Source organism: Duganella aquatilis, assembly GCF_009674565.1.
GTDB lineage: Bacteria > Pseudomonadota > Gammaproteobacteria > Burkholderiales > Burkholderiaceae_D > Rugamonas > Rugamonas aquatilis.
In genome coordinates this window covers 849,165-948,475 of the sequence record NZ_WKJL01000001.1, presented here as the reverse complement: position 1 = coordinate 948,475, position 99,311 = coordinate 849,165, and the positions used below count along the sequence as shown (strand labels likewise).

Genomic DNA, 99,311 nt, shown 5'->3' with positions numbered 1-99,311 from the left:
GAATGGTCATGGCCATGGCGCCGGCCAGCGCCACGCCCGCCACACCGGCGCCAGCGCCGGTCGGCGCCATGGCCATGACCATTCCCACGCCGCAGCCAACCACGCCATCGACCGGCGGCGGCCTGCTGCAAACCTCGCTGGCCCTGGTGTTCGTCATCGGCCTGATGCTGGGCCTGGCCTGGCTGACCAAGCGTTTCGCGCCGAACAAGTTCGGCGGCGGCAACAGCAACGTCAAACTGGTCGGCTCGCTCAGCGTCGGCACGCGCGAGCGCATCCTGGTGGTGGAAGTGGGCGAACAATGGATCGTGGTGGGCGCCTCGCCCGGCCGCATGAACGCGCTGGCCACCATGCCGCGCCAGGAAAGCAGCGAACCGTTGCCGACGGCCGCGCTGCCGACCGCCAACTTCGCCGACTGGTTCAAACAGACGATCGACAAACGCAATGGCAAATAAGCTGTCTCGCTACGCCCCGGCAGCCGCCCAGGCCCTGCTGAGCCTGGCCGTGCTGGCGCTGCCGCTGGCGGCCGGCGCCGAATCGAGCATCGGCATACCCGCACTGACCAGCACCCCTGCGGCAGGCGGCGGCACCAATTACACGCTGCCGATCCAGACCATGCTGCTGATGACGGCGCTGACCTTCATCCCGGCCGCGCTGCTGCTGATGACCAGCTTCACCCGCATCATCATCGTGCTGTCGCTGCTGCGCCAGGCGCTGGGCACGCAGTCGGCGCCGCCCAACCAGGTGATGGTCGGCCTGGCGCTGTTCCTGACCCTGTTCGTCATGGGCCCGACCTTCGACAAGATCTACAACGAGGCTTACCTGCCGCTGCAGGAAAACAAGCTCAATATGAGCCAGGCGCTCGACAAGGGCGCCGCCCCATTAAAAACTTTCATGCTCAAGCAAACCCGCGAGGCCGATCTGGCGCTGTTCGTCAAGCTGTCGCGCGGCCCTGCCCTGCAGGGGCCGGAAGACGTGCCGCTGCGCATCCTGGTGCCGGCCTTCGTCACCAGCGAGCTGAAAACCGCGTTCCAGATCGGCTTTGCCATCTTTATTCCATTTCTGATTATCGACATGGTGGTCGCCTCTGTACTTATGTCGATGGGCATGATGATGATGTCGCCGGCGGTGATTTCGCTGCCGTTCAAGCTGATGCTGTTTGTGCTGGTGGATGGCTGGCAATTGCTGCTTGGCTCGCTGGCCCAGAGTTTTTACTAGGAGCCGCGATGACGCCCGAAAGCGTAATGACCATTGGCAAACATGCCATGGAAGTCACTTTGATGATCGCCGCGCCGCTGCTGCTGGTGGCGCTGGCCATCGGCCTGGTGGTCAGCATCTTCCAGGCCGCCACCCAGATCAACGAGCAGACCCTGTCCTTCATCCCCAAGCTGGTCGGCGTGTTTGTGGCGCTGGTGGTGGCCGGACCGTGGATGCTGTCCGTCATGCTCGACTACATGCGCGAAGTATTCGGCGGCATTCCCATGATGGTGGGCTAGCATGCTTACCAATTTGTAACAGTTTTCTTTTTACCAAAAAGTTCGTCTACAATACAAAAAGATGCCGGACGGAAATGTAACAAACCCTTATGCTGACCGTCTCTTCTGCCGATATTAATATGTGGATCGCCGGCCTGCTGTGGCCGCTGACCCGCATCCTGGCCCTGATCGCCGCTTCGCCGCTGTTTGGCAATAGCGCGGTGCCGGCCACCGTCAAGATCAGCCTGGGGGTGATGCTGGCCGCCATCGTGGCGCCGGCCGTGCCGGCCTGGCCGGCCACCGATCCGATGTCGTGGGCGGGCCTGTTGATTGTCATGCAGGAAATGTTGATCGGTCTGGCGATGGGCTTCAGCATCCGCATTATTTTTGCGGCGGTGGAAATGGCGGGGGAGATTTCCAGTTCGACCATGGGCCTGGGCTTCGCATCCTTTTTCGATCCGAACACCCAGGGCCGCTCGTCGGCCATCAGCCAGTTCCTGTCGCTGCTGGCGACCATGGCCTTCCTGGCGGTGAACGCCCACCTGGTGCTGCTGTCGGCGCTGGTGGAGAGTTTCTCCACGCTGCCGGTGTCGGCGCTGCCGGTGTACGGCGGCGGTTTCAAACAGCTGGCCGACTGGGGCGGCAAGATTTTCAGCGTCGGGGTGCAGCTGTCGCTGCCCATCGTCGCGGCTTTACTGATTACCAACGTTGCGCTGGGAATTCTGACCCGCGCCGCGCCGCAACTGAATTTATTTGGCATCGGGTTCCCGATTACGCTGGGCGTCGGCTTGCTGGTGATTGCCATGACGCTGCCGTACCTGGGCATGCCGATGCAGAACCTGTTTTTGGATGGCATAGAGCGCGTGCGCTTGATGCCTCGGACCTGGTCCCAGCGACCGGAAGTAGCAAAACCGGCAAAGTTGCCGGTTCGGCCTCCCGAGCTTCAACGCCTGACGGAATGACGCCATCCAGTTGATTATTGGTTTCCATGAGGCAATTTAGCGAGTATCATGGAGGCTCTCCGGGAGACCTGCAATGACGATTATCGCCAACCTGAATTCTGACCAGATCGCGGCCATTGGGACCGCGCAGATTGCTGCATTGGTCAGTGAAGACATGCGGGCCCTGACCTCCGACCAGCTGAGCTGGTTCAGCACCGACCAGGTGCGCGCGCTGACCACCCTCAGCATCACCCAGCTGACCGCGACCGGCCTGAGCGGCCTGACCACCGACGGCATCCAGGCGCTGCGCACCAGCCAGCTGGCCGCGATCCCGACCGCCCTGCTGTCCGGCCTGACCGGCGACCAGCTGGTCGCGCTGACCACCCAGGACATGCTGGCCCTGACCACCAGCCAGATCGGCGCCCTGTCGGGCGGCCAGTTCGCCGCGCTGGAAACCGACGACTTGCGCGTGCTGCGCACCCAGCAAATCGCCGCCGTCAATGCCAACCAGCTGCCCAACCTGAGCGTCGACCAGTTCTCCGCCCTCAGCACGGCCCAGCTGCGCGCTTTCAGCACCAGCGCCGTCACGGGGCTGACCGCCGACCAGTTGTTGTCGCTCAGTTCGCAAGCGCTGCAGGCCTTGCGCACCGACCAGATCAACTCCCTCAGCGCCGCCCAGCTGAGCGCCCTGAGCACCGACCAGATCGCCCAGCTGAGCACGCTGCAAGTCAGCACCCTGGCCACCGCCTCGCTGGCCGCGCTGTCGGCCGACCAGATCGCCGCCATCGAGACGCGCGACCTGGTCTGGCTGTCCAGCCAGCAGATCCGCACGCTGGCCGACTGGCAGCTGGGCGCCCTCAGCACCGACCAGGCGCATGCGCTGCGCACCAATGAAATCGCCGCCCTGCTGGCCGAACAGATCAGCCTGCTGAGCACCGCCCAGCTCAACGCGCTGACCTCGCTGGCGCCGCTGAACTCGGCCCAGATCGGCGGCCTGACGCTGGACCAGATCGCCGCGCTGACCACCAAGACCGTCGCCGCCCTCAGCAGCAACCAGCTGGCCGCGCTGAGCCCGGACCAGATCCTCACCCTCAGCACCGACCAGATCGTGGCGCTGAGCAGCGCCCAGGTGGCCACGCTCAGCACCGCCATGGTGAGCCAGCTGAGCGTCCAACAGCTGGCGGCGCTGGAAACCCGCGACGTGCCGGCCCTGACCAGCGGCCAGCTGCAAGCGCTGAGCTACGAGCAGTTGCAGGGCATGAGCACCGACCAGTTCGCGGCGCTGCCGAGCAACATGCTGTCGAGCCTGCGTCCCGACCAGATCAGCGTGCTCAGCACCGAACAGCTCGCCGCGCTGAAAAACCTGCTGCTGCTGACCACGGCGCAATTCGCCGCCCTCACCATCGACCAGCTGACCACGCTGGAAAGCCGCGACCTGGTGGCGCTCACCAGCGCCCAGCTGGGCGCGCTGACGCCGGACCAGATCGCCGCCCTGACCACCGAGCAGGTGGTGATGCTGACCTCGGCCCAGGTGGGCGCCCTGAGCACCGCCGTCATCAGCCAGTTCAGCACCAGCCAGATCGCCGCCATCGAAACGCGCGACATCCGCGCGCTGAACACGGCGCAGATCCGCGCCCTCAACAACGACCAGCTGGTGGCGCTGACCACCGACCAGATCTACGCCATGACCACCGACGACGCCCAGGCCCTGCGCCCGGACCAGCTGGCGGCCATGACCACCGAGCAGATCGTCGCCATCAAGACCCTGATGCCGCTGACCACCGCGCAGATCGCCGCCCTCACCACCGAACAGGTGAGCACGCTGGAGACCAAGACCATCGCCAGCCTCAGCAGCGCCCAGCTGGCCGCGCTGGGCCTGGAACAGGTGCAGGCGCTGACCTCGGACCAGCTGGTGGCGCTGTCCACCACGCAGATGACGACGCTGGGCACCGCCCTGCTGAGCGAACTGACCGCCACCCAATTGCAGGCGCTGGAAACCCGCGACGTCGCCATGCTGGGTTCGGGCCAGGTGCGCGTGCTGTCGGCCGACCAGTTGCTGGCGCTCACCACCGACCAGGTCGCCGCGCTCAACAGCGACGCCGAACGGGCCTTGACGCCCGAGCAGATCGCCGCCCTCAGCACCGAACAGATCATGGCGCTGAAATCGCTGGTGCCGCTGACCACCGCGCAAATCCAGGCGCTCACCACCGACCAGGTGATGTCGCTGGAAAGCCGCGACGTGGTGGCGCTGACCAGCACCCAGCTGGCCGCGCTGACCGCCGACCAGATCCACGTGCTGACCAGCGACCAGATCATCGAGCTGACCGCCGCCCAGTACGCCGACATGAGCACCGCCATGCTCAACCAGCTGACCGCCGACCAGCTGGTGCTGATTGAAACGCGCGACATCGCCGCGCTGCGCACCGCCCAGGTGGCGCGGCTGTCGACCGACCAGCTGTCGCTGCTGACCACCGACCAGTTCACCGCGCTCAGCAGTGCAGCGGTGGGCGCCCTCGGCACCGACCAGATCCAGGTGCTGACCAACGAGCAACTGAACGCCATGAGCACCCTGGCCGGCATTTCGAGCCGCCAGCTGGCGGCCTTCACCACCGCCCAGATCAGCGCGCTGTCGACGCGCAACCTGGCCTCGCTGGCCAGCAGCCAGCTGGGCGTGCTGACCTCCGACCAGGTACAGTCGCTGACGCCGGACCAGATCGTGGCCCTGAGCGGCGGCCAGTTCCGCGGCCTGAGCTCGGTCGGCATCGCCGCCCTCACCACCGACCAGATCCAGGCCATCGAAACGCGCGACATCGCCGTGTTCGACACGCAGCAGATCAACAAGCTGACCACCGCCCAGGTCGCCGCGCTGCTGACCGAGCAGGTGGCGGCGCTCAGCACCGCCGAAACCGTCGCCCTCACCAGCGACCAGATCGCCGTGCTGAGCAACGAGCAGCTCGACGCCCTGCGCAACCTCAGCGTGCTGACCACGCTGCAGATCCACGCGCTCACCACCGACCAGCTGGCCGCCCTCAACGACGCCGACCTGGTCACGCTGACCAGCCGCCAGATCGCCGCCCTTGGCAGCGACCAGCTGGCGGCGCTGGCGCCCAGCCAGATCACGGCGCTGACCGGCGACCAGATCGCCGCGCTGAACACCGCCGCCATCAGCGTGCTCAGCACCGAGGCCATCGTCGCCATCGAAACCCGCGACATCGGCTCCCTGCGCACCGCCCAGATCGCCCATCTGACCACCGACCAGATCATGGCCATGACCGGCGACCAGCTGGCCGCCTTCACCACCGCCGACGTGCGAGCGCTGACGACGCTGCAGATCAGCGTACTCACCAGCGAGCAACTGACCGCGCTGCAGCTGCTGCCGCTGGCCACCAAACAAATCATCGCGCTGACCAGCGACCAGATCGCCCAGATGAGCAGCAGCGACTTCGCCCGGCTGCAGACCAGCCAGCTGGCCGCGCTGTCGGCCGTCCAGGCCGGCGCCATCACCAGCGACCAGATGGTGGCGCTCAACACCAACCAGTTGCGCGCGCTGAGCACCAGCACGCTGGCGGCGCTGGGCACCGACCGCATCGCCGCCCTCAGCAACGGCGACCTGGCGGCGCTGACCACGCGCCAGATCGCCGTGCTGACCACCGACCAGCTGCTAGGCGTCAGCAGCAAACTGAACGCCCTGACCACCCAGGAAATCGCCGCCCTGACGGCGCTGCAGCTGGGCGCGCTGAACGATGCCCAGCTCGACGCGCTGCAAACCCTGAGCGCGCTGAGCACGCGCCAGCTGCAGGCGCTGCACACCGATCAGGTGGCGCACCTGAACCTGGCCGACCTGCGCTCGCTGAAAACCAGCCAGATTGCGGCGCTCAACGCCGACCAGGTGGCGGCGCTCGGCAGCAGTCAGCTGGTCGGCATGTACAGCGAACAGCTGCGCGCGCTCAACACGGTGGCGATCCAGGCCATCGGCACCGAGCAGCTCAATGCGCTGACCGCCAGCGCCATCGCCAGCCTCAACACGCGCCAGGTCGCCGCGCTGACCACCGACCAGGTGATGTCGCTGAGCACGCGCCTGATCGCCGCCCTGACCACCCAGGAAGTGGCGGCGCTGACGCCGTCGCAGAAATCCGTGCTCAGCAGCGAACAGATCGCCGCCCTGCCGTCCCTGGCCAGCTTCTCGACGGCGGCCATTGCCGCCCTCACCACCGACCAGATCGCCGCGCTGCCGCTGGCGACGCTGGCCAGCCTGACCACCAGGCAGATCGCCGCCCTCACCACCGATCAGACCGCCGCGCTGACCAGCGCGGAAATCGTCACCCTGAGCACGGCCCAGGTGCGCGCGCTGAGCGCGCCGCAGCTGGCCGCGCTGAGCTCCGACCAGTTGCAGGCGATGGAAGTGGTCGACCTGCAGGCGTTGTCGACCAAGCAGATCGCCGGCCTCGGCACCGACCAGGTCAGCCACTTGCTGCTGAGCCAGATCGCCGGCCTGCGCACGCAGGCCATCGCCGCGCTGAGCACGGCGCAAATCCACGCCCTCAGCAGCGCCCAGATGGCGGCGCTGAGCACGCTGGCGGCGCTGACCAGCAAACAGATCGGCGCGCTGACCACCGAGCAGGTCGCCAGCCTGAGCAGCATCGCCACGCTGAAGACCAACCAGATCGCCGGCCTCACCAGCGCCCAGATCGGCGCCCTGACCGACAGCCAGATCGTCGCCCTGACCACCGCCCAGGTGCGCAGCCTGACCGCCGGCGCGCTGGCCGCCTTGTCCACCGAGCAGGTGGCGGCGATTGAAGTGGTCGACATCGGCGCCTTGTCGAGCAAGCAGATCACCGCCTTCAGCAGCGACCAGCTGGGCGCGCTGAGCGCGTCCCAGTTCGCGGCGCTGCGCACCGCCATCCTGGCCAGCCTGACCACCCGCCAGGTGGCCGGCCTGTCGCTGGCCCAGCTCGACAGTCTGACCTCGCTGGCGCCGCTGACCACCAACCAGGTGCGTGCGCTGACCACGGCGCAGATCGAGAGCCTGCTGCTGCCGCAGATCGCCACCCTCAGCACGCGCCAGCTGCAAGCCCTCAACAGCGACCAGATGCATACCCTCAGCGCCGACCAGATCGTGGCGCTGACCACCGCCCAGATCCGCGGCCTGGGCGCCACGCTGGCGCTGCTGACCCCGGACCAGATCGCCGAGATCGAGCTGGCCGACATCGCCGCGCTGTCCACCGCGCAGGTGGCGGCGCTCGGCACCGCCCAGGTGGCGGCGCTGACGCTGGACCAGCTGTCGGCCTTCACTTCGCAGGAAATCGGCGCCATGACGGCGGCCCAGCTGGGCGCGCTGGACACGCTGCAGTTTGCCGCCCTCGGCAGCCTGGGCGGCCTCGGCACCAAGCAGATCGCCGGCATGTCGTCCGACCAGATCATCGCCCTGACGCCGGACCAGGTGGCGCACCTGAGCACCGCCCAGCTGTCCGCCTTCAGCAGCGCCCAGATCCAGTTCCTGACCGCCACCCAGATCCCGGCGCTGACCACGGCCCAGATCCGCGCGCTGTCCAACCTGGCGATTGCCGCGCTGTCGGCCGACCAGCTGGCGGTGCTGGAGGACGCCGACCTGCGCGCCCTCAGCTCGCGCCAGATCGCCGCCCTCAGCAGCACCCAGTTGGCGGCGCTGACGCTGGCCCAGTACGGCGTGCTGACCACCCAGGAAATCGCCAGCCTGACCACGCGCCAGATCAGCGGCCTGGACAGCACACAACTGGCCGCGCTCAGCAGCCTGACCGCGCTCACCTCCAACCAGGTGCGCGCCCTCAGCGTCGACCAGCTCGGCGGCCTGTCGGTCGCCGCCCTGACCTCGCTCAAGACCAGCCAGCTGGCGGCGCTGACCAGCGCCCAGGTGGACGGCCTGAGCGTGCCGCAGCTGGTCGCCCTGAGCACCGCCCAGGTGCGCTCGCTGTCCACCGGCCTGATCTCGCACCTGAGCGATGCGCAGCTGACGGCGATCGAAACCGAAGACTTCGCCGCGCTGAGCTCGTCCCAGCTGCGCGCGCTGACGCTGGACCAGATGGCGGTGCTGCTGACCGAGCAGCTGCATGCGCTGAGCAGCGCCAGCATCAACGCCTTCAGCCAGGCCCAGATCGGCGCCCTCAACGCGGCCCAGCTGGCCGCGCTGGGCAACCTGGCCGACTACACCACGACCCAGATCGCCGGCCTGTCCACCGAGCGCATCCAGTCGCTGACGGCGGACGACATCGCCCTGCTCAACACGCGCCAGATCGGCGCCCTGACCTCGCTGCAGACCTCGGTGCTGGTCGCCGAACAACTGGCCGCCCTGAGCGGCGCCCAGGTGGGCGCGCTCAGCATCAAGGCGCTGGCCGGCCTGACGGCGGACCAGTTGCCGGAAATCGACGCCGAAGACTTCGCCTTCTTCAAGTCGGCCCAGGTGGCCGCGCTCAACACCGAGCAGCTGGGAGCGCTGGACGCCGCCCATATGGCCGCGCTGAGCACCCAGGGCGTCACCGGCCTGAAGGCCAATCAGCTGGCGGTGCTGAGCGCCGACCAGCTGAACGCGCTGGCCATCACCGGCCTGACCACGGCGCAGATCCGCGCCCTGAGCAGCGAGCAGATCGGCGAGCTGTCGGTCGACCAGATCGCCGCGCTGAAACTCACCCAGATCGCCGCCCTGAGCAACACCCAGGTCGGCGGCCTGACGACCGATCAGATCGTCGCGCTGGAAACCGGCGACCTGCTGGCCATGAACACCCGCACGCTGCAGGCGCTGACCGTCGAACAGGTCGCCGCCATCGAAGGGGCCGATCTGGCCGCGCTGAAATCGGCCCAGATCGGCGCGCTCACGTCCGCCCAGTTCGGCGCGCTGACCACTGATCAGATGAGTTTCCTCAGCACCGCCGCCATGGCCGGCCTGACCGTGGCCCAGGTGCACACGCTGAGCTCCGACCAGATCGTCGCCCTGACCAGCGGCCAGCTGCGCGCGCTCAGCACCAAGGCCATCGCCGCGCTCGACGCCACCCAGTTCGGCGCCATCGAGGCGGTCGACATCAGCGGCCTGACCACCGCGCAAATCGTCGCGCTGGGCACGGCCGATATCCAGATCATCAGCAACGACCAACTGCTGGGCCTGACCTCGACCCAGGTGCGCGCGCTGACCACCGGCCAGGTGGCCGCACTCAGTTCGGAACAGCTGGCGATCCTGCCGCTTGGCTGGCTCAGCACCCGCCAGCTGCCGGCGCTCAGCACCGACAATCTCAGCCTGTTCGACGACTCCCAGCTGGAGGCGCTGAGCACGGCCCAGATCGCCGCGCTGTCGACCAAGCAGGTCGCTACCCTGACGCTGCACCAGATCCAGGCGCTGAGCGTGGCGCAATGGCGCGCCATGAGCACCGCCGCCATCCGTTCCCTCAGCACCGAACAGCTGGCCTCGATGGAGCAGGAAGACCTGGCCGGCCTCAAGACCAGCCAGTTCGCCGCCCTCAGCACCGCCCAGATCAGCCAGCTGAGCGTGGACCAGATGGGCCAGCTCAGCACCGCCGAAATCGCGGCCATGACGACGCCGCAGATCAAGGTGCTGAGCACCGACCAGCTGGCAGCGCTGAGTTCGCTCAATCCGCTGACCACCGCCCAGTTCAGCGGGCTGACCAGCGACCAGCTGCTGTCGCTGGACGCCACCCATATCGCCTCGCTGAAAACCAACCAGATCGCCTCGCTGACCAAGAACCAGCTGCAGATCCTCAGCACCGAGCAGATCATCGCGCTGACCACCGCGCAGGCGCGCGCGCTGGCGCTGACCGCGCTGGGCGGCCTGACCACCGACCAGATGCTGTCGATGGAAGGGGAAGACCTGGCGGCCCTCAGCAGCGCGCAACTGGCCACGCTGAACACCGCGCAAGTGACCGCGCTGACCGCCGACCAGCTGTCCAACCTGAAATCGGCGCAGCTGGCCGGCCTGACCGCCGCCGACCTCAAGGTGCTCGGCACCGACCAGCTGAACGCGCTGGTGACGCTGGGCACGCTGAACGACAGCCAGGTCGGCGCGCTGACCACCGACCAGCTCGGTGCGCTGGACGACGACAGCTTCCAGTCGCTGCGCTCGTCGCAGATGGCGGCGCTGAAGGCGGCCCAGGTGGCGGCGCTGGCGACCAACCAGCTGGTCAACCTGACCACCGCGCAGATCAGCGGCCTGACGCTGACTGCGCTGACCACCGACCAGTTCCCGCTGCTGAGCCTGACGGCGATCGGCGGCCTGACCTCGGCCCAGATCACCACGCTGAAAACCACGCAGTTGAGCGTGCTGACGCCAGCCCAGCTGAGCGCGCTGTCGACGCGCGCCCTGTCGGCGCTGTCGGCGACCCAGATCAAGGGCCTGACCACCGAACAGCTGAGCGGCATGAGCACGCTGGCCGGCTTCACCACCACGCAGATTCCCGGCCTGACCTCGGACCAGGTGGCGGCGCTGTCCGACACCCTGTTCGACACGCTGAGCACGCGCCAGCTGGCGGCCCTGGTCACGGCCCAGATCGCCGGCATGACCACCGACCAGATGGCCACGCTGAACACCGCCGACATCGGCGCGCTGTCGGTGGTGGCGCTGAACGCCCTCAACTCCGACCAGGTGACGGCGCTGGACGCCACCGACATGGGGGCGCTGAAGACATCGCAACTGGTGGGCCTGAAGGCGGCCACGGTGCAGCTGTTCAGCGCCGACCAGTTCAAGGCGCTCACCACCGGTCAGCTGAAGTCGCTGATCAGCACCCAGCTGAAAGCCATCAGCACCGAGCAGCTGGCAGCGCTGAGCATGGCGCAAGCCACGGCGCTGCTGGCCAATCCGCAGAAGGGCTCGCTGTCGACCGAGCAGCTGGCGGCGCTGACCGCCAGCCCGCTGGTGCTCGACCTCGACGGCCTGGGCATCAACACGCTGAACATCAACGCCGGCGTCATGTTCGACATCCGCGCCGACGGCAGCAAGGTCAACACCGGCTGGGTCGGTTCCGGCGACGGCTTGCTGGCCCTGGACCGCAACGGCGACGGCGTCATCAACGACGGCAGCGAGCTGTTCGGCACTGCCACCAGCAGCGCCGGCGGCGGCAAGTCCGGCAACGGCTTTGCCGCGCTGGCCGACATCGACAGCAACCACGACGGCGTGATCGACAGCCAGGACGCGCAGTTCGGCGACCTGCGCGTATGGGTCGACGCCAATGCGGACGGCGTCAGCCAGGCCGACGAACTGAAGACGCTGGCGTCGCTGCACATCGCCAGCCTGACGGTGGCGGCGCAGGGCGTGAAGAACTTCGACAACGGCAACTGGATCGGCCTTCAGTCAAGCTACACCAGCACCGACGGCAGCACGCACGAGATGTCGGACGTCTGGTTCCAGGCTGGCCGCGCCAGCGATGTCGGCGCACTGACCTCGGCCATCAGCAGCTACGGCCAGCAGACCGCCGCTCCGGCAGTTGCCACGACCAGGCTGGACACCACGCCGGCCAGCGGCCTGAACACCAGCGTGGCGGCGCTGGCCGCGCAGCTACAGCACTACCATGCGGCCACCGCCCTCAGCGGCACGGCCACGGCGCAGCACGACGACTGGCTGCGCAAGCAGGCCAGCGCCAGCCACGCCATCCTGGCGGCGAAGTAAGACCGCTGCGCCGCCCCGGCGGCGCAGCCGGTGCACCAATGCAAAACGGCCAGCTGAACAGCTGGCCGTTTTTTTATGCGCGCAGACGCGAACTTAGCTGATGTAATTGAACAGCGACAGGCCGGACATGGTGGTGAACGATTTCTGCGCCGCCGTCAGCGTGGTCTGCTGCTGGGTGAACAGCGAAATGGCGGCGGTATAGTCGACGTCCTGCAGCGTCGACAGCGTGGTCGCATATTGCAGGCCGGCGTCGTCGCCCGAGCTGTCGAGGTAATCGAGCTCCTTCAGGCGCGAACCGACCGCCGAATTGACCGCCGACACATTGGCGGCGGCGTTGTCGATATTCACCTGCAACTGGTTCAGCATATTGTTCAGGCTGGCCTGGCCGGCGGCGCCGGAACCGGGCTGGCGCAGCTGGTCGATGAAGCTCTGCACCGTGGTGAACACCGACTGGTTGGTCGACGGCGCCACGCCGAAGCTGTCGCCATCGGCCGGATCGCCCTGGATGTCGAACTGCACGCCGTCGAAGGTGATGTTCTGGCCGCTGACATAGGCTTGCGGCTCGGCCGGAATCGGCGCCGGCGGCACCGGATTGCCGGTGGTCATGTCGGTCACCGTGTAGGTGGTCTGCTTCGGTACCCCCGGCGTGGCCGGCACCACCTGGAAATTGATCTGGTACTGGTGGCCGGTCAGCTGGGTGGCGTCCTTGACCGAGCCGGCGCTGATGATGCCGCTGCCGCCACGGCCGAGATTGCCGGAGTCCGGCGTGGTCACGAAAGTGCCGTTGCCGGTGCGGTTGGCTTCGAACACGGACGCGCCGGAATCGGTGATCGGCACGGTGCGGGTGGTGCCCACCTGCAGCGAGCGCTGGCCCTGGTCGCCCTGATAGTCGGCGCCGGTGGCGGTCTTGGTGAACGGCTGGGTGGTCGACTTGTAGCCGGAGAACACATAGCCGCCGACGCCGTCGGCGGTGTTGGCCACGCCCATCAGGTCGGCCAGGCGCGCCTCCAGCTCGATCGCCACCGACTGGCGGTCGGCGTCGGTGTACGAGCCGTTGCCGGACTTCACCGCCAGATCCTTGATGTCCTGCAGAATCGACGTGGTGCTGGCCAGCGCCGTGGTCTCGATCGACAGCACGCCCTTGGCGTTGGAGCGGTTGGTCGCCAGCTGCGTGTTGAGCGACTGCGACTGCGTCACTTCCAGCGCGCGCGCGGTGGCGATCGGATCGTCGGCCGCGGTCAGGTTCTTGCGGCCGGTCGACAGCTGCTGCTGCGTGCGCGACATCGCCGTGCTGAGCGACGTGATCTGCATGGAGCCGTTGTCGAAAATCGTTCTGGTGCTGATGCGCATAACCATAGAGCTACCCTATCCCTTAACTGCCGATGCTGAGCAATGTATCAAATAACTGGCTGGCCACCTGCATGACCTTGCCGCTGGCCTGGTACGCCTGCTGATAGCGCAGCAGGTTGGCCGCTTCCTCGTCCAGATTGACGCCGGACACGCTTTGCTGGGCGTCGGTGGCCTGCTTGACCGAGGCGTCGGCGGCGGTGCTGCTGATCTGCGCCTCGCGCGCCTTGGTGCCGACAAAGTTGACCATCTGCGCGTAGCTGGTCTGGAAGGTGGCGGTGCCGTTGTTCATCACGTTCTTGGTCTGCAGGCCGGCCAGCAAGGCGCCGTTGCGGCTGTCGCCGACGCCGCTGGTGTTGGGGCCGATGGTGAACGTGTCCTGGTCGGCTGGCGTGCCGCTGATGGCGAAGTTGACGCCGCCGAAGCTGATGTTGGCGCCGTCGGTGTACGGCACCGGCGTGCCGGCCGGATATACCGTCGGCGCGCCGTTGACGGTAACCGTCACGTCCTGGCCGGCCGGGAAGCCGGACAGCGTGCCGCTGGCCTTGTCGAAGGTCAGCGTCGAGGTCGACGTGATCTGGTTGCCCGGCGTCAGGTAGTTGGCGTCGACGGTGCCGGCCGTGATCTTGCCATTGCCGGCGTTGGCGGTCGGCGCCGCGGTCGAGATCGGCGCCGCCAGCGCGATCTTGGTGGTGTCGGTGATCGCCACCGACAGGCTGCTGGCGGCGTTGTAGGTCGGCCGCACCAGGAAGTTGTCCTTGGTGGCCGGCGTGCCGCTGATGCTGTAGGCGACGCCGTCGATCACCTGCGGCGTGGTCTGCGGGAACGGATTGATCTGCGTGACCTTGCCGTCGCTCTTGCGGGTGACGTTGAAATTGGTGCCGTCGAAGTCGACGCTATAATCGCTGGCGGTCAGCGCGCTGGCGTCGGTCACGGTCGCGGTCACCGACGCGGTGCTGGCCGGCGAGTTGTGCGAGTTGGTGCCGACATAGGCCTGGATCGGATTGAAGAAATTGGTGCCGAGGTCGCCGTTCTGGTCCTGCCCCAGCACGTGCTGGGCGTTGAAGGCGGTGGCCAGGCTGGCCGCCACCTGGCCCAGCGCGTTTTGCGCCTTGTCCATGGCGCCGTCGCGGAATTCCATCAGGCCGCCCAGCTGGCCGCCGGTAAACACCGAATCCGGCAGCTCGCTGAAGGCGGTGCCGTTGGTGCTCTGGTAGCCGATGGTCACGCGGCTGACGTCGGTGGGCGAGGTCGAGGTGGCAAGCTGGAACGGCTTGTTGCCCACCACCAGCGGCTGCCCCGTGCCGAACTGGACGTTGAGCATATTGTTGTCGCCCGGCGTGACCGTGACCTTGACCAGCTTGTTGAGCTCGGTCAGCATCTGATCGCGCTTGTCCAGCAGGTCGTTCGGCGCCGCCTGGTCGGTGGTCAGGCCGGCGATGGTGTTGTTGATCGAAGCGATCTGCGTCGCGTAGGAATTGATTTCGTTGACGTTGGAGACGATGGTGGTGTTGACGCCGGACGAAATCTCGGTCAGGCGCGCGCTCATGGCCTGGAAGCGCGAGGCCAGCGACTGCGCGTTCGACAGCAGCGACTGGCGCGCGGCGGCCGAGGCCGGGCTGGCGGTGGCGTCCTGCACGCCGCTGAAAAAGTCCTGCAGGGCCGGCGACAGGCCGGCGGTCGGATCGGCCAGCAGGTTGTCGATCTGGCTGATCTGGCCGTTGTAGGCGTCCAGCGAGGCTTGGTTGGCCTCGGCGTTGCGCAGCGAGGTGGCCAGGAAATTGTCGTAATAGCGGCGCACAGCCTGGATCTCGGTGCCCGAGCCGACGTAGCCGAAGCCCTGGTACTGGGTGCCGGTATCGCCCTGGATGGCGACCTGGCGGTTGTAGCCGGGCGTGTTGGCGTTGGTGATGTTGTTGCCCGTGGTCGACAAGCCGACCTGGGCCGCCAACAAACCGCTTTTACCGATGCTGAGAAGACTGGACATGATATGTTTGCTCTATGTTATGAGTGGTAACGGCAAGCCGTGCCAAAACTTGATTAACCGGCCAGCGAGCGCTTGATGATGCTGGTCAGCTTGGTCGCGTAATTCGGATCGGTGGCGTAGCCAGCCTTCTGCAAACCCTGGGCAAAGCTGCTGGCGTCGCCCGCGCTGGCCAGCACTTTTTCATAGCGGGGGTTGCTAGCAAGTAATTTTGCGTAATCTTTAAAGCTGTCGGCATAGCTGTCGTAGGCGCGGAAGCGCTCGACCTTGGTCTGCGCCTTGCCGTTGACGTATTCGGTGGTGGTGGCCTCGACCACCTTGCCCTTCCAGTCGGCGGTGGCCTTGATGCCGAACAGGTTGTTGCTGTTGGTGCCGTCGCGGCCCTTGATCTCGCGCTTGCCCCAGCCCGATTCCAGCGCGGCCTGGCCCAGCATGAACTTGGCCGGGATGCCGGTGGCCTTGCTGGCCTCTTCCGCGTGCGCCGCCAGTTTTTCCTGGAAGCTGCGCACGTGCGGCGCCTGCGAACCCTTGCTGGTGCTGGCGGCGTCGGTGGCACTGCTCGTGGCGGCGGCCGCATTGCCGCCGGCGGCGGCGATGGCGCGCTGCAGCTTGGCGTCCATCAGGCTGGCGACACCGGCAAAGCTGCCGGCGTTGGCGCCATTGCTGCTGTCGGCCGCCTCGCCGCTGAGCGCCAGCGCCTGGGCGTCGGTCTGCTTGTTGAGCTGGCGCACCAGCATGTCGGCCAGGCCGATGCCCTTCTTGGCGATGTTCTGGCTGGTCTGCTGGTCCAGCATGGTCTGGAAGGTCTTGGTCTGCTGGCTGTCCGTCAGGCCGTCCTGCGGCGTCGCCTCGCGCATGCTCTTCATCATCATGTTGACGAACATCGCTTCGAACTGGGTGGCGGCGGTCTTCAGCGCGGCCGGGCTGCCGGCGCGGGCGGACTGCTTGAGGCTGCCCATATCCCGCACGTCCAGCGAAAACTTGCTGGTCAGGTCATTGGTGTTGGAAGTGGGGCTGGTCATGAGGGCACCTGCTTAAATGATTTCCAGTTCGGCGCGCAGCGATCCCGCGGCCTTCATCGCCTGCAGGATGGACAGCAGGTCCTGCGGCGTGGCGCCGATGGCGTTGAGCGCCTTGACCACGTCGGCCAGCGAGGCGCCGCCCTTGACCAGCATCACCTTGCCGGCATCTTGCTTGATGCCAACTTGCGGGTTCTGCGTGACCACGGTGCGGCCGCCCGACAGCGGGTTAGGCTGACTCACCTGGGTATCGGCGTTGACCGATACTGACAGATTGCCGTGGGAAATGGCGCACGTCTCCAGCGTCACCGCGCGGTTCATCACCACCGAACCGGTGCGGGCGTTCATGATCACCTTGGCCGGCTGCTCGGCCGGATTGACTTGCATGTCCTGCAGCGTGCCGATGAAGCTCACGCGCTGGTCGCTGCTGCTGGGCGCCTGCACCCGGATCACGCGGCTGTCGAGCGCGTAGGCGATGCCGGCGCCGTACTTGTCGTTGATCGCTTCCACCACGCGGCTGGCGGTGGCGAAGTCGGCGTTGTTGAGCTCCAGCTTGATCATATTGCCTTCGCCCAGATTGGTGGCGACCGCGCGCTCCACCGTTGCACCTCCGGAAATCTTGCCCACGCTCAGGTGGTTGACGGTCAGCGAGCTGCCGCCGCCGCCAGCGCCGGCCTGCACGCCGACGCCGCCGACCAGCACATTGCCCTGCGCCATGCCGTACACCTGGCCGTCCGCGCCCTTGAGCGGCGTCATCAGCAGCGTGCCGCCGCGCAGGCTCTTGGCGTTGCCCATCGACGACACGGTGATATCGAGCTGCTGGCCCGGCTGCGCAAACGGCGGCAGCGTCGCGGTCACCATCACGGCCGCGACGTTCTTCAGTTGCAGCTGGGTGCCGCCCTGCGGCAGGTTGACGCCCAGCTGCTGCAGCATCGACACCACGCTCTGCACGGTGAACGGCGTCTGCGTGGTCTGGTCGCCCGAGCCGTCGAGGCCGACCACCAGGCCATAGCCCAGCAACTGGTTGTTACGCACGCCGGCGATGGCGGCCAGGTCCTTGATGCGCTCGGCATGGCTGAACGGCGCCGACAGCGTCAGGCAGACCAGCAAGGCGGCTTTGAGGGAAGTTTTCATGATCGTCAGAACGGCAGCAGGCTTTGGAAGAAGCGCGAGGCCATCGAGGAAAGCTCGGCGCTGTCGATATGGTTGGCGGTGCGGTACTCGACGCGGGCGTCGGCCACGGCGGTCGACTGCACGGTGTTGCCGGTGGCGATGCTGTCCGGATTGATCATGCCGGAGAAGCGGATGTACTCGGTGCCCTTGTTCATGCCGATCTGCTTTTCGCCGGCCACGATCAGGTTGCCGTTGCTCAGCACTTCCACCACCGTGATGCCCATGGTGCCGGTGAAGGCGTTGCTGGCGGTCTGGTTGTCGCCGTCGGCGTAGGTGTTGGTGGTGGCGGCGGTCAGCGGGCTGCCGAAGGTGCTGCTCAGTTTGCCCGGCAGGGTGGCGCTGACGCTGCCCGACTTGTTGCCGGCGGCGGTGGCGGCCTTGTTGGCCGAGGTGCGCTCGGTGATCACCAGCGTCAGCACGTCGCCCACGTGGCGCGCGCGGCGGTCTTCGAACACCGGGCGGAAGGCGGCGGCCTGGTAGATGGCGCCGTTGTTCGGCACCGCCTGCAGCTGCTCGCTGGTCAGCGGACGGGCGGTCTTCGGCGAACTGACGATGGAGGTCGGCGTGGCCTGGCAGCCGCACAGGAAGGCGGCGACGGCGGCAAGAGTGATGGCGTGTTTCATGGTCGCGTCCTTACATCTGCGTCAGCTTTTGCAGCATCTGGTCGGAAGTGGTGATGGCCTTGGAATTGATCTCGTAGGCGCGCTGGGTCTGGATCATGTTCACCATCTCCTCCACCACGTTGACGTTCGAGGTTTCCACATAGCCCTGCAGGATGGTGCCGGTGCCGTTGGTGCCCGGCGTGTTCTGCTGCGGCGCGCCGGAAGCGGTGGTTTCCACGTACAGGTTCTCGCCCTTCGATTCCAGCCCGGTCGGGTTGATGAAGGTGGCCAGCTGCAGGCTGCCCAGCTGCTGGGTGGTGGTGGCGCCGTTGGTGCCGGCGATGTTGACCGAGACGGTGCCGTCGCGCGCCACCGTGATCGACTGCGCGGTGATCGGGATGGTGATGGCCGGCTGCAGCGTGAAGCCTTCCGAGGTCACCATCTGGCCGTTCTGGTCGCGCTGGAACGAGCCGTCGCGGGTGTAGGCGGTGGTGCCGTCCGGCAGCAGCACGGTGAAGAAGCCGCTGCCGTTGACCATGATGTCTTTATCGTTGCCGGTCGACTGCGGATTGCCCTGGGTGTGGATGCGCTCGATGGCGACGGTGCGCACGCCGGTGCCGAGCTGCATGCCGGACGGCAGATTGGTCTGCTGCGACGATTGCGCGCCCGGTTGGCGGATGTTCTGGTACAGCAGATCTTCGAAGACCGCGCGCGACTTCTTGAAACCGTTGGTGCTGACGTTGGCCAGATTGTGGGACGTGACGTCCATCTGCGTCTGCTGCGCTTCCATGCCAGTCTTGGCGATCCATAACGAACGTATCATGTTGCTTCTCCCAATGCCGGACGAACATCAAACCTGTTCATCCCATGCAAGCATTATGCGGGAGAGCGCATCAACTCAAAGCGAGGATCTGGGTGGCTTTTGCGGCGTTATTCTCGGCGTTCTTCATCAGGCTCATTTGCATTTCGAACTGCCTTGCCAGGCTGATCATGTTGACCATGGAATCGACCGGATTGACATTGCTGCCCTCCACCGCGCCGTCGACCACGCGCACGTTGGCGTCGGCCTGGGCCGGCGTGCCGTCGGCCTGGCGGAACAGGCCGTCGTCGCCGCGCAGCAGCGTCTTGGTGTCCGGGTTGACCAGCTTGATACGGCCGAGGACGTTGGACGGCCCCGGCGCGTAGTTGTCGTCCGTCACGCTGATGGTGCCGTCGCTGGCGATGGTGATCTTGGTGTCCGGCGGCACCGCGATCGGACCGCCGTCGCCGATCACCGTCTGCCCGCTGGTGGTCTGCAGGATGCCGTTCTCGGTCACCTTCAGGCTGCCGTTGCGGGTGTAGGCTTCCGAGCCGTCGGCCGACTGCACCGCGATCATGCCCTGGTCGCGGATGGCGATGTCGAGCGGCCGCCCGGTGGTCTCGATCGGCCCCGAGCGGAAGTCGGTGCCGACCGTGGAATCGACCACGAAGGCGCGCGTCGGCAAGCCCTCCGACACCACCGGCACCGCCCGGAAGGTATCGAGCTGGGCGCGGAAGCCGGTGGTGGTGGCGTTGGCCAGGTTGTTCGACACGGTGGCTTGCTGCTCCATCACGTGCCGGGCGCCGGTCATCGCGGTATAGACGAGGCGGTCCATGATTTACCTCATCAACGCAGGTTCACCAGCGTCTGCAGGATCGAGTCTTCGGTCTTGATGGTCTGCGCATTGGCCTGGTAGACGCGCTGCGCGGTGATCATGTTGACCAGTTCGGCCGTCAGGTCGGTGTTCGAGGTTTCCACCGCGCTGGAGCGCAGCTGGCCCATCGAGCCGGCGTTCGGCACGCCGATGGTTGGCGGACCCGAGGTCGAGCTTTCCGCCCAGGCATTGTTGCCCAGTGGCGTCAGGCCGTCGACGCTGGCGAAGTTGGCCATGGCGATCTGGCCCATGGGACGCGACTTGCCGTTGCTGTACTGGCCCAGGATCACGCCGTTCTCGTCGATCGAATAACGCTGCCAGGAACCGGCCGAGTAGCCGTTCTGGGTCGAGCCGAGGTCGTTGGTGACGCTGCCGTACTGGGTGGTCTTGTCGAAGGTGGTGGCGACCGTCATCGGTTCCTGCGCGCCGGTGTCCGGGAAGATCGGCAGCTGGATCTGGAACGGCAGCGTTTGCGGCGGGTCCATCAGCGCCATCGCCTGCGGGTCGAGCGCGCCGTTCTTGGTGAACAGCAGCGTGCCGACCTTGACCGCCGGCACCGTGATGGCGGCGGCCAGCAGGCCGTTGATCTGGTCCGGCGTCTTGCCGGTGATCGAGCCGGTAGGACCCGGATCGATGGCGGCATAGGCGGCGTCGATGGCGGCTACCTGGTCGTCGCTGGCGCCGGCCGCCTGGGCGGCGGCCACCATGGCGTCGTGCGCCACGCCAGCGTAGGCGCCGGCCGCCGCGGCGACGGCGGTCGCATCGGCCGGCACCGCCTTGACGGCGTTGTTGTAGTCGAGCCGCGCCTGCACCACGGCCGGATCGCTGTTGACGGCGGCAGCCACGCCGGCCGAGACGATTTCCTTGTTGTCGGCGGCGGCGTACACGTCCCAGGTGTTGGCATCGGTCTTGACGTAATAGGTCGTCATGATGTGCGAGGTGCCCAGCGAGTCGTACACGTTCAGCACGGTCTGCTTGTTGTAGCTGGTCGGGTCGTTGGCGTCGAACGGCTGGGTGGCCGGCACTTTCTCGGCCGAGCTCAGGTTCAGCTGGAAATTCGCTTCGGTGGTTTCCACCGGGGTCAGGTCGGACTTGTCCAAGGTCAGCGGCACCGGCGAACCGAGCTGGATCACGCCGGCGCTGTTCGACAGGTAGCCGGTCAGCTGCGCGCCCTGGGCGTTGACCAGCGTGTGGCTGGCGTCCTCATGGAACTGGCCATTGCGCGAGTACTCGACCGCGCCGTTGACCACCAGGCGGAAGAAGCCGCCGCCGTTGATCGCCACGTCCAGCGGGTTGCTGCTGGTTTCGATATTGCCCTGCGTGAATTGCTGCGCCAGTTTGGAAACAGACACACCAATCCCGGGATTGTTGCCCGACACGCCGTTCAGCGAGTTGGCGTACAAGTCGGCAAACTGCGCCTGCGAACTCTTGAAGCCCACGGTGCTGGCATTGGCGATGTTGTTGCCGATGACGTCCAGCGATTTGGATGCAGCATTCAAGCCGCTCAGTCCTTGTTGGAACATGGTATTCCCCTATGGTGATGACTGCTTACAGAACTTCTTTGATGTCGCTCATGGCGAAATGCCCGAGCGAGGTATTCAGCTTGACGCCGCTGGCGCCGGTCGACACGCTGGCCACCGCCGCCAGCTGCAATGGCGTCGCGGTCAGCGCGCTGCCGGCGGTGGACGCGGTCACGGTAAAGGTATAGCTGCCGGCCGGGGCCACGGTCTTGTCGTCCTTGGTGCCGTCCCAGGTGATCGGGTAGGTGCCGGCTTCGGCGTTGGTCATGCTCATGGTGCGCACGGTCTTGCCGCTGCTGTCCTGGATCGAGATGCTGACCGCCTCCGAATCGGAGGCTAGGTCGACGCCGAACACGCTGGAGTTGGTCACCGTGCCGTCGTCGGCGGTCGAGCTGTTGAGCTGAATGCCCTTGCCTTCCACCAGCACGCCCTTGCCGATCAGGTTGATCGCGGTGGACGACTGGGTGCTGGCGATGTCGGTGCGCAGCGATTCCAGCGTGGCGTTGACCTTGTTGATGCCGGTCACGGTCGACAGCTGGGCCAGCTGGCTGGTCATGGCGGCGTTGTCCATCGGATTCAACGGGTCCTGGTTCTGCAGCTGCGTGACCAGCAGCTTCATGAACTTGTCCTGGTCCGCCTGGACGTCGTCGGTGCTGGTGGTGCTGGTCGTGGTGGTGGTATTGACTGCCGCCGCCTTGGGCGTGTCGAACACTCCGCTAACTGTCATGATGGCCTCTTATTTACGTCTGACCGATGGTCAGGGTTTTCAACAGCAGCGTTTTCGCCGCGTTCATGGTTTCTACATTGTTCTGGTACGAGCGCGAGGCCGACAGCATGTTGACCATCTCGTCCACCACGTTGACGTTGGGCATGGTCACATAGCCGTTTTCGTCGGCGCCCGGATGCTTGGGGTCGTACACCATCTTCATCGGCGACTGGTCTTCCACCACCTGCTTGACCCGCACGCCGGTGGAGGCACCGCCGTTGGTCGGCGTGGTCGCCTCGAACACCACCTGGCGCGCGCGGTAGGCTTCGCCGCTGGCGCTGGTGGCGCTGTCGGCATTGGCCAGGTTGGAGGCCACCACGTTGAGCCGCTGCGACTGCGCGCTCATGGCCGAACCGGAAACATTAAAAATATTAAACAGTGACATGATCAGCTCCCGGACTGGATCGCCGCCAGCATCGACTTGATCTGGCCGTTGATCGCGGTGATCCCGGCCTCGTAGCGGATGCCGTTGTCGGCAAACTGGTTGCGCTCGACATCCATGTCGACCGTGTTGCCGTCCACCGCGCCCTGGATCACGCCGCGGTACAGCAGCGGCGTGCCGTCGGCCAGCGTACCGGCGTCTTGCAGGGGGTTGGGGAAATGCTTGGCGGCGGTGGTGGCCAGGGTCTGCTGGGCATTCGGATTGGCCTTGTCCAGCGCCGCCTGCATGGCGCTGCTGAAGTCGATATCGCGCGCCTTGTAATTCGGGGTGTCCGCGTTGGCAATATTGGAGGCGAGCACCGACTGGCGCTGCGACCGCAGGCTCAGTGAGGTTTCATTGAAACGAAAATAATCGTCCAGTTTGTTGCCGAGCATGATGCGCTCCCCTTCCACATTGATGACAGGATCGATGATACGGAGTTGCCTGCCGCCACCATCGGGCAATAAGCCCCGTTTTTCCCGCCTTATTCAACGCTTCAAGTTCAGGCCGCCAGACTATGATGGCAGCATTGAACGGGAAACCACGACCATGAAACCACGTCTGCTCACTACCGCACTGTTGGCTGCCGCACTCGGTGCCAGCAGCGGCACCGCGACCGCCCAGGGCGGCCGTCAGGACATCGCCGCCCTCAAAAGCACGGTCGAGGAGTTCCTGCAGCTGCAGGCCGGCGGCCTGCCGGGCCAGGTGACGGTCAGCGTCGGCGCCGTCGATCCGCGCATCAACCTGGCCGCCTGCCCCGCTCCGCAAGCTTTCTTCATGCCCGGTGCCCGCGCCTGGGGCAAAACCACGGTGGGCGTGCGCTGTGCGACACCTTCGGCGTGGACGGTATATATTCAAGCCAACGTGACGGTGGTGGGCGACTACATCGCTGCCGCCGCGCCGCTGGTACAGGGCCAGCCGATCGACGCCAACCAGCTGACGGTGCTCAAGGGCGATCTGACAATGTTGCCGCCAGGCATAGCGACCGACGCCAGCCAGGTGATCGGCCGCAGCGCCACGGTGTCGTTGCCGCCAGGAACGCCTTTGCGCCTCGACACGCTGCGCAGCAAGCCGGTGGTGCAGTCCGGCCAGCTGGTGCGGCTGGTATCGAGCGGCAACGGCTTCAGCGTGTCGGCCGAGGGCCGCGCGATGAGCACGGCCGGCGACGGCCAGGTGGTGCAGGTCAAAACCGGCAACGGCCAGCAGATCACCGGCATCGCCAAGAATGGCGGCATGGTGGAGGTGGCGTTTTGATTGGTAGTCAGACAAAAGTGGCTAAAGTTTGCGGCCAAATCGCCGTTACCGACTCAGATCCCGGAGTTTCGTACTCCTAGCTGAGAAGGAAATGCTGTGAAAATTAACGATACACTCAAGAGCACGCCAGGCTTGCCGTCGACGCCTGCTGCCACCGGCTCCACCGCGCGTGGCGCCGACAAGGCAGCCGAAGCGGCGCCGGCGAATGTCGCCTCGGATAATGTGCGCCTGTCCTCGCAAGGCCAGGCAATGGCGGCCAGTTCTGCCAGCGGCGCCAACGCGGTGTTCGACACCAAGAAAGTCGAACGCATCAAGTTGGCAATCGCCGATGGCCAGTTCCAGGTCAACTCGGAAAAAGTAGCGGATGGCTTGCTGGATACCGTCAAGGATCTGCTGCACTCAAGAAAACGATAGGATGATCATGACCACCGTCACCCCGCTGAACAGCCTGCGCGAAGAAGCGCACATCATGGCAACCTTGCTCGATGTGCTGCGCCAGGAGCAGCAACTGCTGGTGGCGGCGGATATGGAAGGCCTGCCGGCCGTCACCACCCGCAAAACCGCGCTGGTCACGCAAATGACCCTGTTGTCCGCGCAACGTCACCGCTCGCTGGGCAAATGCGGCTTTCCCGCCGAGGAAGCCGGCATGGACGCATGGATCGCCGCCAGCGGCGAGGCGCGCGACGAATCGGCCACCCTGTGGTCGGCGCTGCTGCAGCACACGCGCGACGCCAAGGAACTGAACCGCGTCAACGGCATGCTGATCAACAAGCAGATGGGACACACCCAGGATGCGCTGCAAGCCTTGCGCCCGCAGGGTTCGACCAATAATAATTTCTACGGCCCCGGCGGCATCACCACCACCCTGCCGCGCAGCCGCGGCTTCCTGGCCGGCTAAGCCTTCGCGCTGATCGCTACTGCGCCGGCAACACGGTCGGCAGTTCGGTGGCAGGATCAGGTATCCCCGACAGTATCGTCACCGCCACGCGGCGATTGCGCGCGCGGCCTTGCGCCGTGTCGTTGCCGGCCACCGGCTGGTTGGCGCTGAAGCCCACCGCCGTCAGCCGCTCCGGCGCCACGCCGGCGTCGATGAACAGGCGCACCACGCTGCTGGCGCGCACCGCCGACAGCTCCCAGTTGGACGGATAACGCGGATTGGCGATCGGCTGGTTGTCGGTATGCCCTTCCACCTGCACGCTGTGGCTGTCGGCCTTGAGCAGGCTGGCGACGGCGCGCAGCGCCTCCACCGATTCCGGCATCAGGCGCGCCTCGCCCGGATCGAACAGCACCGAGGCGTTGATCTCGACGCTGACGCCGCGGCTGTTCTGCGTGACCCGCACCTTGCCTTCCTTGACCAGCGGCGCCATGGTCGACAACAGGTCCTGCGCCAGCTTGGTCATCTGCTCTTTTTCCTTGCGCAGCAGTTCGGTGCGGCGCTTCAGCGCCGGGTTCGGTATCGGCAGGTTCGGCACCTGGGTGTTGATCGGCGTGGCCGCGCCCTTGCCGCCGAAGGCGTCGCCGAGGGCGTCGGAAAAGATCTTGTACTTGCCGATGTTGACCGCCGAAATCGCATACATGACGACAAAGAAGGCGAACAGCAGCGTGATGAAGTCGGCGTAGGAAATCAGCCAGCGTTCATGGTTCTCGGGTTCGTCGTCGAATTTCCTGCGGGCGCGCCGGTATTGCATGTCAGTGCTCCCGCATCAGCGTGGCGATGCGCTCGTCGATGACGCGCGTGTGGTCGCCGGTGGCGATGTCGTAGAACACCGCCGCCGCGATCTCCTGCTGGTGCACCGCCTGCGTGACGATGGCTTTCAGCTTGTTGGCGATCGGGTAGAAGAACAGGTTGGCCAGGCCGACGCCGTAGATGGTCGAGACGAACGCCACCGCGATGCCGGCCCCCAGCTTGCTCGGGTCGGTCAGGTTTTCCATCACGTGGATCAGGCCCAGCACGGCGCCCAGGATGCCGATGGTGGGCGAATAGCCGGCCGCCGATTCCCAGATGCGCACCGCCTGGCGCTCGGCCGTTTCATAAGCGGTGATTTCGGTGTCGAGCAGCTGGCGCAGCTTTTCCGGCGCGATGCCGTCGACGATCAGGCGCAGGCCCTTGACGTTGAACTGGTCCTTGGACGACAGCATGTAGCGCTCCAGCGACAGCAGGCCGTCGCGCCGCGCCGCCAGGTTCCAGGCGTTGATCTCGCGCGCCAGCGCGGCGCGGGTGTCCTGCGGCGGCGCGAACACCAGCCGCAGCATGCGCAGGCCGCGCACAAAGGTCTTGAAACGGGTTTGCAGCAGCACGGCGCCAAAGGTGCCGATCACCACAATCGCGAACGCCGCCGGTTGCAGCAAGGAAGTGACCTTGCCGCCCTCCAGCATCTGGCCGACGATCACGCCGGCCAGCGCCAGGAGGACGCCGGCTACGCTGGCCCAGTCCAAGACCGCTCCCGGAGTGAGGCGCGCAGCCGCGCCACAGCCTGCGTATGCAACTGCGATACGCGCGATTCGGATACTCCCATCACGGCGCCGATTTCTTTCAAGTTGAGCTCCTCTTCGTAGTACAGCCCCATCAGCATCTTCTCGCGCTCGGGCAGCATGTCGATGGCGTCGATCACGGCCTGGCGGAAGTCGCCGTCCAGCAGCGAGCGCAGCGGGTCGGCGTCCTCGTCCGAGGCGTAACGGTCGAGGAAGCTGTCGTTGCCGTCGTCGTCGTGGAAATCTTCGTAGTACACCAATTGGTGGCCGCCGCCGTCGCCCAGCATTTCCTGGTAGTCGGCCAGCGACAGCTTGAGCGACTTGGCCACTTCCGATTCGCTCGGCGGCCGGCCCAGGCGCTGCTGCAGCGTCGACATGGCGGCTTCGACCTTGCGCATGTTCTGGCGCAGCGAACGCGGCAGCCAGTCGCTGTTGCGCAGTTCGTCCAGCATGGCGCCGCGGATGCGCAGCACCGCATAGGTTTCGAATTGCGCACCGTGGGTTTCTTCGTAACGGCTGATGGCGTCGAGCAGGCCGATCATTCCGGCTTGCACCAGATCGTCGACTTCGACGCTGGGCGGCAGTTTCGCCTTCATGTGGTGGGCCAGGCGCTTGACCAACGGCATATGCTCCGTCAGCAAAGTGTCCTTGTCCGCTTTCCCTTTTACCGTGTACATTCGAATAGTTTTTTTATTAATTAAGCACTGAAATGGTTGCCGCTCCCCGCACGGAAAGAAGGCGAGCCTGCCAGCGCGAAGCGCCCCGCCAGTTGACGAAACGCCACCGAAGCCCCGGCCAGCGGAAATGCATCGACCACCGCGCGCCCCAAGCGCGCCGCACGTTGCAGGTACTCATCCGCGGGCACCGAGCCCATCGACACCAGATTGACGGCCAGATATCGGCTTGCTGCCTGTGCCATATTATCGTAAACCACCCGGGCTTCGTCTTCCGAGGCGCCGGTGACCAGAATTCCGAACGGCCGCCGGCCCAGTTCCTGGTTCAGCCGCTTAATCATACTGTACGCAGCCTTGATCGAGGTAGCGCTATTGGAAACTTGTACCACGATTTCCGAGCTGGCCATGATCGGCACCGGGAACGCTTCGCCGTCGAACTCGCCGTCGACCAGCACCATGCCGGTCTGCTTGGCCAGCACGTCGAAGGCCTTGGCCAGGCGGCGCGTCTCGTCCGGACCGGAGCGCGCCGCGCCGCGGGTCATCGAGGCCACCGAAAAGCCCTGCGGCACGGCGTGGATCACCTGGTTCAGCGCGCACTCCTGGCGCGCCACGTTCAGCAGGCTGTGGCCGCCGTCGACGCCGAGCCGCGAGGCCACGCCGTGGGCGCTGGCGCAGGCGTCGACGATCAGCACGTCGTTGCCGGCCCGGGCCAGCGAGGCGCCCAGGTTGACCAGCATGGCGCCCTTGTCGTCCTGCGGGTTGGCCGACAGGAAGGTGACGATGCGGGGCTGCGCCCCGGCCAGCATGCGGCGCAGGCCCTCCGCCTGGTCGAAATCGAAATTAGCCAAGGTGCACCTCGCGCATGGCGTTGTCGTTGGCGCCGCTCATCAGCAGCGGCAGTTCGGCATCCAGGTACTGGGTGTTGACGATGTCGCGTTTCAATTTGAACGCGCGGTCGATCAGGTAGGCCGGATCGGCCAGATGCAGGTCTTCCGGCACGCGCTGGCCGTTCGACACGTAGAACAGGTTGAGCTTGTGCCGGATCACGACGTCGAGCGCGTTGCCGATGGCGGCCGCCTCGTCCAGCTTGGTCATGATGCAGCCGGCCAGGCCGCTGCCTTGGTAGGCGCGCACCACTTCGCTCAGGGTTTCCTGGGTGGCGGTGGCGTTCAGGCACAGCACGCGCTTGACGTGGGCGCCGGCGCCTTGCAGCATCGACACCTGCTCGGTGACCATCTGGTCGCGCTGGCTGACGCCGACGGTGTCGATCAGCACGGTATGCTTGTTCTTCAGTTCCTTCAGGGCGATGCGCAGGTCGGCTTCGTCCTTGACCGAATGCACCATCACGCCGAGGATCTTGCCGTAGATGCGCAGTTGTTCGTGGGCGCCGATCCGGTAGGCGTCGGTGGTGATCAGGGCCAGCTTGTCCGGGCCGTGGCGCATCACGCAGCGCGCGGCCAGCTTGGCGGTGCTGGTGGTCTTGCCGACGCCGGTCGGGCCGACCAGCGCGAACACGCCGCCCTGGTCGATCAGCGCGTCTTCGTTGGCCATGGTTTGCAGGTTGCGCGTGAGGACGGTCTTGATCCAGCGCAGGCTGTCGGCGGCATCGCGGCCGGCCGGCAGTTTTTCGATCAGGTAGCGCGCCAGGCTGGCCGAGAAGCCGGCCGCCAGCATTTCGCGCAGCACGGCGGTCTTCTGCGGTTCGCGCGCCTGGGTCGCGCCCCACGACAGTTCGGCCAGCTGGGTTTCCATCATGCCGCGCATGGCGCGGATTTCATTCATCATGCCGCTCATTTCGGCGGCGGCGTTTTCCTTGGCGCTGGCGACGGCGGCGCTGACCATGGCGGCGATCTGGCTGGCGTCGATCGCTGGCGCGGCTTTCGGCTGCGCTGCGACTGGCGCCGGGGCAGGCGTTGGGGCCGGCGCGGCGGCGGCGACCTTGGTGGCCAGCGACGAGTGCGAGGCAACCACGCGGCGTTGCGGCTGCGGCGGCAGGCTGGCCGGCATGGCGGCCATCACCGGCGCGCGGTGCGGTTCTTCGTCAAAACGTGGTTCCACGCGGCCGCCGGTGGACGGCACGGCGGTGACCGCGCCCAGGTCCAGCGACGGTGCTGGTTCGGCCATCGGCGAATGAGGGGCTGGCATGGCCAGCGAGGCGGCATCGTCATTAGCCAGCGCGAGGATTTCCACCACGCCGTCGGACTGGCGATTGGACAGGATCACGGCGTCGGGGCCGAGGGATTCGCGGACTTTGCGCAGCGCTTCGCGGGAAGTCGGTGCGGTAAATTTTTTAACGTTCATGACCGTCTCTCAAGGGAACCAGATTGAGCAGTGCGTCTTCCATGCGAGACGCCTTAACTCCAATGGTTCCATTATTGACGATGCACTCTGGAAACGATCTGATGAACAGGGGCAGAAATGGGCCGCATTTCAGCCGCGGAAAACCTCGTCCAGCGAACCCGCATCAACGAAGTTCAGCGCCCAGGCTGAAAGCTGCTCTACATCCGCTGCCGCCAGTCGGTCCGTCACGACCGGATCGAGCGGACCGAAACGCTTGCTTAATAATGCAGCCAGCATTTCCACACGCGCTTCTTGTCTTCCTTCTTGTCTTCCTTCTTGTCTTCCTTCTTGCCTTCCTTCCTGCCTTCCTTCATGGAGTCCTTTCTGTCGTCCTTCCTGCAAACCTTTCTGCATGCCGATCTCCATGCCGATCCGCTCATATGACGTGATGTAAGGCATCGCGCGCCTCCTTTCGAATTCCAAAACAATATGCCTGAGTCGCATATCAAGCGACTTGGGCAAACGCATCAGCCAATCGATCATCCTGTGTAAATTAATAATACGCCGCTTATCCCAGTCACGTTGATACAGTAGCTTGGTCAAGCGCCATTTGGCGATACGGCGCTGGTGCGGACGATGTTTGGTTTGCTGCGTCAACAGATGAGCGACCGTCACCAGCGCGAACGGATTCGGATCAATCAGCAAGACCTCCATCTGCCCGGCATAATCCAGCAACTTCACCGTCGGAAAGTCCAGCCGCAATTCGCAGCCCAGCAGGCTGTACCCAAACGAAGTGGGCCGCCAGCCTTTGCCGCTGTCGGCCAGTACCGCCATGCTGGCTACCGGACGACGATAACGGTCATACGCGCGATAATGATAGGTAAAAATACGCTCGGCGAAATCCACCTCGCGCCAGCCCTGCACTTCCAGATGCACCAGCACCCACTGCTCGCCGCCATCATGCAGATGCACGCGCACCAGCTTGTCCGCCAGCCGCTTGCCCAGCTCCGCGTCGCGCGACAAGGCCGACAGTTCCTGGTCGAGGAAATCATGCGGCTGCGACCAGTCGATCGCTGCGTGGGCGGAGGGGAAATAGAAGGCCATGAATTCGGGGAAGTGGTCGGTGACCACTTCCTTCCACGGCGTGTCGTAGTCGTCGTTCATGCAGGCAGTCTAGGCTGCCTGCATCAGCGCGTGACGGCCTGGATCAAACTCAGGTCGGCTGCTGGCCCACCAGCGCGGTGACGCGGATGGTTTTGCTTTCCGGGATCTCGGCGTGCGACAGCACCTTCAGCTGCGGCAGCGAGCGGCGCAGGAAGCGCGACAGCAGCGCGCGCAACGGTCCCGGCACCAGCAGCACCGGCGTCAGGCCCAGCGCTTCCTGTTGCTGCGCCGCCGATGCGGCTTGCTGCGCAATGGTATCGGCCAGGCCCGGCTCGATGCCGGCGCCGTCCGGACCGCTGGCCGCCAGCGCCTGCATCAGCAAGCGTTCCAGGCGATTGTCCAGCGTCATCACCGACAGCTCGCCCGAGCCAGGGAACAGCTGCTGCACGATCGCCCGGCCCAGTGCGATCCGCACCAGCGCCGTCAGGTCGCCCGGATCCTGCGTGTGCACCGCATGCTCGGCCAGGGTCTCGATGATGGTGCGCATATCGCGGATGTGCACGCCTTCCATCAGCAGGTTCTGCAACACCTTCTGCAGGGTCGAGATCGACACCATCTTCGGCACCAGATCCTCCACCAGCTTCGGCGATTCCTTGCCCAGGTGATCCAGCAGCGACTGCACCTCGGACCGGCCCAGCAGCTCCGAAGCGTGCGTGGTGATCAGATGATTCAGGTGGGTCGCCACCACCGTGCCGGCGTCGACCACGGTATAGCCCAGGCTCTGCGCCTGGTCGCGCAGGCTGGCGTCGATCCACACCGCCGGCAGGCCGAAGGCCGGATCGGTGGTGACCATGCCCTGCAAGGTGCCGGTCGCCATGCCCGGGTTGATGGCCAGGAACTGGCCGTTGAAGGCCTCGCCGGTGCCCACTTCCACGCCCTTGAGCGCGATGCGGTAAGCGGAAGGCTTCAGCTCCAGGTTGTCGCGGATGTGCACCGGCGGCGCCAGGAAGCCCACCTCCTGCGCGAACTTCTTGCGGATGCCCTTGATGCGCTTGAGCAGCTCGCCGCCCTGCGTCTTGTCCACCAGCGGAATCAGGCGGTAGCCCACTTCCAGGCCCAGCGTATCGACCGGCATGATGTCCTGCCAGGTCGCCTCTTCCTGCTCCGACGCCGCCGCTGCGGCGGCCGGCGCCGCCGCTTCGGCCGCCGCCGTATCGGCCGCCACTTTCTGCACCTTCTTCTTCGTCATCATGTAGGCCGAGCCGCCCAGCGCGCCGGCCAGCATGATAAACACCAGGTTCGGCATGCCGGGAATCAGGCCCAGGCCGCCGATGATGCCAGCCGTGATGTACAGCACTTCCGGCTTGGCAAACAGCTCACCCACCAGCTGCGAGCCGATGTCCTTGTCGCTGGCCACCCGCGACACCACGATACCGGCCGCGATCGAAATGATCAGCGAAGGAATCTGCGCCACCAGGCCGTCACCGATGGCCAGCAGCGTGTAGTTTTTCAGCGCGTCGGCAAACACCATGTCGTGCTGGATCAGCCCCACCAGCAGGCCGCCGACCACGTTAATCACAGTCACCAGGATGCCGGCCACGGCGTCGCCGCGCACGTACTTCGACGCACCATCCATGGCGCCGTAGAATTCGGCTTCCATCGATACTTCGCTACGGCGCTTCTTGGCGTCGGCTTCGCCGATCAGGCCGGCGTTCAGGTCGGCGTCGATCGCCATCTGCTTGCCCGGCATCGCATCCAGGGCGAAACGCGCACCCACCTCGGCGATACGGCCCGCGCCCTTGGTCACGACCACAAAGTTAATGATGGTCAAAATCACGAACACCACGATACCGACCGTGTAGTTACCGCCGATCAGAAAGTGGCCGAAGGCCTCGATCACCTTGCCGGCCGCGTCGGCGCCGGTGTGGCCCTCGGTCAGCACCACGCGGGTCGACGCCACGTTCAGCGACAGCCGCAGCATGGTCGACACCAGCAGGATGGTCGGGAACGACATGAAATCGAGCGGCTTCACCGTGTACAGCGAGGTCAGCAGCACAATCACCGACAGCGCGATGTTAAAGCTGAAGAACATATCCAGCACAAACGCCGGCAACGGCAGGATCATCATCGCCAGCAGCATGACGATCAGGATCGGCGCCGCCACGCTGCCCTTGTTCTTCGAATTGGCCAGGCCTTGCAGCCATGGCGGCAGCTTCACGTTGCTGAGGGCGTTCATACAGGTGCTCCGTTATTCAAATCTGGTTTCTTGCCGTTTTTGGGGATGAAGGCCGGGTCCAGCGGGTCCATGGTCGGCGGCACATCGAGTTTCTTCGGTTCTTCCGGACGGTTGCCGCCGCCGCGGTTGAACACGCGCAGCTGGAACACATAGGCCAGCACTTCGGCCACCGCCGCATACAGCTGCTCGGGAATCTCGTCGCCGATCTCGGTATGCTTGTGCAGCGCCCGCGCCAGTGCCGGCGCTTCCATGATCGCCACCTTGTTTTCCTTGCCGATTTCGCGGATCTTGGCCGCCACCTCGTCGGTGCCCTTGGCCACCACCTTCGGTGCGCCACGCATGTCGCTGCTGTATTTCAGCGCCACCGCGTAGTGGGTCGGATTGGTGACAATGACGTCGGCGGTCGGCACGTCGGCCATCATGCGGCGCTTGGCCATCTCGCGCTGCAGCTGGCGGATCTTGCCCTTGATTTGCGGGTTGCCGTCGGATTCCTTGGATTCCTGGATCAGCTCCTGGCGCGTCATCTTCAGCTTGTTGGCGTAGTGCCACATCTGGTAGGGGCCGTCGATGCCGGCGATCAGGCCCAGCGCGCCGACGATGAACAGAAAGCTGCTGGCCAGCATGTTGACCATGTGGCCGATGCCCATCCGCAGCGGCTCGACCGACAGGCCGATCACCGCGTCCTTGTACTTCAGCACCACCATCCAGGTGACGAAGCCGACCACCACCGTTTTCAAAATCGCCTTGAGCAGCTCGACCAGGGCGTTCTTGGAAATCATGTTGGTCAGGCCGCTGATGGGATTGAGCTTGTTGAAATTCGGCGTGAACACCTTGCTGCTGAACAGCCAGCCGCCGACCAGCAGCGGCGACGCCAGCGCCACCACCATCACCGCCACGCCCAGCGGCAGACAGACCAGCATCACGCGCACCACGTCGACGCCGATGCGGTGGAACAGCACGTCGGCATTGAAAATCTGCTCCTGGTCCATCGCCAGGCCGGACACCAGCGCCGACTCCAGCTGGCCGACCAGGCCGTCGCCGGTCATCCACAAGCCGGCGCCAGCCGCCATCAGCACGGTAAACGTCGCCACTTCCCGCGATCGGGGAACGTCGCCTTCTTCACGCGCCTGCTCGAGGCGCTTCGCTGACGCGGGTTCGGTCTTTTCTGCGTCGCTGTCGTCTGCCATGGGGTCTGCCTGCTGCCAGGATTAATCTGATGGTGCCATTATCGATGGCGGCAGCAACGGGGCATCGGTGGAATACGGCGGGTTTTCACCGCCATATCCACGATTCCATACGGAAACTCAGCGTTGTTGGACGGTTTGCTCGATGGCGCCGAACACGGACTTGCCGTCGTCCAGCATTTCGATGCGGATGGTGTCGCCAAACGCCATGAACGGCGTCAGCGGCGCGCCGCCGGCGATCATTTCCAGGCAGCGCTGCTCGGCGATGCAGGAATAGCCGCGCTTGGCGTCCTTGTTGGACACCGTGCCGGAGCCGATGATGGACCCGGCACGCACATTGCGCGACTTGGCCAGGTGGGCGATCAGCTGCGGGAAATTGAACACCATGTCGACGCCGGCATGCGGCTTGCCGACCAGCTTGTCGTTCCAGGTCGACAACAATGGCAGGTGCACCTTGCCGCCCTTCCAGGCGTCGCCGAGCTCGTCCGGCGTGACCGCCACCGGCGAAAAGCTGGTGGCCGGCTTGGATTGCACGAAGCCGAAGCCCTTGGCCAGCTCATCCGGAATCAGGTTGCGCAGCGAGACGTCGTTGGCCAGCATGACCAGGCGGATGCGCTGCAGCGACTGGTCGGCGGTCGCGCCCATGGGCACATCGTCGGTGATCACGGCCACTTCTGCCTCGAAATCGATGCCCCACTCCTCGTGCGCCAGCACGATGTCGTCGCTCGGGCCGAGGAAATCGTCGCTGCCGCCCTGGTACATCAGCGGCTCTTCCCAGAACGAGGCCGGCAGCTCGGCGCCGCGGGCCTTGCGCACCAGCTCGACGTGGTTGACGTAGGCCGAACCGTCCGCCCACTGGAACGCGCGCGGCAGCGGCGCCATGCAGTTCCTGGGCTCGAAATCGAAGCGGCGACGAGCGCCGCCCCGGTTCAGTTCCTGGTAGATGGCGTCAAGTTGCGGGGAGATGAAGGTCCAGTCATCGAGCGCGCGTTGCAGCGTGCGGGCCACGCCATCGGCCAGCTGGGCACTTTTCAGGTCGCGCGACACCACCATCAGCTGGCCGTCGCGGGTGCCGTCCTTGAGGGTGGCGAGTTTCATGCGGGGGCAAGCAGCGCGAGTTGTTCAGCGGTGAGGTAGCACCAGTCGCCTTCCTCGATCTCCAGCGAAGCCAGCTCCAGGCCGCCGATGGCCGAGCGGTGCAGCGCCGAGCAATGGTTGCCGGCGGCCGCCAGCATGCGCTTGACCTGGTGGTACTTGCCCTGCTCCAGCACGATTTCCAGCTGGTGCTCGCCGCGCTTGATGCAGGTCTGCGCCGCCAGCGGCGCCGGTTCGTCGTGCAGCTGCACGCCGGCCAGCAGTTGCGCGATCAGCTCGTCGGTGACCGGCTCCGCCGTGGTGGCCTGGTAAATTTTCGGCACATGGCGCTTCGGCGACGATTGGGCATGGATAAAGGCGCCATCGTCGGACATCAGCAGCATGCCGGTGGTGTCGTGGTCGAGCCGGCCGACCGGCTGCACGTCGCGCCAGGTCAGCTCTTCCGGCAGCAGGGTCAGCACGCCCGGATGGTGGCTGGGCTTGCGCGAGCACTCGTAGTTCTGCGGCTTGAACAACGCGATGTAGACGTGTTCGCGGTACACCACGTCCTCGTCGAACAGGTTGAAGACCAGGCCGTCGGTTTCGATCAGCTCTTTGTAGTTGTCGTGTACCACGCCGTTGATGGTGACTTCACCATCTTCAATCAGCGAGCGGCAGTATTTGCGGGTGCCGTAGCCCTGCGATTGCAGGATGCGGTCAAAGGATAATTTACTCATGGCCGCGATTTTACAGGAGTCTGCATCCTTGATACATATCAAGCCGCACCCGAATTCTATTGATACACTGAAACTGCATTAGGAATTTCCCTACTGCTCATCGGAATCTCAGCAGGACATTCTATGACTTATATCGCCAACCCAGCGGCGCAAGCCCAGGCCGCCACCCACCGTACCGCCCTGCTGCTGCAACGCTGCAGCCACGGCCCCACCACCTTCGCCAGCGCCCAGGCGCTATGGCACGGCTACCAGCAGACGCTGTTCCTGGCCTGGCTGGACGCCGGCGGCTTCGCACAAGATGCGTGCGCAATAGAAAACAGCGGCACGGAGCCGCTGTTTTCAGTCCCACACGGGGACTTGAACGAGGAATCGAAATTCTCTCTGAGCCGCATCGATGATGCGGTGGAGTAGTTCCATCAATCAGACTGAATCAAGAACGTGCTGACAACAAGCTAAACTGTTTATATCGGCCCCCCTTGGAAAGAACTACAACACCACTATAGTTCACTACTCCGGATATGCAAGCGAAAAGAAGGCTGTATTGCTAATGTTAATCGCCGCGCCAGTCATGCGCCCACCCAGGCTAATGCAGGCTCGGCCGTACAGTGTCCACCGCCGACTTCATCGCGCCGGCGCCCATGGCCGCGCCGAATTTCTTCAGCACGCGTTCCGGCAGGCCTTCATGCTGGGTGTAGTCGACGATATCCTCGGCCTTGACCACGTCGCGCGCCACCGTGTCGACGGTGCCGTAGGCGTCGGCCAGGCCCATGTCGATCGACCTGGCGCCGGTCCAGAACAGGCCGGAGAACATTTCCGGCGTTTCCTTCAGGCGCTTGCCGCGACCGTTGCGCACCACCTGGATGAACTGCTCGTGGATTTCGCCCAGCATCGCCTGTGCGTGCTGCTTGTGCTTCTCGGTCAGCGGGCTGAACGGGTCCATGAAGCCCTTGTTCTCGCCGGCGGTCAGCAGGCGGCGCTCGACGCCCAGTTTTTCCATCGCGCCAGTAAAGCCGAAACCGTCCATCAGCACGCCGATCGAACCGATGATGCTGGCCTTGTTGACATAGATGCGGTCGGCGCCAGCCGCGATGTAGTAGCAGCCGGATGCGCAGATCTCGTCCACCACCACGTACAGCGGCTTGCCCGGATAGCCTTTGCGCAGGCGCACCATCTCGTCGACGATCATGCCTGCCTGTACCGGGCTGCCGCCCGGGCTGTTAATGTGCAACACCACCGCCACCGAGCCGCTATCGGAGAACGCCTTGTTCAGCGCCGGAATCACCACCGCCGCCGAGCCGCTGCCTTCGGACTCGATGGCGCCCTCGACCTCGATCAGCGCCGTGTGGCGGCCCAGCGTTTCGCTGTCCGAGCCGGTCCAGCTGAAATCGAAATAGGCGCTCAGCGCGAACACGATCACCAGCAAGGTCAGCGCCTTGAAGAAGATGCCCCAGCGGCGCGCCGCCTTCTGCTCTTTCAGCGTGGCGAACACCAGTTTTTCCAGCACCTCGCGCTCCCAGTTGGAGGCGTTGACGGCCGGCTTGGCCGGCTGCGGGTTCGGCGCTGGTGTTGGGGTGCTGCTCGGATCGATGTTGTCGCTCATGGATTGCTTTGGTGGTGTTAATCAAGCGCGCGCCGGGCGCACATAGTCGTCCGGCTGCCAGAAAATCTGCTGGTCATGCTCGACCACGCTGATCGGGCGCAGCCGGCCGCCGCGGCACGGACCGCCCGCGCACTGGCCGGTTTCCGGCACGTAGACGGCGCCGTGCGTCGAACACATGATGTACAGCTTGCTCGACTCGAAGAACTCGCCCTCGGCCCAGTCCAGCTCGATCGGCACGTGGGCGCAGCGGTTCAGGTAGGCGTAGGCCTTGCCGCCGTGGCGCACCACGAAGCCGGTGGCGTCGTCGCCGCCGGCGGTCAGCGGGAAGCGGATGCCCTTGCCACCGTCCTCGATGGCGTCCGAAGCGCAGATCAGAATGTCGTCCATATTATGCGTGCTCGCTCAGCCATTGGTGCAGCTCGGCCACCGTCCTGGCCGAAAACAGCGGCTTGCAGGCGCTCAGCTGGTCGACCGGATGGGCGCCGTATTCGACTGCGATGCCGGCCGCGCCAGCGTTGTTGGCCATCAGCAAATCGTGCGTGGTATCGCCGATCATCACGGTACGGCGCATATCCTGCCCCAATTCCCGCGTTAATTCCTGCAACATGGCCGGATGCGGTTTGGAGAAGGTTTCGTCGGCGCAACGGGTGGCGTCGAACAGCGACAGCACCTTGACGTCATTCATGGCGCGGTTCAGGCCGACCCGACTTTTGCCGGTGGCGACCGCCAGGAAATAGCCGTTCTGCGACAAGTCTTCCAGCATGTCGTGCACGCCGGGGAACAGGCTGATTTCGTGGTCGCGCGAGAGGAAATGGTAGCGGTAGCGCTCCACCATGCGCGGGTAGAAGGCCGGATCGATGTCCGGCAATACCGCCTGCATGGCTTCGTGCAGGCCCAGGCCGATCACATGGGCCGCAATCTCGTCGCGCGGCACCGGCAGCGACAGGTCGCGCGCCGCCGCCTGGATGCATTTCACGATGGTGGACGTGGAATCCATCAAGGTGCCGTCCCAATCGAAGACGATCAGATCAAATTGCTTTCTTGCCATTGTGTTTGCGATTAATTAAGAGGTTTGCCCAAGCTTACCAAGAATCGCTCACATTCGGCGGCCAATGGCGCATTGAGCGTCATGTTTTTGCCCGATTCGGGATGGGTAAACGTAATTTGATGCGCGTGCAGGAACATGCGTTTCAGCGCGCCGCGCGTGTCGGTGGCTTTTTGCAGCGCCTTATTCAATGGAAAATCGCCGTATTTGTCGTCGCCCAGGATGGGAAAGCCGGACGATGACAGATGAACGCGGATCTGGTGGGTGCGACCGGTCTTCAGTTCTGCTTCCAGCAGGGCAAAGCCGTCGAATTTCTTCAATAGCGAGAAAATCGTGTGCGAGGCCATGCCGTCTTCGGACACCGAAACGCGGCGTTCGCCGTCGGCGGTGGTGTACTTGTGCAACGCCAGCTTGATGTGCTGGCGCGCGTTCTTCCAGTCGCCGGCCACCATGGTCAGGTAGCGCTTGTCGGTCAGGCCGTCGCGCATCTGCTCGTGCAGGCTGGTCAGGGCCGTGCGTTTCTTTGCCAGCAACAACAGGCCGGAGGTTTCGCGGTCCAGCCGGTGCACCAGTTCCAGGAACTTGGCGTCCGGACGCGAGGCGCGCAACTGCTCGATGACGCCGAACGACACGCCGGAACCGCCGTGCACGGCCACGCCGGCCGGCTTGTCGATCACCAGCAGGTGGCTGTCCTCGAAAATGATCTTGAATTCGGCGGCCGGGACGTGATTGTCCGGTTTTTCCGCCAGGCGGATGGGCGGAATCCGCACCACATCGCCTTGTACCAGGCGGTACAATTGGTCGATGCGACCTTTATTAACGCGCACTTCTCCCGAGCGCAGGATGCGATAAACGTGGCTTTTCGGCACGCCTTTGCAAACGCGCAACAGGTAGTTATCGATCCGTTGACCGGCTTCTTCTTCAGTGATGGTGACGAATTGGGCTTGCAGCGGGGCGGACGTTGAAGCGGGAACAACATCTTTTTGCATCTTCATTTAGTCTGTCTTCCCAGAAATCTCTCTAAGTCCTTCATTTTGAATATATAATTGTTTCGCTGCGGTTCGTACTGCGGCAAGTGTAAGAATAAAAGCACATTTTACACAGGGGCGTCTCCACTGGCCTCGCCAAATTGCAAATTCAGAGGAAAAAATGTATACGCACCACCCCTGCCTGACTCAGGGTTGCACCGTCGTTGTAATCGGATGGCGACAGGGGTGCTGAAGAAGATTGATTGGATATAAGGATAAAGTCCGGTCAGCCAGCTCACGCGGGCTGGCCGGTTGATGAGTAGTTGATAACGCTTGCCGTTTTCGCCAGACCCTATGCTTTACTGCGAGCTCGACGGAAGGCTGAAACCAGCCTGGTTACCGAAGTTGCAACACTTGTAGTATGAAGCATGGTCGAGATCTGGTCATTTAGACGCTGCTCTCCGTCTGTTCTTTTCTGCCGTCCGTTGGGGCCGCATGGAGAAGGACTGATGAAGCGAGCACTCGGCATGTCGATCAACCTCATGCGCCCAGTTGTGGCCGCTCCGTGCGGCCGCACAGGATGGGCATACCCACCGCAATCACTCCGATTCTCGCGTATATCCCTGTAGCTTGCTGGACCGGACCTAAGAAACCGGACAGCATAGATGGCCCAAGGGTCGCGGAGTTAATAAAAATGAAACGCATGTTATTTAACGCTACGCAGCAAGAAGAGCTGCGCGTAGCGATTGTCGACGGTCAGAAACTGATCGATATCGACATCGAGACCGCCGGACGCGAACAGCGCAAGTCCAATATCTACAAAGGCGTGATCACCCGCATCGAACCGTCGCTGGAAGCCTGCTTCGTCAGCTATGGCGAAGATCGCCACGGTTTCCTCCCATTCAAGGAAGTAGCCCGCACTTACTTCAAAGAAGGTGTGGACGTGCGTAACGCCTCCGTCAAGGAAGCGCTGCGCGAAGGCCAGGAAATCATGGTCCAGGTGGAAAAGGAAGAGCGCGGCAACAAAGGCGCCGCCCTGACCTCCTTCGTCTCGCTGGCCGGCCGTTACCTGGTGCTGATGCCGAACAACCCGCGCGGCGGCGGCGTTTCCCGCCGTGTCGAAGGCGAAGAGCGCCAGGAACTGCGCGAAACCATGGACAAGCTGGACCTGCCGCCAGGCATGTCGGTGATTGCCCGCACCGCCGGCATCGGCCGCAACGTCGATGAACTGCAGTGGGACTTGAACTACCTGATGCAACTGTGGCGCGCGATCGAAGGCGCCGGCAAGTCGGCCTCCGGCGCGTTCCTGATCTACCAGGAATCGTCGCTGGTGATCCGCGCGATCCGCGACTACTTCCAGCCGGATATCGGCGAGATCCTGATCGATACCGACGAGATCTACGAGCAGGCGCACCAGTTCATGAGCCACGTGATGCCCGACATGGTGCACCGTGTCAAACGTTACAGCGACGACGTGCCGCTGTTCTCGCGCTTCCAGATCGAACACCAGATCGAAACCGCCTACAGCCGCACCGTGCCGCTGCCATCGGGCGGCGCCATCGTCATCGACCACACCGAAGCCCTGGTCTCGGTCGACGTCAACTCGGCCCGCGCCACCCGCGGTTCCGACATCGAAACCACCGCCTTCCACACCAACTGCGAAGCCGCTGAAGAAGTGGCCCGCCAGCTGCGCCTGCGCGACCTGGGCGGCCTGATCGTGATCGACTTCATCGACATGGAGGTGGCCAAGAACCAGCGTGAAGTGGAACAGCGCCTGAAAGACGCGCTGCACCACGACCGCGCCCGCGTCCAGATGGGCAAGATTTCCCGCTTCGGCCTGATGGAACTGTCGCGCCAGCGCCTGCGTCCGTCGCTGTCGGAAGGTTCGCACGTAGCCTGCCCGCGCTGCTCCGGCACCGGCCATATCCGCGACACCGAATCGTCGGCCCTGCAAGTCCTGCGCATCATCCAGGAAGAGGCGATGAAGGAAAACTCGGCCACCATCCACGTGCAAGTGCCGGTGGACGTCGCCGCTTTCCTGCTGAACGAAAAACGCAGCGAAGTGCTGAAGATCGAAACGCGCCACCGCATCAACGTGATCCTGGTGCCGAACAAGCACCTGGAAACGCCGCACTACAAGCTGGAGCGCATCAAGCACGACGATCCGCGCCTGGAAGACAGCGCCGCCAGCTACTCGCTGGCCGAGCAGGCCGAAACCGACATGGCCTACAGCAAGCGCCAGAAGGAAGAAGCCAAGCCGCGCCAGGAAGCCATGGTCAAGACCATCACCCCTGATCAGCCGGCGCCGCTGGTCGAGCGCAAGCCGACCGAAACCGTCATCAAGCCAGCGCCGGCCCCGGCCCCTACGCCGGCTCCGCAAGGCTTCTTCGCCAAGCTGGTCAGCTTCTTCACCGGCGCACCGGCCGCTCCGGCCCTGCCGCAGCAGCCGACCATCGTGGTCAAGGCGCCAGCCACCACTGACCGCGGCGACCGCAACGCCCGCGGCCCGCGTGGCCGCAACCGCAACGGCAAAGGTGGCCGCGGCGAGCGCGAAGAGAAAGAACCGGGCGCAGCCCGTCCAGGCCAGGAAGAAGCCAAGGCAGCCGACGCCAACGGCCGTCCGCCACGCCAGCCGCGTCCGCCACGCGAAGCACGCGAGCCGCGTGAACCGCGCGAGGGCCGCGAGCCACGCGAAGCGGCCGCCGAAGGCCAGGGCCGCGAACGTGCCGAGCGTCCGGAACGCGCCGAGCGTCCGCCACGTCCACCACGCGAGCCGCGCGGTGAAAAAGCGCCAGTCGAAGCCAAAGTGGAAGAACTGGCACTGAACGCCGGCGTTCCAGCCACCGGTCCGGTGACCGACGCCGCCGCCAGCATCCTGAAAACCGCGCCGAGCGCCGGTCCTGAGGGTGAAGAAAACGACGTGGCAGGCGAAGGCGATGAGCCACGCCGTCGTCGTCGTCGTGGCGGTCGTAACCGCAACCGCCGTGAACGCGAAGAAGGCCAGGAAGCAACGGCTGAAGAAGCTGGCGAACAGGCCGAACTGAGCTTCACGCCAGTGGCCGACGCCGCCGTGGCAGCCGCAGTCGCCGAACCAGCGCCTGCACCGGCAGCACCGGCGCCAGCGCCAGTGGTCGCCGAAGCCGCAGCAGTGGTCGAAGCAGCACCAGCCGCGCCGGCAGTGGAAGCCGCTCCAGTAGCCGTGGCAGCGCCAGCATCGGTGGAAGCCGCGCCAGTGGCCGCCGCTCCGGTGGAAGCAGCCGTTGCCGAAACCGTTGCAGCACCTGCACCAGCGGCGGAAGCGCCAGTGGAAGTGGCCGCCCCGGTCGTGGAAGCCGCACCAGCCCCAGCGCCGGTCGTGGAAGCCGCTCCGGCAGCCGTCGCCGAGGTGGAAGCGCCAGCCGCAGTGGAAGCGCCTGTCGTGGCTGCCGAGCCAGTGGTTGCAGAACCAGCTCCGGTCGCTGCCGCACCGGCACCGGCACCGGCTCCAGTCCCTGCGCCAGTCGTGGCCGCACCAGCACCAGCACCAGCACCAGTAGCAGCACCTGCGCCGGCCCCGGCAGCGCCGGTCGACCTGCAAGCCGTTCTCGGCTCCGCCGGTCTGACGCTGGCCGCCACCGACCCGGCCAAACTGCGCGCTGCGCAGGAAGCCGCCGCCCAGGTCGCACCGCCGGTCCGCGTACCGCGCGAACGCAAGCCGCTGCCGCCGCAAAATGACGAACCGTTGGTGCAAGTCGATACGCGTCGTTAATCAACTTCGCTGAGTAAAAAGGGAAGCTTCGGCTTCCCTTTTTTACTTTGGACAGGACGGAGCAGGCTTCTCACTTCAGGGCAGTACGGGAAGCGCGCGCTCGTGGTATCGTACCCGGCTGCGTACATGAGGATGTGCGCCCCTTTTCAAAAACGGCAACATTGCACCACCCATGGCAGAAAAAATCATCATGATGACCGAGCAGCGCGATGCTGCTCCATTCATCCCCTCCACTCTGGAAACGCCGACCGGTCTGCTGAGCGACCGCCTGGCGCGGCCGCTGCATGACCTGCGCATTTCGGTCACCGACCGCTGCAACTTCCGCTGCGTCTACTGCATGCCGAAAGCGGTGTTCAACAACGAGTACCAGTATTTGCCGCATACCTCGCTGCTGTCGTTTGAAGAAATCACCCGCATCGCCAAATTATTCATCGCCCACGGCGTGGAGAAAATCCGCCTGACCGGCGGCGAGCCGCTGCTGCGCAAGAATATCGAAAAGCTGATCGGCATGCTGGCCGAGCTGAAAACCGTCAGCGGCAAGCCGCTGGACCTGACGCTGACCACCAACGCCTCCCTGCTGGCGCGCAAGGCGCAATCGCTGAAGGACGCCGGCCTGCAGCGCGTCACCGTGTCGCTCGACGCGCTCGACAACGCCACCTTCCAGCGCATGAACGACGTCGACTTCGCGGTGGAGGATGTGCTGAAGGGAATCGACGTCGCCCACCAGGTGGGCCTGGGGCCGATCAAGGTCAACATGGTGGTCAAGGGCGGCATGAACGACCACGAAATCGTGCCGATGGCGCGTTATTTCCGCAATACGCCTTATATCCTGCGCTTCATCGAGTACATGGACGTGGGCGCGTCCAACGGCTGGAAGATGGATGAGGTGATTCCCTCGGCCGAGGTGGCGCGCCGCATCAGCGCCGAGATGCCGCTGGAGCCCATCGCCGCCAACTACACGGGTGAGACGGCCTCGCGCTGGCGCTACGTGGACGGCAGCGGCGAAATCGGCCTGATTTCAAGTGTATCCCAGGCATTTTGCTCGGACTGTACTCGCGCGCGGCTGTCAACTGAGGGTAAACTGTACACCTGTCTGTTTGCCACCGGCGGCCACGACCTGCGCGCGCTGCTGCGCGAAGGCCGCGACGACGCCGAAATCAGCACCGCGCTGGCGCACCTGTGGCGCAAGCGCGAGGACCGCTATTCGGAACTGCGCACCAGTCAGACTGCGGAGCTGCGGCGCAGCGCCAATAAAGTGGAAATGTCTTACATCGGGGGATAGTTTTGTCTTTGAAGAGCAAGGTCACCGGACTGATACTGGCGGGCGGCCGCGGCACGCGCATGGGCCGCGTCGACAAGGGCCTGCAGCCGTTTCGCGGCGCGACGCTGGTGGCGCATGTGATGGCGCGCCTGTCGCCGCAGGTGGCCAGCGTGGCGATCAACGCCAACCGCAACCTGCCGCAGTACCAGGCGGTGGCGGGCGAGTCGCCGGTGCTGCCGGACTTTATCGACGGTTTCGCCGGGCCGCTGGCGGGCTTGCAGATCGGCTTGCAGTTCTGCCCGACCGAGCTGCTGTTGACGGCGCCGTGCGATTCGCCGTTCTTTCCGCTGGATCTGGCTGAACGGCTGCATGCGGCGATGGCGGCCCAGGGCGCCGACATGGCCATGGCCGTGACCATGGAGCGCGATCCGGAACAGCCGGACGCCGCGCCGTTCCGCCAGCCGCATCCGGTCTTCAGCTTGATGAAGGCCAGCGTGCTGCCGCAGCTGGACGCCTACCTCGACACCGGCGCGCGCCGCATGGAAGGCTTCTTCAAGACGCTGAAGGTGGCGGAGGTGATGTTCGATGACGCCGCCGCGTTCGGCAACATCAACACGCTCGAAGACCTCCACCGCCATGAGCGCACCGCGCCACCGCCAGCCGCGCCGGCCGCCGTTGCGCCGCGCGACGCCGATCCGGCCGCGCTGCCGGTCGACGAAGCGCAGCGCCTGATCTGCGAACGCATCGCACCGGTCGAGGCGACGGAGACCTTGCCATTGCTGGCCGCCCTGGACCGCGCACTGGCGGCCGACATCATCTCGCCGATCAACGTCCCCGCCTACGACAACTCGGCCATGGACGGCTACGCGCTGCGCGGCGCCGACCTGCCTGCGCAAGGCACGGCCACGTTCAAGGTGATCGGCATCGCCTACGCCGGCCATCCGTTCACGCAGGCGCCGCAGCAAAACGAATGCGTCCGCATCATGACCGGCGCCGCCATCCCGCCCGGTTGCGATAGCGTGCTGCCGCAGGAACTGGCCGCCGCGATTGACGGCGACAGCGTCACCATCGCCGCCAACGCCCTGCGCGCCGGCGCCAACCTGCGCCGCGCCGGCGAAGACCTGAAAGCCGGCGGCATCGCCATCGCCGCCGGCAAACTGCTGCGCCCTGCGGACCTCGGCCTGATCGCCTCGCTGGGCATCCCGAGCGTCAGCGTGCGCCGCAAGCTGCGCGTAGCCTTCTTCTCCACCGGCGACGAACTGCGCTCGCTGGGCGACAAGCTCGATACCGGCTGCGTCTACGACAGCAACCGCTACACCCTGTTCGGCATGCTGACGCGCCTGGGCTGCGAAGTGATCGACCTTGGCGTGGTGCGCGACGACCCGCAAGCGCTGGAAGCCGCGCTGCGCGACGCCGCCGGCAAGGCCGACGCCATCATCACCTCCGGCGGCGTCTCCGAAGGCGCCGCCGACTACACGCGCGACATCATGGCCCTGCTGGGCGACGTCGCCTTCTGGAAGCTGGCCATGCGTCCCGGCCGCCCGCTGGCCTTCGGCAAAGTCCAGACGGAGCAAGGCAGCGCATGGCTGTTCGGCCTGCCCGGCAACCCGGTCGCGGTGATGGTCTCGTTCTACATGTTCGCCCGCCCCGCCCTGCTGCGGATGATGGGCGCCGAAGCGAAATTGCAAACGCTCCAGGCGCGCGCCACGGAAGCCATCCGCAAGCGCCCCGGCCGCACCGAGTACCAGCGCGGCATCGTCAGCACCGGCGCCGACGGCGTCGCGCAGGTGCGCCTGACCGGCGCGCAAGGCTCGGGCATCCTCAGCTCCATGACCGAAGCCAACTGCATCGTCGTCCTGCACCACGCGCAAGCCAACGTCGACGCCGGCCAGATGGTCGACGTGATGCTGTTCGACGGCCTGACCTGAGCGCCATGCAGACGCCAGCCCAATCGCCAGCTCCGCGCCTCCAAGTCCGCAACCTGCAATCGCCGATCGCCGGCCCGTACACATTCGACCTGGCGGCCGGCGAATGCATCAGCATCGCCGGTCCTTCCGGCGCCGGCAAAAGCCTGCTGCTGCGCATGCTGTGCGACCTCGATCCCAACACCGGCGAGATCCTGCTGGACGGCGCTCCACGCTCCGGCATCGGCGCGCCCGTGTGGCGTTCGCAGGTGGTGTACCAGCCGGCCGAACCGGCATGGTGGCTGCCCACCGCCGGCGCGCATTTCAAGCCGGGCCAGATCCCGCGCATGCAGGAACTGCTGCCGCAACTGAACCTGTCGCCGGCCTTGCTGGAACATGAGGTTAGCCGCCTCTCCACCGGCGAACGCCAGCGCATGGCGCTGATACGTTCGCTGGCCTGCAATCCCAAGGTGCTGCTGCTCGACGAACCCACCGCCGCGCTGGACCCGGAAGCCGTCGCCGCCACCGAAACGCTGCTGCGCAAGGAGGTGGCCAGCGGCCTGTCCGTCATCCTGGTCACCCACTCGGCGCAGCAGGCGCAAACGCTGGGCCACCGTCACATGACCATGCGCGAGCGCCAGCTGCACGAGGATACGCCATGAGCGGCATGATGCCGATACAGCCGGGCGCCATCGACCTGGCCATCGCTTCCTCGCTGGTGGTGCTGAACGCCGGCATCTCGGCCTATCTGGGCTTGCGCATGCAGCGCATGATGCTGTGGTCCGCCGTGCGCATGGTGGTGCAGCTGCTGCTGGTCGGCCTGGTGCTGCGCTGGGTGTTCGCGCTGGCCTCGCCCGCCGCCACGCTGGCGGTAGCCCTGCTGATGATTATCGCCGCCGCGCGCGAAGTGGCGATGCGGCCTTCACACGGCTTGATGGGCTGGCCCGGCGTGTGGCTGGCCACCGTCAGCGTCGGCCTGTCCAGCATCGCCACCGTGGTGCTGGCGCTGCTGACGGTGCTGCATCCAACGCCGTGGTACGAGCCGCAGTACGCGGTGCCGCTGATCGGCATCGTGCTGGGGAACGTGCTGAACTCCGCCAGCCTGGGACTGGACACCTTCTACGGCGGCGTGGTCAACTCCCGCGCCGCCATCGAAGCGCAGCTGGTGCTGGGCGCCACCCGCAACGAGGCGCTGGCGCCGTTGATCCGCGAATCGGTGCGCAAGGGCCTGATTCCGATCATCAACCAGATGTCGGCGGCCGGCATCATCACCCTGCCCGGCATCATGACCGGCCAGATCCTCGCCGGCATGGACCCGATGGACGCGGTGCGCTACCAGATCCTGCTGATGTTCCTGCTGGCCGGCGGCAGCGGCATCTCGGTCACGCTGGCCGTCTACCTGGCCGCGCGCAGCATCACGGACGAACGTCACCGCCTGCGGCTGGAACGCTTGACGAGCCGCTGAACGCCACCGCCAGCATGCCGCACGCCAGCGCCGCAAAGGCCCACTGCAAACCCACGGCGTGCGCCACGAAGCCGATCAGTCCCGGCCCCGCCAGAATGCCCGCATAGCCGATGGTCGAGATGGCGCTGACCGCCAGCCCGGCCGGCATGTCCCGCTGGGCGCCGGCAGCCGTGAACAGCACCGGCACGATGTTCGACGCGCCGCAGCCGATCAGCACAAAGCCCGGCAGCGCCAGCCACGCCGACGGCGCCAGCACCACGATGAAGAAGCCTGCCGCCGACGCCAGCCCACCCAGCATCAGGATGCGTTTGCCGCCCCAGCGCTGCACGATCTTGTCGCCGTTCAAGCGGCCGATGGTCATCGCCACCGCAAACGCCGCGTAACCAAGGCCGCCCTGTGCGCCGCTCAGGCCGCCGTGGGTCAGCAGTACCGCGCTCCAGTCGAGCACCGCGCCTTCGGCCAGGAACACGAACATGCACAGCACGCCGATCAGCACCACGGCGCCACGCGGCATCACCAGCAATGGCGCGTCGCGCTCCGCCGCCGGCGCTTCGCGCAGCAGGTTCGGGCCGGCGGCCAACAGCACCAGCGCCACCGCAAGCGTCATCGCCACCGAGGCGCTGACAATGTCCATGCCCAGCCACAGCATGGCGCTCATCGAACCGGCGCCGGCGATGCCGCCCACGCTGAACATACCGTGGAAGCCGGACATCAGCGCACCGCCGTAATCCTTCTCGACGATCACCGCTTGCACATTCATCGACACATCCAGCGTGCCGATGGTGGCGCCGAACAGGAACAACGTCAATGCCAGCAAGGGCGCGCTTGGTGCAATGGCGAGAAACGGGAACACCAGGCAGCAGCCAAGTCCGGAGCAGAGGATCACGCGGCGGCAGCCGAAGCGCGCCGCCAGCACGCCGGTCACCGGCATCGCCAGCAGCGAGCCGATGCCAAGGCACAGCAGCAGCAGGCCCAGTTGCGCGGCCTCCACGCCGGTGCGCGCCTGCGCATACGGCACCAGCGGCGCCCACGAAGACATGGCCATGCCGGCCGCGAGGAATGCCAGGCGCGTCGAAACGCGGTGCTTCAGATCAGTGGTTTTCATGGGATTCATGCGCCAGCGCGCAGCAGGTTGACGCCGGCGGCGGCGTAGTCGGCGGCCAGCGCCTCGGCCGCATCCGCTTCGACGATCAGGTGGGTCAGTTGGGACAGCGGCAGCACGCGGTAGGAAGCCACGGCGCCCAGCTTGGCGCCGGTGGCGACAACGGCGGTGGCCTTGCTTTGCGCGGCCAGTCGGCGTTTGAATTCGGCTTCTTCGTAATCGACAGCGGTGACGCCGGCGTCGAGGTCGACGCCGCAGGCGCCGATGAAGTACAGGTCCGGGTGAATCAGCTCCACCTCGCGCAGCGCGGTCGCACCCACGCTGCCGCCCAGGCTTTGCTTGATGCGGCCACCGATCATGATCAGGTCGACGTTCGGTTTGTCCAGCAGACGCGCGGCGATCGATGGCGCGTTGGTCAGCACCGTCAGCGTCACCGGCGGCAGCGCTTCGGCGATGGCCAGGTTGCTGGAACCGGCGTCGATGAAGATCACGGCGCCCGGCTGGATCAGCGTGGCGGCGGCAGCGGCCAGGCGCGATTTATCGGACTGCTGGCGCTCCATGCGCTGGGTCAGCGTGCCGCCTTCCGGCGCGGCCGGCATGCGCACCGCGCCGCCATAGACCTTCTGGCACAAGCCGGCGGCAGCCAGGTCGCGCAGGTCGCGACGAATGGTGTCTTCGGTCACGTCCAGTTCGCGCGCCAGCACGGCGGCCAGCACCCGGCCCTCGGTGTTCAGTTGTTGCAATATCAATGCGTGCCGCTCGGGCAGCAGGAGAGGTTCTTTTTTCATGTACGAAAGTGTACATGGCTACGGCCAAAATGTAAACAAACACGCACAAATACGCACAAATGAGGATCAAGGCTCCCGCAACCGCAGCAGTGCCTCGGCGGAATTGGCGAACACGGCGGCATCCTTCTCGATGCGGCGGAATGCCCTTCCCAGGCTGGCGCGCATGAAGGTGCTGTGGGCGTAGCGCGTCACCTTGCTGTAGTAGCGCTCCGCCAGATCGTTCACCGCCGCCACGTAGTCGTCCATCAGGTCCGGCGCGATGGAGAAATTGTCGTAGTTGATCACCGCCGGCACCTTGCGGCCGAGCGGGCCAAGCAACTCCGCCACCATGGCGCAGATGGCGGCAATGGTGGCCGCGTCGCCCACTTCGAAACCTTCGAAATTGACGAAGAACAGTTCCTGCTGCGCGTCATAGACCAGCCGCTGCGCCAGCGGCAGCGCCAGGAAATCGGCGCGCCAGTTCATCGCCAGCGGCGCGAACAGGCGCGCATCCATCAGCTTCAGTTGCGGGCTGACCAGCGGCCGGAAATCCATGTGGGCGAAGATGTCGCGCTCGGCGTCGATGCCCGGCGCGATTTCCACCAGCTCCAGACCGGACATGCCGCCGTCCAGCACCAGCCGGAACACGCAGCGCTCGGTGACGAACAGCGCCTCCTGCCCGCGCCGCGCGGCGTACTCGCCGCTGTAGGTGCGGTGCTCGACTTCGTTGATGAACTTCCGTGTCGCGCCCTTGTCGGCCATGAAGGTGCCGACAAACACCACCTTGCGCGCGTTCTGGCTGATGTTGATGAAGCCGCCCGCGCCAGCCAGCTTGCTGCCGAATTTGCTGACGTTCAGGTTGCCGTGCCGGTCCGCCTGCGCCAGCCCGAGGATCGCCACATCCAGTCCGCCGCCGTCGTAGAAATCGAACTGGTAAGGCTGGTCGATGATCGCGTCCGCATTGGTGGCGGCGCCGAAGTTCAGGCCCGCCGCCGGCATGCCGCCGATGACGCCCGGCTCCGCCGTCAGCGTGACGAGATCAAGCAGCTTTTCCTCCGCCGCCACCGCCGCCACGCCTTCCGGCATGCCGATGCCGAGATTGACCACGTTGTTCGGCCGCAGCTCCATCAGCGCGCGGCGCGCGATCACCTTGCGCTCCGACAGCGGCATTGGCGCCACCGCCGACAGCGGCATGCGCAGTTCGCCGGCAAACGCCGCGCTATATGGTTCGGCGAAGGTCTGCATGTGGTACTCGGGTTTTTCCGCTACCACCACGCAGTCGACCAGGATGCCGGGAATCTTGACCTGGCGCGGATTGAGCGTGCCGCGCTCGGCGATGCGCTCCACCTGCACGATGACGATGCCGCCGGAGTTGTGCGCGGCCATGGCGATCGCCAGCGCTTCCAGCGTCAGCGCCTCGCGTTCCATGGTGATGTTGCCGTTGGCGTCGGCCGTGGTGCCGCGTATGATCCCCACGTGCACCGGCTGCGCCTTGTAGAACAGGTGTTCCTTGCCGCCCAGCGTGACCACTTCCACCAGTTCCTCGGTGGTGCGCGCGTTGATCTTGCCGCCGCCGTGGCGCGGGTCGACAAAGGTGCCGAGGCCGACGTGCGTCAACAGGCCAGGCTTGCCGGCGGCGGTGTCGCGGAACAGCTGGCTGATGACGCCTTGCGGCAGGTTGTAGGCTTCCACCTTGCCCTGCATCGCCAACTGCTGCAGCTTGGGCACCAGGCTCCAGTGGCCGCCGACGATGCGCTTCAGCAGCCCTTCATGGCCGAAGTGATTCAGGCCGCGATCCTTGCCGTCGCCCTGTCCGGCGGCATAGAGCAGCGTCAGGTCGCGCGGCGCGGCGTCGGCCAGGAAGCGCCGCTCCAGCGCCACCGCGATGTTTTCCGCGAAGCCGACGCCAACAAAACCGCCGGTGGCGATGGTGTCGCCGTCGCGTATCAGGCTGACCGCGTCGGCCGCGCTCACCACCTTGTTGCGTTGCACGGCCGGCATGCCGAGCGAGGAAAAATCAAGCGTGCGAGCTGGCATGGCGGCTCCTTCTTTAATCCGGATCGTTCCTGTCCAAATCCGCGCCCATCAGCAATTGCGCCTGCTCGCTGGGCAAGGCTTCCACGGTCTTGAGCTTGCGCGCCATGACGCGGCTGCGCGTTTCGGCCGATTCGATATTTTTGGCGGCGCGTTCCAATGTTAGCTTGGTCGCGGCCAGCACGTCGCCGAATTTGGAGAACTCGGTCTTCACCGCGCCCAGCACCTGCCACACTTCCGACGAGCGTTTTTCCAGCGCCAGCGTGCGGAAGCCCATTTGCAGGCTGTTGAGCAGCGCCGTCAGCGTCGACGGGCCGGCGATGCTGATGCGGTGCACGCGTTGCAGCTCGTCGGCCAGGCCGGGACGGCGCATCACTTCGGCGTACAGACCTTCGGTCGGCAGGAACAGGATGGCGAAGTCGGTGGTGTGCGGCGGCGAGACGTATTTCTCGGAGATGGTCCTGGCTTCGAGGCGCACCGCGCGTTCCAGCTCGCGGCCGGCCAGCGTCACGCCTTCGGCATCGGCATTATCGGCCGCTTCCAGCAGGCGTTCGTATTGCTCTTTCGGAAACTTGGCGTCGATCGGCATCCAGACCTGCGTGCCGTTGTCGCCCTGCCCCGGCAGCTTCAGCGCGAATTCCACGCGCGCGCCGCTGCCGAGGATGGTTTCGACATTCTTCGCATACTGGTCCGGCGTCAACACCTGCTCCAGCAGCATTTCCAGCTGCACCTCGCCCCAGGTGCCGCGCGTTTTCACGTTGGTCAGCACGCGCTTCAAGTCGCCGACGCCCAGCGCCAGCTGCTGCATCTCGCCCAGGCCGTGGTGCACGCGCTCCAGCCGTTCGGACACCTGCTGGAACGAGGCGGTCAGGCGCGTCTCCAGCGTGGCGTGCAGTTTTTCGTCGACCGTCTTGCGCATCTCTTCCAGGCGCGCGCCGTTGTCGGCCTGCAGATCCTTGATCTTCAGTTCCAGCGTGCCGCGAATTTCTTCCATGCGCTGGTTCATGCTGTCGGCAAACAGCTTCAGGCTGCGCGCCTGCTCGTTGCGGCCGACCAGGCCTTGCGCTTCCAGCTGGCGGCGCATCGCTTCAAACTGCTGCACCGTGGCGGCGTTGCTGGTCTGCGCGGTGGTTTGCAGCTGCATGCGCACTTCGCGTTCGACACGCTCGATGCGTTCCGCGAGATCGGCGGACGGCGCCACGGCGCCGGCACGGCTGCGCAACAGCGCCATCACTTGCAGCGCGATGACGACGGCCAGCGCCGCCAGCAGGATGAAGAACTCGGTCTGGGTCATGAGATTAATCCGGCTTGTTACGCATCCAGTCGGCGGTCTGGAAGAAGGAGTTCATCAGGCGCACGCGCAGTTCGGTATCGATGCCGGTGTCCTCCATCGCCCACGCCATGCAGCGCAGCCACTGGTCGCGCTCCTGCGTGCCGATGGCGAACGGCATGTGCCGCATGCGCAGGCGCGGATGGCCGTGCGCCTCCTGGTACAGGTCCGGCCCGCCCATCCAGCCGCTGAGGAACATGAACAGGCGCTGACGCGCGTTCTCCAGCGAGGGGCCGTGCACGGAGCGCAGCAGCTGGAACTCGGGTTCGAGTTCCATCAGATCATAAAAGCGGTCGACCATGTCGCGCACGGTCGGCTCGCCACCAATTACTTCATACAGGGTGCGGGATTCTTCAGTCATCCCGCCATGATAACTTATACCAGCGCCAGCTTGCGCAGGCGGCGCGTGGACGACCAGTTCTCCAGGTCGACCTGGCCGCGCACCGCGTCGCAGGCGGAGACGATGCGCGCCAGCTGCGCGCGATCCAGCCCGGAATTCAGCGTCAGCCGCACCAGCGAACGGTTCTTCGGCGTGGCCGGCGCGCAAAACATGGCGCCGTACACGCCGTGGCTCTCCAGCAGCTTGCGCAGCGCCAGCGTCTTCGGCTCCGGCCCCGGTTCCAGCGCGATGATCTGCTCGCTGCCGTCGCTGACGTTATAGCCCAGCGCGCTCAGGTCGTCGCGCAGTTCGCGCGCGTGGGCGTGCAGCGCGGCGCGGCGGTCATCGGCGGCGGCGATGAAGTCGATGGCGGCGTCGAATCACGCCAGTTCATGGCCCAGCAGGCAGGAACTGAAAATCGCCGGCCGCGACTCCGACAGGAAGTAGCCCTTGAAATAGCTGGAACAGCTGATGAAGCCCGCCCGTCCGGCAAACGCCTTGGCCAGCGACGCCGTTCGAAAATGCACCCGCTCGCTCAGGCCCAGTTCCGCCACCAGCCCGGCGCCGCGCGGGCCGTGCGTGCCCAGCGAATGCGATTCGTCGACGATCAGCATGCAGCCGCTGCGTTCGGCGATGTCCACCAGTTCAGTCAGCGGCGCCAGGCTGCCGTTGGTGCTGTACAGCGCATCGACCACGATCAGGCCACGCCCGTGGCGCTGCAATTGCTTTTCCAGATGCTCCATGTCGTTGTGCAGGAAGGACACCGGCAGCGCGCCGGCCGACTGCACGCCCTCCCACAGCGAAGCATGCGCCTGCATGTCGAGGTAGACCGGGATGCCCGGCCCGGCCAGCGTCTGCACCAGCCCGACGTTGGCCGCCCAGCCGGATTGCGCCAGCACGCCATCCTCGGCGCCCATGAACTGCGCCAGCTTGCGTTCCAGCCGGTGCTGCGCGCTGCCCTCCTGAAGATACACGGCCGACATCAGCAGCTCGCCATGGCTGTTCTGCAAGGCCGCCACCTGCGCGCCCACCAGCGCCGGCTCGCCGGCCAGGCACAGGTAGTCGTTACCCGCCAAAAACACCGCGCCGGCCGGTGTCGGTTGCCAGGCGTGCGGGTGTTCACCGCCCAGCAGTTGCGCAATGCGCGTGATGTAATGCTGGTCCATGCGCCGCGTGACAAAGTCCGGCAGAGGAGCGATAGGTTGATTTTTGGCAAATGCGTAGGTCATGGCGAATCTCCTTGGGTTTGAGCAAAAAAGATTGTTTTTTTATGAACCGCAGTCCCACCATGCGGCGAAAAAAACTCAAAGAGATTGATACGGATCAATTACCGTTTTGATACCCAAAAACCCGTTGTAAATTAAGGTGATGATGGCAGCTTGATAAAAGTCAAACGTCATCATGAAGCCGACCCTGCACGAACGGTGGAAGCGCTGGCAACACGGACTGGTGCAGTCCCTGCTGCTGTATCACGGCCGCGAAGACCATGCGACCGTGCGCGTGCTGCTGCTCGCCTGCATCGGCACGGTGGGCATGCCGCTGTACTACGTGATCTGGCAGCACTTTTTCCCGCAGGAGTACGAATCGCTGTCGCTGCGCCTGCTCGGCATCCTGCTCTGCGCGCTGGGTCTGTTCGCGCGCCAGTTCAGCCGGCAGATGCTGAACCTGTACCTGCTGGTGGCGCTCGGCTACATCTTCCCGTTCTTCTTCACCTTCATGTTTTTGATGAACCACGCGTCCGGCGTGTGGGGCGAGTCGCTGCTGATCGGGCTGGTGGTGCTGTTCCACTTCGACACCGGCCTGGCGCTGCGCGCCTACGTGGCCGGCACCGCGCTGGCCTGCGTGGCGGCGTCGGCGCTGGGCGCGGGCGACATGCTGACCAGCCGGCAGGTGCTGCAACAGGTGCCGATCCACTGGTTTACCATCGCCGTGCTGTCGGTGGCCAAGATCAGCCGCCATGTGCTGGCGCAGGAAAAGCTGGCCGGCATGGGCGCCGGCCTGGCCACCGTGGCGCACGAGCTGCGCACGCCACTCACCAGCGTCGACGCCAACGTGCGCGGCCTGCTGCGCATGATGGCCGACGCCCAGGGCCACGCCCACAGCCCGGAAGACCGGCTGACCATCATCGACGCGCTGGCGCGCATCCAGTTCGAGGTGCGCCACATGAACCACATGATCGACCTGTTCCTGCTGAGCGCCACGGCGGTGCGGCAAAAGCTGCATCCGGTGGAGACGGTGTCGATGGAGACGGTGGTGGAGGCGGTGCTGCGGCGCTATCCCTTCTCCAGCACCAAGCAGCAGAAGATGGTCAAGCTGGAGGTGCGCCGCAACTTCCAGTTCGCCGGCCAGACCGAGCTGGCGGTGGTGGTGCTGCTCAACCTGCTGCGCAATGCGCTGCGCGCGGTGCAGCGCGCCGGCAAGGGGCGCGTGCGCATCATCATCGACGGCGCGCACCAGCCGCCGCGCCTGCTGTTCATCGACACCGGCTGCGGCATCCCGACACAGCAGATGCCGCTGATCTTCCGCCGTTTTTATTCGCACCCGCCGCACAACGGCGCCGGCATCGGGCTGGCGCTGTGCCAGGAAATCATGGAGGCCTGGGCGGCGAAAATCCGTTGCGTCTCGCGCGAGAGCGCCTACGCCGTGTTTGTCCTGGAGTTCCCCCAATCGCTAGCCATCGCGAGGTGAAACATGCATCTGCCCGTTTATGCCCATCCCACACTGACCATCCTGATCGACGACAGCGACTCGTTCCTGCGCAGCCTGTCGTTCCAGCTCGATCCCATGCTGGCCAACAAAACCTTCCACGACACCAGCGAAGCGCTGCAATGGCTGCGCGCCAGCGCGCCGGACAGCACGGTGCCGCTGCACGTCAACTTCGACATGCAGAACCTGCCGGCCGACCAGTGCAACGTGGCGCTGGACCTGGAGCGCATCTACCGCATCGCCGAACAGGGCGAGCGCTTTGCCGTGCCGTCGGTGCTGGTGGTGGATTATTCGATGCCGCAGATGAACGGGCTGGAATTCTGCGAGCAGGTGGCGCACCTGCCGTGCAAGAAGATTCTGTTCACCGGCGCGGCCGATGAAAAGGTCGCCGTCAGCGCCTTCAACCGCGGCCTGATCGACCGCTACATCAAGAAGAGCGACGACCACGCGCTGGACATCCTGGAAATGGAAATCGCCACGCTGCAGGAGAACTACTTCGACCACCGCTCCGACACGCTGCGCGAGATGGTGGCGCTGCACGATTACCGCTTCCTGACCGATCCGGCGTTCACGGAAGTGGTGCGGGAGCTGAAGCGCACGCTGGGCTTCGTCGAGCATTACATCTTCCCGAATCCGACCGGCATCCTGTTCCTCGACCAGCACGGCAAGGCGACGCTGATGATGGTGGAGACCGAGCAAGGCATGTACGCCCAGTACGAAGTGGCGCGCGACAGCGACGCTCCGCGCTCGCTGCTGCACGCGCTGCTGGAGCGGCGCGTGCTGACCTTCTTCAGCGATCCATTCGGCGACGGCATGTACACCAGCCGCATGAGCGAGAACTGGCACCGCTACAGCGCCGCGCCGCGCATCTGCCAGGGCAAGGAGAACTACTACTGGGCGCTGTTCGACCTGCCCGGCCATTACTTCGACCAGCGGCCCGTTACCTACGGGCAGTTCCTGCAGACGCTGCAGCCGCAAACCATCGCAGCTTAGGCTTCGCGCAGCGTTTGCAACGGCGGCTGGCGCAGCACGTTGCGCAGGCCCAGCCAGCCGCCGGCGATGGCGCACAGCGCGCCCGCCAACAGGCCGACCAGCCACACCACGGGACTGAAGCTCCACGCGAACTTGAACTGGTAAGTGGCCAGCGCCCAGCCCATGGTGGCCGCGCCGGTCGCCGCCAGCACGCCGGACAAGGCGCCCACCAGCGTGAACTCGATCATCTGCGCCTGCGACAGCTGCTTGCGGGTCGCACCCAGCGCGCGCAGCAGGCCCGCCTCGCGCGTGCGCTCGTCCTGGGAACCCATCAGCGCCGCATACAGCACCAGCACGCCGGACGCCAGCGTGAAGATGAACAGGAATTCGACGGCGGTCACCACCTGGTCCAGCACTGCCTGCACCTGGCGCAGGATGCCGCCGATGTCGACGATGGTCAGGTTGGGGAAATCACGCGTCAGCGCATTCATCACCGCGCCCTCGCCTTGCGGCAGGTGGAAGGCGGTGATCCAGCTTTGCGAGATCTCCGTCATCGCCGCCGGGTTGATGATGACGAAGAAGTTGACGCGCATCGAACCCCAATCCAGCTTGCGTAGGCTGGTGATGGTCACGTCCACCGGCGCGCCGGCGATGTCGAAGCGCAGCTTGTCGCCCAGCTTCCAGCGCAGCGTCTTGGCGATGCCCTCTTCCACCGAAGCTTCGGCCTGGCCTGGCTTGTCCTCGAACCATTTGCCGGCGCTGATCTTGTTCTCGGCCTGCATCTGGGCCATGGTGGACAGGTTGAATTCGCGGTCGGCCAGGCCTTTGGCGCGGTCTTCGGTGTAGGTCTCGGCGGTGACCGGCTTGCCGTTCACGGCGGTCAGGCGGCCGCGTATCATCGGATACTGCGGCGCGTAATTCACGCCGGCCGCCTGCAGGCGCCTGGCGATCTCCTGCTGCTGCTCCGGCTGGATGTTGATGATGAAGCGGTTCGGCGCGTCCGGCGGCGTGGCGTTGCGCCAGGCCGTCATCAGGTCGCCGCGCACCACGGTCAGCACCAGCAGCGCCATCATGCCCAGCGCCAGCGACACCACCTGCACGATGGTGGCGCCGGGACGGCGCTGCAGCGAGGTGACGGCGAAACGCCAGCTTTGATGATCGACCGCGCCGCGCAGCGAGCGCAGCGAACGCAATCCCAGCCAGGCGACCAGCGCGAACACCGCGAACGCACCGAGGAAGCCGAGCGCCGTGTACAGCGCCATGGCCGCATCGCCCGCCTGCCACAGCAGCAGCGCGACAAAGCCCAGCATGCCGAAGCCGTAAGTGGCCAATGCGCCGACTTGCGGCGCGTCCTGTTCGCGGCGGATCACGCGGTTGTGCGGCACTTTTCGCAGTTGCAGGATAGGCGGCAGCGCGAAGGCGGCCAGCAGCAGGATGCCGATCGCCATGCCTTGCAGCGCCGGGTAGATGGTCGGCGCCGGCAGTTCGGCCGACACCAGCGAGCCAAGCACCTCCAGCAGCACATAATGGCCGCCGAAACCGACCGCCACGCCCATGGCGCTGCCCAGCAGGCCGACCAGCAGGAATTCGATCAGGTACATCAGCGTGACCTGGTTCTGCGTCAGGCCCAGGCAGCGCAGCATGGCGCAGGCGTCGAGGTGGCGCTGCATGAAGCGGCGCGCCGCCATCGCCACGGCCACCGCCGCCAGCATCGCCGACAGCAGGCCGACCAGCGACAGGAAACGGTCCGCGCGTTCCAGCGTGGTTTGCATTTCAGGACGGCCGTTTTCCAGCGATTCGACGCGCACGCCCTTGATGTTGTTGGTCTTGATTTGTGCTTGCAGCCAGTCCTGGTAGGCCTTGGCGACGGCGGCGCCGTTGTTCAGCGTTGGCGGTGCGCCGATCAGCAGGCGGTAGTTGACGCGCGAGCCGGGCTGGATCAGGTTGGTCGCCTCCAGATCCTGCAAGGCGAACATCACGCGCGGCGCGAAGGCCAGGAAGTTGGCGCCGCGGTCCGGTTCGGCGGCGATCAACTGGGTAACGGTGAAGGTCTTGTCGCCCAGCTTGAGTTGCTGGCCGATGCTGGTTTTCAGGCTGCCCAGCAGGCCGGGTTCGATCCAGACGGTGCCGTGGGCCGGAACGGTCGTGGCGGCGGCGCCGATGCTTTGTTCGGCCTGGGCGGCGTCGGTGGTGATCTTGACTTTGCCGCGCAGGGGGTAGCCGGGGCCGACGGCTTTCAGGGCCGACAGCATGGAGGTGGAGTCGTCGCCCTCGCCGGCTTGCGCCATGCTGGGGAAGGTGACGGTATCGGTGACGGTCAGGCCGCGGGTGATGGCCTCCGCGCGCCATGCGGGGCGGACCGGGAGGTCGGCGCTGATGACGACGTCGGCGCCGAGCAGTTGGTGGGCGTCGCGGTCCAAGCCGCTGCGCAGGCGGTCGATGAAGAAACCGGTGGCGGATAAGGCCGCCACCGCGACGGTGAGTGCGATCAGCAGGAAGCGGAGCTGGCCGGCGCGCCAGTCGCGGGCGGTCATTTTCAGGGCAAGTTTAAGCATAATGATCTTGGGTTGGAAACCCGCACCCCAAAGGCGCAGATGGATACCGCTCTTCAACGCACGCGGAAACCGTTTAGCCCCGCACACCAGGGACAAGGGGTCTGACCCCGTACGGGGTCAGACCCCAGCCTCTGGGTTTTATTGCTCGGCGAAGAAAGCGTCGACTTCGTCCAGGAATTTTTGTTTCTGCTCTTTAGGCAGGAATGCCGCCGAGAAGCCATTACGCGCCAAGCGGTGCGCATGCGACAAGCCCAACGGCAAGGCCTCAAACGTCGCAATGAAATTATCGTTCATGTAGCCGCCAAAGTACGCCGGGTCATCCGAATTGACCGTCGCCACAATCCCCGCATCCAGCAACTCCAGAATATTGTGCTGCTCCATCTTGTCGAACACGCACAGCTTGATGTTGGACAGCGGGCACACCGTCAACGCCATCTGCTCTTTGGCCAGACGCTCAGTCAGCGCCTTGTCCTCCAGGCAGCGCACGCCATGATCGATACGCTCGACCTTCAGCGTATCCAGCGCGGTGTAGATGTACGCCGGCGGACCTTCCTCGCCCGCATGCGCCACCAGGTGCAGCCCCAGCTCCCGGCTACGCGCAAACACCCGCGCAAATTTCTCCGGCGGATTGCCCACCTCGGACGAATCCAGGCCCACGCCAATGAATTTATCGCGATACGGCAACGCTGCTTCCAGCGTGGCAATCGCATCCTCTTCCGACAGGTGGCGCAGGAAGCACAGTATCAGCGTGGCGCTGACCGGGCTGTCCTGGCAGGCGCGGTAGATGCCGTCGATCACCACCTTGATGTCGACGCCGCGCGCGGTATGCGTTTGCGGATCAAAAAATATTTCGGTGTGGCGCACATTGTCTTCTTCGGCACGCTTGAGATACGCCGCCGTCATGTCGTAGAAATCCTGTTCCTGCAACAGCACGCTGGCGCCAGCGTAGTAGATGTCGAGGAAGGATTGCAGATCGGTGAAGGCATACGCCGCGCGCAATTCTTCCACCGACGCATACGCCAGCTTGACGCCGTTGCGTTCGGCCAGCGCGAAGATCAGCTCCGGCTCCAGCGAGCCTTCGATGTGGATGTGCAGCTCCGCTTTCGGCATCTGCTGCAAAACGCGGCGCAATTGTTCGTTCAACATTTGATTTATTCCTGTTACCTGGTTGCTTGATCGGGTCATCTTATCGCATGCGGCCACACTACGTCAGCACATCTTTCAAAGGCGTGATACTGTGACGTTAAAGGACGAAAAAACACCATCAAAAGTGCGTGATTAATTCGATATTTCTTTTTTAAATCATGGCCTTACAAAAGGGTATTAACGATATTACGACATACCTTTTGACTTCCTGCACCAATAGCGCAATAATCAATTTCATAGACGTAAGAAGCATTACGACCAACACATAAAAGCCGCCATCCGGCCATAAAGCCAGCTCAAAGGCACGGGCAATCCGTGCCGCCAAAGGAAGCTGACCACAAGAAAAATAAGACTAAGGGGAATTATACAAATCAGGGCCAGGGCAGGCGAACTGCCGGTGACTCGTGACATGCAGGTTTTCATCATCAAAGGACATCCAAATGACCATTTTTGACAACTACGCCGCACGATACGAACGGACCAAAGAAGAAGAGATGTCCATGAAGGAATATCTCGAACTTTGCAAGAAAGACCGGCTTACCTACGCCAGCGCCGCCGAGCGCATGCTGGCCGCCATCGGCGAACCGACCCTGATCGACACCCGCAACGACACGCGGCTGTCGCGCATCTTCGGCAACAAGGTAATCAAGATCTATCCGGCTTTCCGCGAGTTCTACGGCACCGAGGAAGTGATCGAGCAAGTGGTGTCCTACTTCCGTCACGCCGCGCAGGGCCTGGAGGAACGCAAGCAGATCCTGTATCTGCTCGGTCCGGTGGGCGGCGGCAAATCGTCGATCGCCGAGAAGCTCAAGTCGCTGATGGAGCACGTGCCCTTCTACTGCCTGAAGGGTTCGCCGGTGAACGAGTCGCCGCTGGGCTTGTTCAACGAGGACGAGGACGGCGTCATCCTGGAAGAGGACTACGGCATTCCGCGCCGCTACCTGCGCAACATCCCGAGCCCATGGGCGGTCAAGCGCCTGCACGAGTTCAATGGCGACATCAACCAGTTCCGCGTGGTGCGCCGCTATCCTTCCGTGCTGAAGCAGGTCGCCATTTCCAAGACCGAGCCTGGCGACGAAAACAACCAGGACATTTCCTCGCTGGTCGGCAAGGTCGATATCCGCAAGCTGGAAGATTATTCGCAGGACGATCCGGACGCCTACAGCTACTCGGGCGGCCTGTGCCTGGCCAACCAGGGCCTGATGGAATTCGTCGAGATGTTCAAGGCGCCGATCAAGGTGCTGCATCCACTGCTGACCGCCACCCAGGAAGGCAACTACAAGGGTACGGAAGGCTTCGGCGCGATTCCGTTCGACGGCGTGATCCTGGCGCACTCGAATGAGTCCGAGTGGAAATCATTCAAGAACAACCGCAACAACGAGGCTTTCCTCGACAGGATCTACATCGTCAAAGTGCCGTACTGCCTGCGCGTGACAGACGAGATCAAGATCTACGACAAGCTGCTGGCCAATTCCTCGCTGGCGGCGGCGCCGTGCGCGCCGGGCACGCTGCGCATGATGTCGCAGTTCGCCATCCTGTCGCGGCTGAAGGATCCGGAAAACTCCAGCATCTTCAGCAAGATGCTGGTGTACGACGGCGAGAACCTGAAGGACACCGATCCCAAGGCCAAGTCGCTGCACGAGTACGTCGACTACGCCGGCGTGGACGAAGGCATGAACGGGCTGTCGACGCGCTTCGCGTTCAAGATCCTGTCCAAGGTGTTTAACTTCGACAATACCGAAGTGGCGGCCAACCCGGTGCACCTGCTGTACGTGCTGGAGCAGCAGGTCGAGCGCGAGCAATTCCCGCCGGAGCTGGAACAGAAGTACTTCTCGTACATCAAGGAGCACCTGGCGCAGCGCTACGTGGAATTCATCGGCAAGGAAATCCAGACCGCCTACCTGGAATCGTATTCCGAGTACGGCCAGAATATCTTCGACCGCTACGTGACCTTTGCCGACTTCTGGATCCAGGACCAGGAGTACCGCGATCCGGACACCGGCGAAAGCTTCGACCGCGAATCGCTGAACAACGAGCTGGAAAAAATCGAGAAGCCGGCCGGGATTTCGAATCCCAAGGATTTCCGCAACGAGATTGTCAACTTCGGACTGCGGGCGCGCGCTAATAATGGCGGGAAGAATCCGGCCTGGACCAGCTACGAAAAATTCCGCACCGTGATCGAGAAGAAGATGTTCTCGAATACGGAAGAACTGCTGCCGGTGATTTCGTTCAACGCCAAGGCCAGCGCGGAAGACGCCAACAAGCACGCCGACTTTGTCGCGCGCATGGTGGAAAAAGGCTACACGGCCAAGCAAGTGCGCTTGCTGTGCGAATGGTATCTGCGCGTGAGGAAGTCGTCCTAAGCAGTGCTTGCGCGCCACCTGTGCACGGGTGGCGCGGCGCCGACCAATAGCAGCAGGAGGCATCTTTTGACTTACCTCATCGACCGACGTTTACAGGGCAAGAACAAGTCCGCAGTCAACCGCGAGCGCTTCTTGCGGCGCTATAAATCGCAGATCAAGGACGCGGTGGGCCGCGCCATCAAGGGCCGTTCCATCACCGACGTTGAGAACGGCGAAAAAGTCTCCATCCCGGTCAAGGATGTGAGCGAGCCATCGTTCGGCCATGCCCACGGCGGCGTGTGGGAGGTGGTCAATCCCGGCAACCAGGAATACCAGAAAGGCGACCAGATCAACCGCCCCAAAGGCGGCGCCGGTTCCGGCCGCGGCAAGGCCGGCAACAGCGACCAGATGACCGAGGACGACTTCATCTTCGAGCTGTCGCGCGAAGAATTCATGAACTACTTCTTCGAAGACCTGGAACTGCCGCACATGGTCAAGACGCAGCTGACCGCCAGCACCGACTTCAAGAACCAGCGCGCCGGCTACAACATGTCCGGCACGCCGTCCAACATCCACGTGCTGCGCTCGCTGCGCGGCGCGCTGGGCCGGCGCATCGCGGTCGGTGGGCCGTCGCGCAAGCGCGTGGCCGAGGCCGAGCGCGAACTGGAAACGCTGCTGCTCGAAGGCGTGCCGCTGCAGGACCCGCGCGTGGTCGAGCTGAAGAAACTGATCCACCACCTGCACACGCGCATCCTGGCGATTCCCTACATCGATCCCTTCGACCTGCGCTACACCAACCGCGTCAAGGTGCCGAAGCCGATGACGCAGGCGGTGATGTTCTGCATCATGGACGTCTCCGGTTCGATGGACGAAACCCGCAAGGACACCGCCAAGCGCTTCTTCATCCTGCTGTATCTGTTCCTCAAGCGCGTGTACGACAAGATCGAGGTGGTGTTCATCCGCCACCACACGGCGGCGGCCGAAGTGGACGAGGAGGAATTCTTCCACTCGCGCGAATCGGGCGGCACGGTGGTGTCGTCGGCGCTGCACCTGCTCGACAAGGTCATCGACGAACGCTACGGCGCCGGCAGCTACAACGCCTACGTGGCCCAGGCCTCGGACGGCGACAACTGGGACAACGACTCGGTGCTGTGCCGCCAGCTGCTGGTCAACACCATCATGCCCAAGGTGCAGTACTACACCTATGTCGAGATCACCGACGGCCCGCCGCAAAACCTGTGGGAGCAGTATTCGCAGGTGCCGGATCACCATCCGCATTTCGCCATGCAGAAAATCGTCACGCCGGCCGACATCTATCCGGTGTTCCGTGAACTGTTCAAGAAGCAGCCAAAATGAACGACATGACCCCACCGAAGCCGAAGCACCCGAACGCCCTGCCGGAGCAATCCGAATGGACCTTCGAGCTGATCGAGCAGATTCACCAGGAAATCCGCCGCGTCGCCGAAAACTTCGGGCTGGATACCTACCCGAACCAGCTGGAGATCATCACCGCCGAGCAGATGATGGACGCCTACACCTCGGTCGGCATGCCGGTGTCGTACAACCACTGGTCGTTCGGCAAGCACTTCCTCAGCACCGAGAAAGGCTACAAGCGCGGACAGATGGGACTGGCCTACGAGATCGTCATCAACTCCAATCCCTGCATCGCCTACCTGATGGAGGAAAACAGCCTGACCATGCAGTCGCTGGTGATCGCGCACGCGGCCTACGGCCACAACTCCTTCTTCAAGGGCAACTACCTGTTCCGCACCTGGACCGACGCCGAGGCCATCGTCGACTACATGGTGTTCGCCAAGAACTACATCGCCGAGTGCGAGCAGCGCCACGGCATCGACGCGGTCGAGCTGCTGCTCGACTCCTGCCACGCGATCCAGAACTACGGCGTCGACCGCTACAAGCGGCCGGCCAAGCTGTCGCTGATGGAAGAGCGCGCGCGGCAGAAGGAGCGCGAGGCCTACGTGCAGTCGCAGATCAACGACCTGTGGCGCACGCTGCCGCGCCGCGAGGAGGAAGAGACCACCAAGGCGGTCAAGCGCTTCCCGCCCGAGCCGGAGGAAAACCTGCTGTACTTCATCGAGAAGTACGCGCCGCTGCTGGAGCCGTGGCAGCGCGAGATGGTGCGCATCGTGCGCAAGATTTCCCAGTACTTCTACCCGCAGCGCCAGACCCAGGTGATGAACGAAGGCTGGGCCACCTTCTGGCACTACACCATCCTCAACCAGTTGTACGACGAGGGCGTGATCGGCGACGGCTTCATGATGGAGTTCCTGAAGAGCCATACCAACGTGGTCTACCAGCCGCCCGTCAACAGCCAGTACTACAGCGGCATCAACCCGTACGCGCTGGGCTTCGCCATGATGACCGACATCCGCCGCATCTGCGAACACCCGACCGACGAGGACCGCGAATGGTTCCCCGACATCGCCGGCAGCGACTGGCGCAAGACGCTCGATTTCGCCATGCGCAACTTCAAGGACGAGAGCTTTATCGCCCAGTACCTGTCGCCCAAGCTGATCCGCGAGTTCCACTTCTTTGCCGTGCTGGACGACGACAACAACGAAAAGCTCAACGTCTCGGCCATCCACGACAACCTCGGCTACCGATACGTGCGCCAGCAACTGGCGGAACAATATAATCTTGGTAACCGTGAACCCAACATCCAGGTATGGTCGGTCAACACCCAGGACGACCGCGCGCTGACCTTGCGCCATACCCAGTTCCAGCGCCGTCCGCTGAACCAGCAGGCCGGCGAGGTGCTGAAGCATGTTGCACGCTTATGGGGCTTCGACGTCCACCTGGAAACAGTGGCGCCAAACGGCGAAGTCATCAGTACCCTGGAGGTCAAACGCGAGAAACGGGGGCGCGTTTTCTAGACCAACATATATATAGTGCTTTCGCGGAGGACGTGAGAAGTAGGCACGGCTTTTGCAAGAGACGATACCGGGGGCAGCGACGGCGCGCTGACCCCGGTTTTTTTTCGTGGATGCATGACGGGCTGCTGAAGTCAATATTTTTCTGCGGCTACTTGTATAGTAGTGCCCGCAAGAATTTCATGAAAGAAACATTTACGGCCAAATTATCAATTGTGTGTAGTAAAGCTACCTGCATAAAATTCCGTTTTTGGCCTTAAGGGAAAACTAAGTAACGTCGTGGTGCATCCCCGCCCAAAAATGCGACGCAGAGTCTTGCTCGTTGAGCCAGAACGGTGCAAAGGGAGCGCTACCACATAGGAAAACCCTATGAAATTTAACCGGTTTTAGGGATGAAAATTCTATGTAAAATCAAGAATTCGTATGTATAATTCGCCGACGTCCCGGATGCGGCTGTTGTTTTGTGTCGCCATTTTGGGGTTTAAGTAGCACCAAAGAGAGTTGGTATTGGAGAAAGCAGGCATGAATTTCACGCACAACGAGAAAAGCACCGGGAAGAACTTTACAGGCATTACGATTGTCGTTTTGTTGCACATCCTGGTCGCTTATGGGATCGTGACGGGCTTGGGAAAACGTCTGGTGGCCAAAATGGTCGCACCAGTGGAGACCAAGATCATTGAGGAGGTCAAACCTCCTCCACCGAAAGAACTCCCACCACCGCCACCTCCGCCAGAGATGAAGGCACCACCACCGCCATTCATCCCGCCAGTTGAGGTGAACGTGCAGCAGCCGCCACCGCCGAACAACACGATCGCTAACGCGACCAACGTGAAGCCGGCGACCACTGAGATCCAGAAAGCCCCGCCAGCTCCGCCGGCAGCGCCTCCGGGTCCAGCTAAAACCGGTGTGCGTACCGCAGCAGTGGTTGACTTCAGCACTTGCGCCAAGCCTGAATGGCCGAAGTCGTCGCTGCGTAATGAGGAAACCGGCACGGTGCAGCTGTCGTTCCTGATTGCAGCAGACGGTCGTGTGGCTGACTCGAAAGTTGTGAAGTCGAGCGGTTTCAGGGATCTGGACAAAGCCGCCGTCGCAGGTATCACCAAATGCCGTTTCAAACCGGCTACGGAAGACGGCGTACCGAAAGAAGGCTGGCAGCAGATGCAATACGTCTGGACGCTGGAGTAAAAACCGAGACAAGTCACCGTCTCACACGTAGTTTTCGTTGTCATTACGCCAGCGATCTGATTATTTTATCAATTTGGAGGAAGCATGTTTAAGAATACCCGTTTGTCCGCTGTACTGGCCGCTGTGCTGTTCTCGGTGACCGCAGCCACCGCCCTGGTTAGCTCGGCTCAAGAGCAAGCCTCGGCCGCCGCTTCGGCCCCAGCAGCAGATGCAGCAGCGCCGGCAGCAGCTCCAGCAGCGGATGCGGCAGCAGCACCAGCAGCAGAAGCGCCAGCAGCCAAAGGCGGTAAAGAAGAAGTGGAAAATCCATACGGCTTCGCTGCTGTGTGGGAAGCCGGCTTCGTGTCGCGCGGCACCCTGATCATTCTGTCGCTGATGTCGATGGGTTCGTGGTACATCATCATCACCAAACTGATCGACCAGACCAAGATCTTCAAACAGTCGAAAGAAACCTCGGCCAAGTTCTGGAAAGCTTCGTCGATCGCTGCTGGTTCGGCTTCGCTGACCGACGGTTCGCCATTCCGCTTCATCGCTGAAACCGGCACCAAGGCTACCCAGCACCACGACGGCGCCCTGCTGGAACAAATCGACCTGTCGACCTGGGTGACCATGTCGATCCAGCGCGCTGTGGACAAAGTCCAGTCGCGTCTGCAAGACGGCCTGTCGTTCCTGGCAACCGTGGGTTCGACCGCACCGTTCATCGGTCTGTTCGGTACCGTGTGGGGTATTTACAATGCACTGATCGCCATCGGCATGTCGGGTAACGCATCGATCGACAAAGTGGCAGGTCCAGTGGGTGAAGCGCTGATCATGACCGCCTTCGGTCTGTTCGTGGCAGTTCCAGCCGTTCTGGGTTACAACTGGCTGGTGCGTCGTAACAAGTCGGCAATGGAAGACGTGCGCGCCTTCTCGGCTGACGTTCACTCGGTGCTGATCTCGGGCGCAATGTCGACCGCTACCGGCTCCAAAAAAGTTGGGTAATTAACCATGTCCATGTCCGTAGGCTCCGATAGCGGAGACGAAGATCAAGTCATGTCAGAAATCAACACGACGCCCCTGGTGGACATCATGTTGGTGCTGCTGATTATCTTCCTGATCACGAGCCCGGTTGTTCTGAAGCTGATCAAGATCAAGCTGCCAGAGGAAACCAACCAGGTTATCCAGACCAAGCCGGAAGACGTCAACATCGTCGTTAGCAAAGATGGCGACATCTATTGGAACCAGCGCAAAATGCGCGACGCCAATGAGTTGTTCGACAATCTGAAGGTGGAAGCTGTGAAACTGCCTCAGCCGGAAGTTCATGTACGTGGCGACCAAGAAACCAAGTACGAAGCCATCGGCAAGGTTATTTTCACTACCCAGCGTGCTGGTATTCAGAAGGTCGGCTTCATCACCGAACCGCCTGATAAGGGTTAATACCCGACAGTGCATCGCAGGCCTGGAGCTTCAGGCCTGCCCTTCTAAAAAGGAAACATCATGAGTATGAATGTCGGCTCCCCATCCGCAGGCGCGGATCCGGAACCAATGATGGAAATGAATATGACGCCCCTCATCGACGTGATGCTGGTGCTGATTATCATGATGATCATTACGATTCCTAAAGCCAACCACTCGGTCAACCTGAACATGCCGGTCGGCACCCCGCCGCCGCCAACCAAGGAACCTGTGGTCATCACGATTGACGTCGACTTCGACGGTACGATTCTGTGGGATAACGTGGTCGTTCCTGACCGCACCACCCTGGAATCGAAACTGACCGATGTCGCAGCGCAAGCTGATCAGCCGGAAGTGCATCTGCGTCCGAACAAGCTGGTGTCGTACAAAGTCGTGGCAGGCGTGATGGCTTCGGCCCAGCGTCTGGGCGTGACCAAGATTGGTCTGGTCGGTAACGAACAGTTCCAGTAATACGTCCCATGTACAATAATAGGCAGGACATTCCTGCCTATTTTCGTTTTTTGATGAAAGAAAACTCACCCATGACCAAGTTTCGTCTCGCTCATCTCGGCCTGGTAATGGCCGCTATTGGTTTCACCGCAGCAGCCCCCATCGCAGGTTTCTCGTCGGTCGCCTACGCCGCTGAAACGGTGCGCGCCGAAATCGGCAAACCATTGCAGGAAGCACAGAAACTGGCCGCGGCCGGCAAGAACAAGGAAGCTCTTGCCAAACTGAAAGAAACTGACGCTGTCGGCGGCAAATCCGCCAACGAAAGCTATCTGATCGAGCGCACCCGCGCCTCGGTGGCCGTCGCCGCCGGCGACAACGACACCGCCGCCCGCGCCTTCGAATTCGTGATCAACTCCGGCAAGCTGTCGCCGGCCGAATCCGCCAAATTCTCCGAAGCCCTGGCCGGCATTTACTACCGCGCCAAGGACTATCCAAAAGCCGTGACCTGGTTCCAGCGCGTGCTGAAAGACAATCCGAGCAACACCTCGGCCCACGAATACATCGTGCAGATCCTGTACACCTCCGGCAAATACGCTGAAGCGGCCAAGGAACTGCAAGCGTCGAAAAACCTGAGCGAAAACCAGCTGGGCATGCTGGCCAACATCCAGCTGAAACAGAACGACAAGGCCGGCTACGTGCAGACCCTGGAAAAACTGGCTGGTTCGTATCCAAAAACCTCGTACTGGGCCGACCTGCTGAACCGCGTGTCGGGCAAGCCAGGCTTCTCGTCGACGCTGTCGCTGGACGTGCTGCGTCTGCGCCTGGTCAACGGCCTGCTGACCAAGCCGTCGGAATACATGGAAATGGCCCAGCTGTCGCTGCAGGCCGGCAATCCTGCTGAAGCCATCAAGATCATCGATCAGGGCTACAAAAAAGGCATCCTGGGCACCGGCTCCGACGCCGCGCGCCACCAGCGTCTGAAAGACCTGGCCGCCAAGACCCAGACCGAGTTCGACGCCAAAGCCGCCGCCAACGAAGCCGAAGCCGTCAAGGCCAAGGATGCGGACGCGCTGGCCAACCTGGGCTACGGCCTGGTGTCCGCCGGCAAGGCCGACAAGGGCCTGGCGCTGATGGATCAGGCCGTGAAACTGGGCACCGGCCGCAATCCGGAAGCCATCAAGCTGCACTACGGCATCGCGCAAAGCATCGCCGGCAAGAAACCTGCCGCGCTGAACACGCTGAAAACCGTCAAAGGCACCGATGGCACCGCCGACCTGGCCCGCTACTGGACCCTGAACATTAATCACCCGATGTAATTCGGGCGGTTGATGCGCAAAGCGCTGTTCCGGCCCGGCCGGACAGCGCTTTTTTTATTCCGGGGTCAGGTCCCTCATTTCTACACGGTCTCTGCGGTACGCGTGCGTACCGCAGAGACCGTGTAGAAATGAGGGACCTGACCCCGGAACTGGGTTTTTTTTCGCTTTGAGGGATTCCCCGTATAATCCCTGATTCGCGACAGTTTTTTTACCAGATTCCCATGAAGGTATTTCGAGGTCTTCCCAATGCAGCGGCGCGCGCGCCCTGCGCGCTCACGATCGGCAACTTCGACGGCGTCCACCTCGGCCACCAGGCCTTGCTGGCCCGCGTGCGCGCCGCCGCCACCGGTCTGGGACTGGAAGCGGCCGTGATGACCTTCGAGCCGCATCCACGCGAATTCTTCGCTCACAAGGCCGGCGACCTGTCGCGCGCCCCGGCGCGCATCGCCAACCTGCGCGACAAGCTGCAATCGCTGTCCGACAACGGCATCGACCGCGTCATCGTCGAGCATTTCTCGGCGCCGTTCGCGGCGCTGACGCCGCAGGAATTCACCGAAAAAGTGCTGGTCGAAGGCCTGCACGTCAAATGGCTGATGGTCGGCGACGACTTCTGCTACGGCGCCCGCCGCGCCGGCAACGTGCAGATGCTGCTGGAAGCGGGCAAGCAATACGGCTTCCACGTCGAGACCCTGCCGACCGTGATGAACGGCAGCACCCGCATCTCCTCCTCCGCCGTGCGCGCCGCGCTCAACGAAGGGGACTTCCCGCACGCCGAGGCGCTGCTCGGCCACCCGTACGCCATCTCCGGCCACGTGATCCACGGCCAGAAGCTGGGCCGCACGCTGGGCTTCCCGACGCTGAACCTGCGCGTGCCGCACCGCCCCGCCCTGTCGGGCATCTTCATCGTGCAGGTGCACGGCCTGGCCGAGCATCCGCTGCCGGCCGTCGCCAGCCTGGGCGTGCGCCCGACCGTCGATGACAGCGGCCGCGTGCTGCTGGAAGTGCATGTCTTCGACTTCGACCAGGGCTGCTACGGCAAGCAGGTGCGCGTCGAGTTCCTGCGGAAGATCCGCGACGAGGAAAAATACGTCGATCTGCCGACGCTGACGGCCGCCATCCACCGCGACGCCGACATCGCCCGCGCCTTCTTCGCCAAGCGCGCCACCGACCGAATTTGACCGCGCGATTTAGCTACGCGCGCCGGCTACCCCGTATTCCCGAATAAATCACTGAGACCACTATGTCCGATAACAAATCCGCAAAAAAGCCTGAAAGCAAATACCCGGTCAATATGACCGAAACCCCATTCCCGATGCGCGGCGACCTCGCCAAGCGCGAGCCGAACTGGGTCCAGCAATGGCAGACCAAGAAGATCTACGAGCGCGTGCGCAAGGCTGCAGCCGGCCGTCCGAAATTCATCCTGCACGACGGTCCTCCATACGCCAACGGCGACATCCACCTGGGCCACGCGGTCAACAAGATCCTCAAGGACATGGTGATCAAATCGCGCTCGCTGGCCGGTTTCGACGCGCCTTACGTGCCGGGCTGGGATTGCCACGGCATGCCGATCGAGATCCAGATCGAAAAACTGTACGGCAAAAACCTGCCGACCGCTGAAGTGCTGACCAAGGCCCGCGCCTACGCGCTGGAGCAGGTCGACCGCCAGCGCAAGGATTTCATCCGCCTGGGCGTGCTGGGCGAATGGCAGAATCCTTACCTGACCATGAACTATTCGAACGAGGCCGACGAACTGCGCGCCCTCGGCGCCATGCTGGAAAAGGGCTATGTCTACCGCGGCCTGAAACCGGTCAACTGGTGCTTCGACTGCCAGTCCGCGCTGGCCGAGGCCGAAGTGGAATACCAGGACAAGCGCGATCCGGCGATCGACGTCGGCTTCAAGTTCGCCGAATTCGACAAGCTGGCCAGCGCCTTCGACCTGACGCAGCTGCCGACGCACGAAGGCTACATCGTCATCTGGACCACCACCCCGTGGACCATCCCGGCCAACCAGGCGCTGAACGTCAATCCGGAAGTGACCTACGCGCTGGTGCAGACCGAGCGTGACGGCCAGCCGCTGCTGCTGATCCTGGCGCAGGACCTGGTGGAATCGTCGCTGGCGCGCTTCAAGCTGGAAGGCGTCACCATCGCTACCTGCAAGGGCGAAGACCTGTCCGGCATCAGCTTCCTGCACCCGCTGCACGCCGCCGACACCTTCTACAACCGCCTGTCGCCGATGTACCTGGCCGACTACGTGACCACCGAAAGCGGCACCGGCGTGGTCCACTCGGCGCCAGCCTACGGCCTGGACGACTTCATCTCCTGCAAGGCCCACGGCATGCAGGACGACCATATCCTGACGCCGGTGATGGGCGACGGCAAATACGTCTCGACCCTGCCGCTGTTCGGCGGCATGACCATCTGGGAAGCGTCGAAACCGATCTGCAACGCGCTGCGCGAAGCCGGCGCGCTGTTCGAAGTCAAGATGTTCGACCACAGCTACATGCACTGCTGGCGCCACAAGACGCCGATCATCTACCGCGCCACCTCGCAGTGGTTCGCCGGCATGGACATCAAGCCGAAGGACGGCGGCGCCAGCCTGCGCGAGACCGCGCTGAAAGGCATTGCCGAGACCAAGTTCTTCCCGGACTGGGGCCAGGCGCGCCTGCACGGCATGATCGCCAACCGTCCTGACTGGACCCTGTCGCGCCAGCGCCAGTGGGGCGTGCCGATGGCCTTCGTGGTCCACAAGGAGACCGGCGCGCTGCATCCGCGCACGCCGGAACTGCTGGAGCAGGTCGCCCAGCTGATCGAAAAGAGCGGCATCGACGCCTGGCTGGCGCTGGACCTGAAAGACCTGATCGGCGACGAAGCGGCCGACTACGTCAAGAACAAGGACACGCTGGACGTCTGGTTCGACTCCGGCTCGACCCACCAGACCGTGCTGCGCGGCTCGCACAAGCAGCAGCTGGCCTTCCCGGCCGACCTGTACCTGGAAGGTTCGGACCAGCACCGCGGCTGGTTCCACTCGTCGCTGCTGACGTCCTCGATGCTGAACGGCGCGCCGCCTTACAAGGCGCTGCTGACGCACGGCTTCACCGTCGACGGCGAAGGCAAGAAGATGTCCAAATCGCTGGGCAATACGCTGGCGCCGCAGAAAATCTCCGACACCCTGGGCGCCGATATCCTGCGCCTGTGGATCGCCTCGACCGACTACACCGGCGAGCTGTCGATCTCGGACGAGATCCTGAAGCGCGTGACGGAAGCCTATCGCCGCATCCGCAACACGCTGCGCTTCCTGCTGGCCAACATCTCCGACTTCAACCACGCGCAGGACGCCGTGCCGGTCGCCGAGCTGCTGGAAATCGACCGCTACGCGATCGCCAACATGGCCGCGCTGCAGAAGGAAATCGAAGCGCACTACGAACAGTACGAATTCCAGCCGGTGTACTCCAAGCTGCAGAACTACTGCTCGGAAGACCTGGGCGGCTTCTACCTGGACATCCTGAAGGACCGCCTGTACACCACCGGCGTGACCTCGCATGCGCGCCGTTCGGCGCAGACCGCGCTGTGGCACATCACGCAAAGCCTGCTGCGCGTGATGGCGCCGGCGCTGTCCTTCACCGCGGAAGAGGCGTGGGCCATCTTCGCCGGCGAGGAAGCCTTCAAGGCCAGCGACGAAACCATCTTCACCCAGACCTGGTGGCAACTGCCGGAACTGGCCGACGGCGAAGCGCTGCTGGCCAAGTACGCGGCGCTGCGCGCGGTGCGCACCGACGTCACCAAGCAGCTGGAAGACCTGCGCACCTCGGGCGCGATCGGCTCCTCGCTGCAGGCGGAACTGAGCATCAAGGCCGCCGGCGACAAGTACCAGCTGCTGGCCAGCCTGGAAGATGACCTCAAGTTCATCTTCATCACCTCGCTGGCGAAAGTCATCGAAGTGGCTGCGGAAGCGGAAGAAGCAGTCACCGTGGCCGCATCGAGCGCCGAGAAGTGCGAGCGCTGCTGGCACTACCGCGCCGACGTCGGCGCCCACGCGGACCACCCTAGCCTGTGCGGCCGCTGCTACAGCAACCTGTTTGGTGCGGGCGAAAAACGCAAGTTCGCTTAATATGACGGCCGCCGCGTTCCAGAAGAATGCGGCGGCGACGCCACTACGACCCACATCCGACATCTTATGGCCACCAAAAAAATCTTCCCGACCAAATCTTCGGCAAGCCTCACCCCCTGGCTGTGCATCGCCGCACTCGTCATCCTGATCGACCAGCTGACCAAGATCACCATCACCAAGACCTTCCAGCTGGGCGAAGAGAAAATCATCACCTCGTTCTTCAACCTGGTGCTGGCGTATAACAAGGGCGCGGCCTTCAGCTTTTTGAGCAATAGCGGCGGCTGGCAGCGCTACTTCTTCACCGCCATCGGCATCTGCGCCGCCATCTTCATCATCTACCTGTTGAAAAAGCACAGCGGCCAACGCATGTTCTCGTGGGCGCTGGCCTTGATCCTGGGCGGCGCGGTCGGCAACGTGGTCGACCGCCTGCTGTATGGCCACGTGATCGACTTCCTCGACTTCCACTGGGCCGGCCTTGGCCACTTCCCGGCGTTTAACGTGGCCGATTCGGCCATCTGCATCGGCGCCGGCCTGTTCATCCTGGACGAACTGCGCCGGGTGAACAAGTAATCTAGCGGAGCTGCATCATGATGGAACTGACTGGTAAGAAAATCGTCCTCGGCCTGTCCGGCGGCGTGGCCTGCTACAAGGCGGCGGAACTGTGCCGCGCCTTCACCAAGGCCGGCGCCACGGTGCAGGTGGTGATGACCGAAGCGGCCACCCACTTCATCACGGCCGTCACCATGCAGGCGCTGTCCGGCCGCCCGGTGTACACCGACCAGTGGGACGCCCGCGTCAACAACAACATGGCCCACATCGACGTCACCCGCGACGCCGACGCCATCATCATCGCCCCCTGCTCGACGGACTTCATCCGCAAGCTGGCGCACGGCGCCTGCGACGACCTGCTGTCGACCATGTGCGTGGCCCGTCCGCGCCACGTGCCGCTGCTGATCGCGCCGGCCATGAACGTCGAGATGTGGCAGAACCCGGCCACCCAGCGCAACGTGCAGACGCTGCGCGACGACGGCATCGCCATTTTCGGCCCGGCGGCCGGCGACCAGGCCTGCGGCGAAGTGGGCCTGGGCCGCATGCTGGAGCCGGAACAGCTGCTGGAAGAAGTGATCGCCGCGTTCCAGCCGAAAGTCCTGGCGGGCAAGCGCATCCTGATCACCGCCGGCCCGACCTTCGAGCCGATCGACCCGGTGCGCGGCATCACCAATCTGTCCTCGGGCAAGATGGGCTATGCCGTGGCGCGCGCCGCGCGCGAAGCCGGCGCCGAAGTGGTGCTGGTGTCCGGCCCGGTGGCGCTGGCGACGCCGTTCGGCGTGCAGCGCATCAACGTCCAGAGCGCGCAGCAGATGTACGACGCGGTGATGGCCAATGTCGACCACCAGAACATCTTCATCGCGGTGGCGGCGGTGGCCGACTGGCGCATCGCCAACGCCAGCGAGCAGAAACTGAAGAAAAATCCGGACGGCGCCGCGCCCGACCTGAAGTTCGAGCAGAACCCGGACATCCTGGCCTCGGTCGCCGCGCTGACCAACCTGGCCGGCCATCCGTACTGCGTCGGCTTTGCCGCCGAATCGGAAAACCTGGTGCAGTTCGGCGCCGACAAGCGCGAGAAAAAAGGTATCCCCCTGCTAGTAGGGAATATCGGCCACCACACCTTCGGCCAGGACGACAACACCATCATCCTGTTCGACGAGAACGGCCACACGATTTTGCCGCGCGCCGACAAACTGACGCTGGCGCGCCAACTGATTTCCGAGATCTCCAAGCGGATCTCCCAACATTCCTTGTTTGCTAAATAAATGAAAACTGTAGACGTTAAAATCCTTGACCCGCGCATGAAAGACCAGCTGCCGGCCTACGCCACGCCTGGTTCGGCCGGCCTGGACCTGCGCGCCTGCATCGACGCGCCGATGGTGATCGAAGCCGGCCAGACCGTGCTGATCCCGACCGGCCTGGCGATCCACGTCGCCGATCCTGGCTACGCCGCCATGATCCTGCCGCGCAGCGGCATGGGCCACAAAAACGGCATCGTGCTGGGGAATCTGGTAGGCTTGATCGACTCCGACTATCAGGGCCAGTTGATGATTTCGACCTGGAACCGCGGTCACAGCGCCTTCACGCTGAACCCGATGGAACGCCTGGCGCAGCTGATCATCGTGCCGGTACTGCAGGTCGGCTTCAACGTGGTGGAAGAATTCGAATCGAGCGAGCGTGGTGTCGGCGGTTTCGGCAGCACCGGCAAACAATAAAATGGAGACGGAGCGCAGGGATGAACATGACGAATAAATTTGGCACCTTCTTCCTTGTACCGGCGCTGGCAGCCAGCGTGCTGCTCTCCGCCTGCTCCACCTTCCAATCGCAACCGGCCGCGCCCGAGCCGGCGCCGGCGGTGGTCAGCAGCGTGACCGAAGCGCCGCCGGTGGTCACCGCCAGGATGGCCGCCGCGCGCCAGCAACTGAGCCAGATGGTGGCGCTGCAGGACCGCCTGTACCGCGTCGCCGGTCCGCTGTTGATCAACAACGCGGACCTGTGCCGCAACCAGGCGCGCAACCTGCTCGGCTTCACCGCCAAGAACAAATACTCCTACTCCGGCGAATTCGTCGACGCCGCCCAAGCGGTGCTGAACTACGGCGACCGCCTGGAAGTGGCCAGCGTGCTGGCCGGCAGCGGCGCCGCCCGCGTCGGCCTGCGCAAGGGCGACGTGCTGGTGGCCGCCGACGGCAAGCTGCTGCCGGTGGGCGCCAACGCCGAAACCGAAGCGGCCGCCGTGCTTGGCCCGCTGGTCGCCAGCAGCAAGGTACTGAACCTGACCGTCTCGCGCGGCGGCAGCAACCAGCAGCTGCGGGTGCCCGTCACGCGCGCCTGCGCCTTCAAGATCGACATCGGCAACGCCGACAACATCAACGCCTATTCCGACGGCCAGCGCGTGATGATCACGCGCGGCATGGTCAACTTCGCGCAGAGCGACGACGCCATCGCCTACGTGCTGGCCAAGGACATCGCCCACAATGTGCTGGGCCACGCCGCCACCACCAAGCAGGCCTACACCGTGGGCAGCATCATCGACAACCTGGTGACGGTGCGCCCCGACCTGTCGATGCTGATCGGCAGCGCCGGCGTCAAGCCGATGCCGCAGGAACTGGATGGCGCGGCCGACAACCTGTCGCTGTACATGGTGGCGCGCGCCGGCTACAGCGTCGAAGGCGCGCGCGCCTTCTGGCAGCGCCTGGCCACGCAGTATCCGGCCTCGGTGCTGAACGGCTATACCGCCAACCATCCCGCCGTGGCCTACCGCCTGGGCGTGATCGACAAGACCGTGTCGGCGATCCGCAGCAAGCAGTCGTCCAGGCAGCCGCTGGTTCCGTAACTACCGGGAGAACGCCATGAACAAGTCCGGCCTGATCGCAATCGCCCTGGTGCTGGCAGCCGGCTGGGCGCAAGCAGCGCAATGGGTGCGCGTGGGCGGCAGCAAGACCGCCACTTACTACATCGACAAGGCCAGCGTGATCCCGGTCGACAAGACGCGCAAGGCGTGGTCGATGCAGACCTATACCCGCATGCAGAAGACGCCCGAGGGCAAGCTGTATAAGTCGGTGAAGATGCTGCACGTCTATGGCTGCGACGACCACACCACGACGCTGCTGGCGCAGGTCTACTATCCGGAAGCGATGGGCAAGGGCGAGCCGGTGGAAAACTACAAGTTCGAGAAATTCAACCCCGAGGACATCGTCCCCGACAGCCCGTTCGACGCCACGCTGGCGGCGGCCTGCAAGGGCTAGTTGGGGAAGTTCGGGAATACCGTCGCCATCAGCCACGTCAGGCCGGCGCACAGCAGCACGGCGCAGATCAGCACAATCAACAATCGGCCGAATTTGGGGCTACCGTCGTCTTCCTTTTGAGGCATGTCCGTTCCCTGCAAGCTTTGATGAGCCGTAGTATATTCCATTCATGGACTCTATCGACCTCGAAGTATTGAAAACCAGCGCCGCGTGGATCGCGGCCGGGCGCCGTTGCGAACTGATCACCGTCATCAAGACCTGGGGTTCCAGCCCGCGTCCCGTCGGCGCCACCCTGGCCATCTGCGAAGACGGCACCGTGGTCGGCTCGGTGTCGGGCGGCTGCATTGAAGATGACCTGATCGCGCGCGTGCGCGACGAGGGTATCAGCCGTACCATTCCGGAAATCGTCAGCTACGGCATCACCGCTGACGAGGCCCACCGTTTCGGCCTGCCTTGCGGCGGCACCATTGAATTGTCGATCGAGCCGCTGTCGGCGCACAGCCGCATCGACGAGCTGTTGGCGCGGCTGGAGCAGCATGAGCTGGTGCAGCGCCGGCTGGATCTGCGCAGCGGTGAAGTGGAACTGTCCAAGGCCGCGCCGGGCGCGCAGATGCAGGTCAGCGAGCAGGCCATGGTGACGCTGCACGGCCCGCGCTGGCGGCTGCTGATTATCGGCGCAGGGCAGCTGTCGCGTTTCCTGGCGCAGATTGCGCTGGCTATGGATTACAGCGTCACGGTCTGCGATCCGCGCGAGGAGTATCGCGCCGGCTGGCACGTCGACGGCGTGCAGCTGGTGCACGAGATGCCGGACGACGTGGTGCTGGCGATGAATCTGGACCACCGCAGCGCCGTGGTGGCGCTGACGCACGACCCGAAGCTGGACGACCTGGCGCTGATGGAAGCGTTGAAGTCGGACGCGTTCTACGTCGGCGCGATCGGTTCGCGCGTGAACAACAGCAGGCGCCGCGAGCGGCTGCTGGAATTCGACCTGACGGCGGAACAGCTGGCGCGTTTGCACGGACCGATCGGCCTGTACATCGGCAGCAAGACGCCATCCGAAATCGCCATTTCCATCCTGGCTGAAATGACGGCGATCAAAAACGGCGTGCCGACCAACATGATCGTTCCCCACGCCGCCGCCCCCACCAAACCTGGCGATGCAGTCTGCGTGGTGGAAAGCGGCGCCGTTTAAACCCGTGCGCCACTCACTCAACGTTTGAATTCAAAAGCAAGAATCGACTGGTTTGCTGCCCGGCGTTGAGAGACAATAGCGCGGGCTGGGGCACGCCGCCCCGCACAACCCACCGGACCAACCCGCATGAGCACCACCAACCTCCTCCGCCTGATCCTGCTGGCCGCCATCTGGGGCGGCTCCTTCCTGTTCATGCGCATCGCCGCGCCGGTGCTTGGCGCCGCCGTGCTGATCGAATACCGCGTGCTGTTCGCCGCCATCTTCCTCGCCATCATCGGCATCTTCCTCAAGAAGAAACTGGACCTGGCCGAGAACTGGAAACACTACCTCATCCTCGGCCTGTTCAACTCCGCCATCCCCTTCCTGATGTTCGCCTTCGCCGCCCGCACGCTGTCCGCCTCGCTGCTGGCGGTGCTGAACGCCACCACGCCGCTGTGGGGCACGCTGATCGCCGCCGTCTGGTCGCGCCACATGGTCAGCGCCAAGGTGTTGCTCGGCCTCGCGCTCGGCACCTGCGGCGTCGCGCTGCTGGTGGGATTCGACCACGTCAGCTCCAAACCCGGCGCCGGCATCGCGATTGCGGCCGTGCTGTTCGCCTCCTTCAACTACGGCATCGCCAGCAACTACGCCAAGCAGGCCAAGGCGGTCGAGCCGTTCGCCAACGCCCACGGCTCGATGTGGGCTTCGGCGCTGCTGGTGCTGCCGGTGGTGCCGTTCTTCCCGGCGCCGGGCGAGCCGACCATCGGCATCATGAGCGCGGTGCTCGCGCTGGCCGTGTTGTGCAGCGGCGTGGCCTACCTGATCTACTTCCGCCTGATCCAGGACGTCGGTCCGTCGTCGGCACTGACAGTGACCTTCCTCAGCCCCCTGTTCGGCATCCTGTGGGGCGTGCTGTTCCTCGGCGAGACCGTCGGCTGGTATACCTTTGCCGGCGCCGCCATCGTCATCACCGGCACCGCGCTGGTGACCGGCTTCCGTCCGAGCTTCAGCCTGAAACCGCGCTCCGCATGAAGCCCTTCACCCTGGCGCTGCCGGCCGACTACCGGCTGCAAGACGTACTGGCCTTCCATCGCCGCGATACGGAGAGCATCGCCGAGGAAGTCAGCGCCGAACGCCTGCGCAAGGGCGTGTTGCTCGACGGCGTGCCGGTGGTGCTGGACATCGCCCTGCCGGCGGCCGGCGGCGCGGACGCCATCTGCACCTTGCACGCCGACGGCGCACTGACCAAATCCGCGCAGCAGCAGGCGCACGAAGCGGCGATCAGCATTCTCGGCCTGCGCATCGATCCCGCGCCCTTCTCCGCCTTCACGAAAAAGGACAAGCTGCTGGGCGCCCTCATACGCCGCCAGCCTGGCCTGCGCATCGTGCAATCGGCCACCGTGTTCGAAGCGCTGACCTGGGCCATCATCGGCCAGCAGATCAACCTGACGTTTGCCATCGCGCTGCGCCGCACCTTCATCCTGCAGGCAGGCCGCCAGCACAGCAGCGGCCTGTGGTGCTATCCCGATGCGCGCAGCGCCGCCGCGCTGTCGCTGGAAGACCTCACCACCCGCAAATTCTCGCGCGCGAAGGCCGAGACCCTGCTGCGCCTCGCGCAACTGGTGACGGACGGCGAACTGCAACTGGACGTCACGCCCGCCAACAGCATCGAACAGATCTCGTCGGCGCTGCTGGCCGTCAAAGGCATCGGCCCTTGGACCGTCAACTACGGCCTGCTGCGCGGCTACGGCTACGCCGACTGCTCGCTGCACGGCGACGTCGCCATCCGCGCCGCGCTACAAATGCTGCTGGGCGAAGAGGCCAAGCCGGACATCAAACGCACCGAGCAAATCCTGGCGCAATACAGTCCGCACCGTACCATGGCCGCCGCCCACCTGTGGGCCAGCCTGCATCCGCGCGACGACCAGTAAAAACCACTTGAACCTGACGCTACGTCAGGCTTTACGCTCTCTCCATCATCACCAAGGAGAGAGCCTATGCCACATCCCGCACCGCCCAAGCCCAGCGCCTGGATCACCGCCACCCTGCGCGCTGCGCACCAGCTGTACGATCAGCCGCTGATTCTGCGCGATCCGCTGGCCCTGCGCCTGCTCGGCGCCGAATGCGAAGCCGAACTGCGCGCCGACGCCCAGCGCCAGCAGCATCCGCTGGCCGCCGCCATGCGCACCACCATGGCGGTCCGCGCACGTCTTGCGGAAGACAGCTGGCACGAAGCGCATGCCAACGACGTGCAGCAATACGTGATCCTCGGCGCAGGCCTGGACAGCTATGCCTACCACGCCGAATCCGCATCGGACGCCCGCATCTACGAAGCCGACCTGCCGGCCATGCAGCAATGGAAGCGCGCCTGCCTACGCGCCGCCGACATCAAGGAGCCGGCCAACGTGCGCTACGCCGCCACCGATTTCACCGCGTCCGCGCTGCTGGAAGACCTGCAACAGCAAGGCTTCGACGCCGCACGGCCGGCCTGCTGTTCCTGGCTCGGCGTCAGCATGTATCTGAAGCCCGATGAAGTGATGCGCACCCTGCGCGAGATCGCCGACTGCGCGCCCGGCAGCAGCATCGTGTTCGACTACTGCGTGCACCGCAAGCAGCTGAGCGACAACGAGCGTGCCGGCCTCGATTTCGTCGCCGCCTCGCTGGCCGCGCAAGGCGAACATCTGCACAGCAGTTTCGAACCGCAACTGCTGGAACATATGCTGCGCCATCACGGCTTCCGCCAGATCGAGCATATCGGTCCGGAGGAATTGAGCGCGCGCTATGGCGCCAAGCTGAATGGCATTTTCCGCATGATACGCGCGACGGTTTAAACTATGGGACATGGAAAAAAACGTACTGAAAATAGGTGAACTGGCGGCGCGCTCCGGCCTCACGGTGCGCGCGCTGCACCACTACGACAGCATCGGCCTGCTGACGCCATCGGCGCGCGCCGATTCCGGCTACCGTTTATACAACCGCGCCGATGTCGTACGGCTGCACCAGATCCAGGCGCTGCGCAAGTTCGGCATGTCGCTGGCGGACATCGGCACCTTCCTCGCCAGCGACGATGCGCAGTTTGCCGACATCGTCACCCAGCAGATCGCCGCGCTGGACCAGCAGATCAAGCAGGCCACCACGCTGCGCGAGCAGTTGAGCCGCCTGCAGCAGCAAATGCCGAGCGACGATGCGCCGGCGCTGGAGGACTGGCTCGGCGCGCTGGAACACATGAAACTGTACGAACAATACTTCACGCCGGAAGAACTGCGACGCCTGCCGTTCTGGCAGCAGAGCGCGCGCCGCAACGCCACCTGGCGCGCGATGGTGGCGGAGCTGCATTCGCTGATGGCGCGCGGCGTCTCCACCGACAGCGAGGAAGCCAGCGCGCTGGCGCAGCGCTGGATGGAAACGCTGGAGCGCGACACCGCCACCAATCCAGCCTTCGCGCATCGCATGACGCTGATGCTGCAACAGGAACAAACCGAAGGCCGGCGCTCGCCGGTGACCGAGGAAATGAAACAGTACATCGGCGCCGCCTTCAACGCGCGCAAGATGGCGCTGTATGCGAAATACCTGGACGAGGACGAGATGCGCTACCTGCGCGCCAACAGCCGCAAGCACACGCAGGAATGGATACTGCTATTCATCAAGGTGCATCAGCAGATGGAGCAAGGCGTGCCGCCGGAAGATGCGTCGTCGCAGGCGCTGGCGCAGGAGTGGATGGCGCTGTTCCACGCGCGCGCCGGCAGCAGTCCGCAAACGCAGGCCAAAATCAGCCGCGCCCACGAAAGCGAGCCGGAGCTGCTGAAAGGCACCTGGGTCAACCAATCCACCATCGCCTACATCCGCCAGGCCCTGTCTGCTTGCGGCTCCGTTTGATCCAGCATAAAGTGAAAGTCCAGTCACCGTTTTACGATGGTGCCCCATGGACGATCATCTGAACAATCTGTACCAGGCCGACTTCTACCGATGGCTGCACCATCAGGCGGCCTTGCTGCAGGCGCATGATTTCGAGCGACTTGATCTGCCCAACCTCATCGAGGAAGTTGAATCCATGGGCAATAACAAGAAGCACGAGCTGGAGCATCGGCTGGAGGTGCTCCTCATGCACCTGCTGAAATGCCAGCTGCAGCCGCAGCGCATCACGCGTGGCTGGATCGGCACCATCGTCGAGCAGCGCAAGCGCATCCACAAGGCGCTGAAAAAGATGCCGAGCCTGCGCGCATCGTTGGACGCATCCATTGCCGAGGCCTATGAAGACGCCATCGAATTCGCGGTATTGGAAACCGGATTGCCCAAGCCGGCGTTCCCCGCCGTGCTCCCCTGGTCCACATCGCAGATCCTGGAGGAGGATTTCTTTCCATGAATGACCTGTACCAGTCCGATTACTATGTCTGGGCGCATCGTCAGGCCGGGCTGTTGCGTGCCGGGAGCTTTGAGCAACTGGATCTGGAGCATCTGGCGGCCGAAGTGCTCGATCTGGCGCAGCAGCAGCGCAACGAGCTCAGGTGGCACGTCAACCAACTGCTGCACTACTTTTTGAAAAGCGCGCTGTATCCGGAGCGCGTATCCGGCCGCTGGCTCGGCAAGCTGTACCGGCATCGTCGCTGGATCAGAAAACTCGTGCACGAAATGCCGACGATGGCGCCGCTACTCGACGGCTACATCAACACTGCCTACGCCAAGGCGACGGAACGCCTGACCGCCAAGGCCCGTCTGCCTCGCTCAGCCTTCCCCGAACAACTGGCCCACACCAAGGAACACCTGCTCGAACAGGACTTCATGCCATGGACGATCATCTCACCAACCTCTACGAAACCGACGCGCTGATCTGGACCGAAACCCAGATCTCCCTGCTGCGCGCCGGCAAATTCGATCAGCTGGATGTGGAAAACATCATCTCGGAGCTGGGGTATCAAGTGCGAAAAGACAAACGCGAGGTGGCAAGCCGCTTGCGTCGGCTGATAATGCACCTGTTGAAATATCAATTTCAGCCCCTGCGCATCTGTAATAGCTGGCGCCAAACGATCAAAACGCAACGCGATCAGATCGCCGTTGTGCTGAAGGACATGCCCAGCTTGCGCGCGATGCTCGACGAATATGTCGCACATGCCTATCCGAGGGCCGTCAAGGATGCCGCAGCGGAAACGCACTTGCCCATTTCAGCGTTTCCAACAGAAATTCCCTACACCCTGAATCAACTGCTGGATGAGAATTTTCTGCCAGGCGAAAATGAAAAAGCCGTTGAACCTTAACGGTATCAACGGCTTTTGAATTTGGTTGCGGGGACAGGATTTGAACCTGTGACCTTCGGGTTATGAGCCCGACGAGCTGCCAGACTGCTCCACCCCGCGTCTGTGCCGTTATTATAGGACAGATCGGGCGTTTAGGCAATATCAATCCCGGAAAGAAACGCGATAGATCGAATAAATGCTGAGTCCAGCCGGGCGCGGGCACGCCGTGCGGGCGGCAATCGGTGTAAAGTAAGCACAAACCGACTTGACCGATTGTTTATGAAATTCTGTTCCGAATGCGCCTCCCCCGTCAGCCTCAGCATTCCGGCTGGCGATAACCGTCCCCGCTACGTGTGCGGCAGCTGCGCCACCATCCATTACGAGAACCCGAAAATGGTGCTCGGCTCGATTCCTGTCTGGGAGCAGGACGGCGAACTGAAAGTGCTGCTATGCAAACGCGCCATCGAGCCGCGCTACGGCTACTGGACGTTACCGGCCGGCTTCATGGAAAACAACGAGACCACCAGCGAAGCGGCCATCCGCGAAACCCAGGAAGAAGCTGGCGCGAATATCAAGCTTGGCAAGCTGTTCACCTTGCTCAATGTCGCGCGCGTCCACCAGGTGCACATGTTCTACCTGGCCGAACTGCTCGACCTCGACTTCGCGCCCGGAGAGGAAAGCCTGGACGTGCGGATGTTCAGCGAAGCCGAGATCCCGTGGGACGACTTGGCCTTCCCTACCATCCGCACCACGCTGGAACTGTTCTTCGCCGACCGCCTCAAGATCCGCGAAGGCGGCAGCTACGGCTTCCACACGCAGGACATCATCCGCAACATGCGCTCCGACATCGAACCAACGTGACGCAGTACGATGATTCCATGGCTTGACACCCACACCCCGTTTCCCGACGTCTCCGAAGCGCTGACGACGGAGGCGCCCGGCCTGCTGGCCGCCGGCGCCGACCTGTCGCCGCAACGCCTGCTGATGGCCTACCGCCATGGCATCTTCCCATGGTTCTCGGAAGGCCAGCCCATCCTGTGGTGGAGCACCGATCCGCGCATGGTGCTGCGCACCGACCATTTCCGCATCACGGACAGCCTGAAGAAAACCCTGCGCAAGGTGGAACGCAGCCGGCAGCAAGGCGGCCGCTGGCAAGTGCGCTTCGACAGCGCCTTCGAACAGGTGATGCGCAACTGCGCCGCGCCGCGCCGCGACGGCCCCGGCACCTGGATTTCCGACGACATCATCGCCGGCTACACCGGCCTGCACCGCATGGGCTACGCGCACTCGGCCGAAGTCTGGCTCGATGGCGAACTGGTGGGCGGTGCCTACGGCGTCTGCATCGGCCGCATGTTTTATGGCGAATCGATGTTCGCGCGCGTCACCGACGCCTCCAAGATCGCCTTGTCCTACCTTGTGCGCTTCCTGCATGCCAATGGAGTAAGCATGATCGATTGCCAACAGGAGACCGGCCATCTGGCCTCGCTGGGCGCCGCGCCGATCCCGCGCACCCAGTTCCTGGCGCATCTGCGCAACAATATTGACTTGCCCCAGATCACCGTATGGGAACCCATTGCACCATTCGCCCCAGACAGTGTTAAGCTAACATAGAGACTCAACCACCGCCCGATAGGACGTGCATGACGCACCTGAACGACCTGCCTTTCGCGACGCTGCAGTTTTACACCACGGCGCCCTACCCTTGCAGCTACCTCGACGCCCGTCAGGCGCGCTCGCAGGTGGCCACGCCGTCGCACCTGATCAACGCGGACGTCTACTCGGAACTGGTGAAGAACGGCTTCCGCCGCAGCGGCATCTTTACTTATCGGCCATATTGCGACGGCTGCCAGGCCTGCATCCCGGTGCGCGTGGTGACCGACGAATTCAAGCCCAACCGCACCCAGCGCCGCGCCTGGACCAGGCACGGCAACCTGACCGCCGGCGTCGCCACGCTGTCGTTCTCCGACGAACACTACGACCTCTACCTGCGCTACCAGAGCCGGCGCCACGCCGGCGGCGGCATGGACCAGGACAGCCGCGACCAGTACGCGCAGTTCCTGCTGCAAAGCCGCGTCAACACCCGGCTGGTGGAGTTCCGCGAACCGGACGGCACGCTGCGCATGGTCAGCATCATTGACGTGCTGTCGGACGGCCTGTCGTCGGTGTACACCTTCTTCGACCCGGACATGGAGGGCGCCTCGTTCGGCACCTACAACGTGCTGTGGCAGATCGAGCAGGCGCGCGAGCTGAAGCTGCCTTACGTGTATCTGGGCTACTGGATCAAGGAAAGCCCGAAAATGTCCTACAAGACCAACTTCCGGCCGCTGGAAGCCCGTATCAAAGGCGTATGGAGCGTGCTGGACGTTTGATAAAATACGGGCGACCACCAACCTGAGCGCCTCATGTCCGAAAAATTCCTGTATTCCCTGGCCCGTCCGCTGCTGTTCTCGATGGACGCCGAAGCCGCCCACCACTTCACCCTGCCTGCACTGAAACGCGCCGCCGCGCTGGGCCTGACCAGGCTGGTCAAGCAGCCCCAGGCCGATCCGCGCACGGTGATGGGCATTACCTTTAAAAATCCGGTCGGCCTCGCTGCCGGCCTGGACAAGGATGGCGCCTACATCGACGCGCTGGCCGACCTCGGCTTCGGCTCGATCGAAGTGGGCACCGTGACGCCGCGCGCGCAGCCGGGCAATCCGAAACCGCGCATGTTCCGCCTGCCGGAAGCGCACGCCATCATCAACCGCATGGGCTTCAACAACGGCGGCGTCGATGCCTTTGTCGCCAATGTGCAGGCTTCGCGCTTCTACCAGGACAAGGCCGGCGTGCTGGGCCTGAACATCGGCAAGAACGCCGACACGCCGATCGAACGCGCCACCGACGATTACCTGCACTGCCTGGAAAAAGTCTATCCCTACGCCAGCTACGTCACCGTCAACATCTCGTCGCCGAACACCAAGAACCTGCGCCAGTTGCAAGGCGGCTCGGAGCTGGACGGCCTGTTGAGCACACTGAAGGATGCCCAGCTGCGCCTGGCCGACCAGCACCAGCGCTACGTGCCGCTGGCGCTGAAGATTGCGCCGGACATGGACGGCGACCAGGTCAAGAACATCGCCGACGCGCTGATCCGCCACAAGATCGACGGCGTCATCGCCACCAACACCACGCTGAACCGCGACGCCGTCACCGGCATGCTGCACGGCGCCGAAGCGGGCGGCCTGTCGGGCGCGCCGGTGTTCCAGTTCTCCAACACCGTGATCCGCCTGCTGAAGGCCGAACTGGGCGACGCCCTGCCGATCATCGGCGTCGGCGGCATCATGCAGGGCCTGGATGCGCGCATGAAGATGGAATGCGGCGCGCAGCTGGTGCAGCTGTATAGCGGTCTGATTTACGCCGGCCCGGCGCTGATCCGCGATTGCGCGGACGCGGTACGCGGCCACTAACCGGAGCAAGGCATGCAGAAGGTACAACTGGGTAACAGCGATCTCCACGTCACCAAGATCTGCCTCGGCACCATGACCTGGGGCGAGCAGAACACCGAGGCGCAAGCGCACAGCCAGCTCGACTACGCTTACGAGCGCGGCATCAACTTCATCGACACGGCGGAAATGTACCCGGTGATGGCGCGCGCCGAAACCCAGGGTTCGACCGAGCGCTACATCGGCACCTGGCTGAAGAAGACCGGCCTGCGCGACAAGGTGGTGATCGCCACCAAGGCGGCCGGCCCGAACGCCAGCGTGACCTGGATACGCGGCGGCCGCGCGCGCAACTTCGACGCCGCCAATCTGAAGGCGGCGGTGGACACCAGCCTGCAGCGCCTGCAAATCGAGCATATCGATTTATACCAATTGCACTGGCCGAGCCGTAACGTGCCCATCTTCGGCAACAACGTCTTCAATCCGAAGCAGGAGCGCGACTGCGTGGCGATCGAGGAAACGCTGGCGGCGCTGGGTGACCTGGTCAAGGCCGGCAAGATCGGCGCCATCGGCGTCTCCAACGAATCGTGCTGGGGCGTGAACGAGTTCATCAAGCAGTCCGAGATGAAGGACCTGCCGCGCATCGCCACCATCCAGAACCTGTACAACCTGACCGCGCGCCACTACGAAACCAGCCTGCTGGACGAGACCTGCTACCGCGAGAACGTCAGCCTGCTGGCCTACAGCCCGCTGGCGTTCGGCCAGCTGAGCGGCAAGTACCACGACGACCCGCAGGCGCACGGCCGCCTGACCGTCTTCCCGTCGACCTGGAGTCCGCGCTACCTGCGTCCGGCCACGGTGGCCGCCACCGCGCGCTACGTGCAGCTGGCGCGCGACAACGGCCTGACGCCGGCGCAACTGGCGCTGGCCTGGTGCTATTCGCGCTGGTTCGTGGCCTCGACCATCATCGGCGCCACCAGCCTGGAACAGCTGAAGCACAACATCGACGCCTACGACATCATGCTGCCGCTGGATGTCATCAAGCAAGTGGACCAGATCCACGCCGAGATCACCAATCCCGGCCAGTAACCCGTCAAACCGGGGTCAGTTCTGCCAATCGCACACGGGCTCAACTACAACGTAGTTGAGCCCGTGTGCGATTGGCAGAACTGACCCCGGTTTCTGGCGACGCGATATTAAAAACTTGAATATCATTAGTCATAACGATTAGTGGGCAGCATGGCTGCCCACTGGTATGCTTTTCCCACTGATACTTTCAAGAGACAATCCACATGCGCGCACGCCCCCTGCTGTTAGCCAGCCTGATTTCCACCATCGTTATTCCCGCCTTCGCGCAAGAAGTGAACGACGGCGAATTGCAATCCGTGGTCGTCACCGGCACCTACGCCAAGAACCGCCGTACGGTCGATTCGGAATCGCCGATCGACATCATCGGCGCCAAGGAACTGCAAGCCAGCGGCTCGACCGAGCTGGCCACCGTGCTGGGCCGCGTGCTGCCGTCGCTGAACTTCCCGCGTCCATCCGGCGCCGATGCGTCCGACGCCGTGCGTCCGGCGCAGCTGCGCGGCCTGTCGCCGGACCAGGTGCTGGTGCTGGTCAATGGCAAGCGCCGCCACACCTCGTCGGTGGTCAACGTCAACGGCACCCAGGGCCGCGGCTCGGCGCCGGTCGACCTGAACGCGATTCCGCTGTCGGCCATCGACCACATCGAGGTGCTGCGTGACGGCGCCGCCGCCCAGTACGGCTCCGATGCGATCGCCGGCGTCATCAACATCATCCTGAAAAAAGGCGCCAGCGGCGGCGAGGCTGAAATCGGCTGGGGCGAATACCAGAAGCGCGACGGCCGCCAGCGCTCGGTGCGCGCCTCGGGCGGCCTGCCGCTCGGTGAAAACGGCTGGGTGCGCATCGCCGTCGATGCCGCCGACCGCGATCCGACCAACCGCGCCGGCGCCGATTTCCGCAATCCGGCCGAGCCGCTGTACGGCACCGTCACGCAGCGCTTCGGCGATCCGGAAACCAAGCCGGCTGCGCTGTTCCTCAACAGCGAATACCGCGTCACCGACGATATCGACTGGTACGCCTTCGTCAACTACGGCCAGCGCGACACCTCGGCGGCGGCCACCTGGCGCACCGCGTTCAACGGCGCCGCGCTGCGCTCGCCGCTGTTCCCGCAAGGCTTCCTGCCACTGGAAAACAGCCGCTCGACCGACAGCTCGCTGGTCACCGGCCTGCGCGGCGAAGCCACCGGCTGGCGCTGGGACTTGAGCCTGAACTACGGCGAGAACGAGTTCAAGCTGAACCTGGACAACACCGTCAACCAGGACCTGGGCGCCGCCAGCCCGACCCACTTCTACGCCGGCCGCCTGAAGAACTCGGAAACGCTGGTCAACTTCGACATCGCCAAGGACTTCGCGGTCGAGGCCTTCACCGGCCCGGTCACGCTGGCGCTGGGCGCCGAGTACCGCAAGGAAACCTACGAGATCGGCGCCGGCGATGTGGCGTCGTACAGCGGCACCGGGGCGCAGGGCTTCTCCGGCTTCCGCCCGGTGAACGCCGGCAGCAACAGCCGCGACAACAAATCCATCTACGCCAACGTCGAAGCGGAAATCACCAAGCAGTTCTCGGCCTCGGGCGCGCTGCGTCACGAACGCTACAGCGATTTCGGCAACACCACCTCGGCCAAGGGTTCGGCCCGCTATGCCTTCAACGAAGCGGTGTCGCTGCGCGCGACCGCCTCGTCCGGCTTCCGCGCGCCATCGCTGGCGCAGCAGTTCTACACCATCACCACCACCAATTTCTCGGTGGTCAATGGCGTGAACACGCCGATTGAAACCGGCACCTTCGCGGTCGGCAGCGCCGCCGCCACGGCACTCGGCGCCACGCCGCTGAAGGCCGAGAAAGCCCGCAACTACAGCCTCGGCCTGGTGGTGCAGCCCAGCCGCAACTGGACCACGACGGTGGACGCCTACCGCATCAATATCGACGACCGCATCGCGCTGTCGGCGAATATGACGCTGAACCAGGCGCTGAAAAATACGCTGGCATCGCAAGGCATATTGGTGGGCGCCGGCCGTTATTTCACCAACGCCATCGACACCCGCACCACCGGCGTTGATCTGTTGAGCACCTACCGTTGGGATACGCGCGACTACGGCCGCTTCGACTTCACCGGCGCCTACAACCACAACAAGACCGATGTGGAAGGCGTGAAGGCCAATCCGGCGATCCTGACCGCCAACGGCCTGACGCTGATCGACCGCCAGACCGTCAACCGCCTGACCGTCGGTTCGCCGAAAGACAAGCTGAGCCTGACGACCGACTGGGCCATCAGCAACTGGGGCCTGCGCGCCGTGGTCACCCGCTACGGCAGCTTCACCGTCCCGCAGAACAATGCGACGCTGGACCAGACCTACGATCCGCAGTGGACGCTGGACCTGTCGGGTAACGTCAAGCTGGGCAAGAACTGGCGCCTGACGGCCGGCGTGGACAACGCCACCAACCGCTACCCCGACCAGGTGACCTCGGCGGGCAACCTCAACACCAACGGCATCTACCCGTACAGCGGCTGGGCGCCGAACGGCTTCAACGGCCGCTACTACTACGCCAAGGCCAGCTACAGCTGGTAACCCGCACGGCGGCGAGCTGGGGTCTGACCCCGTACGGGGTCAGACCCCGGTGTGCCCGGGTTTAGCATTGCGGCTCACGCCACCGCCAGTCGTTTCATGTGCGGTTTTGCTGGCGGCGGGGTCCCCGCCAGCTTGAACACACTCACCGCCTGCGCCAGCAGATCCGCCTGGTCGCGCATGCTCTGCGCCGCCGCGGCGGCCTGTTCCACCAGCGCCGCATTCTGCTGCGTCACATCGTCAATCGACACAATCGCCTGATTCACCTGCTCGATGCCCGTGCTTTGCTCGCTGCTGGCCGCGCTGATCTGATGCATGATCTCCGCCACCTGCTGCACCGACTGCACAATACCCTGCATCGTCGCACCCGCCTGGCTCACCAGCGCCGCCCCCGCATCGACGGTTTCCACCGACCGCCCGATCAACGCCTTGATTTCCTTGGCCGCCGACGCCGACCGCTGCGCCAGGTTGCGCACCTCGGACGCCACCACCGCAAAGCCACGGCCCTGCTCACCCGCACGCGCCGCTTCCACCGCCGCATTCAGCGCCAGAATATTGGTCTGGAACGCAATGCCGTCAATCACGCTGATGATGTCGACAATCTTGCTGGAACTTTCCTTGATCGCGCCCATGGTGGTCACCACCTCGCCCACCACCTGCCCGCCCCTGGTGGCATAGTCGCTGGCCGCCACCACCAGCTTGGTTGCCTGCCGCGCGTTCTCGGCGTTCTGCGACACGGTCGACGTCAGCTCCTCCATCGACGACGCCGTCTCCTCCAGGCTGGATGCCTGCTGCTCGGTGCGCGACGACAGATCCAGATTGCCGCTGGCGATTTCATTCGACGCCGTCGCAATCGTATCCGTGCCCGAACGCACCTGCCCCACCGTGCGCGCCAGCGCATCGTTCATGTCGATCAGCGCGCGCAGCAGCTGGCCGGTTTCGTCGGTGGTGTGGCACTCCATGCGCATGGTCAGATCGCCGCCCGCCACCGCCTGCGCCATGCCCACCGCGCGGTTCAGCGGCCGCGTGATGCTGCGCGTGATCACGTACAGCACCCAGGCCGCCAGCGCGGCCGCCACCAGGGTCAGCACGATCATGGTGGTGCGTGAACTGGCATACGATCGCTCGGCCACCGCGCTGGTCTCCTCGACGGCGGCGATCTGATACTTGACCATGTCGGTCAAGGCGTTCAGGTAAGCGGTCTGTTCCTTGCGCACCGTGGTCAGCAGATATTTGACCGACTCGTCACGCTTGCTGTCGTCGGTGGACATCTTCAGGAAAGCGCTCTGCACCACCACGTATTTTTCCCGCGCGTCGAGCACGGCTTGCAGCTTGGCCTTGCTTTGCGAGTCTTCATCGTCCGCGATCAGCTTGCCCAGCTTGTCGAGCCGCTCGCCGTTCTCCACGCGGCGTTTCTCCACGCGCTCCAGCTCGGCCTTGACCACCGCCGGATCGGTCGACAGCATGGCGTTGCGCATCGCGCGGGCGACGTCGTTCAGACCGCCTATCGTTTCGTAAGCCAGGATCACCTTGGGCACCTTGTCGACGGCAAGATCCTTGGTGTTGCTGTTGAGCTTGCCAAGATTGCCGATGCCTTCGACGGCGATGCCGATCATGAAGATGATGGCCATGCCCAGACCGGCTGCCAGGCGGTAGCCGATTTTCCAATTCCCGATACCCATGTGCGCTCCCGGTGTTGGTTGCAGGGTTTCAGTATATGGTCATTTCGTTATGAAAATAGGAAAAATTGGACGGTTGTTTTGCTGCCGCCACAACTGATGCGGCGGCAGCAACAGATCAGGAGAGATCCCCGCCGTTGAGGGCGGCGTCGATGTCGGCGCGGGTCAGGTCCGGCGCGAATTGCTGGATGAAGTGGTAGGCGTACGAACGCAGGTAGGCGCCCTTGCGCACCGCCAGGCGCGTGGTGTTCTGCGCAAACAGGTGCGACGCTTCCACCGCGCGCATGCCCTTGTCGCGGCCATGGTCGAAGGCCATCGAGGCGACGATGCCGACGCCCAGGCCCAGCGACACGTACTGCTTGATCACGTCCGAGTCCATGGCGGTCAGCACGATGTCTGGCTTGACGCCGGCTTGCGCGAAGGCCGCGTCGATGTGGCCGCGGCCGGTGAAGCCGACGTCATAGGTAATCAGCGGGAACTCGGCCAGGTCTTCCAGCTTGATCGGCGAGCGCGACAGCAGCGGATGGCCGTCCGGCACCACGATCAGATGGCTCCAGCGGTAGCACGGGAACGACACCAGGTCCGGGAACTGCGACAGGCCCTCGGTGGCGATGCCGATGTCGGTCTTGCCGGACAAGATCCACTCGGCGATGTGCTCAGGCGCGCTCTGCTGCAGGGCGATGCGCACGTCCGGATACGCGGTGCGGAAGCTCTGCACCACTTTCGGCAGCGCATAACGCGCCTGCGTGTGGGTGGCGGCCACGCTCAGGGTGCCGCTCTGCTGGCCGGTGTATTCCAGGCTGGCCTGCTGCAGGTTCTCGGCCTCGATCAGCAGGCGGTCGATGATCTTCAGGATGCCCTTGCCCGGCTCGGTCATGCCGGTCAGGCGCTTGCCGTTGCGTTCGAAAATCACGACGCCCAGTTCATCTTCCAGCTCGCGGATCTGGCGCGACACGCCAGGCTGCGAGGTGAACAGGGCATTCGCCACTTCGGTCAGGTTATAGCCACGACGGGCTGCTTCGCGGATGGACCGCAGCTGTTGAAAATTCATATGGATGCTCCTTCGTCCACGAACACCCGCAGGCGTTTCGGACGCACGACTAAAGTTTCGCCTTCTTGCAGGCCCAGGGAGCTGAAGCGTTCGTTCGGAATCACCGCTTCAATCAATTCGTTGGTATCGCCGCGCTCCAGGTCCAGCTGGGCCAGCGGGCCGATCGCATGCGCGCGGCGCAGCTTGACCACGATGCCTTCGGCGCCCGGCGTGTAGCGGTCCACCTCCAGCTCGTGCGGACGCACGTAGGCGGTGCCCTTGCCGGCGGCACTGGATTCGCCCGGCACGGTGAAGCTGGCGTCGCCACTGGCCAGCACGCCATCCTGCACGCGGCCGTGGAACACGTTCACATTGCCCAGGAAGCCGTAGACGAACGGCGAGGCCGGGTGGTTGTACACCTCGTCCGGCGCGCCGATCTGCTCGACGTTACCTTTGTTCATCAGCACCACCTGGTCGGCCACTTCCAGCGCTTCTTCCTGGTCGTGGGTGACGAAGATGGAAGTCACGTGCAGCTCGTCGTGCAGACGGCGCAGCCAGCGGCGCAGTTCCTTGCGCACCTTGGCGTCCAGCGCGCCGAACGGTTCGTCCAGCAGCAGCACGCGCGGTTCGACCGCCAGTGCGCGCGCCAGCGCGATACGCTGACGCTGGCCGCCCGACAGCTGCGGCGGATAGCGGTCGGCCAGCCAGTCCAGCTGCACCAGTTCCAGCAGGTCTTTCACCTTGCGGCGGATCTGGTCTTCCGACGGCCGTTCGCTGCGCGACTTGACGCGCAGGCCGAAGGCGACGTTTTCAAACACGGTCATGTGCTTGAACAGCGCGTAGTGCTGGAACACGAAGCCAACCTGGCGTTCGCGCACATGGCGTTCGGAAGCGTCGTGGCCGTCCAGCAGCACCTGGCCCGAGTCCGGATGCTCCAGGCCGGCGATGCAGCGCAGCAGCGTGGTCTTGCCGCAGCCCGATGGGCCCAGCAGCGCGGTCAGCTCGCCCTGCGGGAAGGCCAGCGACACATTGTTGAGGGCGACGAAATCGCCGAAACGCTTGTTGATGTTTTTAACTTCGATCGTCATGGTATTACTCCGTAGTGCGCACGTCGTCGGCGATGGATTCGTTCAGGCGCCAGGCGATAAAGGTTTTCACGACCAGCGTCACCAGGGCCAGCAGCGCCAGCAGGGACGCCACGGCAAAGGCGGCGGCAAAGTTGTATTCGTTGTAGAGAATCTCCACTTGCAACGGCATGGTGTTGGTCTCGCCACGGATGTGGCCTGACACCACCGACACCGCGCCGAACTCGCCCATGGCGCGGGCGTTACACAGGATCACGCCGTACAGCAGGCCCCACTTGATGTTCGGCAGCGTCACGCGGCGGAAGGTGTCCCAGCCGGACGCGCCCAGCACAATGGCGGCCTCTTCTTCTTCGCTGCCCTGCGCCTGCATCAGCGGGATCAGCTCGCGCGCCACGAACGGGAAGGTGACGAAGATGGTGGCCAGCACAATGCCCGGCACCGCGAACAGGATCTTGATGTCGTGGTCCATCAGCCAGGGGCCGAAGTAGCCTTGCGCGCCGAACAGCAGCACGTAGATCAGGCCCGAGATCACCGGCGACACCGAGAACGGCAGGTCGATCAGGGTCAGCAGGATGCTCTTGCCGCGGAACTCGAACTTGGCGATGCACCACGAGGCGGCCACGCCGAACACCAGGTTCAGCGGCACGGCGATGGCGGCGGTGATCAGCGTCAGCTTGATGGCCGAGATCGCGTCTTCGTCGACAATCGCAGCCAGGTAGGCGTCCCAGCCCTTTTTCAGGCCTTCGTAGAACACCGAGACCAGCGGCACGAACAGGAACAGCGTCAGGAACAGCAGCGCGATGGCGATCAGGACCAGGCGTACCCAGCGCGGCTCCAGCACATCGGCGCGCGACGGCAGTTCGCCGCGACGTGGGGTGGTGACAGGCGTAGCGCTCATGATTTCACCGGCTTTCCGCGAGCCCAGGCTTGCAACAGGTTGATGGTCAACAGCAGCAGGAAGGACACCACCAGCATCACGGTCGCGATCGCGGTGGCGCCGGCGTAGTCGTACTGCTCCAGCTTGGTAATGATGAACAGCGGCGTGATCTCCGACACCATCGGCATATTGCCGGCGATGAAGATCACCGAGCCGTATTCGCCGGTGGCGCGGGCGAAGGCCAGCGCGAAGCCGGTCATCAGCGACGGCAGGATGGTCGGAAACACCACGCGCGAGAAGGTCTGCCAGGCGTTGGCGCCCAGGCTGGCGGCGGCTTCCTCCAGTTCGCGCTCGGCGTCTTCCAGCACCGGCTGCACGGTGCGCACCACGAACGGCAGGCCGATGAAGGTCAGCGCGATCACCACGCCGATCGGCGTGAACGCCACCTTGATGCCCAGTTCGCCTTCGATGAAGCGTCCCAGCCAGCCGTTGGCCGAATACAGCGCGGTCAGCGTGATGCCGGCCACGGCGGTTGGCAAGGCGAACGGCAGGTCGACCAGCGCGTCGACGACGCGTTTGCCGGGGAATTCATAGCGCACCAGCACCCAGGCCACGATGCCGCCGAAGATGACGTTGATGAAGGCGCCCAGCAGCGAGGCGCCGAACGTCAGCTTGTACGAGGCGATCACGCGCGCCGAGGTCACCGTGGTCCAGAACGAATCCCAGGTCAGGGTGAACGTTTTCAGGAAAATCGCCGACAGCGGTATCAGTACGATCAGCGTCAGGTAGAAAATGGTGAAGCCCAGCGACAGCCGGAAACCCGGCATCACGCGGAACGGCGCGCTTTGCCTGGCCACTGGCGGCGTATCGGTGGGCGCTGCAAGAACAGCAGACATGAATGCTCCCTTATTACAAAACCTTCTATAAGGGCTGCATGTTCTCACCTCAGCTTCATAATACAAACGAAGCATTAGTCATTTGATTAGATGATTCAGCTATATACGAGCTTTGCTGCCACAGCAACAAGTGTTACCGCGAGCAGGCCGCGCAGCAGACGCTCGGGCACGGCGCGGGCGGCGTAGGCGCCAATGGTGATGCCGGGCAGCGAGCCGACCAGCAGGGTCAGCAGCAGGGTCCAGTTGATCGAACCCAGCCACCAGTGGCCGATGGCGGCGATGGCGGTCAGCGGCACGGCGTAGGCGATGTCGGTGCCGGCCACTTCGGCGGCGGTCAGGCGCGGGTAGAGCATCACCAGCAGGGTGGCGCCGATGGCGCCGGCGCCTATCGAGGAAATCGTCACCAGCGTGCCCAATACGGCGCCGGAGACGATGGTGGCGATGCTCAACGCCCTGCCCTGTAGCTGGCGCTCGGGATGGGCGGTGATCCAGGCCAGCATCTTGCGCTTGAACAGCAAGGCGATGACGGTCAGCAGCACCGAGCTGGCGATCATGTAGCGAATGATCTGGCCCATTTCCTTGTTCAGGGTGCCGAAGTGTTTAAGCGCCAGGCTGGCGAGGAAGGCGGCCGGCAGCGCGCCGATGCAGAGGCGGCGCACGATGTCCCAGTGGACGGTGCCGCGCATTTTATGGGTGAAGGTGCCGACGCCCTTGGTCAGCGAGGCGAACGCCAGGTCGGTGCCGACAGCCACGGCGGGCGTGACGCCGAACAGCAAAGTGAGCAGCGGCGTCATCAGCGAGCCGCCACCGACGCCGGTCATGCCGACCAGCAAGCCGACTGCGAATCCTGAAACGACAAACTGCACATCCATAAAACAATCCCCAAAGTAGGCCCGAAGGTTACCTACTCTGGGGACATATCCAAACAACGGAAAACTAATAAGCTTATTTGTTTGGCTGCGGCGTCACACGCAGATATGGACGCTCAGCGGTGAAGCCTTTTGGATATTTCTGCTTCAGCACTTCCGGATCTTGCACGGTCAGCGGGATGATGACGTCGTCGCCATCTTTCCAGTTACCCGGCGTGGCCACGGTGTAGCCGTCGGTCAGCTGCAGCGCATCGATCACGCGCAGCACTTCTTCGAAGTTACGGCCGGTGCTCATCGGATAGGTAATCGTCAGACGCACCTTCTTGTTCGGATCGATCACGAACAGCGAACGCACGGTCGCCGTTGCCGACGCTTCCGGGTGAATCATGTCATACAGGCCCGATACCTTGCGGTCCGCATCGGCAATGATCGGGAAGCCGACCACGGTCTTCTGCGTTTCCTCGATATCCTTGATCCACGCCTTGTGCGACTCGGCAGGGTCCACCGACAGCGCGATCGCTTTCACGTTGCGTTTGTCGAATTCCGGTTTCAGCTTGGCGGTCAGGCCCAGCTCGGTGGTGCACACCGGCGTGAAGTCGGCCGGGTGCGAAAACAGCACCACCCACGAGTTACCAGCCCACTCGTGGAACTTCAGTTTGCCGATGGAAGAATCTTGTTCGAAATCAGGCGCGGTATCGCCCAGACGGATAGTCATAGTTGGTCTCCAGAGTAGAAAAATGCATCACGTTGACAACACGTCATTGTGCACCTGACCGGCCAGGAAATACAAGCTTTCCAGACCCTCCGGCCAGTCGCCCAGGCCGGATTCGGCGTTGATGTGCCCCAACGGACCACCGTTGATGAAGCGGCTGTGCCAGCGCCGGGCCCACTGTTCGGCGCGCGGCGCGGCCATCCACGGATCGTTGGTACTGCCAACCATGATGGAAGGCACCGGCAAGGCCTGCTGCGGCAGCAGCGCGGCGACGTTGAACTTGTCGGGATCGGCCGGCGCCACCAGCAGCACCGCCGCCACGCCCTCTGGATCGCGCGCCACGCTGTGCACCGTGGCCAGCGCGCCGAAGCTGTGGGCCACGATCAGCGTCGGCCGCTTATCCTTGCTGCGCAGTTCGTCCACCCGCGCCGACCAGCGCGGCAGATCCGGCACTTCCCAGTCATCCTGCTGCACCCGCTCGAAGGCGGGGAACAGGCGTTGCCAGCGGCTTTGCCAGTGGTCCGGTCCGCTGTTATGCAGGCCGGGCGCAATCAACACGCGAAACTGGTCCAAGCTGCCGGTCATGATTACTTGTTAGGCTGGTAGATCTGGTCGAACAGGCC

The 99,311-nt window shown here is 64.2% G+C and carries 87 protein-coding genes, 1 tRNA gene and 1 pseudogene (1 of these 89 only partly in view); 45 read left to right on the top strand and 44 right to left on the bottom strand.

The features are described from left to right. The 5 genes from fliO to GJ698_RS04355 all read left to right on the top strand — a co-directional run. The coding region (gene fliO / locus GJ698_RS04375) for a flagellar biosynthetic protein FliO (protein ID WP_154356327.1) at nt 1-452 on the top strand (452 nt) is incomplete at its 5' end. After that, nucleotides 442-1,215 (top strand): flagellar type III secretion system pore protein FliP, encoded by a 774-nt coding sequence (gene fliP, locus GJ698_RS04370; RefSeq protein WP_154356326.1) that lies wholly within the window; start codon nt 442-444, stop codon nt 1,213-1,215. The genes fliO and fliP, both read left to right, overlap by 11 nt. 8 nt (nt 1,216-1,223) lie before the next feature. Then, nucleotides 1,224-1,493: a flagellar biosynthesis protein FliQ gene (gene fliQ, locus GJ698_RS04365; RefSeq protein ID WP_154356325.1), complete on the top strand. Its 270-nt coding sequence runs from the start codon at nt 1,224-1,226 to the stop codon at nt 1,491-1,493. Nucleotides 1,494-1,582: 89 nt separating this feature from the next. Then, nucleotides 1,583-2,434 (top strand): flagellar biosynthetic protein FliR, encoded by an 852-nt coding sequence (fliR, locus tag GJ698_RS04360; protein ID WP_154356324.1) that lies wholly within the window; start codon nt 1,583-1,585, stop codon nt 2,432-2,434. 73 nt (nt 2,435-2,507) lie between these two features. Then, nucleotides 2,508-12,056 carry a beta strand repeat-containing protein gene (locus GJ698_RS04355; protein ID WP_229259817.1) on the top strand — a complete coding sequence of 3,183 codons (9,549 nt, stop codon included), beginning with the start codon at nt 2,508-2,510 and terminating at the stop codon, nt 12,054-12,056. 93 nt (nt 12,057-12,149) lie between these two features. Here the strand turns inward: GJ698_RS04355 and flgL are convergent, their stop codons facing one another. The 11 genes from flgL to flgB form a co-directional block, all read right to left on the bottom strand. Further along, nucleotides 12,150-13,412, bottom strand: coding sequence for a flagellar hook-associated protein FlgL (gene flgL / locus GJ698_RS04350; RefSeq protein WP_154356323.1), 1,263 nt, complete (start codon nt 13,410-13,412; stop codon nt 12,150-12,152). A 16-nt stretch (nt 13,413-13,428) separates the two neighbouring features. Then, nucleotides 13,429-15,390: a flagellar hook-associated protein FlgK gene (gene flgK, locus GJ698_RS04345; RefSeq protein ID WP_154356322.1), complete on the bottom strand. Its 1,962-nt coding sequence runs from the start codon at nt 15,388-15,390 to the stop codon at nt 13,429-13,431. 53 nt (nt 15,391-15,443) lie between these two features. Next, nucleotides 15,444-16,409 (bottom strand): flagellar assembly peptidoglycan hydrolase FlgJ, encoded by a 966-nt coding sequence (flgJ, locus tag GJ698_RS04340; protein ID WP_154356321.1) that lies wholly within the window; start codon nt 16,407-16,409, stop codon nt 15,444-15,446. 12 nt (nt 16,410-16,421) lie between these two features. Further along, the gene (locus tag GJ698_RS04335) at nt 16,422-17,540 is read right to left on the bottom strand and encodes a flagellar basal body P-ring protein FlgI (protein WP_154356320.1); all 1,119 of its coding nucleotides are present in this window, start codon (nt 17,538-17,540) and stop codon (nt 16,422-16,424) included. A gap of 5 nt (nt 17,541-17,545) precedes the next feature. Next, the gene (locus GJ698_RS04330; protein WP_154356319.1) at nt 17,546-18,202 is read right to left on the bottom strand and encodes a flagellar basal body L-ring protein FlgH; all 657 of its coding nucleotides are present in this window, start codon (nt 18,200-18,202) and stop codon (nt 17,546-17,548) included. Between the two features lie 10 nt (nt 18,203-18,212). Next, nucleotides 18,213-19,004, bottom strand: coding sequence for a flagellar basal-body rod protein FlgG (flgG, locus tag GJ698_RS04325; protein ID WP_154356318.1), 792 nt, complete (start codon nt 19,002-19,004; stop codon nt 18,213-18,215). Nucleotides 19,005-19,074: 70 nt separating this feature from the next. Then, on the bottom strand, nt 19,075-19,815 hold the full coding sequence (gene flgF / locus GJ698_RS04320; protein ID WP_154356317.1) for a flagellar basal-body rod protein FlgF: 741 nt from the start codon (nt 19,813-19,815) through the stop codon (nt 19,075-19,077). Nucleotides 19,816-19,826: 11 nt separating this feature from the next. Next, nucleotides 19,827-21,377 (bottom strand): flagellar hook protein FlgE, encoded by a 1,551-nt coding sequence (locus GJ698_RS04315; RefSeq protein WP_154356316.1) that lies wholly within the window; start codon nt 21,375-21,377, stop codon nt 19,827-19,829. Nucleotides 21,378-21,402: 25 nt separating this feature from the next. Then, nucleotides 21,403-22,101, bottom strand: coding sequence for a flagellar hook assembly protein FlgD (locus tag GJ698_RS04310; RefSeq protein WP_154356315.1), 699 nt, complete (start codon nt 22,099-22,101; stop codon nt 21,403-21,405). A gap of 13 nt (nt 22,102-22,114) precedes the next feature. Further along, a complete protein-coding gene (gene flgC, locus GJ698_RS04305; protein WP_154356314.1) occupies nt 22,115-22,525 on the bottom strand; it encodes a flagellar basal body rod protein FlgC in 411 nt (136 codons plus the stop codon). A gap of 2 nt (nt 22,526-22,527) precedes the next feature. Further along, nucleotides 22,528-22,956 carry a flagellar basal body rod protein FlgB gene (gene flgB, locus GJ698_RS04300; protein WP_154356313.1) on the bottom strand — a complete coding sequence of 143 codons (429 nt, stop codon included), beginning with the start codon at nt 22,954-22,956 and terminating at the stop codon, nt 22,528-22,530. A gap of 154 nt (nt 22,957-23,110) precedes the next feature. Here flgB and flgA point away from each other — a divergent pair, with 154 nt between their 5' ends. The 3 genes from flgA to GJ698_RS04285 all read left to right on the top strand — a co-directional run bounded on the left by flgA (nt 23,111) and on the right by GJ698_RS04285 (nt 24,713). Continuing rightward, nucleotides 23,111-23,815 (top strand): flagellar basal body P-ring formation chaperone FlgA, encoded by a 705-nt coding sequence (flgA, locus tag GJ698_RS04295; RefSeq protein ID WP_154356312.1) that lies wholly within the window; start codon nt 23,111-23,113, stop codon nt 23,813-23,815. Nucleotides 23,816-23,911: 96 nt separating this feature from the next. After that, entirely contained in the window at nt 23,912-24,229 is a 318-nt protein-coding gene (flgM, locus tag GJ698_RS04290; RefSeq protein ID WP_371865124.1) for a flagellar biosynthesis anti-sigma factor FlgM, read from the top strand. 7 nt (nt 24,230-24,236) lie between these two features. Then, on the top strand, nt 24,237-24,713 hold the full coding sequence (locus GJ698_RS04285; RefSeq protein ID WP_154356311.1) for a flagella synthesis protein FlgN: 477 nt from the start codon (nt 24,237-24,239) through the stop codon (nt 24,711-24,713). 16 nt (nt 24,714-24,729) lie between these two features. Here GJ698_RS04285 and motD read toward each other — a convergent pair whose 3' ends face one another. The 10 genes from motD to GJ698_RS04235 form a co-directional block, all read right to left on the bottom strand. Further along, nucleotides 24,730-25,503, bottom strand: coding sequence for a flagellar motor protein MotD (motD, locus tag GJ698_RS04280; RefSeq protein ID WP_154356310.1), 774 nt, complete (start codon nt 25,501-25,503; stop codon nt 24,730-24,732). Between the two features lies 1 nt (nt 25,504). Further along, complete coding sequence (locus tag GJ698_RS04275) at nt 25,505-26,251, bottom strand: flagellar motor protein (protein ID WP_154356309.1); 747 nt, start codon at nt 26,249-26,251, stop codon at nt 25,505-25,507. After that, nucleotides 26,233-26,964, bottom strand: coding sequence for an RNA polymerase sigma factor FliA (locus tag GJ698_RS04270; protein WP_154356308.1), 732 nt, complete (start codon nt 26,962-26,964; stop codon nt 26,233-26,235). The genes GJ698_RS04275 and GJ698_RS04270 overlap by 19 nt, the downstream gene beginning before the upstream one ends. A gap of 20 nt (nt 26,965-26,984) precedes the next feature. Then, entirely contained in the window at nt 26,985-27,809 is an 825-nt protein-coding gene (locus GJ698_RS04265; protein WP_154356307.1) for a MinD/ParA family ATP-binding protein, read from the bottom strand. Then, on the bottom strand, nt 27,802-29,262 hold the full coding sequence (flhF, locus tag GJ698_RS04260; RefSeq protein ID WP_154356306.1) for a flagellar biosynthesis GTPase FlhF: 1,461 nt from the start codon (nt 29,260-29,262) through the stop codon (nt 27,802-27,804). Before flhF ends, GJ698_RS04265 begins: the two co-directional genes overlap by 8 nt. A 129-nt stretch (nt 29,263-29,391) precedes the next feature. After that, nucleotides 29,392-30,405: a DUF4351 domain-containing protein gene (locus tag GJ698_RS04255; protein ID WP_154356305.1), complete on the bottom strand. Its 1,014-nt coding sequence runs from the start codon at nt 30,403-30,405 to the stop codon at nt 29,392-29,394. Between the two features lie 49 nt (nt 30,406-30,454). Beyond that, nucleotides 30,455-32,581 (bottom strand): flagellar biosynthesis protein FlhA, encoded by a 2,127-nt coding sequence (flhA, locus tag GJ698_RS04250; RefSeq protein ID WP_154356304.1) that lies wholly within the window; start codon nt 32,579-32,581, stop codon nt 30,455-30,457. After that, nucleotides 32,578-33,768: a flagellar biosynthesis protein FlhB gene (flhB, locus tag GJ698_RS04245; RefSeq protein WP_154356303.1), complete on the bottom strand. Its 1,191-nt coding sequence runs from the start codon at nt 33,766-33,768 to the stop codon at nt 32,578-32,580. Before flhB ends, flhA begins: the two co-directional genes overlap by 4 nt. 117 nt (nt 33,769-33,885) lie before the next feature. After that, complete coding sequence (locus GJ698_RS04240) at nt 33,886-34,863, bottom strand: fumarylacetoacetate hydrolase family protein (protein ID WP_154356302.1); 978 nt, start codon at nt 34,861-34,863, stop codon at nt 33,886-33,888. Further along, the gene (locus tag GJ698_RS04235) at nt 34,860-35,576 is read right to left on the bottom strand and encodes a pseudouridine synthase (RefSeq protein WP_154356301.1); all 717 of its coding nucleotides are present in this window, start codon (nt 35,574-35,576) and stop codon (nt 34,860-34,862) included. The genes GJ698_RS04240 and GJ698_RS04235 overlap by 4 nt, the downstream gene beginning before the upstream one ends. A gap of 123 nt (nt 35,577-35,699) precedes the next feature. Between GJ698_RS04235 and GJ698_RS04230 the strand changes: the two genes are divergently transcribed. After that, nucleotides 35,700-35,987 carry a hypothetical protein gene (locus GJ698_RS04230; protein WP_229259816.1) on the top strand — a complete coding sequence of 96 codons (288 nt, stop codon included), beginning with the start codon at nt 35,700-35,702 and terminating at the stop codon, nt 35,985-35,987. Nucleotides 35,988-36,159: 172 nt separating this feature from the next. On the opposite strand, the gene GJ698_RS04225 is transcribed toward GJ698_RS04230, so the two are convergent. From GJ698_RS04225 to GJ698_RS04210, 4 genes are read right to left on the bottom strand one after another with little or no spacing between them, the layout of a single operon-like run. After that, complete coding sequence (locus tag GJ698_RS04225) at nt 36,160-37,176, bottom strand: S49 family peptidase (RefSeq protein ID WP_154356300.1); 1,017 nt, start codon at nt 37,174-37,176, stop codon at nt 36,160-36,162. Between the two features lie 21 nt (nt 37,177-37,197). Next, entirely contained in the window at nt 37,198-37,563 is a 366-nt protein-coding gene (locus GJ698_RS04220) for a Rieske (2Fe-2S) protein (RefSeq protein ID WP_154356299.1), read from the bottom strand. 1 nt (nt 37,564) lies between these two features. Then, a complete protein-coding gene (locus tag GJ698_RS04215; protein WP_154356298.1) occupies nt 37,565-38,224 on the bottom strand; it encodes an HAD-IIIA family hydrolase in 660 nt (219 codons plus the stop codon). An 11-nt stretch (nt 38,225-38,235) separates the two neighbouring features. After that, the gene (locus GJ698_RS04210) at nt 38,236-39,216 is read right to left on the bottom strand and encodes an RluA family pseudouridine synthase (RefSeq protein WP_154356297.1); all 981 of its coding nucleotides are present in this window, start codon (nt 39,214-39,216) and stop codon (nt 38,236-38,238) included. Nucleotides 39,217-39,883: 667 nt separating this feature from the next. Here GJ698_RS04210 and GJ698_RS04205 point away from each other — a divergent pair. The 5 genes from GJ698_RS04205 to GJ698_RS04185 all read left to right on the top strand — a co-directional run bounded on the left by GJ698_RS04205 (nt 39,884) and on the right by GJ698_RS04185 (nt 47,567). Then, nucleotides 39,884-42,937 carry an Rne/Rng family ribonuclease gene (locus GJ698_RS04205; RefSeq protein WP_154356296.1) on the top strand — a complete coding sequence of 1,018 codons (3,054 nt, stop codon included), beginning with the start codon at nt 39,884-39,886 and terminating at the stop codon, nt 42,935-42,937. A 172-nt stretch (nt 42,938-43,109) separates the two neighbouring features. Beyond that, a complete protein-coding gene (gene moaA / locus GJ698_RS04200) occupies nt 43,110-44,219 on the top strand; it encodes a GTP 3',8-cyclase MoaA (RefSeq protein ID WP_154356295.1) in 1,110 nt (369 codons plus the stop codon). 2 nt (nt 44,220-44,221) lie between these two features. Further along, on the top strand, nt 44,222-46,126 hold the full coding sequence (gene moeA / locus GJ698_RS04195) for a molybdopterin molybdotransferase MoeA (protein WP_154356294.1): 1,905 nt from the start codon (nt 44,222-44,224) through the stop codon (nt 46,124-46,126). A 5-nt stretch (nt 46,127-46,131) separates the two neighbouring features. Next, nucleotides 46,132-46,764 carry an ABC transporter ATP-binding protein gene (locus GJ698_RS04190; protein WP_154356293.1) on the top strand — a complete coding sequence of 211 codons (633 nt, stop codon included), beginning with the start codon at nt 46,132-46,134 and terminating at the stop codon, nt 46,762-46,764. Between the two features lie 5 nt (nt 46,765-46,769). Next, on the top strand, nt 46,770-47,567 hold the full coding sequence (locus GJ698_RS04185) for an ABC transporter permease (RefSeq protein WP_154356396.1): 798 nt from the start codon (nt 46,770-46,772) through the stop codon (nt 47,565-47,567). Here the strand turns inward: GJ698_RS04185 and GJ698_RS04180 are convergent. The 6 genes and pseudogenes from GJ698_RS04180 to cqsA form a co-directional block, all read right to left on the bottom strand. Further along, a complete protein-coding gene (locus GJ698_RS04180) occupies nt 47,518-48,672 on the bottom strand; it encodes an MFS transporter (RefSeq protein WP_229259815.1) in 1,155 nt (384 codons plus the stop codon). The genes GJ698_RS04185 and GJ698_RS04180 overlap by 50 nt on opposite strands. 5 nt (nt 48,673-48,677) lie before the next feature. After that, on the bottom strand, nt 48,678-49,457 hold the full coding sequence (locus GJ698_RS04175) for a DeoR/GlpR family DNA-binding transcription regulator (RefSeq protein WP_154356291.1): 780 nt from the start codon (nt 49,455-49,457) through the stop codon (nt 48,678-48,680). 66 nt (nt 49,458-49,523) lie between these two features. After that, the gene (locus GJ698_RS04170; RefSeq protein ID WP_154356290.1) at nt 49,524-51,473 is read right to left on the bottom strand and encodes an acyl CoA:acetate/3-ketoacid CoA transferase; all 1,950 of its coding nucleotides are present in this window, start codon (nt 51,471-51,473) and stop codon (nt 49,524-49,526) included. A gap of 13 nt (nt 51,474-51,486) precedes the next feature. Further along, nucleotides 51,487-52,764: a DNA recombination protein RmuC gene (locus GJ698_RS04165; protein ID WP_154356289.1), complete on the bottom strand. Its 1,278-nt coding sequence runs from the start codon at nt 52,762-52,764 to the stop codon at nt 51,487-51,489. Nucleotides 52,765-52,768: 4 nt separating this feature from the next. Then, nucleotides 52,769-53,161: a group II truncated hemoglobin gene (locus tag GJ698_RS04160; protein WP_154356288.1), complete on the bottom strand. Its 393-nt coding sequence runs from the start codon at nt 53,159-53,161 to the stop codon at nt 52,769-52,771. Between the two features lie 14 nt (nt 53,162-53,175). After that, nucleotides 53,176-54,408 (bottom strand): annotated as a pseudogene (gene cqsA / locus GJ698_RS04155) (alpha-hydroxyketone-type quorum-sensing autoinducer synthase). 172 nt (nt 54,409-54,580) lie between these two features. Here cqsA and GJ698_RS04150 point away from each other — a divergent pair. Together GJ698_RS04150 and GJ698_RS04145 are read left to right on the top strand one after the other, a co-directional pair. Further along, complete coding sequence (locus GJ698_RS04150; RefSeq protein ID WP_154356287.1) at nt 54,581-55,867, top strand: sensor histidine kinase; 1,287 nt, start codon at nt 54,581-54,583, stop codon at nt 55,865-55,867. 3 nt (nt 55,868-55,870) lie between these two features. Further along, nucleotides 55,871-56,878, top strand: coding sequence for a response regulator (locus GJ698_RS04145; RefSeq protein ID WP_154356286.1), 1,008 nt, complete (start codon nt 55,871-55,873; stop codon nt 56,876-56,878). On the opposite strand, the gene GJ698_RS04140 is transcribed toward GJ698_RS04145, so the two are convergent. Together GJ698_RS04140 and GJ698_RS04135 are read right to left on the bottom strand one after the other, a co-directional pair. Then, nucleotides 56,875-59,412, bottom strand: a complete 2,538-nt coding sequence (locus GJ698_RS04140; RefSeq protein ID WP_154356285.1) for an ABC transporter permease — start codon at nt 59,410-59,412, stop codon at nt 56,875-56,877. The genes GJ698_RS04145 and GJ698_RS04140 overlap by 4 nt on opposite strands. A gap of 138 nt (nt 59,413-59,550) precedes the next feature. Next, nucleotides 59,551-60,558 (bottom strand): adenosine deaminase, encoded by a 1,008-nt coding sequence (locus tag GJ698_RS04135; protein WP_154356284.1) that lies wholly within the window; start codon nt 60,556-60,558, stop codon nt 59,551-59,553. Between the two features lie 440 nt (nt 60,559-60,998). Between GJ698_RS04135 and GJ698_RS04130 the strand changes: the two genes are divergently transcribed. The 15 genes from GJ698_RS04130 (at nt 60,999) to GJ698_RS04060 (ending at nt 78,078) form a co-directional block, all read left to right on the top strand. Next, entirely contained in the window at nt 60,999-62,921 is a 1,923-nt protein-coding gene (locus GJ698_RS04130) for a PrkA family serine protein kinase (protein WP_154356283.1), read from the top strand. Between the two features lie 66 nt (nt 62,922-62,987). Next, a complete protein-coding gene (locus GJ698_RS04125) occupies nt 62,988-64,256 on the top strand; it encodes a YeaH/YhbH family protein (protein WP_154356282.1) in 1,269 nt (422 codons plus the stop codon). After that, nucleotides 64,253-65,794 carry a SpoVR family protein gene (locus tag GJ698_RS04120; protein ID WP_154356281.1) on the top strand — a complete coding sequence of 514 codons (1,542 nt, stop codon included), beginning with the start codon at nt 64,253-64,255 and terminating at the stop codon, nt 65,792-65,794. The genes GJ698_RS04125 and GJ698_RS04120 overlap by 4 nt, the downstream gene beginning before the upstream one ends. Before the next feature lie 519 nt (nt 65,795-66,313). After that, on the top strand, nt 66,314-66,976 hold the full coding sequence (locus tag GJ698_RS04115) for an energy transducer TonB (RefSeq protein ID WP_154356280.1): 663 nt from the start codon (nt 66,314-66,316) through the stop codon (nt 66,974-66,976). 84 nt (nt 66,977-67,060) lie between these two features. Next, on the top strand, nt 67,061-67,957 hold the full coding sequence (locus GJ698_RS04110) for a MotA/TolQ/ExbB proton channel family protein (RefSeq protein ID WP_154356279.1): 897 nt from the start codon (nt 67,061-67,063) through the stop codon (nt 67,955-67,957). 6 nt (nt 67,958-67,963) lie between these two features. Then, nucleotides 67,964-68,392, top strand: coding sequence for an ExbD/TolR family protein (locus tag GJ698_RS04105; protein WP_110844780.1), 429 nt, complete (start codon nt 67,964-67,966; stop codon nt 68,390-68,392). A 60-nt stretch (nt 68,393-68,452) separates the two neighbouring features. After that, entirely contained in the window at nt 68,453-68,881 is a 429-nt protein-coding gene (locus GJ698_RS04100; RefSeq protein ID WP_208023362.1) for an ExbD/TolR family protein, read from the top strand. 71 nt (nt 68,882-68,952) lie between these two features. Next, nucleotides 68,953-70,176 carry a tetratricopeptide repeat protein gene (locus GJ698_RS04095; protein ID WP_229259814.1) on the top strand — a complete coding sequence of 408 codons (1,224 nt, stop codon included), beginning with the start codon at nt 68,953-68,955 and terminating at the stop codon, nt 70,174-70,176. Between the two features lie 221 nt (nt 70,177-70,397). Continuing rightward, nucleotides 70,398-71,354 carry a bifunctional riboflavin kinase/FAD synthetase gene (locus tag GJ698_RS04090; RefSeq protein WP_154356277.1) on the top strand — a complete coding sequence of 319 codons (957 nt, stop codon included), beginning with the start codon at nt 70,398-70,400 and terminating at the stop codon, nt 71,352-71,354. A 62-nt stretch (nt 71,355-71,416) separates the two neighbouring features. Further along, complete coding sequence (ileS, locus tag GJ698_RS04085; protein ID WP_154356276.1) at nt 71,417-74,284, top strand: isoleucine--tRNA ligase; 2,868 nt, start codon at nt 71,417-71,419, stop codon at nt 74,282-74,284. Nucleotides 74,285-74,350: 66 nt separating this feature from the next. Then, nucleotides 74,351-74,854 (top strand): signal peptidase II, encoded by a 504-nt coding sequence (lspA, locus tag GJ698_RS04080; RefSeq protein ID WP_154356275.1) that lies wholly within the window; start codon nt 74,351-74,353, stop codon nt 74,852-74,854. A gap of 20 nt (nt 74,855-74,874) precedes the next feature. Beyond that, a complete protein-coding gene (gene coaBC, locus GJ698_RS04075) occupies nt 74,875-76,098 on the top strand; it encodes a bifunctional phosphopantothenoylcysteine decarboxylase/phosphopantothenate--cysteine ligase CoaBC (RefSeq protein ID WP_208023770.1) in 1,224 nt (407 codons plus the stop codon). Beyond that, nucleotides 76,099-76,548, top strand: a complete 450-nt coding sequence (gene dut, locus GJ698_RS04070) for a dUTP diphosphatase (protein ID WP_154356273.1) — start codon at nt 76,099-76,101, stop codon at nt 76,546-76,548. It begins immediately after the preceding gene. Between the two features lie 26 nt (nt 76,549-76,574). Continuing rightward, nucleotides 76,575-77,666, top strand: coding sequence for a M48 family metallopeptidase (locus tag GJ698_RS04065; protein WP_229259813.1), 1,092 nt, complete (start codon nt 76,575-76,577; stop codon nt 77,664-77,666). Nucleotides 77,667-77,682: 16 nt separating this feature from the next. Then, nucleotides 77,683-78,078: a surface-adhesin E family protein gene (locus tag GJ698_RS04060; RefSeq protein WP_154356271.1), complete on the top strand. Its 396-nt coding sequence runs from the start codon at nt 77,683-77,685 to the stop codon at nt 78,076-78,078. On the opposite strand, the gene GJ698_RS31135 is transcribed toward GJ698_RS04060, so the two are convergent. Beyond that, nucleotides 78,075-78,203 carry a hypothetical protein gene (locus GJ698_RS31135; protein ID WP_267874770.1) on the bottom strand — a complete coding sequence of 43 codons (129 nt, stop codon included), beginning with the start codon at nt 78,201-78,203 and terminating at the stop codon, nt 78,075-78,077. The two genes, GJ698_RS04060 and GJ698_RS31135, sit on opposite strands and share 4 nt — an antisense overlap. 44 nt (nt 78,204-78,247) lie before the next feature. Here GJ698_RS31135 and GJ698_RS04055 point away from each other — a divergent pair, with 44 nt between their 5' ends. From GJ698_RS04055 to GJ698_RS04020, 8 genes are all read left to right on the top strand, one after another. Continuing rightward, the gene (locus GJ698_RS04055; protein ID WP_154356270.1) at nt 78,248-79,270 is read left to right on the top strand and encodes an XdhC family protein; all 1,023 of its coding nucleotides are present in this window, start codon (nt 78,248-78,250) and stop codon (nt 79,268-79,270) included. A 126-nt stretch (nt 79,271-79,396) separates the two neighbouring features. Beyond that, the gene (locus GJ698_RS04050) at nt 79,397-80,281 is read left to right on the top strand and encodes a DMT family transporter (RefSeq protein ID WP_154356269.1); all 885 of its coding nucleotides are present in this window, start codon (nt 79,397-79,399) and stop codon (nt 80,279-80,281) included. Continuing rightward, nucleotides 80,278-81,180, top strand: coding sequence for a DNA-3-methyladenine glycosylase family protein (locus GJ698_RS04045; RefSeq protein ID WP_154356268.1), 903 nt, complete (start codon nt 80,278-80,280; stop codon nt 81,178-81,180). The genes GJ698_RS04050 and GJ698_RS04045 overlap by 4 nt, the downstream gene beginning before the upstream one ends. Nucleotides 81,181-81,246: 66 nt before the next feature. Next, entirely contained in the window at nt 81,247-82,080 is an 834-nt protein-coding gene (locus GJ698_RS04040) for a class I SAM-dependent methyltransferase (protein ID WP_154356267.1), read from the top strand. A 10-nt stretch (nt 82,081-82,090) separates the two neighbouring features. Beyond that, entirely contained in the window at nt 82,091-83,125 is a 1,035-nt protein-coding gene (locus tag GJ698_RS04035; RefSeq protein ID WP_154356266.1) for a MerR family transcriptional regulator, read from the top strand. Nucleotides 83,126-83,171: 46 nt separating this feature from the next. Next, on the top strand, nt 83,172-83,612 hold the full coding sequence (locus tag GJ698_RS04030; protein ID WP_154356265.1) for a DUF29 domain-containing protein: 441 nt from the start codon (nt 83,172-83,174) through the stop codon (nt 83,610-83,612). Beyond that, entirely contained in the window at nt 83,609-84,076 is a 468-nt protein-coding gene (locus GJ698_RS04025; protein WP_154356264.1) for a DUF29 domain-containing protein, read from the top strand. Before GJ698_RS04030 ends, GJ698_RS04025 begins: the two co-directional genes overlap by 4 nt. After that, a complete protein-coding gene (locus tag GJ698_RS04020; protein ID WP_154356263.1) occupies nt 84,034-84,501 on the top strand; it encodes a DUF29 domain-containing protein in 468 nt (155 codons plus the stop codon). The genes GJ698_RS04025 and GJ698_RS04020 overlap by 43 nt, the downstream gene beginning before the upstream one ends. 22 nt (nt 84,502-84,523) lie before the next feature. Here the strand turns inward: GJ698_RS04020 and GJ698_RS04015 are convergent. Beyond that, nucleotides 84,524-84,600: transfer RNA gene (locus tag GJ698_RS04015), tRNA-Met, on the bottom strand. Between the two features lie 159 nt (nt 84,601-84,759). Here GJ698_RS04015 and GJ698_RS04010 point away from each other — a divergent pair. From GJ698_RS04010 to GJ698_RS03985, 6 genes are all read left to right on the top strand, one after another. Then, nucleotides 84,760-85,341, top strand: a complete 582-nt coding sequence (locus GJ698_RS04010; RefSeq protein WP_154356262.1) for an NUDIX hydrolase — start codon at nt 84,760-84,762, stop codon at nt 85,339-85,341. 9 nt (nt 85,342-85,350) lie between these two features. Next, nucleotides 85,351-86,091 (top strand): leucyl/phenylalanyl-tRNA--protein transferase, encoded by a 741-nt coding sequence (gene aat, locus GJ698_RS04005; RefSeq protein ID WP_154356261.1) that lies wholly within the window; start codon nt 85,351-85,353, stop codon nt 86,089-86,091. 29 nt (nt 86,092-86,120) lie between these two features. After that, on the top strand, nt 86,121-86,849 hold the full coding sequence (locus GJ698_RS04000) for an arginyltransferase (protein ID WP_154356260.1): 729 nt from the start codon (nt 86,121-86,123) through the stop codon (nt 86,847-86,849). 33 nt (nt 86,850-86,882) lie between these two features. Beyond that, nucleotides 86,883-87,923, top strand: a complete 1,041-nt coding sequence (locus GJ698_RS03995; protein ID WP_154356259.1) for a quinone-dependent dihydroorotate dehydrogenase — start codon at nt 86,883-86,885, stop codon at nt 87,921-87,923. Nucleotides 87,924-87,935: 12 nt separating this feature from the next. Beyond that, a complete protein-coding gene (locus tag GJ698_RS03990) occupies nt 87,936-88,985 on the top strand; it encodes an aldo/keto reductase (RefSeq protein ID WP_154356258.1) in 1,050 nt (349 codons plus the stop codon). A gap of 203 nt (nt 88,986-89,188) precedes the next feature. Then, nucleotides 89,189-91,543 (top strand): TonB-dependent receptor plug domain-containing protein, encoded by a 2,355-nt coding sequence (locus GJ698_RS03985; protein WP_154356257.1) that lies wholly within the window; start codon nt 89,189-89,191, stop codon nt 91,541-91,543. A 74-nt stretch (nt 91,544-91,617) separates the two neighbouring features. On the opposite strand, the gene GJ698_RS03980 is transcribed toward GJ698_RS03985, so the two are convergent. The 9 genes from GJ698_RS03980 to GJ698_RS03940 form a co-directional block, all read right to left on the bottom strand. Next, nucleotides 91,618-93,222: a methyl-accepting chemotaxis protein gene (locus GJ698_RS03980; RefSeq protein WP_154356256.1), complete on the bottom strand. Its 1,605-nt coding sequence runs from the start codon at nt 93,220-93,222 to the stop codon at nt 91,618-91,620. A gap of 115 nt (nt 93,223-93,337) precedes the next feature. Then, nucleotides 93,338-94,270, bottom strand: a complete 933-nt coding sequence (locus GJ698_RS03975; RefSeq protein WP_154356255.1) for a CysB family HTH-type transcriptional regulator — start codon at nt 94,268-94,270, stop codon at nt 93,338-93,340. Continuing rightward, entirely contained in the window at nt 94,267-95,337 is a 1,071-nt protein-coding gene (locus GJ698_RS03970) for a sulfate/molybdate ABC transporter ATP-binding protein (RefSeq protein ID WP_154356254.1), read from the bottom strand. Before GJ698_RS03970 ends, GJ698_RS03975 begins: the two co-directional genes overlap by 4 nt. 4 nt (nt 95,338-95,341) lie before the next feature. After that, nucleotides 95,342-96,232, bottom strand: a complete 891-nt coding sequence (gene cysW, locus GJ698_RS03965) for a sulfate ABC transporter permease subunit CysW (protein ID WP_154356253.1) — start codon at nt 96,230-96,232, stop codon at nt 95,342-95,344. Continuing rightward, complete coding sequence (gene cysT, locus GJ698_RS03960) at nt 96,229-97,107, bottom strand: sulfate ABC transporter permease subunit CysT (protein ID WP_154356252.1); 879 nt, start codon at nt 97,105-97,107, stop codon at nt 96,229-96,231. Before cysT ends, cysW begins: the two co-directional genes overlap by 4 nt. 95 nt (nt 97,108-97,202) lie before the next feature. Continuing rightward, nucleotides 97,203-97,979: a sulfite exporter TauE/SafE family protein gene (locus GJ698_RS03955; RefSeq protein ID WP_154356251.1), complete on the bottom strand. Its 777-nt coding sequence runs from the start codon at nt 97,977-97,979 to the stop codon at nt 97,203-97,205. Between the two features lie 73 nt (nt 97,980-98,052). Next, the gene (locus GJ698_RS03950; protein WP_154356250.1) at nt 98,053-98,691 is read right to left on the bottom strand and encodes a peroxiredoxin; all 639 of its coding nucleotides are present in this window, start codon (nt 98,689-98,691) and stop codon (nt 98,053-98,055) included. A 27-nt stretch (nt 98,692-98,718) separates the two neighbouring features. Beyond that, nucleotides 98,719-99,273 (bottom strand): RBBP9/YdeN family alpha/beta hydrolase, encoded by a 555-nt coding sequence (locus tag GJ698_RS03945; protein WP_154356249.1) that lies wholly within the window; start codon nt 99,271-99,273, stop codon nt 98,719-98,721. Between the two features lie 2 nt (nt 99,274-99,275). After that, on the bottom strand, nt 99,276-99,311 hold the 3' end of the coding sequence (locus tag GJ698_RS03940) for a sulfate ABC transporter substrate-binding protein (protein WP_154356248.1). 969 nt of this gene lie beyond the right edge of the window; 36 of the gene's 1,005 nt are visible here — the last part of the coding sequence; its start codon lies beyond the right edge, outside the window; it ends in the stop codon at nt 99,276-99,278.

Coding starts and splice junctions, on each gene's coding strand:
- fliP (WP_154356326.1), top strand. CDS start 442: ATGGCAAATAAGCTGTCTCGCTACGCCCCGGCAGCCGCCCAGGCCCTG.
- fliQ (WP_154356325.1), top strand. CDS start 1,224: ATGACGCCCGAAAGCGTAATGACCATTGGCAAACATGCCATGGAAGTC.
- fliR (WP_154356324.1), top strand. CDS start 1,583: ATGCTGACCGTCTCTTCTGCCGATATTAATATGTGGATCGCCGGCCTG.
- GJ698_RS04355 (WP_229259817.1), top strand. CDS start 2,508: ATGACGATTATCGCCAACCTGAATTCTGACCAGATCGCGGCCATTGGG.
- flgL (WP_154356323.1), bottom strand. CDS start 13,412: ATGGTTATGCGCATCAGCACCAGAACGATTTTCGACAACGGCTCCATG.
- flgK (WP_154356322.1), bottom strand. CDS start 15,390: ATGTCCAGTCTTCTCAGCATCGGTAAAAGCGGTTTGTTGGCGGCCCAG.
- flgJ (WP_154356321.1), bottom strand. CDS start 16,409: ATGACCAGCCCCACTTCCAACACCAATGACCTGACCAGCAAGTTTTCG.
- GJ698_RS04335 (WP_154356320.1), bottom strand. CDS start 17,540: ATGAAAACTTCCCTCAAAGCCGCCTTGCTGGTCTGCCTGACGCTGTCG.
- GJ698_RS04330 (WP_154356319.1), bottom strand. CDS start 18,202: ATGAAACACGCCATCACTCTTGCCGCCGTCGCCGCCTTCCTGTGCGGC.
- flgG (WP_154356318.1), bottom strand. CDS start 19,004: ATGATACGTTCGTTATGGATCGCCAAGACTGGCATGGAAGCGCAGCAG.
- flgF (WP_154356317.1), bottom strand. CDS start 19,815: ATGGACCGCCTCGTCTATACCGCGATGACCGGCGCCCGGCACGTGATG.
- GJ698_RS04315 (WP_154356316.1), bottom strand. CDS start 21,377: ATGTTCCAACAAGGACTGAGCGGCTTGAATGCTGCATCCAAATCGCTG.
- GJ698_RS04310 (WP_154356315.1), bottom strand. CDS start 22,101: ATGACAGTTAGCGGAGTGTTCGACACGCCCAAGGCGGCGGCAGTCAAT.
- flgC (WP_154356314.1), bottom strand. CDS start 22,525: ATGTCACTGTTTAATATTTTTAATGTTTCCGGTTCGGCCATGAGCGCG.
- flgB (WP_154356313.1), bottom strand. CDS start 22,956: ATGCTCGGCAACAAACTGGACGATTATTTTCGTTTCAATGAAACCTCA.
- flgA (WP_154356312.1), top strand. CDS start 23,111: ATGAAACCACGTCTGCTCACTACCGCACTGTTGGCTGCCGCACTCGGT.
- GJ698_RS04285 (WP_154356311.1), top strand. CDS start 24,237: ATGACCACCGTCACCCCGCTGAACAGCCTGCGCGAAGAAGCGCACATC.
- motD (WP_154356310.1), bottom strand. CDS start 25,503: ATGCAATACCGGCGCGCCCGCAGGAAATTCGACGACGAACCCGAGAAC.
- GJ698_RS04270 (WP_154356308.1), bottom strand. CDS start 26,964: ATGTACACGGTAAAAGGGAAAGCGGACAAGGACACTTTGCTGACGGAG.
- flhF (WP_154356306.1), bottom strand. CDS start 29,262: ATGAACGTTAAAAAATTTACCGCACCGACTTCCCGCGAAGCGCTGCGC.
- GJ698_RS04255 (WP_154356305.1), bottom strand. CDS start 30,405: ATGAACGACGACTACGACACGCCGTGGAAGGAAGTGGTCACCGACCAC.
- flhA (WP_154356304.1), bottom strand. CDS start 32,581: ATGAACGCCCTCAGCAACGTGAAGCTGCCGCCATGGCTGCAAGGCCTG.
- flhB (WP_154356303.1), bottom strand. CDS start 33,768: ATGGCAGACGACAGCGACGCAGAAAAGACCGAACCCGCGTCAGCGAAG.
- GJ698_RS04240 (WP_154356302.1), bottom strand. CDS start 34,863: ATGAAACTCGCCACCCTCAAGGACGGCACCCGCGACGGCCAGCTGATG.
- GJ698_RS04235 (WP_154356301.1), bottom strand. CDS start 35,576: ATGAGTAAATTATCCTTTGACCGCATCCTGCAATCGCAGGGCTACGGC.
- GJ698_RS04230 (WP_229259816.1), top strand. CDS start 35,700: ATGACTTATATCGCCAACCCAGCGGCGCAAGCCCAGGCCGCCACCCAC.
- GJ698_RS04225 (WP_154356300.1), bottom strand. CDS start 37,176: ATGAGCGACAACATCGATCCGAGCAGCACCCCAACACCAGCGCCGAAC.
- GJ698_RS04220 (WP_154356299.1), bottom strand. CDS start 37,563: ATGGACGACATTCTGATCTGCGCTTCGGACGCCATCGAGGACGGTGGC.
- GJ698_RS04215 (WP_154356298.1), bottom strand. CDS start 38,224: ATGGCAAGAAAGCAATTTGATCTGATCGTCTTCGATTGGGACGGCACC.
- GJ698_RS04210 (WP_154356297.1), bottom strand. CDS start 39,216: ATGAAGATGCAAAAAGATGTTGTTCCCGCTTCAACGTCCGCCCCGCTG.
- GJ698_RS04205 (WP_154356296.1), top strand. CDS start 39,884: ATGAAACGCATGTTATTTAACGCTACGCAGCAAGAAGAGCTGCGCGTA.
- moaA (WP_154356295.1), top strand. CDS start 43,110: ATGGCAGAAAAAATCATCATGATGACCGAGCAGCGCGATGCTGCTCCA.
- GJ698_RS04190 (WP_154356293.1), top strand. CDS start 46,132: ATGCAGACGCCAGCCCAATCGCCAGCTCCGCGCCTCCAAGTCCGCAAC.
- GJ698_RS04185 (WP_154356396.1), top strand. CDS start 46,770: ATGATGCCGATACAGCCGGGCGCCATCGACCTGGCCATCGCTTCCTCG.
- GJ698_RS04180 (WP_229259815.1), bottom strand. CDS start 48,672: ATGAAAACCACTGATCTGAAGCACCGCGTTTCGACGCGCCTGGCATTC.
- GJ698_RS04175 (WP_154356291.1), bottom strand. CDS start 49,457: ATGAAAAAAGAACCTCTCCTGCTGCCCGAGCGGCACGCATTGATATTG.
- GJ698_RS04170 (WP_154356290.1), bottom strand. CDS start 51,473: ATGCCAGCTCGCACGCTTGATTTTTCCTCGCTCGGCATGCCGGCCGTG.
- GJ698_RS04165 (WP_154356289.1), bottom strand. CDS start 52,764: ATGACCCAGACCGAGTTCTTCATCCTGCTGGCGGCGCTGGCCGTCGTC.
- GJ698_RS04160 (WP_154356288.1), bottom strand. CDS start 53,161: ATGACTGAAGAATCCCGCACCCTGTATGAAGTAATTGGTGGCGAGCCG.
- GJ698_RS04150 (WP_154356287.1), top strand. CDS start 54,581: ATGAAGCCGACCCTGCACGAACGGTGGAAGCGCTGGCAACACGGACTG.
- GJ698_RS04145 (WP_154356286.1), top strand. CDS start 55,871: ATGCATCTGCCCGTTTATGCCCATCCCACACTGACCATCCTGATCGAC.
- GJ698_RS04140 (WP_154356285.1), bottom strand. CDS start 59,412: ATGCTTAAACTTGCCCTGAAAATGACCGCCCGCGACTGGCGCGCCGGC.
- GJ698_RS04135 (WP_154356284.1), bottom strand. CDS start 60,558: ATGTTGAACGAACAATTGCGCCGCGTTTTGCAGCAGATGCCGAAAGCG.
- GJ698_RS04130 (WP_154356283.1), top strand. CDS start 60,999: ATGACCATTTTTGACAACTACGCCGCACGATACGAACGGACCAAAGAA.
- GJ698_RS04120 (WP_154356281.1), top strand. CDS start 64,253: ATGAACGACATGACCCCACCGAAGCCGAAGCACCCGAACGCCCTGCCG.
- GJ698_RS04115 (WP_154356280.1), top strand. CDS start 66,314: ATGAATTTCACGCACAACGAGAAAAGCACCGGGAAGAACTTTACAGGC.
- GJ698_RS04110 (WP_154356279.1), top strand. CDS start 67,061: ATGTTTAAGAATACCCGTTTGTCCGCTGTACTGGCCGCTGTGCTGTTC.
- GJ698_RS04105 (WP_110844780.1), top strand. CDS start 67,964: ATGTCCATGTCCGTAGGCTCCGATAGCGGAGACGAAGATCAAGTCATG.
- GJ698_RS04100 (WP_208023362.1), top strand. CDS start 68,453: ATGAGTATGAATGTCGGCTCCCCATCCGCAGGCGCGGATCCGGAACCA.
- GJ698_RS04095 (WP_229259814.1), top strand. CDS start 68,953: ATGACCAAGTTTCGTCTCGCTCATCTCGGCCTGGTAATGGCCGCTATT.
- GJ698_RS04090 (WP_154356277.1), top strand. CDS start 70,398: ATGAAGGTATTTCGAGGTCTTCCCAATGCAGCGGCGCGCGCGCCCTGC.
- ileS (WP_154356276.1), top strand. CDS start 71,417: ATGTCCGATAACAAATCCGCAAAAAAGCCTGAAAGCAAATACCCGGTC.
- lspA (WP_154356275.1), top strand. CDS start 74,351: ATGGCCACCAAAAAAATCTTCCCGACCAAATCTTCGGCAAGCCTCACC.
- coaBC (WP_208023770.1), top strand. CDS start 74,875: ATGGAACTGACTGGTAAGAAAATCGTCCTCGGCCTGTCCGGCGGCGTG.
- dut (WP_154356273.1), top strand. CDS start 76,099: ATGAAAACTGTAGACGTTAAAATCCTTGACCCGCGCATGAAAGACCAG.
- GJ698_RS04065 (WP_229259813.1), top strand. CDS start 76,575: ATGACGAATAAATTTGGCACCTTCTTCCTTGTACCGGCGCTGGCAGCC.
- GJ698_RS04060 (WP_154356271.1), top strand. CDS start 77,683: ATGAACAAGTCCGGCCTGATCGCAATCGCCCTGGTGCTGGCAGCCGGC.
- GJ698_RS31135 (WP_267874770.1), bottom strand. CDS start 78,203: ATGCCTCAAAAGGAAGACGACGGTAGCCCCAAATTCGGCCGATTGTTG.
- GJ698_RS04055 (WP_154356270.1), top strand. CDS start 78,248: ATGGACTCTATCGACCTCGAAGTATTGAAAACCAGCGCCGCGTGGATC.
- GJ698_RS04050 (WP_154356269.1), top strand. CDS start 79,397: ATGAGCACCACCAACCTCCTCCGCCTGATCCTGCTGGCCGCCATCTGG.
- GJ698_RS04045 (WP_154356268.1), top strand. CDS start 80,278: ATGAAGCCCTTCACCCTGGCGCTGCCGGCCGACTACCGGCTGCAAGAC.
- GJ698_RS04040 (WP_154356267.1), top strand. CDS start 81,247: ATGCCACATCCCGCACCGCCCAAGCCCAGCGCCTGGATCACCGCCACC.
- GJ698_RS04035 (WP_154356266.1), top strand. CDS start 82,091: ATGGAAAAAAACGTACTGAAAATAGGTGAACTGGCGGCGCGCTCCGGC.
- GJ698_RS04030 (WP_154356265.1), top strand. CDS start 83,172: ATGGACGATCATCTGAACAATCTGTACCAGGCCGACTTCTACCGATGG.
- GJ698_RS04025 (WP_154356264.1), top strand. CDS start 83,609: ATGAATGACCTGTACCAGTCCGATTACTATGTCTGGGCGCATCGTCAG.
- GJ698_RS04020 (WP_154356263.1), top strand. CDS start 84,034: ATGGACGATCATCTCACCAACCTCTACGAAACCGACGCGCTGATCTGG.
- GJ698_RS04010 (WP_154356262.1), top strand. CDS start 84,760: ATGAAATTCTGTTCCGAATGCGCCTCCCCCGTCAGCCTCAGCATTCCG.
- aat (WP_154356261.1), top strand. CDS start 85,351: ATGATTCCATGGCTTGACACCCACACCCCGTTTCCCGACGTCTCCGAA.
- GJ698_RS04000 (WP_154356260.1), top strand. CDS start 86,121: ATGACGCACCTGAACGACCTGCCTTTCGCGACGCTGCAGTTTTACACC.
- GJ698_RS03995 (WP_154356259.1), top strand. CDS start 86,883: ATGTCCGAAAAATTCCTGTATTCCCTGGCCCGTCCGCTGCTGTTCTCG.
- GJ698_RS03990 (WP_154356258.1), top strand. CDS start 87,936: ATGCAGAAGGTACAACTGGGTAACAGCGATCTCCACGTCACCAAGATC.
- GJ698_RS03985 (WP_154356257.1), top strand. CDS start 89,189: ATGCGCGCACGCCCCCTGCTGTTAGCCAGCCTGATTTCCACCATCGTT.
- GJ698_RS03980 (WP_154356256.1), bottom strand. CDS start 93,222: ATGGGTATCGGGAATTGGAAAATCGGCTACCGCCTGGCAGCCGGTCTG.
- GJ698_RS03975 (WP_154356255.1), bottom strand. CDS start 94,270: ATGAATTTTCAACAGCTGCGGTCCATCCGCGAAGCAGCCCGTCGTGGC.
- GJ698_RS03970 (WP_154356254.1), bottom strand. CDS start 95,337: ATGACGATCGAAGTTAAAAACATCAACAAGCGTTTCGGCGATTTCGTC.
- cysW (WP_154356253.1), bottom strand. CDS start 96,232: ATGAGCGCTACGCCTGTCACCACCCCACGTCGCGGCGAACTGCCGTCG.
- cysT (WP_154356252.1), bottom strand. CDS start 97,107: ATGTCTGCTGTTCTTGCAGCGCCCACCGATACGCCGCCAGTGGCCAGG.
- GJ698_RS03955 (WP_154356251.1), bottom strand. CDS start 97,979: ATGGATGTGCAGTTTGTCGTTTCAGGATTCGCAGTCGGCTTGCTGGTC.
- GJ698_RS03950 (WP_154356250.1), bottom strand. CDS start 98,691: ATGACTATCCGTCTGGGCGATACCGCGCCTGATTTCGAACAAGATTCT.
- GJ698_RS03945 (WP_154356249.1), bottom strand. CDS start 99,273: ATGACCGGCAGCTTGGACCAGTTTCGCGTGTTGATTGCGCCCGGCCTG.